Source organism: Acetobacter sp. DmW_125128 (genome assembly GCF_008704325.1).
Classification (GTDB): Bacteria; Pseudomonadota; Alphaproteobacteria; order Acetobacterales; family Acetobacteraceae; genus Acetobacter; species Acetobacter oryzifermentans.
On record NZ_VHOP01000012.1, the window covers coordinates 1 to 114,098 of the forward strand.

Annotated in this window: 111 protein-coding genes and 1 tRNA gene (1 of these 112 running past the window's edge); 76 read left to right on the top strand and 36 right to left on the bottom strand. The window is 54.1% G+C overall.

The features are described 5' to 3' along the window. Nucleotides 1–131 precede the first annotated feature (131 nt). Nucleotides 132–2,240: a transglycosylase SLT domain-containing protein gene (locus tag FKW19_RS04835; protein ID WP_162870718.1), complete on the top strand. Its 2,109-nt coding sequence runs from the start codon at nt 132–134 to the stop codon at nt 2,238–2,240. After that, the gene (locus tag FKW19_RS04840; protein WP_035353185.1) at nt 2,240–2,503 is read left to right on the top strand and encodes a hypothetical protein; all 264 of its coding nucleotides are present in this window, start codon (nt 2,240–2,242) and stop codon (nt 2,501–2,503) included. Before FKW19_RS04835 ends, FKW19_RS04840 begins: the two co-directional genes overlap by 1 nt. 189 nt (nt 2,504–2,692) lie before the next feature. Here FKW19_RS04840 and FKW19_RS04845 read toward each other — a convergent pair whose 3' ends face one another. The 4 genes from FKW19_RS04845 to FKW19_RS15370 form a co-directional block, all read right to left on the bottom strand. After that, nucleotides 2,693–4,966: a DEAD/DEAH box helicase gene (locus FKW19_RS04845; RefSeq protein WP_116100298.1), complete on the bottom strand. Its 2,274-nt coding sequence runs from the start codon at nt 4,964–4,966 to the stop codon at nt 2,693–2,695. Further along, the gene (locus FKW19_RS04850) at nt 4,963–6,363 is read right to left on the bottom strand and encodes an ATP-binding protein (protein ID WP_089178782.1); all 1,401 of its coding nucleotides are present in this window, start codon (nt 6,361–6,363) and stop codon (nt 4,963–4,965) included. The genes FKW19_RS04845 and FKW19_RS04850 overlap by 4 nt, the downstream gene beginning before the upstream one ends. Continuing rightward, on the bottom strand, nt 6,360–8,642 hold the full coding sequence (locus FKW19_RS04855) for a TerB N-terminal domain-containing protein (RefSeq protein WP_006116150.1): 2,283 nt from the start codon (nt 8,640–8,642) through the stop codon (nt 6,360–6,362). The genes FKW19_RS04850 and FKW19_RS04855 overlap by 4 nt, the downstream gene beginning before the upstream one ends. Nucleotides 8,643–8,983: 341 nt before the next feature. Continuing rightward, nucleotides 8,984–9,139, bottom strand: a complete 156-nt coding sequence (locus FKW19_RS15370; RefSeq protein ID WP_156100438.1) for a hypothetical protein — start codon at nt 9,137–9,139, stop codon at nt 8,984–8,986. A 95-nt stretch (nt 9,140–9,234) separates the two neighbouring features. On the opposite strand from FKW19_RS15370, the gene FKW19_RS04860 reads away from it, so the two are divergent. The 5 genes from FKW19_RS04860 (at nt 9,235) to FKW19_RS04880 (ending at nt 13,605) form a co-directional block, all read left to right on the top strand. Beyond that, nucleotides 9,235–10,263: a hypothetical protein gene (locus tag FKW19_RS04860; protein WP_089178783.1), complete on the top strand. Its 1,029-nt coding sequence runs from the start codon at nt 9,235–9,237 to the stop codon at nt 10,261–10,263. Further along, nucleotides 10,263–10,538, top strand: a complete 276-nt coding sequence (locus FKW19_RS04865) for a DNA/RNA non-specific endonuclease (RefSeq protein ID WP_255446462.1) — start codon at nt 10,263–10,265, stop codon at nt 10,536–10,538. The genes FKW19_RS04860 and FKW19_RS04865 overlap by 1 nt, the downstream gene beginning before the upstream one ends. Nucleotides 10,539–10,891: 353 nt before the next feature. After that, nucleotides 10,892–12,823 (top strand): superinfection immunity protein, encoded by a 1,932-nt coding sequence (locus FKW19_RS04870; protein WP_006116145.1) that lies wholly within the window; start codon nt 10,892–10,894, stop codon nt 12,821–12,823. A gap of 143 nt (nt 12,824–12,966) precedes the next feature. Continuing rightward, nucleotides 12,967–13,209 (top strand): hypothetical protein, encoded by a 243-nt coding sequence (locus FKW19_RS04875; protein WP_035353190.1) that lies wholly within the window; start codon nt 12,967–12,969, stop codon nt 13,207–13,209. A 120-nt stretch (nt 13,210–13,329) separates the two neighbouring features. After that, nucleotides 13,330–13,605 carry a hypothetical protein gene (locus FKW19_RS04880; protein ID WP_006116144.1) on the top strand — a complete coding sequence of 92 codons (276 nt, stop codon included), beginning with the start codon at nt 13,330–13,332 and terminating at the stop codon, nt 13,603–13,605. A 190-nt stretch (nt 13,606–13,795) separates the two neighbouring features. Here the strand turns inward: FKW19_RS04880 and FKW19_RS04885 are convergent, their stop codons facing one another. After that, the gene (locus FKW19_RS04885; RefSeq protein WP_238332846.1) at nt 13,796–14,161 is read right to left on the bottom strand and encodes a helix-turn-helix domain-containing protein; all 366 of its coding nucleotides are present in this window, start codon (nt 14,159–14,161) and stop codon (nt 13,796–13,798) included. Between the two features lie 145 nt (nt 14,162–14,306). On the opposite strand from FKW19_RS04885, the gene FKW19_RS15375 reads away from it, so the two are divergent. From FKW19_RS15375 to FKW19_RS04945, 14 genes are all read left to right on the top strand, one after another. Further along, nucleotides 14,307–14,480 carry a hypothetical protein gene (locus FKW19_RS15375; protein WP_162853398.1) on the top strand — a complete coding sequence of 58 codons (174 nt, stop codon included), beginning with the start codon at nt 14,307–14,309 and terminating at the stop codon, nt 14,478–14,480. Continuing rightward, nucleotides 14,477–14,725, top strand: a complete 249-nt coding sequence (locus FKW19_RS04890) for a hypothetical protein (RefSeq protein ID WP_006116143.1) — start codon at nt 14,477–14,479, stop codon at nt 14,723–14,725. The genes FKW19_RS15375 and FKW19_RS04890 overlap by 4 nt, the downstream gene beginning before the upstream one ends. Continuing rightward, on the top strand, nt 14,722–14,964 hold the full coding sequence (locus FKW19_RS04895; RefSeq protein WP_006116142.1) for a hypothetical protein: 243 nt from the start codon (nt 14,722–14,724) through the stop codon (nt 14,962–14,964). Before FKW19_RS04890 ends, FKW19_RS04895 begins: the two co-directional genes overlap by 4 nt. After that, the gene (locus tag FKW19_RS04900) at nt 14,957–15,220 is read left to right on the top strand and encodes a hypothetical protein (protein ID WP_089178784.1); all 264 of its coding nucleotides are present in this window, start codon (nt 14,957–14,959) and stop codon (nt 15,218–15,220) included. The genes FKW19_RS04895 and FKW19_RS04900 overlap by 8 nt, the downstream gene beginning before the upstream one ends. Continuing rightward, nucleotides 15,217–15,495 carry a hypothetical protein gene (locus FKW19_RS04905; RefSeq protein WP_035353196.1) on the top strand — a complete coding sequence of 93 codons (279 nt, stop codon included), beginning with the start codon at nt 15,217–15,219 and terminating at the stop codon, nt 15,493–15,495. The genes FKW19_RS04900 and FKW19_RS04905 overlap by 4 nt, the downstream gene beginning before the upstream one ends. Then, nucleotides 15,495–16,094, top strand: coding sequence for a hypothetical protein (locus FKW19_RS04910; protein WP_089178785.1), 600 nt, complete (start codon nt 15,495–15,497; stop codon nt 16,092–16,094). The genes FKW19_RS04905 and FKW19_RS04910 overlap by 1 nt, the downstream gene beginning before the upstream one ends. Further along, complete coding sequence (locus tag FKW19_RS15935) at nt 16,091–16,219, top strand: hypothetical protein (RefSeq protein WP_255446460.1); 129 nt, start codon at nt 16,091–16,093, stop codon at nt 16,217–16,219. The genes FKW19_RS04910 and FKW19_RS15935 overlap by 4 nt, the downstream gene beginning before the upstream one ends. Beyond that, on the top strand, nt 16,212–16,403 hold the full coding sequence (locus FKW19_RS04915; protein ID WP_089178786.1) for a hypothetical protein: 192 nt from the start codon (nt 16,212–16,214) through the stop codon (nt 16,401–16,403). Before FKW19_RS15935 ends, FKW19_RS04915 begins: the two co-directional genes overlap by 8 nt. Continuing rightward, nucleotides 16,400–16,651, top strand: coding sequence for a hypothetical protein (locus tag FKW19_RS04920; RefSeq protein ID WP_089178787.1), 252 nt, complete (start codon nt 16,400–16,402; stop codon nt 16,649–16,651). The genes FKW19_RS04915 and FKW19_RS04920 overlap by 4 nt, the downstream gene beginning before the upstream one ends. Further along, nucleotides 16,648–16,986: an SANT/Myb-like DNA-binding domain-containing protein gene (locus FKW19_RS04925; RefSeq protein ID WP_089178788.1), complete on the top strand. Its 339-nt coding sequence runs from the start codon at nt 16,648–16,650 to the stop codon at nt 16,984–16,986. Before FKW19_RS04920 ends, FKW19_RS04925 begins: the two co-directional genes overlap by 4 nt. A 935-nt stretch (nt 16,987–17,921) precedes the next feature. Continuing rightward, nucleotides 17,922–18,131, top strand: coding sequence for a hypothetical protein (locus tag FKW19_RS04930; protein WP_123809130.1), 210 nt, complete (start codon nt 17,922–17,924; stop codon nt 18,129–18,131). Between the two features lie 103 nt (nt 18,132–18,234). Further along, nucleotides 18,235–18,618 (top strand): hypothetical protein, encoded by a 384-nt coding sequence (locus FKW19_RS04935; RefSeq protein WP_006116134.1) that lies wholly within the window; start codon nt 18,235–18,237, stop codon nt 18,616–18,618. Continuing rightward, entirely contained in the window at nt 18,615–21,176 is a 2,562-nt protein-coding gene (locus FKW19_RS04940; RefSeq protein WP_089178790.1) for a DUF927 domain-containing protein, read from the top strand. Before FKW19_RS04935 ends, FKW19_RS04940 begins: the two co-directional genes overlap by 4 nt. A 157-nt stretch (nt 21,177–21,333) precedes the next feature. After that, nucleotides 21,334–21,822 carry a hypothetical protein gene (locus FKW19_RS04945; RefSeq protein WP_231621245.1) on the top strand — a complete coding sequence of 163 codons (489 nt, stop codon included), beginning with the start codon at nt 21,334–21,336 and terminating at the stop codon, nt 21,820–21,822. Between the two features lie 263 nt (nt 21,823–22,085). Here FKW19_RS04945 and FKW19_RS04950 read toward each other — a convergent pair. Next, a tRNA-Tyr gene (locus FKW19_RS04950) sits at nt 22,086–22,171 on the bottom strand. A 184-nt stretch (nt 22,172–22,355) separates the two neighbouring features. Here FKW19_RS04950 and panB point away from each other — a divergent pair. Continuing rightward, complete coding sequence (gene panB / locus FKW19_RS04955; protein ID WP_089178791.1) at nt 22,356–23,174, top strand: 3-methyl-2-oxobutanoate hydroxymethyltransferase; 819 nt, start codon at nt 22,356–22,358, stop codon at nt 23,172–23,174. Between the two features lie 68 nt (nt 23,175–23,242). Here the strand turns inward: panB and FKW19_RS04960 are convergent, their stop codons facing one another. Beyond that, nucleotides 23,243–24,334: an NADH:flavin oxidoreductase/NADH oxidase gene (locus FKW19_RS04960; protein ID WP_089178792.1), complete on the bottom strand. Its 1,092-nt coding sequence runs from the start codon at nt 24,332–24,334 to the stop codon at nt 23,243–23,245. Between the two features lie 96 nt (nt 24,335–24,430). Between FKW19_RS04960 and FKW19_RS04965 the strand changes: the two genes are divergently transcribed. Beyond that, nucleotides 24,431–24,763 carry a helix-turn-helix transcriptional regulator gene (locus FKW19_RS04965; RefSeq protein ID WP_089178793.1) on the top strand — a complete coding sequence of 111 codons (333 nt, stop codon included), beginning with the start codon at nt 24,431–24,433 and terminating at the stop codon, nt 24,761–24,763. Between the two features lie 16 nt (nt 24,764–24,779). Here the strand turns inward: FKW19_RS04965 and FKW19_RS04970 are convergent, their stop codons facing one another. The 7 genes from FKW19_RS04970 to argH all read right to left on the bottom strand — a co-directional run bounded on the left by FKW19_RS04970 (nt 24,780) and on the right by argH (nt 33,556). Beyond that, the gene (locus FKW19_RS04970) at nt 24,780–25,763 is read right to left on the bottom strand and encodes a zinc-dependent alcohol dehydrogenase family protein (RefSeq protein WP_089178794.1); all 984 of its coding nucleotides are present in this window, start codon (nt 25,761–25,763) and stop codon (nt 24,780–24,782) included. 116 nt (nt 25,764–25,879) lie between these two features. After that, entirely contained in the window at nt 25,880–26,614 is a 735-nt protein-coding gene (locus tag FKW19_RS04975; RefSeq protein WP_193561077.1) for a trypsin-like serine protease, read from the bottom strand. A gap of 16 nt (nt 26,615–26,630) precedes the next feature. After that, the gene (gene galE, locus FKW19_RS04980) at nt 26,631–27,617 is read right to left on the bottom strand and encodes a UDP-glucose 4-epimerase GalE (RefSeq protein ID WP_089178796.1); all 987 of its coding nucleotides are present in this window, start codon (nt 27,615–27,617) and stop codon (nt 26,631–26,633) included. 87 nt (nt 27,618–27,704) lie between these two features. Further along, the gene (locus tag FKW19_RS04985) at nt 27,705–30,503 is read right to left on the bottom strand and encodes a DUF4175 domain-containing protein (protein WP_089178797.1); all 2,799 of its coding nucleotides are present in this window, start codon (nt 30,501–30,503) and stop codon (nt 27,705–27,707) included. Beyond that, the gene (gene lysA / locus FKW19_RS04990) at nt 30,500–31,843 is read right to left on the bottom strand and encodes a diaminopimelate decarboxylase (protein WP_089178798.1); all 1,344 of its coding nucleotides are present in this window, start codon (nt 31,841–31,843) and stop codon (nt 30,500–30,502) included. Before lysA ends, FKW19_RS04985 begins: the two co-directional genes overlap by 4 nt. A gap of 116 nt (nt 31,844–31,959) precedes the next feature. Further along, nucleotides 31,960–32,103, bottom strand: a complete 144-nt coding sequence (locus FKW19_RS15380) for a hypothetical protein (protein WP_162870717.1) — start codon at nt 32,101–32,103, stop codon at nt 31,960–31,962. Between the two features lie 4 nt (nt 32,104–32,107). Further along, nucleotides 32,108–33,556 (bottom strand): argininosuccinate lyase, encoded by a 1,449-nt coding sequence (argH, locus tag FKW19_RS04995; protein ID WP_089178799.1) that lies wholly within the window; start codon nt 33,554–33,556, stop codon nt 32,108–32,110. A 239-nt stretch (nt 33,557–33,795) separates the two neighbouring features. Between argH and FKW19_RS05005 the strand changes: the two genes are divergently transcribed. The 6 genes from FKW19_RS05005 (at nt 33,796) to FKW19_RS05030 (ending at nt 37,813) form a co-directional block, all read left to right on the top strand. After that, nucleotides 33,796–34,116: a hypothetical protein gene (locus tag FKW19_RS05005; protein WP_089178800.1), complete on the top strand. Its 321-nt coding sequence runs from the start codon at nt 33,796–33,798 to the stop codon at nt 34,114–34,116. A 101-nt stretch (nt 34,117–34,217) separates the two neighbouring features. Further along, nucleotides 34,218–34,997, top strand: a complete 780-nt coding sequence (locus FKW19_RS05010; protein ID WP_089178801.1) for an N-formylglutamate amidohydrolase — start codon at nt 34,218–34,220, stop codon at nt 34,995–34,997. Continuing rightward, nucleotides 34,994–35,860, top strand: coding sequence for a shikimate dehydrogenase (locus FKW19_RS05015; RefSeq protein WP_089178802.1), 867 nt, complete (start codon nt 34,994–34,996; stop codon nt 35,858–35,860). The genes FKW19_RS05010 and FKW19_RS05015 overlap by 4 nt, the downstream gene beginning before the upstream one ends. A gap of 16 nt (nt 35,861–35,876) precedes the next feature. After that, nucleotides 35,877–36,464: a dephospho-CoA kinase gene (gene coaE, locus FKW19_RS05020; RefSeq protein ID WP_089178803.1), complete on the top strand. Its 588-nt coding sequence runs from the start codon at nt 35,877–35,879 to the stop codon at nt 36,462–36,464. Then, nucleotides 36,461–37,135 (top strand): DNA polymerase III subunit epsilon, encoded by a 675-nt coding sequence (gene dnaQ / locus FKW19_RS05025; protein WP_063353823.1) that lies wholly within the window; start codon nt 36,461–36,463, stop codon nt 37,133–37,135. Before coaE ends, dnaQ begins: the two co-directional genes overlap by 4 nt. Before the next feature lie 159 nt (nt 37,136–37,294). After that, the gene (locus tag FKW19_RS05030) at nt 37,295–37,813 is read left to right on the top strand and encodes a hypothetical protein (RefSeq protein WP_193561063.1); all 519 of its coding nucleotides are present in this window, start codon (nt 37,295–37,297) and stop codon (nt 37,811–37,813) included. A gap of 25 nt (nt 37,814–37,838) precedes the next feature. Here the strand turns inward: FKW19_RS05030 and FKW19_RS05035 are convergent, their stop codons facing one another. From FKW19_RS05035 to purM, 6 genes are all read right to left on the bottom strand, one after another. Continuing rightward, nucleotides 37,839–38,948 carry a glycosyltransferase family 4 protein gene (locus FKW19_RS05035; protein WP_089178805.1) on the bottom strand — a complete coding sequence of 370 codons (1,110 nt, stop codon included), beginning with the start codon at nt 38,946–38,948 and terminating at the stop codon, nt 37,839–37,841. 9 nt (nt 38,949–38,957) lie between these two features. Further along, nucleotides 38,958–40,745 carry a heparinase II/III family protein gene (locus FKW19_RS05040; RefSeq protein WP_089178806.1) on the bottom strand — a complete coding sequence of 596 codons (1,788 nt, stop codon included), beginning with the start codon at nt 40,743–40,745 and terminating at the stop codon, nt 38,958–38,960. A 102-nt stretch (nt 40,746–40,847) separates the two neighbouring features. Continuing rightward, nucleotides 40,848–41,525 (bottom strand): ribulose-phosphate 3-epimerase, encoded by a 678-nt coding sequence (rpe, locus tag FKW19_RS05045; RefSeq protein ID WP_006116109.1) that lies wholly within the window; start codon nt 41,523–41,525, stop codon nt 40,848–40,850. 73 nt (nt 41,526–41,598) lie between these two features. After that, complete coding sequence (locus FKW19_RS05050; RefSeq protein ID WP_089178807.1) at nt 41,599–42,921, bottom strand: RsmB/NOP family class I SAM-dependent RNA methyltransferase; 1,323 nt, start codon at nt 42,919–42,921, stop codon at nt 41,599–41,601. A 44-nt stretch (nt 42,922–42,965) separates the two neighbouring features. Continuing rightward, entirely contained in the window at nt 42,966–43,589 is a 624-nt protein-coding gene (purN, locus tag FKW19_RS05055) for a phosphoribosylglycinamide formyltransferase (RefSeq protein ID WP_089178808.1), read from the bottom strand. Next, nucleotides 43,586–44,668 carry a phosphoribosylformylglycinamidine cyclo-ligase gene (gene purM / locus FKW19_RS05060; RefSeq protein ID WP_089178809.1) on the bottom strand — a complete coding sequence of 361 codons (1,083 nt, stop codon included), beginning with the start codon at nt 44,666–44,668 and terminating at the stop codon, nt 43,586–43,588. Before purM ends, purN begins: the two co-directional genes overlap by 4 nt. Nucleotides 44,669–44,779: 111 nt before the next feature. On the opposite strand from purM, the gene FKW19_RS05065 reads away from it, so the two are divergent. From FKW19_RS05065 to FKW19_RS05110, 10 genes are all read left to right on the top strand, one after another. Next, nucleotides 44,780–45,547: a hypothetical protein gene (locus FKW19_RS05065; RefSeq protein WP_063353830.1), complete on the top strand. Its 768-nt coding sequence runs from the start codon at nt 44,780–44,782 to the stop codon at nt 45,545–45,547. Nucleotides 45,548–45,708: 161 nt separating this feature from the next. Beyond that, complete coding sequence (locus tag FKW19_RS05070; RefSeq protein WP_063353831.1) at nt 45,709–47,994, top strand: RNA degradosome polyphosphate kinase; 2,286 nt, start codon at nt 45,709–45,711, stop codon at nt 47,992–47,994. A gap of 97 nt (nt 47,995–48,091) precedes the next feature. Further along, entirely contained in the window at nt 48,092–49,582 is a 1,491-nt protein-coding gene (locus FKW19_RS05075) for a Ppx/GppA family phosphatase (RefSeq protein WP_116100296.1), read from the top strand. Nucleotides 49,583–49,752: 170 nt separating this feature from the next. After that, on the top strand, nt 49,753–52,071 hold the full coding sequence (locus FKW19_RS05080) for an adenylate/guanylate cyclase domain-containing protein (protein WP_150150542.1): 2,319 nt from the start codon (nt 49,753–49,755) through the stop codon (nt 52,069–52,071). After that, nucleotides 52,068–52,964 carry an ABC transporter permease gene (locus FKW19_RS05085; RefSeq protein ID WP_006116100.1) on the top strand — a complete coding sequence of 299 codons (897 nt, stop codon included), beginning with the start codon at nt 52,068–52,070 and terminating at the stop codon, nt 52,962–52,964. Before FKW19_RS05080 ends, FKW19_RS05085 begins: the two co-directional genes overlap by 4 nt. 1 nt (nt 52,965) lies before the next feature. Then, nucleotides 52,966–53,667: an ABC transporter ATP-binding protein gene (locus FKW19_RS05090; protein ID WP_150150600.1), complete on the top strand. Its 702-nt coding sequence runs from the start codon at nt 52,966–52,968 to the stop codon at nt 53,665–53,667. Then, complete coding sequence (locus tag FKW19_RS05095) at nt 53,667–54,617, top strand: MlaD family protein (protein WP_063353834.1); 951 nt, start codon at nt 53,667–53,669, stop codon at nt 54,615–54,617. The genes FKW19_RS05090 and FKW19_RS05095 overlap by 1 nt, the downstream gene beginning before the upstream one ends. Further along, complete coding sequence (locus tag FKW19_RS05100) at nt 54,614–55,552, top strand: hypothetical protein (protein ID WP_089178816.1); 939 nt, start codon at nt 54,614–54,616, stop codon at nt 55,550–55,552. Before FKW19_RS05095 ends, FKW19_RS05100 begins: the two co-directional genes overlap by 4 nt. A gap of 28 nt (nt 55,553–55,580) precedes the next feature. Further along, nucleotides 55,581–56,957 (top strand): discoidin domain-containing protein, encoded by a 1,377-nt coding sequence (locus FKW19_RS05105; RefSeq protein WP_089178817.1) that lies wholly within the window; start codon nt 55,581–55,583, stop codon nt 56,955–56,957. A 122-nt stretch (nt 56,958–57,079) separates the two neighbouring features. Further along, a complete protein-coding gene (locus tag FKW19_RS05110) occupies nt 57,080–58,114 on the top strand; it encodes an ion channel (RefSeq protein ID WP_089178818.1) in 1,035 nt (344 codons plus the stop codon). Between the two features lie 7 nt (nt 58,115–58,121). Here FKW19_RS05110 and FKW19_RS05115 read toward each other — a convergent pair whose 3' ends face one another. Continuing rightward, nucleotides 58,122–60,326 (bottom strand): FUSC family protein, encoded by a 2,205-nt coding sequence (locus FKW19_RS05115; protein ID WP_089178819.1) that lies wholly within the window; start codon nt 60,324–60,326, stop codon nt 58,122–58,124. 111 nt (nt 60,327–60,437) lie between these two features. Continuing rightward, on the bottom strand, nt 60,438–62,624 hold the full coding sequence (locus FKW19_RS05120) for an FUSC family protein (RefSeq protein ID WP_193561064.1): 2,187 nt from the start codon (nt 62,622–62,624) through the stop codon (nt 60,438–60,440). 238 nt (nt 62,625–62,862) lie between these two features. Here FKW19_RS05120 and FKW19_RS05125 point away from each other — a divergent pair, with 238 nt between their 5' ends. Together FKW19_RS05125 and FKW19_RS05130 are read left to right on the top strand one after the other, a co-directional pair. Further along, nucleotides 62,863–63,237 carry a YidB family protein gene (locus tag FKW19_RS05125; RefSeq protein ID WP_006116093.1) on the top strand — a complete coding sequence of 125 codons (375 nt, stop codon included), beginning with the start codon at nt 62,863–62,865 and terminating at the stop codon, nt 63,235–63,237. Nucleotides 63,238–63,310: 73 nt separating this feature from the next. Beyond that, nucleotides 63,311–63,838 carry a hypothetical protein gene (locus tag FKW19_RS05130; RefSeq protein WP_006116091.1) on the top strand — a complete coding sequence of 176 codons (528 nt, stop codon included), beginning with the start codon at nt 63,311–63,313 and terminating at the stop codon, nt 63,836–63,838. Nucleotides 63,839–63,865: 27 nt separating this feature from the next. Here FKW19_RS05130 and ccmI read toward each other — a convergent pair whose 3' ends face one another. From ccmI to FKW19_RS05160, 7 genes are read right to left on the bottom strand one after another with little or no spacing between them, the layout of a single operon-like run. Next, nucleotides 63,866–64,597: a c-type cytochrome biogenesis protein CcmI gene (ccmI, locus tag FKW19_RS05135; RefSeq protein ID WP_006116090.1), complete on the bottom strand. Its 732-nt coding sequence runs from the start codon at nt 64,595–64,597 to the stop codon at nt 63,866–63,868. Continuing rightward, nucleotides 64,594–65,085 carry a cytochrome c-type biogenesis protein gene (locus FKW19_RS05140; protein WP_089178821.1) on the bottom strand — a complete coding sequence of 164 codons (492 nt, stop codon included), beginning with the start codon at nt 65,083–65,085 and terminating at the stop codon, nt 64,594–64,596. The genes ccmI and FKW19_RS05140 overlap by 4 nt, the downstream gene beginning before the upstream one ends. Then, nucleotides 65,082–65,663: a DsbE family thiol:disulfide interchange protein gene (locus FKW19_RS05145; RefSeq protein ID WP_063353840.1), complete on the bottom strand. Its 582-nt coding sequence runs from the start codon at nt 65,661–65,663 to the stop codon at nt 65,082–65,084. Before FKW19_RS05145 ends, FKW19_RS05140 begins: the two co-directional genes overlap by 4 nt. Continuing rightward, the gene (locus FKW19_RS05150; RefSeq protein WP_089178822.1) at nt 65,660–67,645 is read right to left on the bottom strand and encodes a heme lyase CcmF/NrfE family subunit; all 1,986 of its coding nucleotides are present in this window, start codon (nt 67,643–67,645) and stop codon (nt 65,660–65,662) included. Before FKW19_RS05150 ends, FKW19_RS05145 begins: the two co-directional genes overlap by 4 nt. Before the next feature lie 36 nt (nt 67,646–67,681). Next, entirely contained in the window at nt 67,682–68,212 is a 531-nt protein-coding gene (ccmE, locus tag FKW19_RS05155; RefSeq protein ID WP_006116086.1) for a cytochrome c maturation protein CcmE, read from the bottom strand. After that, nucleotides 68,209–68,370, bottom strand: coding sequence for a hypothetical protein (locus tag FKW19_RS15385; RefSeq protein WP_162870716.1), 162 nt, complete (start codon nt 68,368–68,370; stop codon nt 68,209–68,211). The genes ccmE and FKW19_RS15385 overlap by 4 nt, the downstream gene beginning before the upstream one ends. Continuing rightward, a complete protein-coding gene (locus FKW19_RS05160; RefSeq protein ID WP_006116085.1) occupies nt 68,367–69,140 on the bottom strand; it encodes a heme ABC transporter permease in 774 nt (257 codons plus the stop codon). The genes FKW19_RS15385 and FKW19_RS05160 overlap by 4 nt, the downstream gene beginning before the upstream one ends. A 171-nt stretch (nt 69,141–69,311) precedes the next feature. Here FKW19_RS05160 and FKW19_RS05165 point away from each other — a divergent pair, with 171 nt between their 5' ends. Both FKW19_RS05165 and FKW19_RS05170 read left to right on the top strand, forming a co-directional pair. Continuing rightward, a complete protein-coding gene (locus FKW19_RS05165) occupies nt 69,312–69,605 on the top strand; it encodes a YciI family protein (RefSeq protein ID WP_089178823.1) in 294 nt (97 codons plus the stop codon). Nucleotides 69,606–69,607: 2 nt separating this feature from the next. Next, nucleotides 69,608–70,027, top strand: coding sequence for an EVE domain-containing protein (locus FKW19_RS05170; RefSeq protein WP_063353842.1), 420 nt, complete (start codon nt 69,608–69,610; stop codon nt 70,025–70,027). A 108-nt stretch (nt 70,028–70,135) separates the two neighbouring features. On the opposite strand, the gene FKW19_RS05175 is transcribed toward FKW19_RS05170, so the two are convergent. Further along, nucleotides 70,136–70,471: a TIGR01244 family sulfur transferase gene (locus FKW19_RS05175; protein ID WP_089178824.1), complete on the bottom strand. Its 336-nt coding sequence runs from the start codon at nt 70,469–70,471 to the stop codon at nt 70,136–70,138. Nucleotides 70,472–70,581: 110 nt separating this feature from the next. Further along, nucleotides 70,582–71,259: a hypothetical protein gene (locus tag FKW19_RS05180; protein WP_089178825.1), complete on the bottom strand. Its 678-nt coding sequence runs from the start codon at nt 71,257–71,259 to the stop codon at nt 70,582–70,584. Between the two features lie 226 nt (nt 71,260–71,485). On the opposite strand from FKW19_RS05180, the gene FKW19_RS05185 reads away from it, so the two are divergent. Then, nucleotides 71,486–72,343, top strand: coding sequence for an EcsC family protein (locus FKW19_RS05185; protein WP_089178826.1), 858 nt, complete (start codon nt 71,486–71,488; stop codon nt 72,341–72,343). A gap of 69 nt (nt 72,344–72,412) precedes the next feature. Here the strand turns inward: FKW19_RS05185 and FKW19_RS15390 are convergent, their stop codons facing one another. Further along, the gene (locus FKW19_RS15390; protein WP_006116078.1) at nt 72,413–72,589 is read right to left on the bottom strand and encodes a hypothetical protein; all 177 of its coding nucleotides are present in this window, start codon (nt 72,587–72,589) and stop codon (nt 72,413–72,415) included. A 15-nt stretch (nt 72,590–72,604) separates the two neighbouring features. After that, the gene (locus tag FKW19_RS05190; RefSeq protein WP_089178827.1) at nt 72,605–73,579 is read right to left on the bottom strand and encodes a D-glycerate dehydrogenase; all 975 of its coding nucleotides are present in this window, start codon (nt 73,577–73,579) and stop codon (nt 72,605–72,607) included. Between the two features lie 177 nt (nt 73,580–73,756). Between FKW19_RS05190 and aat the strand changes: the two genes are divergently transcribed. The 4 genes from aat (at nt 73,757) to FKW19_RS05210 (ending at nt 76,535) form a co-directional block, all read left to right on the top strand. After that, the gene (aat, locus tag FKW19_RS05195; protein WP_089179901.1) at nt 73,757–74,398 is read left to right on the top strand and encodes a leucyl/phenylalanyl-tRNA--protein transferase; all 642 of its coding nucleotides are present in this window, start codon (nt 73,757–73,759) and stop codon (nt 74,396–74,398) included. A gap of 92 nt (nt 74,399–74,490) precedes the next feature. Beyond that, entirely contained in the window at nt 74,491–75,306 is an 816-nt protein-coding gene (locus FKW19_RS05200; protein ID WP_006116074.1) for a DUF4412 domain-containing protein, read from the top strand. Between the two features lies 1 nt (nt 75,307). Further along, nucleotides 75,308–75,937 (top strand): hypothetical protein, encoded by a 630-nt coding sequence (locus FKW19_RS05205; protein WP_089178828.1) that lies wholly within the window; start codon nt 75,308–75,310, stop codon nt 75,935–75,937. A 46-nt stretch (nt 75,938–75,983) separates the two neighbouring features. Continuing rightward, nucleotides 75,984–76,535, top strand: a complete 552-nt coding sequence (locus FKW19_RS05210) for a hypothetical protein (RefSeq protein ID WP_089178829.1) — start codon at nt 75,984–75,986, stop codon at nt 76,533–76,535. Between the two features lie 30 nt (nt 76,536–76,565). Here FKW19_RS05210 and FKW19_RS05215 read toward each other — a convergent pair whose 3' ends face one another. Next, nucleotides 76,566–79,751 carry an AsmA-like C-terminal region-containing protein gene (locus FKW19_RS05215; protein WP_193561078.1) on the bottom strand — a complete coding sequence of 1,062 codons (3,186 nt, stop codon included), beginning with the start codon at nt 79,749–79,751 and terminating at the stop codon, nt 76,566–76,568. Nucleotides 79,752–79,867: 116 nt separating this feature from the next. Here FKW19_RS05215 and FKW19_RS05220 point away from each other — a divergent pair, with 116 nt between their 5' ends. Both FKW19_RS05220 and bcp read left to right on the top strand, forming a co-directional pair. Further along, complete coding sequence (locus tag FKW19_RS05220; RefSeq protein WP_193561065.1) at nt 79,868–82,945, top strand: bifunctional [glutamine synthetase] adenylyltransferase/[glutamine synthetase]-adenylyl-L-tyrosine phosphorylase; 3,078 nt, start codon at nt 79,868–79,870, stop codon at nt 82,943–82,945. Between the two features lie 80 nt (nt 82,946–83,025). Continuing rightward, entirely contained in the window at nt 83,026–83,514 is a 489-nt protein-coding gene (gene bcp / locus FKW19_RS05225; protein WP_089178832.1) for a thioredoxin-dependent thiol peroxidase, read from the top strand. 27 nt (nt 83,515–83,541) lie between these two features. Here the strand turns inward: bcp and FKW19_RS05230 are convergent, their stop codons facing one another. Then, on the bottom strand, nt 83,542–83,946 hold the full coding sequence (locus tag FKW19_RS05230) for a hypothetical protein (RefSeq protein WP_063353850.1): 405 nt from the start codon (nt 83,944–83,946) through the stop codon (nt 83,542–83,544). 199 nt (nt 83,947–84,145) lie between these two features. Then, complete coding sequence (locus FKW19_RS05235; protein WP_089178833.1) at nt 84,146–85,429, bottom strand: MFS transporter; 1,284 nt, start codon at nt 85,427–85,429, stop codon at nt 84,146–84,148. 235 nt (nt 85,430–85,664) lie between these two features. Between FKW19_RS05235 and FKW19_RS05240 the strand changes: the two genes are divergently transcribed. The 26 genes from FKW19_RS05240 to rpsQ all read left to right on the top strand — a co-directional run. Continuing rightward, nucleotides 85,665–86,936, top strand: coding sequence for a DNA recombination protein RmuC (locus FKW19_RS05240; RefSeq protein WP_006116066.1), 1,272 nt, complete (start codon nt 85,665–85,667; stop codon nt 86,934–86,936). 3 nt (nt 86,937–86,939) lie between these two features. Then, nucleotides 86,940–87,671, top strand: coding sequence for a response regulator transcription factor (locus FKW19_RS05245; RefSeq protein WP_089178834.1), 732 nt, complete (start codon nt 86,940–86,942; stop codon nt 87,669–87,671). Further along, nucleotides 87,658–89,049, top strand: coding sequence for an ATP-binding protein (locus FKW19_RS05250; protein WP_089178835.1), 1,392 nt, complete (start codon nt 87,658–87,660; stop codon nt 89,047–89,049). Before FKW19_RS05245 ends, FKW19_RS05250 begins: the two co-directional genes overlap by 14 nt. A 97-nt stretch (nt 89,050–89,146) precedes the next feature. Continuing rightward, nucleotides 89,147–92,320 (top strand): efflux RND transporter permease subunit, encoded by a 3,174-nt coding sequence (locus tag FKW19_RS05255; protein ID WP_035351625.1) that lies wholly within the window; start codon nt 89,147–89,149, stop codon nt 92,318–92,320. Beyond that, nucleotides 92,317–93,669, top strand: a complete 1,353-nt coding sequence (locus FKW19_RS05260) for an efflux RND transporter periplasmic adaptor subunit (RefSeq protein ID WP_089178836.1) — start codon at nt 92,317–92,319, stop codon at nt 93,667–93,669. Before FKW19_RS05255 ends, FKW19_RS05260 begins: the two co-directional genes overlap by 4 nt. Continuing rightward, nucleotides 93,666–95,276 carry an efflux transporter outer membrane subunit gene (locus FKW19_RS05265; RefSeq protein WP_063353854.1) on the top strand — a complete coding sequence of 537 codons (1,611 nt, stop codon included), beginning with the start codon at nt 93,666–93,668 and terminating at the stop codon, nt 95,274–95,276. Before FKW19_RS05260 ends, FKW19_RS05265 begins: the two co-directional genes overlap by 4 nt. A gap of 104 nt (nt 95,277–95,380) precedes the next feature. Then, the gene (gene rplK / locus FKW19_RS05270; protein WP_003622680.1) at nt 95,381–95,815 is read left to right on the top strand and encodes a 50S ribosomal protein L11; all 435 of its coding nucleotides are present in this window, start codon (nt 95,381–95,383) and stop codon (nt 95,813–95,815) included. Between the two features lie 4 nt (nt 95,816–95,819). Continuing rightward, nucleotides 95,820–96,512, top strand: a complete 693-nt coding sequence (gene rplA, locus FKW19_RS05275) for a 50S ribosomal protein L1 (protein WP_035351622.1) — start codon at nt 95,820–95,822, stop codon at nt 96,510–96,512. 279 nt (nt 96,513–96,791) lie between these two features. Then, a complete protein-coding gene (gene rplJ, locus FKW19_RS05280; RefSeq protein ID WP_003622686.1) occupies nt 96,792–97,310 on the top strand; it encodes a 50S ribosomal protein L10 in 519 nt (172 codons plus the stop codon). A 100-nt stretch (nt 97,311–97,410) separates the two neighbouring features. Beyond that, complete coding sequence (rplL, locus tag FKW19_RS05285) at nt 97,411–97,785, top strand: 50S ribosomal protein L7/L12 (protein ID WP_006116056.1); 375 nt, start codon at nt 97,411–97,413, stop codon at nt 97,783–97,785. A 219-nt stretch (nt 97,786–98,004) separates the two neighbouring features. After that, complete coding sequence (rpoB, locus tag FKW19_RS05290; RefSeq protein WP_035351617.1) at nt 98,005–102,177, top strand: DNA-directed RNA polymerase subunit beta; 4,173 nt, start codon at nt 98,005–98,007, stop codon at nt 102,175–102,177. Between the two features lie 93 nt (nt 102,178–102,270). Beyond that, entirely contained in the window at nt 102,271–106,446 is a 4,176-nt protein-coding gene (gene rpoC / locus FKW19_RS05295) for a DNA-directed RNA polymerase subunit beta' (RefSeq protein WP_006116054.1), read from the top strand. A 338-nt stretch (nt 106,447–106,784) separates the two neighbouring features. Beyond that, complete coding sequence (gene rpsL / locus FKW19_RS05300; protein WP_003622698.1) at nt 106,785–107,156, top strand: 30S ribosomal protein S12; 372 nt, start codon at nt 106,785–106,787, stop codon at nt 107,154–107,156. A 14-nt stretch (nt 107,157–107,170) separates the two neighbouring features. Beyond that, the gene (gene rpsG / locus FKW19_RS05305) at nt 107,171–107,647 is read left to right on the top strand and encodes a 30S ribosomal protein S7 (RefSeq protein ID WP_006116053.1); all 477 of its coding nucleotides are present in this window, start codon (nt 107,171–107,173) and stop codon (nt 107,645–107,647) included. Between the two features lie 90 nt (nt 107,648–107,737). Beyond that, nucleotides 107,738–108,928, top strand: coding sequence for an elongation factor Tu (gene tuf / locus FKW19_RS05310; RefSeq protein ID WP_006116052.1), 1,191 nt, complete (start codon nt 107,738–107,740; stop codon nt 108,926–108,928). Between the two features lie 107 nt (nt 108,929–109,035). Further along, a complete protein-coding gene (gene rpsJ / locus FKW19_RS05315) occupies nt 109,036–109,344 on the top strand; it encodes a 30S ribosomal protein S10 (protein ID WP_007282720.1) in 309 nt (102 codons plus the stop codon). 10 nt (nt 109,345–109,354) lie between these two features. Continuing rightward, complete coding sequence (gene rplC, locus FKW19_RS05320; RefSeq protein WP_035351615.1) at nt 109,355–110,038, top strand: 50S ribosomal protein L3; 684 nt, start codon at nt 109,355–109,357, stop codon at nt 110,036–110,038. 4 nt (nt 110,039–110,042) lie between these two features. Beyond that, nucleotides 110,043–110,657 (top strand): 50S ribosomal protein L4, encoded by a 615-nt coding sequence (gene rplD, locus FKW19_RS05325; protein WP_006116050.1) that lies wholly within the window; start codon nt 110,043–110,045, stop codon nt 110,655–110,657. Then, a complete protein-coding gene (locus FKW19_RS05330; protein ID WP_003622708.1) occupies nt 110,654–110,989 on the top strand; it encodes a 50S ribosomal protein L23 in 336 nt (111 codons plus the stop codon). The genes rplD and FKW19_RS05330 overlap by 4 nt, the downstream gene beginning before the upstream one ends. 16 nt (nt 110,990–111,005) lie before the next feature. Then, entirely contained in the window at nt 111,006–111,836 is an 831-nt protein-coding gene (gene rplB / locus FKW19_RS05335) for a 50S ribosomal protein L2 (protein ID WP_003628218.1), read from the top strand. 13 nt (nt 111,837–111,849) lie between these two features. Beyond that, on the top strand, nt 111,850–112,128 hold the full coding sequence (gene rpsS, locus FKW19_RS05340) for a 30S ribosomal protein S19 (protein WP_012812769.1): 279 nt from the start codon (nt 111,850–111,852) through the stop codon (nt 112,126–112,128). 6 nt (nt 112,129–112,134) lie between these two features. After that, nucleotides 112,135–112,545: a 50S ribosomal protein L22 gene (gene rplV, locus FKW19_RS05345; RefSeq protein ID WP_003622713.1), complete on the top strand. Its 411-nt coding sequence runs from the start codon at nt 112,135–112,137 to the stop codon at nt 112,543–112,545. A gap of 3 nt (nt 112,546–112,548) precedes the next feature. Beyond that, nucleotides 112,549–113,226 (top strand): 30S ribosomal protein S3, encoded by a 678-nt coding sequence (rpsC, locus tag FKW19_RS05350; protein ID WP_003622715.1) that lies wholly within the window; start codon nt 112,549–112,551, stop codon nt 113,224–113,226. 18 nt (nt 113,227–113,244) lie between these two features. Next, nucleotides 113,245–113,661, top strand: a complete 417-nt coding sequence (rplP, locus tag FKW19_RS05355; RefSeq protein WP_035351612.1) for a 50S ribosomal protein L16 — start codon at nt 113,245–113,247, stop codon at nt 113,659–113,661. A gap of 1 nt (nt 113,662) precedes the next feature. Next, nucleotides 113,663–113,899, top strand: a complete 237-nt coding sequence (gene rpmC, locus FKW19_RS05360; RefSeq protein WP_003622719.1) for a 50S ribosomal protein L29 — start codon at nt 113,663–113,665, stop codon at nt 113,897–113,899. Nucleotides 113,900–113,912: 13 nt separating this feature from the next. After that, a protein-coding gene (rpsQ, locus tag FKW19_RS05365) for a 30S ribosomal protein S17 (RefSeq protein WP_006116046.1) crosses the window boundary here: on the top strand, nt 113,913–114,098 show its 5' portion. Its footprint extends 84 nt past the window's final position; the window shows 186 of its 270 coding nt (coding positions 1–186); its start codon is at nt 113,913–113,915; its stop codon lies beyond the right edge, outside the window.

Here is a 114,098-nt window from a genome sequence, read left to right on the forward strand (position 1 = left end):
CAACAGACGTACCGCCACTCATCATATCCTGAATCATGGTTACCCATAGATTCAGAACTCAACACAAAATGCAACTGTAGTGCTAGAGTATCATCATCATGAATCTTCTATAAATTTTGAGAATGTTTGTAATGCCGGACAATGACGACAGCTTTATTGAAGCCGGTATCCGGTTTACGTTTGACCCGGAAGACTTTTTGCGCGGCTCAGCAGAAGCGCAAGATGCCCTAGAAAGCACGCTGGCGGAGATGATCAATTTCCGCCGGGAAGCGCAGAAGCAGGAGCAGCAGTTAAAGGATGCCATACCGGGCATTGCGTCTGCCTTGGGGGCCTCTGTTGATGAGGTGAAGGATGCAATCAAGGATCTGAAAAAATCAGAGCAGGAGGCAGCTAAAGAGACAGCGCGCGTTCAAAAGGAAGAATCCCGCAACGCTTTAGCCGAAAAACGCCGCGCCGTACGTGAGGAAGAGCAGCTTGCCCGCCAACAGCAGCGCGAAGAAATGGCGCGCCTGCGTGAGCGCCAGCAGGCCATTCGGGAAATACGTGATACCGCGTTGGCGGCTGTGGGTGCTACCAGTTTGATTGGCGGCACGCGTAATATTGTGGGGCTAGTTGGGCAGACGGCAGCAGAGGGCGTTGCCGCCTCTAATATGGCGGCGCGTACGGGATTTTCTGCCCGCGAAATCCTTGCTGTTGGTGAGGCCGGGGCCTTAACGCCGGGCAGCAGCCGCCAAGAAGCTCTGCAATCCATGAACGCATTGGCACAGGCGCGAACAGAGGTTCACCTAAACGGCCAATCTCAGCTTACAGACCTGCTTGCTAACCGGTATGGCGTACATATCAGTCATATCATGAATGGCAGTTATGAAACATCTATGCAGCACATTATGGCTGATCTGCGCAGGCGCGGGCATAGCGAGCAAAGCCTTATTGCTATTCTCGAACAATCTGGCCTGACCTCTGGCGGATGGAGCAATGAGGTTCTACGAGGGCAGGATATGCACCAGCGTATTCAGCATGGATATTCCCTAACCAGACACATGGCTGACAACCTTCAGCAAATGGAGAAGGTTGATGAGCAGATGAAGCATCTGGGTGAAATGTGGGTGCAGTTTAAAAAAGACATTGCCATAGACATGCTGCCAGCGATGGAAAGTGTGTCTGGTCTGCTGGAGAAAGCTGACAAGTTAGCCGTAGAGCACCCAGATGCTGCGCGTCACCTGACAGAAATTGCAGCCGTCATTACAGCTTTAAGTCCTATTTTGGCAGGAATTGGCGGTGTGGTTGGAACTACCGCCATTTTGAAGCTGGCCCTTAGTAAAGGTGGGTGTGGGTGCGCAAGGAACGGCAAAGAAGAAACCGGGACATTAGAAGAATCTTCTGCAAATATTTCTGAGGATGCTGCTAAAAAACAGGCGCTCAGGAAATCTGAAAAAGAGGTTGAGCGCCGAGCTTCTACCGGTCTTTTGTCTCGCCTACTTATGGGGGGCAATTATGCCTTCGATTTGTATGCATTTTCTGAATACTTCCCACATGCGGCTTCATGGTTGTTGGGGCAAGGGTGGGATAACGAGCACCCGACTACATTTCACGGGAACGCTAAAGGTTTACCTCAGCATCTTACGCCAGATATGCGCAACAAGCAGATGCACTTATCAGAACTGGAAAAAAAATACGGACTGCCTGCTGGTATGCTGGATGGTATGTGGGCCAAGGAAAGCAGTCGTGGTTTGCACGCAGGTAAATCTAGAGCGGGAGCATTAGGAGATTTCCAGATTATGCCAGACGTAGCTGCCGCTTCTGGTATTGATCCTAATAATTTCTACCAATCGGCAGAGTATGCTGCAAAACGCATGCATGGGAATATGGTTCAGTATGGAACGATTGCTGCCGCTCTGGCCGAGTATAACTGGGGAGGGGGTAATCTTAAAAAAGATATGTCTCTTCATGGTGGAGACTGGCAGAGATATGCTCCCAATGAAACACAAGATTATATCAGTTCTATCTCGCGTTTCGTGTCTGCATCTCAACAGATTCACGCTATGAATAAACAGGTTAACGCTTCCCGCGCTATTCGGGGCGGTGCTGTGCATACCGACAACAGCCAGACGACAACGATGACAATGCACGTTCAGAACGTAAACGTTAGGGCGAATGACCCCCAGCAAATGGTGCAGAAAGTGGCGCAATCCAATAACCACATGCTTACAGCAGCATCTGTTGATACGGGGGTAATGTAATGGCAGGCGTTCAGTTGCCCAATATAATTTCTATGGCGCGGTGTCTTGCAGATAAACTGTATGAAGACACAAAGGATCTGCAAAATTTTCAGGCTCTTGAAGCCGGAATTACCGGTGGAGAGTATGCCATTTGGGGGTTCATGAAAGCGAATGGAGATTCGGATGAAGTTGCAAGAGATTGCTGTTTACTCTTTATGAAATCTGTACATGAACGTTGGCGTGAACTTCTTATGAAAGAAGCACAGCCAGTTGGTAATGCTTGATAACGGGGTGATTCGCTTTAGCGGAAAATGGGCTTGAAATAGCTAACAAGCCGCAGAAAATCGCCATTTTGGGGTATGATTCCATATGGTGCCATGACCTAGCCGCCTGTATGCTTCGTTCTGGAATTATCCGTCATTCCAGCCCACACCAAACATATTATAGAGGCGTTTTGGTTTCAAAAATTGTCTTTACTCTCCCTCCGGCAATCTAGAGAGCAGGTCAGCGGCAATGATCGGCACGCGTGTCGCTTCGATATGCTCGCTGGCATAACAACGCGCCAGCAATTCCTCTCCTAAATAGACATCATACTTTGCTCGCTTCATATCAGGTACTAGTCGGGCTAGAACTTCCGCGTCAGGCGCAGGTCTTTCGGCGAGGGTTTTCAGGGCGGCAATCAGTTTGCTCCTGTCTTGAGCCGGAACCGTGACCGCGATGCCCTCCGAATTGGCCGTTACGCCATGAGAGGCGAGCGCTAGCACCAAGGCCAGTTGAGCCCGATTGCCGACCCAGGGGAAAAGCAGGAGTTCGTCTTCATGCCGATGCAAACCTGCATGCCGCAACCCAAGATGGTCGAATGTCTCTCTGGCTTCAGTAAGACATTCAAGAGCTATCCTGTCGAGAAAGCGAGGAATGGCGATGCTCTCGTAAACCCGGCGCATCTCCGCTACGACTTCATCGGCCGGGGGCAAGCCCTCGCCACCGAATTTGGGCGGCACGCCACCATACGCTCGTGTGACCAGAATTTCCCGGCGTTGATTGTCGAGTTCAATCACCCGCCACCGACATCCGGCGAAGATGATGAGTTGTTCCGGCATTACCGGGCTATCGATCGGCAGCGTGCCAAGGTTCCGTCCGCGATCCGTAATAACCTTGAATTCGTCAGGCGTCATGAATACGGCGTAGAACCCACGGCCATTGATGACCCGTTCGCCTTCTTCGCCTGGCAAAAGCGTTCCGTCTGGTGCCTGTTCAATAAGCTGGACCTCTGGATGCTTCATGCGCCGCAGCACATCAATGTAAAGGGCCTGATCAATTTCAGGAAATACCCGACTCTCGATCAGGCGGTTCCAGCCCTGTTTGACTGTCAGTCCACCGTGTTGAGCGATTAGTGCCAGAATTTGCTGTATCAGCGTGGAAAGATGCAAACACCCAATCTGAGGCGGTTCATTCCAGCGTCTCAGCATCAGATTGAGCATGGCTATGGTCTGCACCGTGCGGGGCCGCATGGCATCAATGGGATGGATGCGTTCGTCAATCGCCATCTCGGTGGTGTAGACCCGCATTACCGAGGACTGTCCGGCACGTCGACCGGAACGCCCCAGTCGCTGGCGCATACCTGAAACAGTGTGTCCAGGCCCAATCTGGCTCACAGCATCAATGTGGCCAACATCGATGCCCAGTTCGAGGGTCGTGGTTGCAACAATGGAACCTGGTCGATCACCTTCTTTCAACCTTCGTTCGGCTTCCTCACGGTGCTCACGCGATAAGCTACCGTGATGAGCGAAAAATTCCTCTGGCACGCCCAATGTTTCACAAAGACCACGCAGTCTTGCAGTGTACAGTTCAACATTCCCACGCGAGCCAGCAAAAATTAGACTCCGCTGCCCTCGAAGCGTGTCGAAGATGTGTGTCGCGATCTCTATGTCTGCCGTGCTCTCGGTTGCCTCGCTCTTGTCTGAATTCTCGTCACGTTGCTTCAGACGTGGCTGTATATAGCTGCGAACCTGAAGTTTCAGGGGTTGGCTACCCATTTTAGATTCCAGTATCTCCACGCCATCCGGATTCAGTGGCCGTAGGAAAGCAGCTGAGGCCCTCATGTCGGCCAAGGTGGCCGAAAGGCCCACTCGAACGACAGGATGCCCTGCGGCGATCTCGATACGATTGAGCAGCGATTGAAGCTGGCGTCCGCGCTCTGCATCCATAAAAGCATGCATCTCGTCGATCACCATGTAACTTAGCGCACCGAACAGACGCTTTGCTTCATTTCCTCGTCGGACGAGGATGGCTTCCAGACTTTCTGGAGTGGTCAGCAGTATCCCTTGGGGCCGCTTACGTGCTCTTTCCTTGACGCTGCTGGCCACATCCCCGTGCCACTTCCAGACAGGAATCTCCACTTCTTCGCAAAGTATCTCCATGCGACCGAACTGGTCATTGATAAGTGCACGCAAAGGGCTGATGTAAATGGCTTCAAACCCGGCACCGAGCTTGCGTTCATCTGTAGCCAGTCGCGAAACAATCGGTAGGAAGGCTGCCTCGGTTTTTCCGCTTGCTGTCCCGGCCGTGATAATGAGATCTCCCTGTCTTTCCAGCAGAACCGGAATGGATCGTTCCTGGATATCCCGCAGCTCCGTCCAACCCTGACGCCATATCCAGCGCCGGACTTTCTCGTGCAGCATATTGAAAGACGTCGATGCGCCGTCATTTGAGGCTTGCCCGAACGGGTCGGACGGCGCGTCGTTCAAAGCCTGAAGTCCGCCAGATCATCATCGGGCGAGGTCTGAGTGGAGCCGGTCGTTGAGGGACCGGTCGCACTAGGCGTATCTTTATTGTCGTTATCGACAATATCTCCGCCCGCCAAGGGCGCATCCGGCGCGACCTCAGACTGGTCCACCAGTTCCTGCCACTGAGCCTGCGGGTTCTGTTCCATGATCGCGAGCAGATCCAGAAAGGCCTTGATAGTGTTACGGGGCGTCCGGAAATAAGCCTCACCAATTTTCTGGTTGCAGTGAGTCATAAAGGCCTTGAAAACCTCATCCGGCACCAGGTAACGACTTTGGTCACCATAAGCGAAGACATGCCGCAATTTACTAAGCAGAATGTAGAGGTCTTCGGGGGTCAGGCTCTGAAGCCGAATAACCGGGCCGGAAAGATCGACCAGACCATTGCGGGCAAAGCTGTTTTCAGCCAAGCGGGACCGCAACGCTTCGTATGAATAGAGGCCCCGGCGGCTGTCCATCAAGAATTCGGGCGTACCACCGAAGTAGACGCCGAGAGATTCAGCCGAGCCCTGGAGCACATCATTCACGATACGGAGAATCTGCTCGTAGTTGGCGTTGCGTGATTGGGCGCTGACCAGCTTGAAAAGGTTTACGCATTCATCGAGCATGACCAGAAAACCCGAATAGCCTGCCAGGGTCACAAAGCGACTCATGACCTTCAGGTAGTCGTAAACCGAGGCATCGTCGATGATGGAACGTACGCCAAGCGCCTCCCGAGCCTCAGTTTTGAGCGCGTACTCACCACGGAGCCAGCGAAGTGCCGCCGCCTTTCCGCTCTCGCTGCCGTCTTCGAAAGCTCGCCAGTAGCATTCGATGACGGTAGCAAAGTCATAGCCGGAAACGAGTTCCTGAATGGGGAGCAGCCGTTCCTGGATGATGTCTCCGATCTTGCGACCTGACGCCTTGGCTGAAGCCTGCGCCTCCATGATGAAACGTTCGACTACGCTTGCCAGAGCCCCTCCACCCTGCTTGGTGCGGGTGGCCATGTTACGCATGAGTTCTGCATAAAGGCTGCGGGCCTGGCCCCCGCTGGCCTGCAAGCGACGATCGGGGGATAAATCTGCGTGAGCCACCACCAGCTTGCTTTGCATGGCAATAGAGCGGGCCAGGTTAAGGAAGAAAGTTTTGCCTGCTCCATAGTCACCAATAATGAATCGAACCGCAGAACCTCCGTCCGCGATGCGTTTAACGTCCTGCACCACCTGATTGACTTCGCCTGCGCGACCGACCTGAACTAACTGGATGCCTGACCGTGGCACGACACCTGAGCGAAGCGCCTGAATGACGCCATCACGGTCCTTGGGCTTAATTTTCTCCGCAGTGCGCGTGCCGTCTGAAGCTGCGATACTGAGGTTGGTCATGATGATGCTCCCGGCGCGTCAGCAAGGAGCGCCATATTGATGATCAAAGGGTCACCGTCCACGATAAGTTCTTCATCGAACGTATCATAGGCCCATTCGTTGATGGCTTCGAGCGCGCCATCCGGCATCAACCCGAGTTCGCGCGCCTTGGCCTCAAACCCGAAGCGTGTCCATTCCGGTTGGTTGACCAGGGCCTCAAGCAGGCGGGCCTGCTCAGGGCCAAGTCCGACGAACTTCGTTCCCTGTTCCAAAGTGGGAGAAACGGCTACCGAAATCGGAATTTCAGAGGCTTCATCCTCATAGATTGGCGCGAGAATTGCATCGACTTCCTTAGTCTCCTGCAGGATGACGTCGACCTTGCTCATGTCAATGACGATACCATCTTGGGATTTCGCTTTCGAGGGAGGTGCTGGAATTCGGTGACCACGTCTCCGCGATTTACCATCCTCGACCACGATCGGCTCCGCAGCGCAGGATGCCGTAGCAGCAGTACTCTGGTGCAAGACAGTGTAGAGTTCCTGTCGGCCGAGACCAAAGGCTTCGTAAAGCCTCTCCAAAGCCACCATCATGCCTTGATCTGTCTCGCCTATCGTTACGGCGACAGAAGCTGCCAGCGAAGCAATAGCGGTTCGTTGCTCGGGTTCTACACTCTCTACGATGGTTTTGAGGCGCCCAAGCGTTGGCAAGCGTTCCGGAAGCAGCTGCAGACGGGCTGTCAGTCGTTTCGTTTCATGCGGAGTGAGCCGCAGCCGTGTGGTGAGATCATCGACCAGCTTTGACCTTAAAGTCAGGGTTTTGGCTGCCGGGCCGATGGCGGTCATGATCAGGGTGGCTGTGCAGAAATCAGCACCGACCGGTGTTAGCTGGCCTTGAGTATCGCCAATACGGAATAGAATTATATTCTCACCTGGTCTGGTCCCACCGTAGGTTGGATCCGGCTCCATGCCGTAACCTACTCTTGCCAGCATGGCGGACATGTCACAAGCTTGCCGAAGACCCGAGGCTGTCTTGCCAGAACCAAAGCATCGCAGACCGAGCTCTTCAAGCGGCACATTGGCAAGAGGTTGAGGTAAATCACCTAGCCAGGCTCTGAAAGAACGAACAGTTTCTCTTTCCCCAAGTTCCACAGGCAGCATCAGGGCGGCGGCCATGCTGTCGGCACGTTCACGTTTCTTGCCGACGACCTTGGCAAATGCAGTCAGATCCTCACGAACTCCTTCGCAGAGCTTGATCATTTTGGTCCACGTCAATTGCGCTGGATCAGGAAGGCGATCGAAGCCATCAAACTTTATTGAAGCATGAAGATACTGACTCGCCGACCGATAACTTAGATTAAGTCGACTCTCTTTTTTATCTCTGAGTCGGAAACCTTTAGGAAATTTCTGATTAAAACGATGTCGCATGAGTTCAATGAACTCCGGACGCGCGCGCGTCGTTGCAATGCGCGGCCATAAGCCGGTTAAGTGAGGAGGTAAAGATAGAATACCTGCTATGGCGAGATCGACATCAAGCGGCATACCTCTCAATACGTGTAGACCTAATTTAACCTGAAGCAATGGAGACATATGATCTCCCAAAGCTGCGAGATCTGGCTTCCATGCCTCCACTCTCGGTATATCCGTCACAGCATGCTTCATTTCGATAAAATTGAGTAACTCAGTGCTGTAATTTACAAAAGAATTGTTGTTTCGGAATAGGCTTCGCAGGCGTTCTACTTCGGCTATCAATAACGCCTCTTCGTCAATCGGAGGGCTATCGGCGACCAAGCGACGTTCAAGCCCATAGAAGTAAAGAAAGGGATAGCCCATTGGGTAGCTCGTGTCGGATTTTCCGCTTGCCAGCCAATGCAGATAAGTCAATCGCTGATTGAGGGTGATATCAGTGTAAGAGGGCCAATAGCCCAGATCCAGGTTCGTTTGTGGCGCTCCGGACGCGACCTTGAGTGATGGTCTGATAAGACAAGGCGCTGGAGTGTCGGTATTCCAGCCTCCGTCAGGCGCTGCCGTCAAAAAGTTGCCGACATAGACCATGCCATCAGCAATCTCGAAGCCATGTACCGTCACTTTTTCGCCGGGGAGCGCCCAGTGAGCATCGTCTTTCTTGTGGCTCCGTGCTTGTCCATACGGCGCTGATTTCACCTCATCATTGGGAAATACACGTTGGGCATGAGAAGAGTGCCCGTGCGCAGGTAACGAGGCGACAGTCTCTTTCCTGGCTGCCTTATTGGTTGTGTCCGGAATTTCGGAACCACTGAAAATACGCTTTAGCCAAGAAAACATGTTCTACTCACGGAATGTGCGCCAGTTCTTTCAAATAGTAGGCACTGTTTTTCCGGTGCGGCAACTATTCCCTGTGGCAAGTGGGAATGGAGATAGAGCACACCCATTCTGTTCATAATCTCCGGCGCGTCAGACTGGTGACGGCAGTATCAGGACGCGCGGCAAGGCCGGTCTCAACGAAATGTCCGACGAGGCCGGTAACACCGGCCAGTAGAATGCGTGTTGTCATCAGCATGACTCTCTATGCGCCTACCTCAGAAGAAAATTCGTGATGAGGTTGGCAAGCTTTCTAAAGGGAGGTTGAAGCGGCCTTGTCTGTAAACACCCCGCGTAACCTTACGTTACGCTGCTAGTTCCGGCACTGCTACGGATGCAGGTTCGGCGTTGAGAAAATCATCAGTAGTCAACTCTGGATTGCTCGCGTCTTGAGAGATGCCCTGATTGATTAGGGCATCTTCTTCATCTGACGGCATGATAAATTCAGGTTTGCGCGGCATGCTCCGTATGTAGCGCGTGCTGTCCAATTTGGACAGCCTTCCTTGTACCGCACCCTGCTCACTGATATTGTCCATTTTGGACAAAGGCAGGTGAAATGGCAAAGAAACTCAATCTCGATCTTCTGAACAAGATATGGACTCTGGCAGAGCAGGGAACTGAAGGAGAGCGAGATGCAGCACGCAACCGGGCAGAGGCGCTGGTTAAGCCCCATGGTTACACATTGGCAGATGTGCCTGACCTGCTTTTGACGGAGGGGTATCTTGATGATGAGCCGGAGCCCTCCGCCGGTGGTTTCACCTTTTGCGATATGAGCAATCCAGCGCATCAACGCGCTTATGCAAGGGCCGAACGGAAGAGGCAGGCTGCATGGCGCATGGCCAACCGTGCCAAGATTGATGAAGTGCTGACACGTTATGGTTCAGAAGAGGCCGTGTTTGCGCATACGGCAGAAGAGAAAGCTTATGATGCGGCGATCAAACCCTTCCACAAGAAAGGAAAGGCTGGGCAGTGTGATACATGGGATGGCGAGCACTTCGGCCCTACGGCAAAGGTTCGTGCAGCCCTCGCTACAGTCAAGCCTTGGCCTGACACCATTCCCGATGCCATTGCGGAATATGAGTATTGGGAGAAGCTGCATGATGACCGGAACATCGCAGACGGCAACAACCAGTATAATTACCTCAGCCAAGGTGCTGACTTCCGGTACTGGGCCTTGGGCGATCTGATCGACAAAGAGATTGAGGCCCGCAATATCTCGGACGTGATTATCCGTCTCCGCTTTCAGGAAGCCAGTCAGGGCACTTACAATGACAGTGACGCCATCCTGCGGGATCTGGAACGGCTGCATGCTGAGGAAAGCCTCAAACCCGGAATTAGTGGGGCAGGGGATATTCCCCTAGACCGAGGATTTTCGGCCGCCTCTGTCGGGAAAGTGGGTGACGCCAAAAACCGCGCCACCTCTCCGTCCAATTTGGACACTGCTACAAAGCGCCGGGCGGAGGTTGTGCGCATCCTGCAAACTTCGGAGGGGATGCGCATGCCACTTCGAGCAATTGCCCAGATGGCAGGGGTTTCGCCTACTACGGTGGGGAATATTAAGAGGCGGATGACAAGGCTGGGATGATGCGTGAGCTGTATGTGGTGACAGGCCCCGCTTTTCATTTGCGGCCCATTCAGACCATGGGACATGATCGCGTGTTCGTGCCGTCCTCAACGTGGAAAGCGGTTTATTCGCCCAGCAAGAACAAAGCATCGGCGTATGTGTGTAAAAACGCGCAACAGCATCCACACTGCACGCAGATTACGGTCGCAACACTTATAAGGAATGTCGGTATTGACCCGTTCCCAGCTGTCTCAGCGCAAGTTAAGGCGCAAGCGTGGAAGCTGCCTTTTCCTTAAAGGTTGACGCTGAAATTCCTATTTAGTTTTGCCCTGCGGCAGAACGGGGTTTGTTTAAAGTCTCCTGTGCATGGCTTGTACAGGGATAGAGTTGGGGAGTCAGGGGCTAGAAGGAGATTATAGCATCGGCGGGATCGGCAAGATAACGCTCATCACCTAACTTACTCGGAGCCCAGGATTTTTCGTCTAAGCCAGCATCCGTGAGCATTTTACGCATCAGTTTTGCACAATATTTTCTATTTGTGCTTTTGTGCCCCCAGGAATCAATGAGGCTTTCTATTACTCGACTCACAGAGAAGATGATGCCAAAGAATTTGGCGCTGTTAATTTAATCAAGATCAAATGGGTCGGGAATGAAGATTGCAATGCGGGTCATTTTGGGCCTGAATTTTTCACTGGTAGCTTTTTTAGGTCTACATGAGCGTGCGAACGCTGCCGATTACGACATCCCCGCATTAGCGAGCGCGAGCTTAGATGACCGCACGCATGCGCAAATTATGTCGGATGGCATTACAGCAACCTTAAAAGTAACGCCATCACGCCAATGTGGCGCACGCATGGTATGGCAGAATGTGGATCCACAGGCACCTGCTTCTTGTCAGGTTGCTTATCTAACCATTAAGGACTTGGCGCATCCATCGTCCCCTGAAGTTTCTTTTGCTCTTTCCCCATACGGGCCAGAAGGCCCAGTCAATCATTTAACGATGTCTATGTATCACCTCGATACGTCATCTTCTGCGCCGCAAATTATGGTTTCAGCTTATACAGGCGGCGCTCATTGTTGCGAGATTACTTCAATTTTTGGTCTTGCAGCAGACGGGGCTTGGAAGGAAACTCCTTTAGGCTCGTATGATGGTGGTAGTCCCCCAGAAGTTATTGATGCCGCGCACAATGGTTCGGCAGAAATCGTTACCTTCGATCAGTCTTTTCTTTATACTTTTTCATCTCACGCTGGATCTTATCCGCCGGTTATACTTGAAAAATATCAGGGCGGTACCCTGAAAAATGTTACAAAAGATGCTGTTTATAAATTCTATTTACAGCAACAGCTTGAAGAATCTCAGAATAATTGGATCCAATATGGAAAATCTGAGCCAAATGGGTTTTTGGCATATTACGTTGCGACAAAGGCCAATTTAGGACAATTTTCTGAAGCTTGGCATTACATGCTCGCGAACATGGATATGCAAAAAGATAGCATGTTCGGTGTTTCTCTTTGTGATTTTAAGCCGGGTAATCACAAGGAATGCACAAGAGATGAACAATCACCGTTACCTTTCCCGATGGGGCTAGCGCTGTTCCTAGAAAAAAATGGATATATTACAGACGATCAGGCAAAGAGTGTACCGTTAGTGCCTTCCATTCAATCTGTTTCGGAAAACACAGCCGGCCATTACAACCCAGATTTTTCTTGCATGCCTCCACCAGAGCATAATGGTGTAGCAGTTATGCTGTGCGAAAATAGCTTGGCTGCAAAGCATGAGTTGGAGTTCGATCAAGTTTATTATGCTTTGCGGCAGGTCGTTGGCAAAGATGGATGGAAGCTTCTCAAGCAGGAAGTTATTTTAGATGAGAATGCGGCAAACGAAAGCTGTGGTTTGCCTATCCCGGGGGTGACCGATCAATCTATCCCGACCAATGGTGCTGCCTGTTATATTAGCGCGATGGATAGTTTAGCCGAAAAATATCGCCGCAGGCTTAGCGGGGCGGCTTTGGAAGAGGCCTCTAGGCCAATAGACACCCATATTGCATTGCAAAAGAAGCTTATAGATTTAGGATATTTGCCTGCGGGTAGTATGGCCGATGGTGTATATGGAGAAAGTACCAGAATTGCTATTGGGACATGGCAACGCGTTGCCGGTCGACCAGAAGTTAATAGTTTTATTTCCAATGCTGATGCCGATGCGTTATTGCCGGCGGCATCGGCAGCATCTACGTCCACTCCTTCTGTGCCTGCGTCAAATGTTGCCCCTTCAATCTCAACAGTACCTGCGCCGTCTCCTGCACCTTCTGTCCAAAGTCACGCCAAACCTTCGCAGTTATTCGGTCTAGCTATCTGGATTGTGGTTTTGGTTATTATATTTGGCTTTACACTTTACTTTCTGCCTTTTGCGATTGCTTGCATTCGAGATACTACGAAGAAAGGCGCTGTTTTTGCAGTTAATTTCTTTTTTGGTTGGACGCTGATTGGTTGGGTTGCTGCGTTAGTAATGGCAATCTCCTTCGAAACGCAGAGTGATTATGAACTAAAGCAAAAAGCTTTAAGCAAGATTGTTAATAGTTAATGAAGCATTAGAAGGAGCCTAATCTTCTTGGCGGAAAATGCCTCAATACTCCTCCTCTCTAAACATTAGTGAATTGCTTCCAAGGCGGCTTGTGGGTCGCCTTTTTCTTGTACAATCACCCAAAATATGAGATTGCTAAAGCAATGCCATTGCTTCCTGTTAATTTTGATATGGCGGCGAGTGTATGTGGGCGCGTTGAAAATCTTGCCACGCATTCTGTTTTCACGGCTCAGCCATTGCTGCTGGATCTGCGTTCTGATCCGGAATTGCAGCAGATGGCCGAAGATCCTGACATCAACGCGAAGCATAGGCTCTTCGTACCGCGCACTTCCACGCAACTATTGCAGAAATGGCCTGCGTTCTCAAATCAGGGCGTTGTGCAATAGGGCTTGCAAGAATTGGCTGTAAGGCCGATAAAAATATCGGCGCTATAATTGCGTCTTTTTCTTCTCTCTGGATAATATGTCAGGCTGTCCCGTAAGGAGCGGCCTTTTTTTGTTAGCGCCATGGTCAGCCTACTTAGCATTGAAAATGTCATTGGCTCTATAGGACGTTACGGGACAACTGCGCCTGTTACTCTGGGCAGCGTGCCTTTGTATGGCATGGAAATTCCTGACGTTTTGACCAATGGCGGCCAGCAGAGACTGGAAGTGCACTGGTTGCCGGGAGGCACCAAGATTGTTGACCGCTTAGGAAACGATCCGGCCCGGTTTTCGTGGAATGCACGTTTCACTGGCCCGAATGCGATGGCGCGTGCTCAGCTTCTGGCGCAGATGCTTTAGAGGATAACATGGTAGCATTGCGGCGGTAGGGGATTGGTAGTTTCCTATAAAGCTACTACCAGCTTTATAGCTAAGGTCAGTTAAGCTATAAACTGACTATGCGCTTTATAGCTTAGTGATAGGTATCACATGCAGGAAAGAGGGCTTTTAAAACCCTACATCTTGTATTTGCGTAAATATAATTATTAAATTAGCATTTTTGTCCTTCTTTATTACGCCATTCTTTATCCCGATTTACTATCCATTCTCTTGCTTCCTGTTTCCGCTCTTCATGCTCTCTTTGATTTTTTAATTCAGTTTGAATAATCGTATTTTCTATTTCGCTTAGGGAGTTATTTAATACCCTTACAGTGATACTTCCATCATTGTTTATATCAGCATTTACTCCTTTCATCCCTAAAACCGACTCAAGGCGGATCAACGTAGACACGTTGGCAGGATGACCATTTTCAATACGCGTAATAGTAGCGGGAGACACACCGGCAGATTTGGCGAGTTCTCTAACTCCTATTTTTAGAGCAGCTCGGGCCATCCTTAATTGTGTCCCTGTTATCATATTGGCACCTTGACAAAATTATTATGCGAAGCTTTTATATTAGCACAATGTTATCATTTGATGGCATTGTAAACAATAGTGGCCAAGCCTGTGACTGGTCCTCACATGGCTTGGCCTAACCACAAACCGAAGGATGAATTCGGCAATGGCTACACATGCCTATAGCACGCCCATACACACATGGGCATTCCATATCTTCTGTACAAGCCTTCCCGCATTGGTGGCACCAGCTCTTATTGCTCTGGCGCTGTTGGGAATGGGCGCTTCTGATCCTGTCGTAACTGGCCACGCAGCCCAGAAGCTGGAGGCTGTGCGATGAGCAAGATGCCAACAGATATAGTTCTCATAGATCAAGCAGCCAGTCTGGGTGAAATCCAGAACGCCATGCTGATGATGATGCGTGAACTGTATGAGCGCATGGATGAACAGAGCGACCCAGCCCCCACACATGCAAATGCAGCGGCTTGGGGTGATGGTCTGTCTTGGCTGGCACGCTCCGTTGGAAATGTTCGGGATAATTTGAAGCAGGCTGTGGCTTCTGAAGCGAGGGAAGCAGCGCGATGAGCAACCCGACACCGGCCATGACAGAAGCCGAGCATGATCATCTTGCCAACTATAGAAACCCACGCTTGCTGTTCGACAAAGCTGAGAAAATTGCACAGGCGCTGCATGATTTAAGCCAGCCAGAGAACGAAGTGGTTTTTCCGGCTGCTCGTTATTGGTTGGCGGACGAACTTTGCTCAACGCTGGAACGCCTCGGCAATGTGACCGGCTATAGTGTGCGGAGGGGTGGCCATGAATAAGCAGCCTCTCACAGGTTTCGAACAGGAAACTGTCAAGAACATGCGGAGTCAGGAGGCCGTCCTGAAAGACGCACGGATGATGGCCGCCCTTATAGTGGAAGTGACAGCCGGATGGAGCTGTGATGAATGCGACATCACCGAGCCCGAAGCTCTCCATTGGCTGAGCCATCGGTTGCGGGATCATCTTGATCTGCTGGCAGCACATACAGGCGCGAAAGACGCGCCCGGCTGGATGCTGCCGGAGGAAGTGGCATGAGTAAGACAACCATACTCTTGAATATCGATTTGCAATTCATCGGGCAGCAAATAGCCGAACAGACCTTTCATGATGGAGAAGGTGCCGCAAAGTTGGCTGACTATCTGACAGGTGCCGCTTACGCCATTGGGTTTTCTGCTTACCAGAATGGCAGAGTTCAAACACAGCAAACTGCTGCTTTGGCACAGACAATTTCAGAGGCCGGTATTAAGCGCTGGAAGGAACTTACTCTGGGTCAAATCCTGATGGAAACAGAAGCTGGAGGGCATGCGTAATGCCAAAGTATAGCAGCGCCAAGGATATGCCGGACAATCTCAAGAACCCGACTGCTTTCATCGCATGGGAGCATGTGCGCGGGGTTTTTGTTCAGGAATTGGGAGATGACAAGGAAGGCTGGGTGTTCTGGCCCTGCGTCCATTTCCAAGACGATACATGGCACCCATTGGCAAAGGATGGTGACATAACCAAAGCCCGCCAGATATGTGCCAGCCTTTCTGCAATCCATGACAAGCCAATACAGGATTGGACGCGCCCAGCCCCACCTGGACTAACCCTTGCATCAACACGAGAACAGATTTCCAATTATCTCAAAGGCACAAAGGAATGGCTGGAAACCACACATCCAGAACCTTCGCCGCTCTGGGGTGCAGGCTGGGAATATACAGATCACCTGTTCCTTGATGGGGTCACCCACTTCGAGTTTGAAGAAGAAATGCGGGCTATGCACAAGACTGCCTTGGAAGTCTTTGGCGGCATGGAGCCCAGTAAGCTCAAGGCTGGTCTTGCCATAGTCAAAGAACAGGCAACCCGCAGGTGGAGTCTGTTGCATGCAGCCAACATCAAGCCCGACCCCAAGCCGGAGGAAGTGGCATGAAGTCCCTTTTGCGTGAAATGTCCTTGTTCATTCTGCTGCCCCTAACGTGCCTGGCCTTCCGCACAACAACAGGGTTGGCCCGCTTCACATACCGCGTTGCCGGGAAGGATTGGGATCATGGCTAAAACAATAAGTCTGAGCGTGCAGCGTGTGCAGGAATATGGGGGTAATTATCTGCTGTTTGCTTTGCAGGATGATGGTCGGATGTTCTGCAAGATGGTTGCAGCTCTCCCAGAAGCAGCCGATGCCTACGTAAGCAATACAGGTGACTGGCAAGAACTACCCCCTCCGGCGGAGGGTAGAGCATGAGCCAGAAACAAACTTCTGCATCACAACGGCGCAAAACCCCTGTGGTCACACCTGATCGGCTGAGCGTCATTCAGGACGCAACCAGCGAATTGTCCTGCATCGGGATATGCCTTCAGGCCATGAGCAACGGCATGCTTACGGGATCGGAAGAAAGCGGCCCCGGTATGGGCGCTGTGGGCATGGCTCTGGAATGGCTATCCGGTGAAATGGAACGCCGATGCGCAGCCATTGCGGAGGCAGCATCGTGACGGATGGGCGTTCAAATTGGACAAAGGAGGAAATTGACCTTGTGGTGGGCCTGCGCACTCAAGGCCATGCATGGCGGGCTATAGCTCGTCGCCTTGGTCGGTCTGATACAATGTGTCGGTTTCAGTATGAGCGCTACACTGGCGAAAAGGTAAGCGGGGATTCCCGCTTACCCGATAAGAGTGCTGCAGAAACGTCTCCTCAATTGAAGGTAAGCGATATCAGGGCCGAGCGGGCACCTAATAGTGAGCCGCTTCCTATTGGGCATCCCGTCATCATGAAAGGCTTATGGAACGGTTTGGAGCGGTGGCGAGATAGCACTGACATCGATCAATAAGCATGCGATTCGGAGAAGTATGGAAGCAAAATGCTCTGACTTCTCCGATATCTGCATCATGCTTGGCGAAAAAAATTGTGTGGGCCCGAAGGTGATTTTGGGCAGTCGATATCAGCAATTGGTTGGATGAGGATGATGTCTTTTGTGAGGAAAATTAGGGCTATGTTTCGGTCGAGTCTTTTCGTTCCTGTGAAGACTTTTTGAGAAAATGGAAAGCAAAGCTGGTTTTGCATAATGAGCATGGATAGGAGCACCAGAAAGGCCCTGTTTTTGGTCTTCTCAATCATGCCTTCAGCCCATTGATCATTATTTATGCCGTAAAAACCTCATAAATCGTCACTGAGGGCTCTCTGTTTGGTCTGTGACTACAACCAGTGCGCGCAGAATGAAGCGCTTATATAGGGCGTATTTTAAGAGAAACGAAGCGTATGGCACTGGTAGCGCAGATTTTTATCAGATAGAACAAATGGAGAAGGCGTGATCAATGCCGAATGATCTTTTATTGAAGAATATTAGGTAGATGTGTTGGCTCCGATCGGGAGCCCCACATTCAAAAGAAAACCGCCCAAGGTGCACCAACACCGAGAGCGGCTTTCCGATGATGAAACGCCTTTGTCGAACGAATAGATATGACTTCGTGGGTCAATCTATACGAACGAAGACGAACAAAAACCTTTGGTAACGGTTTTGTAGTCTTTGTATGCGTACTGACTTTGTTTTGGGAAGACAAAAACGATTAAAGACATCGTTTTTTCATTCCTGATGACTGTCGTATTTTTCGTTCGACACCTTCTAAATTCGTTTTGACAGGTGTCATATGACCGAAGAGGACGTGCTTATTTTGTACGTCGTTCTGATTTGCCGCTTATTGCGTCTCGTCTACCGCTTGGGCGCCGCCGCCGTGCAGCAGTTCTTGCCGTCTGATGGAGGCGGTCATGGATCAAAAGGTTCCGCGTGCCGATATACGATATGTGTCGGTTAGTGATTGGATAACCCGTACAGGGATGTCCCGCACGGACACATATCGCAAGCTAGGCGATGGATCTTTGCATGGGAAAAAGATTGGACGCAAAACGGTTATAGATTTTCAGGCCGGGTTAACTTGGCTTGCGTCTTTGCCAGATGCTGAAATCATCACGAAATAAAACAGCCACCTGTCATTTCTGAGAGGTGGCTGCTTATCATTCTGTACAAGAAGAAAACCGCTCTCTCCTTGTACAGAAAAGATGAGTTTTCGTCCAATAAGAAATGACGTCTGGTGCTAGACTGGGACGTATAATTATGGCTGATAAAATGCCATCAAGCTCGGACTCTGTACATCTGGGTAGGGCAATAGACTTTCAAACTGTCAATCGTGCCGCTATGGGTATTCTTCCTGCGCTGCTGGGCCGTTGGCTGCCAGACGGCAAGAAGCAGGGTCACGAGTGGGTAGCGCGCAATCCCAAACGGAGTGACAGGAAACCCGGTTCTTTTAGTGTGAACTTGAACACGGGCCGGTGGGCAGACTTTGCGCAGGCCGATGCGCGGGGCGGGGATGTAGTCTCCCTTGCCGCCTATCTGGCGGACTGTTCTCAATATGAAGCCGCTGTGATGCTGGCAAAAATGCTTGGGCTGGCAGGAGGTGCGCAATGAGCATTTCCCAGCATATTCCAGCCATGGCCTGCATAGATGAAAACGGTCTGTTCAAACCGCTGACAGATCTGGAAAAGCAGGCAGCCCGTGGGCTTGCGACAGATACCCATGATGCAGAAATTTGGGAGCCGATGACGCCAGCTCCCTCCGAACCGGAGAAGCCCCGCAATGCCACAGATATGTGGGTGTACCGGGATGCAGAGGGGCGGCCTTTGTTCGCTCGTTTTCGGTACGATGGCAAACCCGGTGCAGATGGTATTCCGAAAAAGGAAGTCCGCCCGCTGACGTATGGCCGCCGTGTCTGGACAGATCACAATGGGAAACATCAAGACGTTACCGGATGGCATTGGAAGCAACCAGCCAAGCCGTTGCCTCTCTATGGTCTGGATAAACTTGCAGCCCAGCCCGATGCACCAGTTCTTCTGGTGGAAGGTGAAAAAGCGGCTGACGCGGCCCGTGACCTGTTTCCCGATCTGGTAGTGCTCACCAGCGGAGGGAGCACATCCGTCCGAAGCGCTGATTGGTCGCCACTGGCAGGCCGGGATGTCACGATCTGGCCTGATAATGACGAGGCCGGTGAGAAATATGCTGAGCATGCTATTGAGGCGTTACGGGATGCCGGGGCTGCGTCTGTGCGAATGGTCGTGCTTCCCGATACCTTGCCGCCCAAATGGGACTTGGCGGATGATCTACCCCTTGAAATGACGGGAGGCGATGCGGTCTCTGTGGCGGAAGCCCTCCGCCCGTTCATTGATGCCGCGCCACAGGCAGAAGCCAATGTAAAGATGCCGCTCGGTTATAGTATGACAAGCCGGGGCCTCTATTACACTCCAGAAGCAGGAGAAGATGGCCTTCCCAAACCAGCCATATGGGTTTGTGCCGCTTTTGATGTTGTTGCTGAAACACGAGATGAAAACGGGACAGGGTGGGGATTGCTGATCAACTGGCGAGATCATGACCGGCGCGCGCATCAATGGTCCATTCCGCGTAAAATGGTGCACGGGGAAGGCAAGGATATTGCGGGTGAACTGGAAGATGCAGGCCTGAACTGCAATATTTCTGCTACCCGACAGCTTCGTCAGTTCATTGCTTCCGTTCATACCAAAAGTCGTCTGCGCTGTGTCACCAATTCGGGTTGGCACAGGACGGATAATGGACCGGCTTTTGTGTTGCCCAATGGCATGACATTGGGGGAGGGCCGTCGGGCTGTGGCGTTTCAGACAACGCGCGCAGCTGCTGGCATGGAATATGCCACGGCAGGCAAGCTGGAGGATTGGCAGAAAGACCTCGCTGTCTACGCCGTGGGAAACAGCCGTTTGGCATTCGCCTTGGCGGTGGCTTTCAGTGGGCCGCTTTTGGATATCATGGGTGAGCAGTCCGGCGGCTTTCATATTGTTGGCGCCAGCCAGGCCGGTAAATCTACGGCCCTGTTTGCGGCGGGCTCTGTCTGGGGCAAGGGCGATAGGGACGGGCAGATACGCTCATGGCGTGGCACGACAAATGGGACGGAGGGCATCGCTGCCGAGACTTCTGACACCTTGTTGATTCTGGATGAGATGGGGGCGGCAGATGGGCGCGAGGTCGGGGACATTACCTATATGCTGGCCAACAATACCGGCAAGCAGCGCGCAGGACGGAACGGGGAAGCACGGGCCCGCAAGACATGGCGGTCCCTGTTCCTATCAACGGGTGAAGTTACTCTCGCCACCAAGATGGGAGAGGCTGGCCGTCGGGTTATGGCGGGGCAGGAGGTGCGTCTTGTCAGTATCCAAGCAGATGCTGGGGCCGGTATGGGGCTGTTTGAAAATCTGCACGGAATGCCTGGCGCCGGGGATCTTGCTGACTATATCCGCAGGGCTGCGCGCACCCATTATGGTACGGCCAGTCGCGCCTATCTTGATGCTCTTGTCAAAGAACGGGCTGACGATGAAGCGGGCCTCGCATCCGGTATCAAGAGTCTTGTTGATCGGTTTGAGGCGGACTGTCTACCTAATGGCATAGCAACAAGCGGGCAGGTGCGTTCTGTTGTGCGCCGTTTTGGGTTGGCTGCTGCGGCTGGTGAAATGGCCGTGGCTTACAAGATTCTGCCGTGGCCATCAGGAGAAGCTACGCGGGCTGCGAAAGCCTGTTTTATGTCATGGCTGGATGATCGTGGCGGAACGCAGGCTGGGGAAGATCAGGAAGCAGTTGAGCAGGTGCGCCTGTTCATAGAACAACATGGAGAAAGTCGCTTTACCTTGCTGGGCGGCAATGAAGGTCAAGAGGATGCGTATAGCAAGACATTGAACCGCGTAGGCTACCGCCGCACCATGGCTACCTCAGAGGGAAATAAGTGGGAATATCTCATTTTCCCGACATCATGGCGTGAAGTGGTTTGCAAGGGCATTGATCCCAAGCGCGCAGCACAAGCTCTTATCGCGGCGGGTTATCTTATCCCCAGCCCGGACGGTAAAGCATCCAAGTTGGTTAAATCTGCTGAAATAGCTCGGGAGGTCGGGACATCAAAAACCGGCCGTTTCTATATTGTTAGCGGAGACATTATCGGAGGTGACCGATGATGATCAGTCGATTGGTAACACCGGTAACACGGAGGAAAAGGGAGTGTGTTACCGCGCTGCTTCATGAAAATAGGCGGAAAACAGCCATTTTTACGCATGGTAACACCAGTAACACCGATAACACCGCAAAAACATATACCCGGAGGGCTTTCGTGTGGTGAGCCAAGTTCTTCGTGATCTGTTTGCTAGGGATAGCGATCCATTCCAAGTCAGCTTCTTGGTCAAGGAAATAGAAAGTTTGGGGGCGCATATTGTTCTTGCTGATGAGCAGCCGGTTATACGAGGTGACCGATCCGTAATCTCTCCCGATTTACTAGTGCGCCTCAAAGAAAATAGGGCACTCATTATTGAGCATCTGAAAGAACAGGCTGCTCATAGTGCGGAGAGAATGGAGGGCATAGAGCAAGAACGATCTGGCATCCGCAGAGATATGGAGACGGGCAAGCTGCATGTGTTTGGGAACCCCAGTTCCCAATGGTTAATGGCGCAAGGCTGGGAATGGGATAAGCATCGCCGCAGGTTTATGGCTCCCTATCCATTCGACAGGGAAGACCCGCATCCAAGTTGTATGATTGGAGGAGGCCCTAAATTAACTGATGATTATCCGGAACTGATGTTTGAGCCGCAGAACGAGCAAGCGGCATAGGTCTTACGCAGGAAAGCTAGACAGGGACTTCCATCATGGAGGTCCCTTTTTTGTATGGGGCGCGGTTACACAAGCACAGCATTACAGGCTTCAATTCTATAGGTGTCCGCATTTATTTAATAAATATATATCTCTCATGCAAAAATATAAGATACTGATTTTGTGAGTGTTTATGGTGATTGTTTTAAGAGGGGGAGTAAGAGGGGTAACGCTCAATAAGCGACCGCTATCTTTTTGTTTTTACTGGATATTTTTCAGGAAAATGGTGGAGGGAGTTGGATTCGAACCAACGTAGGCGTACGCCAGCGGATTTACAGTCCGCCCCCTTTAGCCACTCGGGCATCCCTCCGATTTGTTGAGCCGTGATCTAAAGGGTTGGAGGAGTGTTGTCAATGCTTTGAAGGGTATTCTTTTTCTTTTTGTGGTTTTGCTTTGCTTCGGCTCGTGGCAGGGCTGGACAGCAGAGGAGGATACAGGAAAGCTGCCCTCACTTTTGATCCATGATCCTGAATTGAAACAAGGAGAGAATACGCGTGAGCCGACATCAAACAGTCAAGCGGCACACACCGCGATCTTTAGCGGCGTTGGATGCTCCTATCGTGTCTCTTACCGCTTATACGGCCCCTATGGCCCGCTTGCTGGATGCGCATTGTGATCTGCTATTGGTGGGGGATTCTTTAGGCATGGTGGTGTACGGCATGGATTCCACTTTGGCCGTAACCCCGGAAATGATGATAGCCCACGGCCAGGCTGTTGTGCGTGGCAGCCAGCAGGCCTGTGTGGCGGTGGATATGCCTTTTGGCAGTTATCAGGAAAGCCCACAGCAGGCGTTCCGGGTGGCGGCGCAGATTATGGCGCAAACAGGGGCTGGGTGCGTAAAGCTGGAAGGCGGGCAGGAAATGGCCGAGACCATTCAGTTTTTGGTGCAGCGCGGCATTCCGGTTGTGGGGCATATCGGGCTTAAACCACAGGCCGTGCACGCGCATGGTGGCTTCCGCACCGTTGGCCGAGGCGATGAGGCCGAACAGATTCTAGCAGATGCACGCGCTGTGCAGGATGCTGGCGCATGGGCGGTGGTGATTGAAAGCACAATGGAACCGCTTTCCCGCAAGATCAGCGAGATATTGCATATTCCGACTATTGGCATTGGGGCTTCTCCCGCATGTGGCGGGCAGGTGCTGGTTACAGAGGATATGCTAGGGCTGTTTCCTGATTTTACACCCAGATTTGTGAGAAAATTTGCTGATCTGGGCAAGGAAGTTGAGCAAGCCGCCGCCGCATATGCTCAAGCCGTGCGCAATCGTAGTTTTCCTGGCCCGGCTGAATGTGTGGGAATGCCAGAGAAAAAATAAGAGCTTCCAGTGTTCCGGGCCACTTTAGAGTGAACCCGGAATACTGGAAATACAAAGGTAACGCCGTGTTACTGATAACGGGCCAACCACCACCCGTAAGAAGGCGGCAGCACATTTCCCGCATTTTTAACGTGTAAAGCGCGTGCGGCTTCATACGGCCAGTGCGGGTTGGCAAGGAATGGCCGCCCAAGTGTTGCCAGATCCAGCGCACCTGTGCGGATAAGCGCATCTGCTTGCCTGCCTTCGCTGATATACCATGAGGTTGTGACAGGCAGCGCGGCTTCCTGTTTTACGCGTTGAGCGTAAGGCGCCATAAAACCGGCACCCCACGGAATATTGGCTGTGGGGGTGGAAAACCCGATGCTGACATCCAGAAAATCCAAGCCTGCCCCTTTCATTTTCTGAACAAGGGTAATGGATTCTGCCAGCGTTTGTTCATCCTGCCCATCAAATTCAATCACGCCAAAGCGGGCGGAAAGGGGCAGGTTTTCAGGCCATACAGCACGCACGGCTTCCAACGTTTCCAGCAAAAAACGGCCACGATTTTCGGCCGAGCCACCGTATTGATCCGTGCGTTTGTTGGAGTGGGTGGACCAAAAACTTTGTGCCAGATAACCGTGCGCAAAATGCAGCATCAGCCATTTAAAACCGGCATCTCGCGCACGTTCTGCGGCACGCACAAAATCGGCTTTTACACGGACAATGTCATCCAATGTCATTTCCGTGGGCACGCGGGGCAGGTTGGCTCCAAATGCTACAGGTGAGGGCGCAATGGGTTGCCAACCTGCTGGGTCTGATTCTGGAATATGGTCATCACCTTCCCACGGCACGTGTGCGCTGGCTTTGCGGCCTGCATGGGCAAGCTGGATACCGGGCACTGCGCCTGCTTTGCTTATAGCCGCTGTAATAGGGGCAAAGGCAGCAGCCTGCTCATCATTCCATAAACCAAGGCAGCCGGGGGTAATGCGCCCTTCGGGGGAAACGGCTGTGGCTTCCACCACAACAAGCGCTGCACCGCCACGGGCGAGAGTAGGATAATGCACGGCATGCCAATCATTCGGCACGCCCTCATGTGCTGTGTATTGGCACATGGGGCCAACCACAATACGGTTGCGTAAGGTAATATCTTTAAGGGTATAAGTATCAAACAGTGTCGGCATGCGTAGTCTCCGTTACGGATCAGGTCTGCACGACCATTAGTTCGACTATAATCGAACTAATCCTGTAGGCAAGAGTTAAGGGCTCAAGCGCAACCCATGAAGCAGTATGACCATCCTGCGCCCGAAGCGTTCAAGTTGGCGGATATTCTGCACGCGCTGGCAGATCCTTTTCGGCTTTCTGTTGTGCAAAAGCTGATGCAGCATCAGCCTCAGGCTTGTGCGCCATTGCAGGATGGGCGGCCCAAATCTTCTATTTCCCACCATTTTGCGGTGCTGCGTAAATCTGGTTTGTTACGCACGGAAGTTGTGGGCGTAACCCACATGAACAGCCTGCGTTTGCAGGATATGGAAGCACGCTTTCCCGGCCTGCTGGCGGCCATTCTGGCTGCTGCGGAGCAAGAGGAAATGCCTGCTCCACAACCAGCCTGATATATTCATCTAGGGTTTAGGGCACCAGTACGGCGGCACCATCAAACCGACCATGCCGTAAATCATCCAGCGCCTTGTTGGCATCTTTTAGGGCATATGTAGTTGTGGTGGTGTGGATGCCGATTTTGGGCGCAATGGACAGAAAATCTAACCCATCCTGACGCGTAAGATTGGCAACGGAAACAATTTCACGCTCTTCCCACAAGGTATCGTAAGGAAAGGCAGGTATTTCGCTCATATGGATACCAGCACATACCACACGGCCACCTTTGCGCAGGGTTTTGAGCGCTGCTGGCACCAAAGAACCTACGGGTGCAAAAATAATGGTGGCATCCAGTTGTTCTGGCGGCAGCTCATCCGAACCTCCGGCCCATGTTGCTCCTAATTCACGCGCAAAGGCTTGCGTTTTGGCATCACCGGGGCGGGTAAAGGCGTAAACCTGCTTTTTCTGCCACACCAGAACCTGCGCAATAATATGGGCGGCAGCCCCAAAACCATAGAGCCCAACTTTTTGTGCATTTCCGGTTTTTGCCAAGGAACGCCAGCCAATAAGCCCGGCACATAATAGGGGCGCTACTTCTACATCAGAGCCTTCTTCCCCCAATGGAAAAGCAAAGCGGGCATCTGCTACGGCCATTGTGGCGTAGCCGCCATCCCGTGTATATCCGGTAAATACGGGATGGTCACACAGATTTTCATGATGATCACTGCAATAAAAGCAGTGTCCGCATGTGTGCCCAAGCCACGGAATACCCACGCGCTGCCCAACAGATAAAGAGGTAACGCCAGAGCCAATTTGGTTAATCCGCCCGACAATTTCGTGGCCGGGGATAATAGGTAGTTTGGGGTGTGTAAGGTCTCCATCCACCACGTGTAAATCTGTGCGACATACACCACAGGCCAACACTTTTACCCGAATTTCACCGGGGCCGGGCACAGGGTCTGGCACTTCTTCCCATTGCAGGGGCGTTTTGGGCTGGTGCAGACGCATGGCAAACATGGGAGGCTTCCTTTTTGCGGTATCAAACCTTGGTATTTTCTACCAGAATGAAAGATATCCTGCGCAGCAGAAAGTGAGATGTCTTTGATCTGCCGCAGTTTGCAACAGGGTTTTTGCTAGTTCTGGCTTAAAAGTGGCACAGCACGGCCACCGGCACCATTGGTGAATGCCTGCACCTGCACACCAATAACGTGCCACCCGCCCTGATCATGAAACAGTAAAGGTGCACCGCTGCTGCCATGTGTGCCCGCGCAATTATGCACCAGTAGCGTGTTACCGCCCCCATCTTGTGTCATATTCAAAAAATGGCAGTTTTGGTCAGCGGTAATAATATCAGGCTGGTTTTGCTCATACCCGCCCAATACAACAGGCAATCCGAGTGTAAGGGCCTGTAGAGGTGTATCGATATGGAAAACCTCGTTCGGCTTGGCGATAGCATGATCCAGAATAAGCGTGGCATGGTCTAACCCGCCACTATTGCCTTCCTGATCTGTTCTGTAACCGGGGGGGATAATAATTTGCACGGCACGGGCATGGGCCATGTAATGGTCACCCGTATAAGCACGCAAAAAATGCACGCTTTTAGGCCGCACAAACCCACGCACATGGCTCAGCCACAGGCAGTGCCCGGCAGTTTCCACCACGTTGGGTGCAATTAAAAAGCCGGTGCATCTGCTGCCCAGTTCTGTTTGCACACGCCCCACGGCAGACCAAGGCGGCTGCATGGCATCTACTTTTTGGCGTGGGTCTTGCAGCCCTACGCCAGCCAGATGCGTGCGATAGGCTGGGCCTTCTGCGTTGGCGGCATGGCTTACCAAGGCGGCGTGCATGGCAGCGGTAAAGGCCACCATGCAGGAAAAAAGAAGGTTACGCGCCATAACCCTGCGGGTGGTTTTTGCGCCAGTTAAAGGCTGTTTCCACAATCCGATCGATATCCGTAAATTCTGGCGCCCAACCTGTTGCTTCCATCAGGCGCGCTGGGCTGGCCACCAGGCTGGCCGGATCACCCGCGCGGCGTGGACCTGCCTGCCAAGGCACTTCCAGATTGCTCACGCGGCCAACGGCATCAATAATTTCGCGGTTGGAATTGCCGCGCCCTGTGCCAACGTTAAACACCACGCTTTTATCATTCAGAAGCGGCAGCACAGCCAGATGGGCGCGTGCCAGATCTGTAACATGCACATAATCACGAATACAGGTGCCATCTGGCGTAGGATAGTCCTCACCAAACAGCGTAAGGGCTGGGCGACGCTTCAGGGCAGCATCAATAACCAGCGGGATCAGATGCGTTTCAGGGCGATGGTCTTCCCCCGCACGGCCAGCCGGATCAGCCCCAGCGGCGTTGAAATAGCGCAGGCAGGCACTTTTTAGCCCATGAATTTTGTCAGCCCAGTACAGGGCGCGTTCCACCATATATTTGCTCTCGCCATACGGAGAGCCGGGGTTGATGGGGGCACCCTCGTTAATCGGGCCTTCCCCGGCAGAACCAAACAGGTTGGCGGTGGAGGAAAACACAAAGCGTTTTACGCCGTGGCGCACGCAGGCATCAATCAGCCCAAAACCATAGCCAGCATTGGCTGTCATGTACATCATGGGGTTTTGCATGCTTTCTCCCACCAAGGAGAGGGCTGCAAAATGCAGAATACCATCCCACGTGCCGGAGGAAAGAACCTTATCCAGACAATCAATGTCTGAAATATCACCTTGCACGAAGGTCGCCTGTTCTGGCACCGCGGCGCGGTGGCCAGTGCGCAGGTTGTCCAGCACAACAACGTCGTGCCCATCATCCAGCAGGGCAAGAACAACGTGGCTGCCAACATACCCAGCGCCACCGGTTACCAGAAAACGAGCCATACTCTCTTTTCGCTCCGTGCAATGTAAAAAGTCATACCCGGTTATCTTGCTGATAAGTCCAGGAAAGAGTTCGCTTCATTTCCGCCTTCAGAACGGCTTAAGCAAACGGTCAAGATAATCCAGTTCCTGCTGTGGGCGGGTGCGGTCTGAATCACGCCGCCGCAGTTCCTGCTCAATTTCTCTGGCGCGCTGGCGGGCCACGTTATCTGGAATGTGGGTAGAATCATCTTCGGTCTGATCCTTGCCTTCACCCAGTTTACGGCCCAGCGGATCGCGCTTGCCGCTCTGTTTGTCTTCTTCCTCCTGATTTTCTGAGGAATCAGAAGGGGAGCCAGAGCCATTCTGGCCATCGGATGCACTGCCAGAACCAGAAGATCCATCAGACGGGCTGCTCAGAGCGGGCAAAAAGCTGGGGATACTGTTTTTGCCGTTACCCTTAACGGCATCCTGCATTTGCTGGCGTGTTTTGCGCAGGGCTTCCAGTGCTTTTTCTTCAGCATTGGCGGCGGCGGCATCATCCCCATCGGCCAGCGCCTTGCGGGCATCCTGCATGCTTTTGCGGGCTTCATCAAAAGCACCGGGGGTTTTGCCTGTCAGATACTTAAATTCGTCTTTCAACTCATCCAGCGCGTGTTCCAACGCATGCTGCGTGGCGCGCTCATTACGCCGGGCTGCGGCTTGTGCCTCTGCTTTTGCTGGGTCAGGCATAAGCGGTGTTTCAGGCTGCGAGGGCGGAGGTGGGGGTGCAGGCTGCGCCCCTTCCGAACCCGGAGGCATGGGCAGGCCCAAACGGCGCAACAGTTCGGATGTGGGCATGTTGGCGTAATCGGCCTCACCATCACCATCGTCTGCCAGATCACTTTGTTTCTGGGCCTGCGCTTTCAGGTTTTCATCAAGGCGAGATTGTGCATGATCTAACAAAGCGGTTTGTTTGCTTGCCAGATCATGTAGGGCGGCAGCCTGTTCACGCATTTTTTGTTGCGCCATCATCTGCTGCGCCAAATTTGCCATATCCTGTGGCGTGGCGTTGCGCATGCGCTCGGTGGCGTTTTCCATATCCTGCAAACGCTTCAGCGCTTCATCTGCATGACCATTGGAGGCATCGGACTGGAGTTGGCGCATCAGGCGTGAAAAGGCCTGATTCCCTGCACTGGTAAAACCCGGAAGATCAGGAATAACCGTGTGATCTTTCATGGCCTGATTTGCTAGTGCCTGCATTTTGCGGCTGATGGCGCTTTGCAGGGTTTTGAGTCTTTCTTCCAGTTCCTGCTGGGCTTGTTGTCCTTGCTGCCCATTTTCGTGCATGTGCTGAAGTTGCTGCGCTACGGCGGCTTGGGCCGCGCGCACATCAATGGATGCCTGAGCACTGGCATCATCCCCTGTGCGGCGGTCTTCTATATCCAGAGCTAGATCCCACAGCAGGTTTGTGGCGCCAGCGCGGGCGGTGGCCGTGTCCGTCAGGTTGTTATCCAGCATGGCTACCACGCTGCTGAGCGCCAGCAACATACCGGTATGCTCACGCACCGGGCCGGGGGCATCGGCCAGTGCCTCCAGATCTAATGCGGCATCCTGCCGACTTTCCTGCCCCAAAGCGAAGCGCTTACGCACGTCCAACAGTGCGCGGGCAATCGGGGAATGGAAAACACGTGCGCCCATACGGAATATGGCGGGGGCACTTTTGCCCTCATGCCCACTTACGGACGAGGCAATCACACGGCCGGTTACGGTTTCTCCTGCCCACGGATCTTCCGACAGATCGGGACTAATGGCACCTTTTACAGATTTGGGATGCCCAACAAGAGGAAGGGGAATGGTGAGTGTACGTTCTGACCCGTGTTTGGCGTGGGCCAGATGCAGCTCTACCTTAAGGGATGCCAGCCCATAAGCATGGCTGGCCTCATACGGCAGAAGAGTGCGCCATTCTTCTTTACGGGGAGAGCCGGGGTTTGGCCCCCATTTCACGCTGGGGTCTGCATCTGGCAGTACGGTTACGGGCCATTGGGCTAATGTTCGGCCGCGGCCTGTAAGGCGTACGGTGCCAGAATGCTCCAGCACCACATCCAGCTTCCAGCTATGGGCATCCAGTTTGTGGCGTGTGGCATCATGCAGCACCATGCCACCCTGTTCCCGCAAGGTAGGGTGTGAGGCCAAGCCCGTGACAATGGCAGTAAGATGGGCCCCTTGCGGCGTTTGTGGGGGTGTTTTGATATTGCCCAAAAAAACAGGGGCATCTGGCGCGTAAGTAGGTGGGGTTATCCATGCCTCTACACGCGGGAAGGGGACATCAGGATCATCCCGCCCCGGAATAAACCCAGCAAGGATACGCCCCGGCGCGGAGGAACCTGCAAGCCCGGCTGTGCCAGCAAGGGCTGCAACCAATACCCATGCCCCAATTTGCCGCGTGCGGCCTTGCGGCCAAAGGCGCGGCCAACCCACCCGCAGCCTGCCAAGTGATGCCAGAATACGCTGCTGATGCGCCTGCCATAAGGTGGCGGAACTTTGCGAGGATGTACCTGCGGGATGGTCTGTTAGTGTAGCGAGGGGGCGGTTGTGTAGGCCGGATGCCTGTTCAATTCGCCGGTCAACTTCGCTTGGGGTGGGGGGCGCAAGGTTTTCAATATCCTTGTGCAGTCGCCAGCCGCATAGGCTCAGCCATCCGGCCACCAGCAGCAGCCGGATGCCATCTGGCAGATGCTGAGGAATGCGTAGCAAAGAAGCTACACAGTAAACCCCCAGCAGGGCAAAAGTGGGCTGAAGCGCAGGCCACAGCCGTTCTATCCGCAAAACAATGGCGGCATGGCGGCGTGCGGTGGCAAGGCGCTCCGCCAGCGCTCCATCCTCAGCGGTGGAGGCGGTCAGGGATTGGTGCAGACCGCCTTGGTTCATGTGGCTTTGGCAAGGTGGGAGGGCACAGTTTCATCCTGCCACAGTTCTTCAACACTCTGCCTTTGGCGTATCACCTGCCATTGGCCATCTTCAACCAGAACTTCTGCAGCAAGCGGGCGGCTGTTGTAAGTGGAACTCATAACCGCACCATACGCGCCTGTATCCAGCAGGGCTATACGTGCATTGCGGGCCAGCGGGGGCAAAAGCCTATCCCGCGCAAATGTATCTCCACTTTCACACACAGGGCCGACCACATGGGCCAAGGAAACAGGTTGGCTGAACGCCTGCGGTGCAAGTGGTAAAATGCCATGCCACGCATCATACATGCTGGGGCGCAGCAGTTCGTTCATGGCCGTATCCAGCACAAGGAAAGGCACATCCATGCCTTGTTCCTTACGCAAGATCACGCTGCTCAGCAGCACACCAGCCGGGCCAATGGGCCAACGCCCCGGCTCAATTGCCAGCTTTACGCCCAGATCACCCAGTTCTGCCTTAATGGCGCCAGCTAGTGCTTCGGGCTGACCTTCGGTTTCATTGCGGTAGCAAATGCCAAGGCCACCGCCACAATCCACTACGCTTACGGCATTGCCAGCGGCGCGCACGGTACGCACCAGTTCCGCCACGCGGGCATAGGCTGCACGATAAGGGGTGGTGGTTAAAATCTGGCTACCAATATGGGTGGCAAAACCAACAGGCCGCACGCCAGAGAGGGTTAACGCATGGGCATAAAGTGCTGCGGCATCTTGAAATGGAATGCCAAATTTATTGGCAGCCAAGCCGGTTGTAATTTTGGCGTGGGTTTTGGCATCTACATCCGGGTTTATGCGCAGGGTAATGGTGGCCTGCTTACCCAGTTTGGTGGCAATGGCTGAAATAGCTTCCAGCTCTTCTGCGCTTTCTACGTTAATCTGGCCAATGCCGTGGCTAATGGCCTGTTCCAGTTCGGCATCTGTTTTGCCAACGCCGGAAAACACAATGCGGCTTGCTGGAATACCGGCCTTTATGGCGCGCGCCAGTTCACCACCGCTTACAATATCCGCCCCAAAACCTTCCTGACCGATTAGGGTAAGAATGGCCAGATGATCATTGGCTTTCACGGCATAGTGGATGGAAACATCCAGCCCGGCATCCCGCATGGCAGCGTGCATCCGGCGCATACGCGTGCGCAGCGTACCCGCCCCCAATACCCAACAGGGTGTGCCAACAGAATCAGCTATGGCGTTTAGGGCCACGCCTTCCAGCATCAGCCCACAGGTAGGGCTAACCGTAAGCTGCGGGTGCGTTTGTAACAGTTCTGCCAGTGTTGGGTCGGCATCGGTATAAACAGGTGTTTCGGCCATGAGGCGTAAAGGCTCTGATTGCAAAAAAGGAGCAGGATGCCACACCAAGAAACTCTTGGCATGGCAGGTTATGCAGTGCGGTGCGCTATGAAACCCATATAGTGCGCACTGTGGTCTTATTCATCCGGCGGATACATACGCGGGTAAGAAATTTTGTTTTGCGGGCCGGGCTGATGCGGCGTGCCCTTTTTGCCGCACCCCGCTAGAGGCAAAAACAGGATAGTAGCCAGCGCAAGGCCAAAAATCAGGCGGTAGTTCATGGTTTTACTGCCCTGCTGTGGTGGGTTCTGCACCCAGAGCCTTCAGCCAGCGCTGAGCCTGCGCGCTGACGTTGCCGGATGCGGTGCCACCTTCGCTGGTGCGAGATGCAATGGAGGCATCTACGCTGAGAACCGAATAGATATCATCCGTAATGCCGGGTTCTTCTGCCTGCATTTCCTGCAATGTCAGATCTGCCAGCCCCACGCCTTTTTCCTCGGCTTTAGCAACCAGGCGGCCTGTTACGTGGTGCGCGGTGCGGAATGGCACTTTCAGCACGCGCACCAACCAGTCTGCAATATCTGTAGCGGTGGAATAGCCAGAACCTGCCAGTGCACGCATTTGGGCGGTGTTGGCTGTCATGTCCCGCACCATACCATCGCATGCGGCAAGAGAGAGGGCAGCAGCATCCGTGGCTTCAAACACGGGTTCCTTATCTTCCTGCATATCCTTGGCGTAGGCCAGCGGCAGGCCTTTCATAACCGTTAGCAGGCTTACAAGGCTGCCGGTGATGCGGCCAGTTTTGGCGCGCACCAGTTCTGCGGCATCCGGGTTACGCTTTTGCGGCATGATGGAAGAGCCGGTGGTGAACGCATCTGAAAGGCGGATGAAAGAGAAAGGTGAGGAGCACCAGATGACAATTTCTTCCGCCATACGTGAAAGATGCATGGCCATGATGGACAGTGCAGAAAGATATTCCAGCGCAAAATCACGATCAGATACAGAATCCAAAGAATTGGCGGTGGGACGGTCAAAATGCAGCAGTTCGGCGGTCATCTTCCGGTCAATGGGGAAGGATGTCCCAGCCAGCGCGGCAGAACCCAGCGGGCATTCGTTCAGGCGCTTGCGTGTGTCTGCTAGGCGGCCCCGGTCACGCGCCAGCATTTCCACATACGCCATCAAATGGTGGCCGAATGTTACAGGCTGTGCTGTTTGCAGGTGGGTAAAGCCCGGCATGGGGGTGGCGGCATGTTCCTCCGCCCGGCGGGCAAGGGAGCGCATAAGGGCTGAAACCTGTTGATCCAGCCCATCAATGGCATCCCGCACCCATAGACGAAAATCCGTTGCAACCTGATCATTGCGAGAGCGGGCAGTATGCAGGCGCTTACCGGCCTCACCAATACGGTCAGACAGGCGGGCTTCGATATTCATGTGAATATCTTCCAGCGCTTTGGAAAAGGGAAAGTTGCCAGCAGCAATTTCCTGCCCGATTTCTGTTAGCCCCTTGCGGATTGTGGCTTCATCATCCTTGGAGATAATGCCTACATGCGCCAACATGGCAGCATGGGCGAGGGAGCCAGCAATATCCTGCTTCCACATCACCTTATCAAAGCCGATGGAGGCATTGATGGCCTGCATGATCTCAGAAGGGCCACCGGCAAACCGCCCGCCCCACTGGACATTGGCGTTTTTCTGGTTTTCCGTTTCCGTGCTGTTCTGGCTGTTCAGAGACATTTTAGGCCCTAATTCCGTCCTGCTGCGTAAGATGTGCTCAGGCGTTGGCTTATACTGCCGCGGCGCGGATGCAAAGATGCCACAGTAATGTTGCGCGCCCTAGGGCGCAAATGCCGGTTTTGGCAAAGAGCGTGGCAGAGCCGATCCTGCGGCGGGGCTGTTCTGTGCATTGCAGTGCGGGAAAGGGCTGTGCCCAGCGGCATTTCTCTGCTTAAAAGCAAGTGAAATTCAGGGAGTTCATGAACATGACAACATCACACAAGCTTACAACCTTTGCCGTAATCGATCCCGGCCCGAATGTGCTTTTGGAAGTTATTCGCGCAGAAAGCCCGGTTGTGGCTGTTGAGCGTCTGGAAAGCAAAATGCGCGGCCCGGAATATGTGGCAGCCCGTAGCTACGATGTTGGCGGCGAAGAATCGCTGGATGGCGCAGATCCGGCCTATCTGGTGTACGAGCTGGATGATAGTGGGGTGGATGCAGAAGGCCTGACAGGGGAAGACGCAGGGCAGGTGCGCGCGCAGGCTGATCTGGCTGCGGTTGTGGTATCTTCCGCCAAATAAGTTTTCAAGCACGAATAAGAATGTTCTGCTGCATGGCGGAAAAGGCAGGCAATGCGTGCCGATCTTTCCGCCATGCCGTGCGATGCAGGAGGTGGAAAAGCATGTCTGTGGATCAGGTGCTGATGGCAGAAAGTTTTGTGGTGCATGGCCGGGATGAAGGTGGCCCCTTTGTGCTGGTAAGTGACCATGCAGGCCGTGCCATTCCGCCTGAATTGGGTGATCTGGGGTTAAGTGCGCAGGAACGTGCGCGCCATATTGGCTGGGATATCGGCATAGATGGCGTAGGCCGTAAACTGGCTGACCTGCTGCCTGCTGTGTTGATTGAGCAGGTGTATTCCCGCTTGGTGATTGACTGTAACCGCGCCCCCGGCCACCCAACCTCTATCGTGCAGGTAAGTGATGGCACAACAGTGCCGCGCAACCAGAATATCTCTGTGCAGGATCGGGCATGGCGGGAGCAGACAATTCTGCACCCTTATCACGCCCGTATTCGGCAGGAACTGGATGCCCATATGGCCGCAGGCCGCCAGACGGTGGTTGTGGCGCTACACAGTTTTACGCCATTTATGCATGGCAAACAGCGCCCGTGGCATGCCGGACTTTTGCATAATCATGATTCCCGGCTGGCCCGGATCATGATTGCACTTTTGCAACAGGATGGCTTGATGGTGGGGGATAACGAACCCTACGCCCTCACAGATACATCGGACTACACCATTCCCCAGCATGGTGAACGGCGTGAACTGCCACATATTGAAATTGAAATTCGGCAGGATTTGATTGCTGATGATGCCGGGCAGACCGAATGGGCCAATCGTCTGGCCCGTTTGCTGCCACAGGCATGGCGCCAGTTTTGTGAACAGTATGGAGAAAACGCATGACCGCCACAGATATAGCCAAGCCGCAGATTATTACAGGCAAGGCAAAGCTGGCAGGTGTTCTGGGTTGGCCCGTAGCGCATTCGCGTTCTCCGGTTCTGCACAATTACTGGCTGCGGCGTTATGAGGTAGATGGTGCCTATGTGCCGCTGCCGGTTGAGCCAGATGCGTTTGTGGCAGCCGTTCTGGGCTTACAGGCTGCGGGCTTTCGGGGCGCAAATGTAACCATTCCGCACAAGGAAGCCGCCTTTAAAATTGCCGATGTGCTGGATCATTCCGCCCAGCGTGCAGGTGCAGTGAATACACTTGTGTTTGAAGATGACGGCAAAATTCACGGTTACTCAACCGATGGCGCAGGTTTTGTGGCCAGCATGGAATCTGCTGGGTTCAATCTGCCTGAACAAGCGCAGGTTCTGCTGTTGGGCGCTGGCGGTGCTGCGCGGTCTGTTGCTGCCGCGTTACAGGATTGTGGCCTACGTGTTGCCGTGACCAATCGCACCCAAGGGCGGGCAGAAGAACTGGCAAAAGCCCTGCCGGGGCTGGACGTGTTGCCGTGGAATATGTGGGAAGCCCGCCTTGGCGCGTATAGTTTGCTGGTAAATACCACTTCTTTGGGGATGGAAGGCGGCCCGGATGCTGCGTTTCGTCCTTCTCTGGCACATGCGGCCAAGGCGCTGGTGGTAGCAGATATCGTTTATGTACCACGCGTAACGCCTTTGTTGGCAGAGGCGCAATCTGCTGGCCTACGTACTTTGGGCGGGCTTGGTATGTTGCTGCATCAGGCGCGGCTGGGTTTTCAGAAATGGTACGGTGTGAACCCGGAGGTGGATGCCGCAACAGAAGCTTTTGTGCAGGAAAGTTTCTAAGGGCTACGGTAAGGGCATGAAAATTCTGGGCCTTACCGGCGGTATGGGCATGGGCAAAAGCACTGTAGCCACGTTGTTGCGGCATGCAGGCTTGCCGGTGTTTGATGCAGATGCCGAAGTACGCCACTTGCAGGCAGATCATGGGGCAGCCTTGCCAGCTATCGCCCAACTGGTGCCGCATGCTGTGCAGAACGGGCATTTGGATAGAGCCGTATTGCGGCAAGCCGTTATAAAAGAACCGGCGCTGCTCAAAAAACTGGAGCAGATTATTCACCCCATGGTGCGGGCAGCACGGGCAAAGTTTTTGCGTGCGCAGCGTTTGCGTGGGGCGCGCTGTGTGGTGCTGGATATTCCACTGCTTTATGAAACAGGCGCTCAGCGAGAATGCGATGATGTTTTGGTGGTATCTGCCCCACATTGGGTACAAGCGCGCCGCGTGGCCAAAAGGCGCGGGATGCCTCCAGCCGAGGCTTGCAAATTGATTGCTCGGCAAATGCCAGATGCCCAACGCGTGCGCCAAGCGGGCAAGGTTATTCGCACCGGTGGCAGTATGCGGGAAACAGAACGGCAAGTGCGCCAGTTCATCAGGAGCCTGAGGGCATGAAAAGATCCATTCTGTTTGATACAGAAACCACAGGGCTGGACCCGGCAACGGGAGACCGGGTGATTGAAATTGCAGCCCTTGAATTGGTAGGAGACCTGCCAACAGGGCGCACTTTTCATAAGCTTATAGACCCGGAGCGCGATGTGCCGGAGGAGGCTTCCCGCGTGCATGGCTTTACGCGGGCGGATCTGGAGGGCAAACCCAAATTTGCTGAAGTGGCGGATGACTTCCTGGCCTTTGTGGGGGATGACCCACTCATTGCGCACAATGCCCGGTTTGACTTTGGTTTTATGAATGCGGAGCTCAAACGCGCAGGCAAAAAAACGCTGGGTTTGGACCGCATGGTGGATACGCTGGATATGGCGCGTGAGCGCTTTCCCGGCATGCCCAACAGTTTGGATGCCTTGTGCCGCCGTTTTGGCGTAGATCTTTCTGCCCGAACCACCCATAACGCGCTGCTGGACTGCAAACTGCTGGCTGATGTGTATGTGGAGCTTATGGGGGGCCGCCAGCACGGTCTTGGGTTGATGGCGGAAGATGGGCAACTGCCTTCTGTGATGTATGAAGGCCCGGTGAACCGTAAGGTTGTGCGTGTGCAGCCAACACCGCAAGAGCTGGCTGCACATGTGGCATTTGTTGCGGGCCTGAAAGAGCCGATTTGGGAACACTGACCGCACATTGAAACCGTGTAGTGAAATCTTGCGAAAAGGGCTTTGCAGGGGCGGGTGGGTATGCCATCCTTGATTCTACAAAACGTGACAAAACGTACAAAAATGTTTTGTCAGCCGTTTCCACCGCTTTTTACGCAACGGAAAAGGTAAGTTGTTTCAATGAATTCGGGGAGCCCTTTGATGCGTTCTGCATCCCGCCATTTTGCTGCTGCCTTGGCGCTGTGCGGAGCATGGTTCATGCCTGCGGGCGCAGAAACCATGCTTGGCCCGGTTACGGCAACAGTTACATTTAATACGCGTTCGGCGGATCTGGGTGTAGGATATACATGGGGCCGGGGTGTGCTGACATATGGCGGCCGCCAGTATCCGTTTGAAATCAAGGGTGCTTCCGCTATTGCTGTTGGGTATTCTTCTGGCCACAGCGTAGGCAAGGTATACAACCTTCAGCGTATTGAAGACTTTGAAGGCACATTCTGGGCGCTTTCGGGTGAGGCCACAGTGGGCCGTGGTGTTGGCGGCCTGCTGATGGAAAATAATGACGGCGTGCGCATCCGGTTAGATGAATGCCGTTCTGGGGGCCGTATTGCGGCATCACCCTCGCGTTTGACAATTCATTTGCTGGATAAAACAGGCACACCCGTTACAACAGCGCCGGTTGCCCAGAAGTCAGCTCACTAAATACATTACACCCACGCCTGATGGCTTAATGTGTCAGCAGGCGTGTGGTGGTTTGTAGAATTGTTTTTTCATTAAATAAGCGTAGAGCACGTTTTAGCCCAGCAGTACCCATGTGCTGGCATAAAGCTGGGTTTTGCACCAGCGTTGTAAGGGCTTCTGCCAGTTCTGCCGTAGTGCCGGGGGGCACAAGTAGCCCTGTTTCATGTGGCACAACCTGCTCGCGCGAGCCCCTAATATTGGTGGCCACAACTGGCAATCCGCACAACATGGCTTCAATAATGGACATAGGCAGGCCTTCAAAATGGCTGGGCAGCACAAAAATATCTGCTGCGGCCAATAAAGCCGGAATATCAGCCCGATAACCAAGGCATTTTAGTCGCGGGCCAAGTGCAGCTCGCGCTTTAGCAAGGTATTCATCCATATTGGCACCGTGGTCTGATGCCAGTCTTTCCCCCACAATCCATAATTCTGCATCTGGCACGCGTTCCATGGCGGCCAGGAGTTCTGGATACCCTTTGTGGCGCACAAGGCGAGAGACAACAATAATTACAGGCGTTTGCGCGGATGTGCCAAGTTCTGCCCGGATACGTGTTCTGGCTTGCGCATCTGGGTGAAACTGGGCTGGATCTCGCCCATTCCCAATTGCAACGGGGTGGGGGTGAACATGCAGGCGTTTGGCATCCTGCGCTTCTTCACGGCTGACGGTCAGATAAACATCAGTTATGCGCCCGCATAGAACTTCCAGCACCAATGCTAATCCGCGCCGTAGGTGAGAGCCAGGTTGGTTGAATAAAAAACCGTGGCACGTATAGGCAATGCGCGGCACGCCACACAATTTGGCTGCTGCCCGCGCCAGAATGCCACTGATAGGCATATGTGCATGCACCAAATCCGGCTTTTCTTTTTTTATAAGCCGAACAAGAGCCCAAAAGGCCCGAAGTTGCGCGGGCACAGAAAATGAACGGGCAAAGGGCAGTGTTTCAACCCGAAACCCCTCGTTTCTGGGGTGTTGAAGCAAAGGGCCATCCGCACAAACGCCTATCACTTCATGCCCTTCTGCCCTTAATTCTCGCATAAGGGGCAGTAGAAAATGGATGAGTGAAAAATCGACGTTTGTGATTTCCAGAATCTTCACGTCAGCCCATTACGCGTTTTTGAGGGAGAGCGACCAACGGATAGGTGGCTTGCTTGGAGCCTGCGGCACCGGGGGCGGTGGTAGCAGCGTGTTTTCCAAGCCATTGGCATCGGGGCCCGAAGGTTCTGCCAGTAAACCGGTTCCCACCTCTGGTACTTCTGGAGTGTGATCCATGGGGGAAATAGCTTCCGCAGGTAAAGCAGCTTCTTCTGCGGGGTGCGTATCCAAAGGATCGTGTGCTTCTTCCGCAGGCTGTTCTGCTACAGCCGGGGTGAGCACAAATTGCCGTGTAGGCTGGTGCTGTCCTTGCCCCAGATAAACGCTTTCTTCTATTTCAATATCAGCGTCAGACCAGAAGAACCATGTTTCTTCAGGCGTGTGTAGCAAGTAGCCATCTTCTTCTTGCTCAATGTTCACATCAGGGTGCAAGTGGAAGCGGATGCAAAGTGGCACCGGAATGCTTACATCTTCCAGTTTTTCTATGCCCTGTAGAACTGTGCCGTCTTTATCCAGATAAATCTTGCGAGAATACAGGCCACCACCTTGGGGCTTGTAGCCATCATGCGTCATGCTCAGGCAATGCACACCGTCTTGCACAGACATTTGGCGTGTGACCTGTGGTTTTTGCGAGATACCACCATTGGCATCAAACCGCATGGGGGTAAGGTCTGCCAGTTCCAGAACAGAATGTGCAGCCGGGTAGCGCAAGGCTTCTGCCCAACCACGTTGGATGCTGCTGCCGCAATTGACAATTAACCGTTGCCTGCCGGATGAAAATTCAAAGGACAACATGCCCGCATGCGCGCTGCTATCATAACCCGCAGGGGCAACCGTGGCGGCATCTGCAATCAGCAAGGCACGCCCATTGTTCAGGCGGGCAAAGCCAGATTCTGGCAGGCCAGCCGCCACAACGCGCGTGCGGGATGCGCGGTTGAGCACGTGTTCAATAAATTGCGGGTTTTGTTCACTGCTACCATTAAAGAGGGCCAACCCGCCATCACCATGCCGCATGGCCCGCAAGGCTGGGGCGCTGCGGTTGGCGGCATCCAGTACGCTGGTGGGTAAGGGTACGCGGGCAACCTGTAAAATATATAGCATTTCTGCCAGTTCGCGCACGCACTGCAACAGGTCTTCCGGGCAGCGGGTAATGTGGCCGCCATCGGGCAAAATCTGCTGGCTGATGGTGGCGTCAATCAAGCGCAAATAACGTGTAAGAAATTCTGGATAATCAGGTAGGGAAACCGCAACAGCCAACAGCCCTTTAAGGGCCGTAAGGGCACGCCAGCCTGTGGTTTCCTCCGGCATCAGCGCCATTATGGAGCGTGCTTCCATAATCAGCGACGCCATAAGCTGCTGGCGGAAGGAATCATCTGCCGAGGCCGCAAAAAATTCGTAACACCCAAGCCATGCCGCCAAGCGGGCACCAGTTATGGATGGGTCTGAAATAGGACGCTCCGCCGGGGTTTGCTCCATCCATTGGGCAACCAATGTGCGGGCCTTGATGCGAGCAGATTCAGCCCCCAGCTCGCGCAGATCCTGCAACCACGTAAAGCCTTGCAACCAGCGGCGATAGGCTTCTGGCCATTGGGAGTTATCCCATTCCCCATCAATCAGAGGGCGTTGGGTGCCTTCAAAAAGTGTCTGGTTGCGAACAAGCCGTTCACCCCCAGCAGCGTTTCCAGACCACAGATCCCGTAAAGCAACGGCAGGGGCTGCCGGTACGCGGGCAAACCCTCCCAACGGGTTGCGCATGGCATAGGCAAGGCGGGCTCCGCGGGTCCAGCGACGCAGGGGCATTGGAAGTTTAGAACTCCATCAAGGCAGGTGCAGAAAATTAAGGTGTGATCGGTTTATGGCAGAATATTCATGTGAAGAATGATTTATTTGCCGGATGTGGCTTTATTTTGGCTTGGCAACATGTGTGCGCAATGCAGCAATGGCGGCTGCATAATCTTTTTTTCCATATACGGCGCTGCCAGCAATAAGCACATCTGCGCCAGCATCTATGGCCAGAGGAGCGGTTGAGGCATCTATGCCGCCATCTACCGCCAGCCGGATATCACGCTCGCTTTGGGTGATCATTTCCCGAATACGCCGAATTTTGGGAAGCTGGCTGGACAGGAACTTCTGCCCACCAAAGCCGGGGTTAACAGTCATAACCAGAACAATATCCACCAGATCCAGCACTTCACCAATGGCTTCCGGCGGTGTTGCAGGGCACAGCACAATGCCCGGCTTGGCTCCTAGATCCCGAATACGCTGTAAGGAGCGGTGAGTATGTGGCCCGGCTTCAATATGGATCAGAATCTGGTCTGCCCCGGCTTGTGCAAAGGCTTCCAGATACGGATCTACCGGTGCAATCATCAGATGCACATCAAAAGGCAGGTCGGAACAGGGGCGGAGCGCCTTGACCACACCTGGCCCGAACGAAATGTTGGGCACAAAATGCCCATCCATGACATCCAGATGCACCCAATCCGCCCCAGCTTGCTTGAGTGCTGAAACTTCTTCTCCCAACCGGGTAAAATCGGCAGCGAGAACACTTGGAGCGATAAGGGGGTAAGATACAGGGCGCATACCCTGTTTATCGGCAATCCTACGCCCGTGCGCAACAGTATGTTTGCTATTTTTTCAAACAGTTTTGCAAATGTTATGCGCGGGTAAAGCGGGCGGCAAAAAATCCATCCATGCTGCCTTTATCTGCCCACATTCCGGGATGAGTGCGCAGCCATCCCTCAGGTGTTCTGGCTTCTGGTAGAAAGGCGAGTTCTTCAGGTGTAAACGGGTCTGGCACCAGCCCCATGGCTTCTGCCGCACGGGCACGGTCTGGCCCTTCTTCCTGCTGCAAGGAGCACACGGCGTACACCAGGCGGCCACCGGGGCGCAGCATGTTTTTGGCAGCTTCTAGCAAACGATCCTGCCCAGCCGTTAGCGTTGTGAGATCACGCGGGCGTTTCACCCACAAAACATCTGGATGGCGGCGTGCTGTACCCGTGGCAGAGCAGGGGGCATCCAGCAAAATGGCATCAAGGGGGGCATCGGGCTGCCATGTGCCAGCATCTGCTTGCAGGGTGGTAACGTTGGTAAAGCCCAGGCGTGCCAGATTTTCCTTTAGCCGCGCCATGCGGTTGGGGTTGTTCTCAATGGCAGAGACATGCGCGCCGGTTGCAGCAAGCTGCGCGGTTTTGCCGCCCGGTGCTGCACACAGGTCTGCCACTTTTTCGCCTGCTTGCGCATCAAGCAAACGTGCAGGGAATGTAGCTGCCGCATCCTGCACCCAAAAAGCACCTTCCTCATACCCGGCCAGTTCAGCAACGCGGGTGCCTGCCGGATAACGTACAGACCCATTGGGTAGCACAATACCGCCTTCCGGTGCTGTGGCACCGGGGCGCATGGTAATATCCAGCGGGGCTTCGTGGCTGATGCCTTCAGCTATCGCGCGGGGCACACCACGGCCCAGCACGCTCCATGAACTCCATAGCCATGCAGGAATGTTTAGCCGCGCCTGATCCAGACCTTCCAACACGTTTTGCCCTTCTGCCGCCACCTTGCGCAGCACGGCGTTGGCCAACCCGGCAAATGGGGCCAGCTTACGCCGACGTAGGAGGGAAACGGTGGTGCCAACGGCAGCATGCGGAGGTGTTTCTAAAAACAAAAGTTGCGCGCAGCCAATCATAAGCGCCACGCGTACGGGTTCGGGTGGTTCTTTGCGTAAAAACGGTTCTAGCACAGTGCGCAGTGTGCCCAGATGGCGCAATGTGGCTGCGGCCAAGCGGTGCGCTGCGGCTCTGTCTCGTGGTTCGGCCTTATGTGCTTCGGCAGAGCGAGATAGGCTGTTTTCCAGCATACGCCGGTGTTCCACCACGCCGCACAGAATATCAAAAGCGATATCGCGCGTAGGATCAGACTGCGGAGGGGCAGGGCGGCTTTTTCCACGCTTTGGAGAACGGGGGGCGCGTGCAGGTGTGTTCATAAGACTGTCAGAACCGTTCAGGAAAACAGAAAAGAAAAAGCGCCTTAGCCAACAAGCAGGGCGCACTCTGCCGGAGCAAAAGCAGGGCGTTGAAGCAGAAAGTGGCGGAGCACTTGCGGGTAAAGCTGGTGTTCCTGCCGCAAAACGCGAGCCCCAAGGGTATCTGCGGTATCATCCGGCAGAACAGGCACAGCAGCTTGGCCTAAAATAGGCCCTTCATCCATGCCTTCTGTTACCAGATGCACGGTGCACCCATGCACACGCACACCTGCTTGCAGCGCACGTTCATGCGTGTGCAGGCCGGGGAATACAGGCAGCAGGCTGGGGTGGATGTTCAGCATACGGCCAGCCCATGCGCTGGTTAAAAACGGAGTCAGCAAGCGCATATAGCCAGCAAGGCAGATGGCCTGAGCGCCTGCTGCCGTTAAAGCAGCATGCACGGCGCGTTCATGCGCTTCACGGTCTTTACAAAAATCACGATGGTTGATGGCCAGCGTGCGTAGGCCTGCTTTTTTTGCCGTTTCCAGCCCCGGTGCATCCGGGTTGTTGCTTAAAACAAGGCAGATGCGGGCAGGAAAGGAAGGATCTTCACACGCACGGATCAAGGCCGTGGCATTGCTGCCCCGGCCACTGATCAAAATGGCAATGGGTGTTTTTTCAACGCTCATGCTGCGCGAAAATCCGGAGTGGCCTGCATTTTCAGGTCAGGCTTGGCAGTAGGGGAAGCTGCTTTGGCAATATGCCCAATGCGCACAGCCGGTTCACCCATATCATGCAGGCGGGCCAGAACGGCATCGGGTTCTGGCGTAATCAGGATCATGCCGATACCGCAGTTGAACACGCGCAGCATTTCCTCTGTATCCACATTGCCGGTGCGGGCCAGCCATTTGAACACAGGTGCTACGGGCCATTCCTGATCAATCACCGCATCCAAGCCATTTGGCAGCACGCGGGGCAGATTGCCGGGCAGGCCGCCGCCGGTAATGTGGGCAGCGCCATGCAGCAGGCCAGCTTTATGTAGCGCCAGAACCGGGCGCACATATAGGCGTGTGGGTTCTAAAAAGGCTTCACCCAGATTTTTACCTGGTGCAAAGGCTGCCGGGTCTGTCCATGCCAGATGGGCATCTGCCACAATGCGCCGCACTAAAGAAAAGCCGTTGGAGTGCACGCCAGAAGAAGGCAGCGCAATAAGGGCATCACCTTCTGCAATGCCAGAGGGCAGGAGCGCGCCGCGTTCTGCCGCACCAACGGAAAAACCAGCCAGATCATAATGTCCATCGGCATACATACCGGGCATTTCTGCTGTTTCACCGCCTACAAGCGCGCAGCCAGACTGTTCACACCCGGTGGCAATGCCGCGCACAACCTTGGCCGCACTGTTAACAGACAGGCGGCCCGTGGCGAAGTAATCCAGAAAGAACAGGGGTTCCGCACCCTGCACAATCAGATCGTTCACGCACATGGCTACCAGATCAATCCCCACGGTTTCGTGCAGGTCATTATCAATAGCCAGCGTCAGCTTGGTGCCTACGCCATCTGTGCAGGATACAAGCACGGGGTCTTTAAAGCCTGCGGCCTTTAGATCAAACAGTGCGCCAAATCCGCCAAGGCCCCCCATTGTGCCGGGGCGGTCTGTGGCTTTGGCCGCCGGGCGAATGGCGTCAACAAGGGCTTCGCCTGCTTCAATGTCCACGCCGGAATCACGGTAAGTGAGGCCGGAGGAAGGGGTGCTAGGTGAAGACGTCATGCGCGTGCTCTTGGTCCGAATGAGAATAAGGGTCGATGTGCGGGACAGGGTGGGTTAGGATTCCCGCTCGAGCACAGTCTTTACGGCAGGAGAAGCGGCGCGCAAAGCGGCATGACACGGATTGATGAAACAAAAAGCCCTTTAAACGCGCCTTCGGGCGGGCAAAAGCGCCAAAATGAGGCCACCGAGGCAGAACAGATTGCCTTGCCCTTTGCGCATCGCCCCCGATTCGGAAGGTCGGACTTTGTGGCGGCACCCTCTAATGCCGCAGCACGGGCATGGGTGCTGGATGCCGAGGCCGCTGCGCGTTGGCCAGAAGGCCGCATGGCCCTCTGGGGGGAAAGTGGTACGGGCAAAACGCACCTTCTTTCTATTTGGGCGGGCCGTTATGGCGCCCCCATTATGGAAGGCAGCCGCCTGAACACGCATGAAGCCGCAATGCTGTTTGAAGATGGCGGGTTTCGGGCCGCTGCATTGGATAATGCCGATAAAGTGCCCAATGAGCGAGATCTTCTGCACCTTATCAATCTGGCGCGGGAACGGCGGGTGGCTTTGCTTATGGCCGCCCGCAGGCCGCCTGCGCGTTGGCCGGTTGTGCTGCCAGATCTGGCAAGCAGGCTACGAGCCACGGCTTCTGTGCCGTTAGGCCCGGCGGAGGAAGGGCTTTTACACCGCCTTTTGCTGCGGCTATTGGCTGAACGCCAGATTGTGGTGGGCGCACAGGTAACGGAGTGGCTGTTGCGCCGCCTGCCGCGCCGGGCAAGTGCCATGCGCGATTGTGTAGCCATGCTGGATCAAGCCGCATTAGAATCGGGGGGGCGTATTACACGCGCCTTGGCCGCCAATGTGCTGGAAAGCCTGCTGGCGCGCGAAGAATAGTGAACATATGCGCTATAAGCCTGTTGTGATGTTTCAGTTTTATGACAATCATCACCAGATTGATGAGCTGAACTTTTCGCGCTGCCTACGTTTGCGTAAAGCTTTGCTTGCCCCAAGGCGGGAAACGGGGCGCATGATGCAGCACAAGGAAAGGAAGAAACGTGACGGCGCAGGATAAAAAAGAACAGGCCCCTGTAAAAGCTCGTTCACCAGCCCGAAAAGCAGCGCCCAGAAAACCTTCTACCCGCCCACCTCGGCAGAGCAGAAAAACGGCAGAGCGGAAGATCACTCTGGAAATGCCGGAACGGTTTATCAACCGCGAGCTGTCTTGGCTGGATTTCAACCAGCGCGTGGTGGAAGAGGCCGATAACGCCCGCAACCCCCTGCTGGAACGTCTGCGCTTTTTATCTATCAGCGCCAGCAATCTGGATGAATTCTATTCCGTGCGTGTGGCCGGGCTTGTCGGGCAGGTGCGTGAGGGGTTAACCAAACTTTCCCCCGATGGCCGCACCCCCGCCCAGCAGCTTGAGGCTGTGCGCGAACGCTGCGCCCGCCTCCTGCGTGAACAGCAGCGAATCTGGACAGAACTACGCGGCCTGTTGGCAGAAGCAGGCGTAGAGCTGTGCGAACCAGATGCGCTGACAGAGGCTGATCAGGAACATCTGGCCAAAATCTTTATGGACAGGGTGTTTCCGGTTCTCACACCTCTTGCCGTGGACCCTGCGCATCCGCTGCCGTTTATCCCCAATATGGGGTTGGCGCTGGGTTTGCGCCTGCTTTACGCAGATACGGGCCTGTTCGCCATGAACGCTCTTATTCTGCTGCCTGCGCAGATAGAGCGTTTTATCCGCCTGCCATCTCCTGCCCCAGCAGCAGATGCGACAACCCCGCCAAAGGTGCGCTTCTTTCGTCTGGAAGACCTGATTACCCTGTTTATTGACCGTCTGTTTGATGGTCTGGAAGTGGGTGAAAGCGGTGTGTTGCGCGTGGTGCGCGATACCGACGTGGAATTTGAAGATGAGGCGGAAGACCTTGTCCGCTCCTACGAAACGGCTCTAAAGCGCCGCCGCCGTGGGGTTGTTATCCATCTGGATATGGAAAAGCGGGTGCCGACGGAACTGGCGGAAGCCATTGCCTCGGATCTTGATTTGCCGCCCGATGAAATTGCCGTGCATTCCGGCATGATTGGCGTGGTGGATCTCAAGCAGATGATTGTGGATGACAGGCCAGACCTGTTGTTCCCGCCCTATACCCCGCGCTTTCCTGAGCGTATCCGGGATTTTAACGGTGATTGCTTTGCCGCTATCCGCGCCAAGGACTTGCTGGTGCATCACCCGTTTGAAAGTTTTGATGTGGTGGTGCAGTTTCTGCGGCAGGCAGCGCTGGACCCCAACGTGATTGCTATCAAGCAGACGCTGTATCGCACATCGCGCGATTCACCCATTGTAAAGGCGCTGATTGAGGCGGCGGAGTCCGGTAAATCCGTTACCGCCATGGTGGAATTGCGCGCTCGATTTGATGAGGAAGCCAATATTCGCCTTTCCCGCGCGCTGGAAGCTGCGGGTGTGCAGGTCGTGTTTGGCTTTGCAGATTTAAAAACCCACGCCAAGCTCAGCCTTGTGGTGCGGCGAGAAGGGGGGCTTGTGCGCTCTTACGCGCATTTTGGCACAGGCAACTACCACCCCATTACGGCCCGTATTTATACAGATCTTTCCTTCTTTACGTGTGATCCGGCATTGGCGCGGGATTCTGCACGCCTGTTCAATTACGTTACAGGCTACGCCATGCCTGCGCAGATGGAGAAAATTGCCTTTTCCCCCATCACCATCCGCAGCACGTTGAAGGAACTGATTCAGGAAGAAATTGATCACGTTAAAGCGGGTAAGCCCGGCAGCATCTGGTTGAAGATGAATGCGCTGGTGGACCCGGATCTGATTGATTGCCTGTACAAAGCCTCCTGCGCGGGGGTGAAGATTGTGGGTGTTGTGCGCGGCATTTGCTGCCTGCGCCCCGGAGTTCCCGGTCTTTCAGAAAACATCCGCATTAAATCTATTGTCGGGCGCTTTTTAGAACATTCGCGCATTTTTGTGTTTGGTAACGAACATCGTCTGCCATCGCGCTATGCCAAGGTCTTTATTTCCTCGGCAGATTGGATGACGCGAAATATGGATTGGCGCGTGGAAAGCATGGTGCCCATTACCAACTCCACGGTGCATGCGCAGGTTTTGGGGCAGATCATGGTGTCCAACATTCGTGATACCCTACAATCATGGATGCTGGAGCAGAACGGAGAATGGCGGCGCGTAAACCCCGGAAACCGGCCTTTTTCCGCACATGAATGGTTTATGACACATCCTTCACTTTCCGGACGGGGCTCAGCCGCGCATGACACACCAATCCGCGCCCCGGCGTCTTTGACCTCTTCACAGGACTTGCTGATAGATTGATGTCTGAAATCATGAGCTTTTTTCTTGCGTCGGGATTATCCCATCCCCGTTGTTCCAAACTGTGCAGCCAGTTTTTGCAAACGGGGAGGGGGTTTTAATGGAAGCTGATCAACCGTGCCGTTCCGCAGTGGTGGATCTTGGCTCCAATTCTGTAAGGCTTGTGGTTTTTGAAGGGCGCTCGCGCAATCCGCTTCCCATTTTTAACGAAAAAGCCGTGCTGCGTTTGGGGCGCGGGCTAACAGAAACCGGGAAGCTGAATGAAGAAGGCGTGGAAATGGCAAAGGAAGTGCTCAGCCGCTTCCATGCCATTGCCCGCGCCATGAAGGCCGACCCGTTTGAAATTCTGGCAACTGCTGCTGTGCGGGATGCCAGCAATGGGCCCGCTTTTGTGCAAGCCCTGCGTGAAAGCATGCCCGGCGTGCCCATCCGCATTCTTTCTGGTGAGGAAGAAGCCGATCATTCCGCTATTGGCGTTATGTGCGGTATTCCCGGCGCTTCCGGTCTGGTGGCCGATGTGGGCGGCGGGTCTTTAGAGCTTATTCGCCTTACGCCACAGGGGCGGCATGATGCCACAACCCTGCCACTGGGCATGATCCGGCTTGCAGATCGTTCTGGCCGAGATCTGGATAAAGCCAAAACGCTGGCAGATAAGGATATTGGCGGCGTAGAGTGGTTGCCCAAGGTAAAAGGCAGCACACTTTATCTGGTAGGCGGAGCTTTTCGTGCGTTGGCGCGGCTCCAGATTGCGCGCACGCAATATCCGCTCAACATCGTGCACTATTATACAATGGATGTGCAGGAAGCGCGGGAGATGACGGGCTGGCTGCAAAACAGTTCGCGCCGTAGTTTGGAACGTCTGCCGGGTGCACCACGCAAGCGGTTGGATGATACGCCTTTTGCAGCCATGGTGCTGCGGCGGCTGATGAAAAAGGTGCAGCCGGATAAAATTGTCTTTTGCGTGGATGGCCTGCGTGAGGGCTGGTACATGCTTAAGGTTGCACCGGATATTCTGGCCCAGAACCCGATGGATGTGGTGGCGCGTGAAATGTGTGCCCGTTTTGGGCGTAGCAATTCACTTCCTTATGCCTTGATGCAGTGGACAGATTTTTTGCGGCCGGAGGAAACGGCAGAAGAAAAATACCTGCGGCATCTGGTCTGTTATCTGTCTGATATCGGCAGCCACGATCACCCCGAATATCGGGCGGAGCAAACGTACTGGCGTATCTTGCGCGTGCAGAGTGGTGGATTTGACCATCCTTCCCGCGCATGGTTGGCGTTGGCGTTGGCTATTCGTTACGCAGCAGATCAGCAGGCACTTTTTCTGGCAACGTCTCGCGCATTGTTGAGTGAGCAGGACTGGAAGAGCGCCGTAGTGCTGGGGCTGGCCCTGCGGCTGGCTTATTCTCTCTCCGGCGGTGCGGGGCGGTTGCTGGAAGGCACATCCTTGGAATGGGAAGAAGACGCGCTGGTGCTGATCCTGACATCTACCCGTGTGGCCGTAAAAGGCGAGAGCGTGCGCCGCGGGCTGGAACGTCTGGGCCAAGCCTTGGGTGTTGCAACACGTTTCGAGATTGAATTGGTCGGCTGATATGCCCTAAACAGGATACAGGTGCGGGGTGGACAACCCCCATCTATCGGGGCACATTACGGTTCATACATCCTGATATGGTGCAGTAGCGCGGTTGGTTAGCCGGCTTGCTGTAACTGTCGGCCAGAATCAGGTTTTGAATAACCGGTAAAGCAGCGGAACCTTATCTCGTGTCTTCTGAAGAGATCATAGATCCCACAGTCCAGCACGATGCTTCTGTCCGAAGGGTTCTGCTGCACCTTGTTCTGCCATTTGTTGTTACGGTTATGGCCGTGTTGGCCATTGCGCTGGTGGGCGTAAATTCCTACCGTACCACCAAGGAAGGTGTTTCCACCCTTACGCACCAGCTTATGGGTGCTGTGCAGCAGTATATTGTGCAGCAGGTTACAGATTATATTCAGCCTGCCGCAAACGGTAATCTGATTGCTTCGGGCATGATTGAGCATGCCCCTACGCAGGTGGCGGACAAGGTTTTTTATTCTTACGGCAGCACCATGTTGCGGAAAATTCCGCAGTTGCAGTCTTTCTATCTGGCGGATGATGATGGGCACTTCATGCTTATCGCCCGTGCAGCGCAAAAAGGCGTGCAGGAGCATGTGCGCCTGATTGAAAAAAACGGCCACACATATTTCCATCACGCATTTTGGGATGATAGCGGGCAGAAAATTTCCGAAACGGAAGAAGATGCCAAGGGGTATGATCCACGCACGCGGGATTGGTATAAAAATACTGCCGCAACAGATAAAGTAACGTGGACAAAGCCACACCTGTTCCCCACCACCAGCCAGTTTGTCATGACCAGTTCTTTGCGGTTCAAGACAGACGCTGGCCATACAATGGTGTTTGCCACCAATATTTCCCTGAACGAGCTCAGCTCTTATCTGGATCAGATCAAAGTTGGTAAAACTGGCTCCGCCATGATTGTGGATAGCAAGGGCCTGTTTATTGCCGGTAAAAATCTCACGCAGCAGGCCAAGGCCGCGGGGTGGGGCCCAGATAAAATGGTGCTGGACCGCAATGCCTATCCGGTTTTTGCGTTGGGGTATGATCATTACCGAGTGCGTGGTGTTGGGCCACGGCATGTTACGTGGGATGGCACGGATTACATCACCATTGCCGCAGCTTTGCCGCACTATTCCGATAGCTGGATTTTGCTGATGGCCGCGCCCGAAAGTGATTTCGGGTCGTTCGCACGCCAAAGCAGCCACCAGAGCTTGCAGTTTTTGGCCATTATCACGGTTTTCTCTCTTGTGCTTGCAGGGCTGCTGGTGCGGCAGGTGCGGCGGACAGAATACAGCACGCGCCTGTTGGGGAAACAGAAAGAGCAGATCCAGCGCGAAAGTTCTGCTGTGCAGCAGGTGGCTGTTGCGCCGCGTTTGTTTGATCCCACGGTGGAACCACTTAGCCTGACAGAGCAGTTAACGCTTGTAACAGGTGCCCGGCGTGCCACGCTTTGGCGTTTCCTGCATGATGGTGCAGCTATGGTGTGTGAAGATGCGTATGACCAAACGCAAAACACACATTCCGGTGGTTTTGAAATGGCCCGCACAGAATTGGGGCCGTTCTTTTCCGCGATAGAGGAAGGAAATGCGTTCTCGGTTGAAAATGCAGCCGTAGACCCGCGCACCACGCGGTTTGAACGTTTAACCATGCGTGAACTGGGCACAAAAGCATTGGCTGTGTGCCCCGTGCATGGCCCGCATGGGGTGGAAGGTGCGATTATGCTGGAAGATCCGCATCTTCAGCCGCATCTGCTTTACTTCCTTGATCTTATGGCCGGAGTAGCGGCCCTGCGTTTTGCCGCACAGGTGCAACTGCTCAATAACCAGACCAGCCAGATTGTAGATGCCGGGCAGCAGGTTGCCACCCTGGATGTGCCAGCGCCGAAATCTGATAATATACTGATGAAGGCGCCAGAAGCCGCAGCCGTTAATTCTGCCAGTATTTATCCGTCTGTGGCTGTGTTGGTCATCACATTCTCAGATCCCGTAGTGGAAGGGGAAAAAGAAACCGAGGCCCTGATCGCGCTTATCAACCAACTGGCGACAGATGTGCAGTCTGTCGCGCAGGAAGAAAAACTGTTTGCCGTAGAAGTGGCGGGCCATCGCATGATCTGCATGGCAGGTTGCCTGCCAACTCCAGACGTTACAGCTATTGTTCGTATTGCAGATGCTGCGCTTAAAATGCGTGAAATCTTCATGGCGTCACTGGCCGCAGCAGATCTGGAGCCAGTGTTTACCATGGGCATTGATTATGGGCCGGCATTTGGTGGCGCAGTTGGGAACGAACCCAAGGTGTTTAACCTGTGGGGGCAAACCGTCTCTTTGGCTGAGCTGATGGCACAGGGGGCGGCAGATCCCGGCACTATTCAGGTTACAGAGCGTGTTTATGGCGTGTTGCGTGACAGGTATCTGTTCCGGAGCCGTGGCTCCTTTTTTGCACCGCATCTGGGGCTGGGGCGTGCCTATACATTGGCGGCAAGGCGATGAGCGGGAGCCAGCAAACAGGCGGCCCCAATCTGCCGTCGGATGATGAACCAGACCTGATCCTGCAAACAGATGCGCATAAACCTGCCAAGCGTGTTCCGCTGCACGAATGGATACGCAGAAAGCTGGCATGGATTGGTCGGCTTGTGCGCAGGCAGGCGCGGTTTTTTCTGGTTGTTCTGGGGGCAGGCTGGGGCGTTATTTTTGAGAGCTTTCGTTCTCACGCATGGCGCCGCACGGTAAGGTACGAATTTGTAACCACCATGAACAACATTATCGGCGGGGGTGTGAGTGCATCACTGTTTGCCGGTATGCTTACGGGGGTGGCTGCCGTTTCTCAGGTTATTTACTGGTTGGGTCTTACCGGCCTTGCCAAAATGACAGGCTCCATTCTGGTCAATGTGGTTATCCGTGAAATAGCACCCATTCTGGTGGGCATTCTGCTGCTGGGGCGCAATGGCATGCTGTCCGCCACAGAACTAGGGTTGCTGACCATTGGCGGGCAGGTGCGGTCTATGCAGTCTGTCGGGATGGATCCGTTTCTGTTGCTGGTTCTGCCGCGTACGCTGGCGTTTACCGTGGCTGGGTTTACGCTGGGCATTCTGTTTTCCATGTCATCATTGATAACCGGGTATGTCATGAGCCGTATTTCTGGCGTGATTACAAACCCGATCTGGACATTTCTGGATGATGTGGCTGCGGCCATGTCTGTAACCGATTATGCCATTATTCCGCTTAAATTTATCATGGTTGGTTTTGTTGTGGGGCTTGGCGGCTGCCTGACGGGCCTAACCGCCACCAATGAAGATTCACTACGCACCTTGCTGCCACGCGGCTTTTCCCGCGGGATGCTGATTGTGATGATGGTGAGCGTTCTGTTTAGTCTGGATCTGTAAGATGGAGGCGTATTCAGCAGGCCCACTTCTGGAATTAAACAAGGCGGTGCCTTCCTTTGAGGATAGCGGCCTGCCGCCAGTGCCCTTCAACATGAAGCTGATGCCCGGTGAATGTATGATTGTGGAAGCGCGAGACCCAAGCCGCGCCACCATGTTTGCAGATTTGTGCAGCGGTATGGTGGAGCTGGAAAGTGGACAGGTCAGTTTTATGGGGCTGGATTGGGCAAACCTGAAAGATCGGGAACTGAACGCACTGCGCGGGCGTATCGGGCGCATTACGCGCCGGGCCAGTTGGGCGGAGTTTATGCCCACGCATCTGGGTATTATTTTGCAGCAGTTGCACCATACCACCCGCACTTTGGATGATCTGGTGGCAGAGGCTGTGCGACGTTCAGAAAGTTTTGGCTTGCCGGGTGTGCCTACAATTAGCCCATCCTTGCTTTCTGATACGGATCTTACGCGCGTTTCATGCGTGCGGGCTTTTATGGGGCAGCCGCATTTGCTGCTTTTGGAAGACCCGCTGGAGGGTGGCCCGCCCGAACTGTACAACTCTTTCCTATCTTCGATAACAGAAGCGCGGGATAGAGGGGCAGGCGTAATCTGGCTGGTGCGCAGCAATGCCGTTTGGCAAAGTTACCGGCAGGGTATTACCTCCACATGGCGTCTTGCTGAGGATGGCCTAGTAGCAGTACGGATGGCATAATGTTCCAGCTCCGCTTAAGACAGAAAGTGAAACCTCTTATTTCTCTGCGTTATGCAGATGAATGGGTTGGATTTCTTGTTCTTCTCAGCCTTGTTATTTTTGCAGGCGCGGTGATTGAAGCCGGTGTGCTGCGAGATTGGTTAACCCCGCCAGCGCGCTTGCGTGTGGTGCTGCCAGCTTCTGGCGTGGGTGGCCTTACGGTTGGGGGCGATGTGCAACTTATGGGTGCGCATGCAGGCACCATCCGTTCCATTAAGCTCAACCCGTCTGGCAGCATGTATGCGCTGGTGGATCTGGATCCACAGGCCAAGCCGTTTATCCGGCGCGATAGTTCGGCCATTATTCGCAAACAGTTAATTGTAACAGGTGCTGCTTATCTGGATCTCAGCCGCGGGCATGGAGAGCCAATGGATTGGAGCTACGCAGTTGTAAGCGCAACGCCAGCGCCTAACCCAGCAGACCAGATTACCGCTACGCTCAACAGCATTCAGGCCGAAATCATGCCCGCACTGGCAAGTGCACGGCACATGATGGCACAGCTTGATGGCACCATTAGTGATATGCACGCAGGCAAGGGCACAGTTGGCCAGTTGATGACGAATGATCAACTGATCAAACAGGCAGAAGCCACTATTGTTTCGCTCAATGGGGTAATTGACCGCCTGAAGCCGATTGAAAACCAGATTTCTGGCATCATGAACAAAACCGATGCCACAGTGGCAAACCTGAAAGGGGCCTCGCACGATTTAAAGGGCGCAACACCGCATCTGCCGGGTATTGCGGCTAATCTGGATGCCAGCACCGCAGATCTGCCAGCATTGCTGGCGCAGGCGCAAACCACACTTTACGGGCTGGAAAAACTAACAGACCAGCTACGGGGCATGTGGCTACTGGGGGGACAAAAAGTGATACGGCATAACCGTCTGTCACCTAAGCAGGTGCGGCCATGAGGTATTTTTCTCCCGCTGCGGCTGTGTTGTGTTTACCTCTTTTATTGGCCGGGTGTGGCGGTGCAGCGCAGGATAAACCCACCGCACAGGATGATGCCGCATGGGATCAGGCCATGACAGCCGGGCGAGATTCCTTTGAGCTGGGGCGTTATACTGTGGCCGTTACGCAGTATCGCAAAGCCGCAGATATGGCTTTGCTGCGGGATGATGTTAGCGCGATAACAGAGGCTGGGTATGATCTGGCAGTAGCGCAACTGGCAGCAAACACGCCGGATAAAGCTTTGCAAACCGCACAGGCCACACGGCAGGCCGCTGGTGTGCGTGGGCAAACGCAGTTGTACTCGCTTGATCTGGTAGAAGCCGCTGCACATTACAGGCTGGGCCATTACAGTTCTGCCATATCATCCGCCACACAGGCCATGCAGTCATCCGATAGTGCGTTGGCGGGCAGGGCTGCCTTGGTGCTGGGGCTTGCTGCGGATGCGCAATCTGATAGCGCAAATCTGCAAAAAGCTGCGGCTTATCTTGCAAGCCTTAAAAAGCCGCTTTCTGCCACACAGCAGGCAGATCAGGCGGAAATTCAGGCCCGTGTGTTACGCCAATCCGCACCACAGCAGGCAGAAGCCTTAGCTGTGCAGGCGGCTGATCTGCGGCGTAATGATGGATCTTACCGTGATATGGCACGGGCACTTGCACTTGCCGCACGTATTGCTTCTGCTCAGGGGGATCAGCAAAAAGCCCATGCGTTGTGGGAACGTGCAGCGCAAAGCGCGGCAGCGCAGTCTAGCGGCTTGAACCGGGTGGATGTGCAAACACTGGCGCATGGTTCCATCACCAAAGGCAATTACGTGCCGCCAGAGGATGATGCAGCAGCCTGGGCGCGAGATGCCGGAGGTGTTTCCCTGCGTCCGTTTGAAGAAAAAGACGCACAGTAAAACGTGTAAGGCGTAAGCGGCTGGGGTAATGCAGCGAAATCTGATTATTGCACGCTGTGGTGCTCGCTCCCTGCACCCAGAATGGCTGAAAGGGGCCGTGCCGGAATGGGATCTGGTTTTATGTCCGTTTCAGCCAGTGGATATGCAAGGTCTTCCCGGCCAGATAGTGCCGGGCCATAAGTGGGATGGTCTGTATCGTTTTTTAACAGAGTGGGATGACTGGAAGCAGTACGATTATATCTGTTTCCCGGATGATGATCTGTTGGCTACGGCAGAAACGTGGAACCATTTTTTTGCTGCGTGCAGGCAGTATAAAGCCAAATTGGCGGCTCCGGCACTTACGCCTGGTTCTTTTTGTAGCCATCTTTCTACTTTGCAGAATCAAAATTTTGTGGCGCGCGCCTCTACGTTTGCAGAAATTATGGCACCATGCATGCAGCGCGATTTTTTGCATCAGGCACTGCCCACTTTCCGCTTTTCACGCGCAGGCACAGGCTTCGGGCTGGATCTGCTTTGGCCCATGATGCTGGGTTGGCGCGATATATGGGTTATGGATGCCAGCCCAGTAGAACATACACGCCCAGTAGGGCAGCAGAGATCTTCCGCATTGGGCGAAATCAGCCAGTATGATTTTCGCTTTATTGCAGGTTTGGGCGTGGTAGGGGCTACGTGGTCTTATGGTGGTTACACGCAGCAAGGCACGTATCTGGATTATCAGGACAGCCGCTTTGCAGACCTTTATCGGCAGGGCTACGCTTATGTGCAGCAAAAGTATCCGCAATACTGGCCAGAAGTATGTGCGTTTCAGTCTTGTGAGCCCCCGCAAGCCAGTGCGCAGGTGCTTGATAGGCTGGAACAGGCTCTGTTTCATTTAAACAAGGATACCGGGCACGTTCTTTCCCGCCATCGGCCCGCCATGTTGTCCACCGTATCACAATGGTCATGGTCTCATGATGCTGCGCGCGAAGCCTCTGGTGGGAACGATGGGCTGATAAACGGCGGATACGGTTTTCATACAGATTTTGAAGATGATCCGTGGTGGCAGGTTGATCTGGAGCAGATGTGCAGAGTGCAGGACGTTGTGCTGTACAATCGGCTAGATCAAAAAGAATGCTGTGTGCAGTTGAATATTCTTGTCTCTCATAACGGCACAGATTGGCATACGGTTTTTACCAAACGGGATGATATGCATTTTGGCGGCGCGGATTCTGCGCCCTTGCGTGTGGTTTTGCCCAAACCCGTTATGGCGCGTTTTGTGCGTGTGCAAGCCCTTGGGCACACAGTGCTGCATCTGGATCAGGTAGAAGTGATAGGCACGCCCAGCAGCATGAGGGCGCAAAACGGTTTTTTTGAAAAGATTATCTACAAAACCGCACGTTTTCTAAACGCAACCCGATCTTCATAAAAACTCAGCGTTTTTATCTATTTTTAGCGGGATTTTGCAGGGGTTCCATGCAGAATTGTTGAGGCACGCTAACGCTGTGCCGTGTATCACCGCAACACAGGGCGCATTCCCATACCGGGCCGGTGCGTGGAGCGGTGATTATGAAAAGACTATTGCGCAATTACAGGAAGAAAAGCCAGATAGATAAGGAAATTCGCCATACACCGTTAGAGGATGTGGGTGGGTCTTCTGCAGCGCAGAAAAAGAAGGAAAGCAGGCGTTTTTCTTTAAGCACGCGTGAAGCCGCTAAGCGTTTTAGAGCGCATGCGCTGGTGGAAGAAAAAGGCCACCACGATGTTGTGCGTGTGGGGCTGAAGGATAGCGTATGGACAGATTTGTACCATCACGCCCTTACAGCAAGCTGGCCTGCTTTTACGGCTGTGGCTGTGTTTTCTTACCTGCTTATCAATTTTATATTTGCGTTGCTGTATATGGTGGCACCAAACCAGATTACGAGCGACGGCCAGCATACTCTGCTTTCACTGTTCTTTTTCAGTGTGCAAACACTTTCCACCGTGGGTTACGGGGGTATGACACCTGTTGGCATTTACGCCAATGCCATTGTCTCGTTGGAAGTGTTTATCGGCATGATGTTAACAGCCGTGGCAACCGGCTTGCTTTTTGCCCGTTTTGCCCGGCCACGTGCTCGCATCATGTTCAGTAATACCGCTGTTGTCAGTAGTGAAAGTGGTATTCCCGCGCTGTGTATTCGTATTGCCAATTTGCGTGTCAGCGTCATTCTTTCTGTGGATGTAGAAGTAGCACTTTCCCGCTTGGTTATGGGAGAAAATGGGCATCTGGTGCGCAAGTTTGACCAGCTATTACTTGTGCAATCTCATGTGCCCGTGCTGCGGTTTGCCTTTGTAATGGCGCATGTGATCGGGCCGGATAGCCCCTTACACGGTAAAACAATGGCGGAACTGGAAACCGAGGAAGCCGAAATTATTGTAACAGTTACCGGCACGGATGAGGCCTTGGGCCAAACAGTGTTTGCCAGAACAGCTTACAGGTTTGACCGCGTGCGCAATAACCATCGGTTTGTAGATATTGTGGTCTCTCGCCCAGATGGCCGCATTGCGGTGGATTACACGCGCTTCCATGATGTGGAGCAGCACTAAAGGGGGGTTAGGCTGCCAGTCGCTCCGGGGCGTCAGCAAGGTGAAAGCGCTGGGTGATATCCATAAATGCGGCATGGGCTGTAAACTCATGCCGCAACACCTCCAGCGCCCCTATGGCCCGCACAAGGTCTATTTGTTGGGATAGGTTTCGTTCAACCATGGCCGCTGGCAAAAGGGCCTGCATGGCGTGGGCAGAAGCAAGGGCCGGGGCTTGTGTGTAGCCTTTGATGTGGCTGATTGTTTCCAGCACATGCGCAATTTGCTGGCCCTGATCGGCAGATAAAAGCTTGTGAGACAGCACATTGTGCAGGCGTAAAATAAGCAAACCAGTTGTCATCGCACTCATGGCGCCTGTTAGGTAGGCTTCCACCAGGGCATTCGGGTGGGTGCCAGCGTGGCGGATAATCTGCGCAAGCCTGTCCCCCGAACGTGCTATCCATTGGGCAGAGGTAAATGTCAGGCGGCCTTTGGCCATCAGGCGTAAATCACGCACCATTTTGCGGCGCAGCCTCCAGCGTTCTGCGGCCGCATCAAATGGCAGCACAAGCCGAAAAACCCATATTCCCAACCCAATACCCAGAACAACGGCAGGGGTGGTATTAAACCATGTCAGCTCATCCATGCGGTTATGGTTGGCTGGCCCCACCATAAAAGGCAGGAAGTTATTATAGGCCGCTGCTGTGCCTGCAATGCTGCCGGGGGCGCGCAAGGCCAGCCCACCGACCAACATGGGGAAAAAGAGTGATGCCAGCAGCGTTTCTATCCCAGACTGCTGCGGCAACACCACAAAACAGAGAATAAAGGAAATAACAGCCGCCCATACCGCGCCACGGAAAAAGCCGCTGGCCGCATGTACCGGATCTTCAAAAGAAGAAAAGCGCGTGCTGGTAACAGCCACAAACATGGCAAGGGTAGAGCCATCGGGCCATGCCGTAACTTCCCATAACAAACCACCCGCGCAAATGGCTGCGGCAGACCGGATGCCGTTATTGGTGGCTAGAAGCACATCTTTTGCAGGATGACGGTCAAACCGGAAGTGATCAGACTTGCTGGGGATTTGGGTGGCAATAAAGTGCTCCAGAACAAGATCCAGTTCCATCAACAATTTGGCCAAGGCAGATTCCAGAATACGCCCTTCAAGCAAATCACGCCGTTGCTGTTGGGTGGTGGGGGCATCTTGCTGTTGCAGAAGCTGGAACCGCACCAGCCGGTCTATGCCACGTTTTTGGCTGCGGGTGCGATAAAGCCGGATTTGGGCACGTGCCCGTGTTGCTGCCGTTATGGTGGCATCTTGTTGCAGTTCTGCCGGTAATACCGTGAGAAGCGTGCAGATATCATCAATAGCGTGCTGAAAATCTGGTGGTACAGGGGAGGCTGCTTGCATGTGAATATGCAGTGTCATCCCGCGGGCCAAAAAAGCGGAAACAGCGTTCAGGCTGGCGCGTGCGTGGTCTCCCGCATGGTTGTGAGGGCCCATTTCAATTTCACTGAACTCTGTCTGATCTGCCAGAGATGGAATGCTGCCCAGCAAAGCGCGGGAGCGTAGTAGCCCATCGGGCTGGTTGCGCAGCAGCCCTTGCACGCCAGAGCACGCCCCCTGCAAGGCTCCTAGCAAGCGCTCTCGCATTTCCTGCTGGGCTACGTGCTCAAGGCGTGGGGCAAACAAGGCAGCCAGCAGGCTTTCGCACACAATACCCAGCGTAATGTAGGTGGTGCGGGAAAGCGCGATCATGAACACGTTGTCAGGCTGGTTGGCGGCGCTCAGCACAATAATAGTGGTAGTGAAGGACACAAGAACCAGCGCATAAGACCGAAAATTGCGCAGAAATGTTGCAATGGCACAGCAACCCCCAGCCCATATGGCCAGAAAGGGAAAAACAAGCCACGGCTCCTGCGGAAAAGCAGCCAAAAATGCAATACCAGCTACAGCGCCAATACAAGTGCCAATCAACCGCCATTTGGCTTTGGAAACACTTTGCCCGCGAGAGTTCTGCGCCACAATCCATGTGGTCATGGCGGCCCATTGGGGGCTGTCCATTTCCATCCACAATGCCAAGCTAAGAGCAATAAATGCCGCTACGGTGGTGCGCAGGGCAAAGCCAAGATCAGCCGGGGCTGGGGCAATAAGCCATGATAGCGGGAAGGAAGACCCACTGTGTATTCTGGCATGCAGGCCGCGATACCATTGTAATGGAAATGAAAATGAAACCACGCAGCCAGACGCCCCAGATTGAAGATATTGTTATAACAACTTCTTGAGCATCTGACAAAAAAAGAGCCGGAACAAAAGCCCGGCTCTTTAACAGCTTGATTATAGGTGCGTTTACACAGCGCGGTAGGGCTTGGAAGCATCCAAAAATACAGCGTTGGCATCCAACTCGTGCGAGACCACAATCAGGTAGGCAATGGCGCGTGTAAGCTCGATGCGGGTAGAAATGTTGGGCTCCATTGCTTCCATGCGGCGCAGGGCAGATGTTGCAACCCTTGCTGCGTGTGCCGTGTGGCCATATTTGCCGGTAAAGCCGCTCATACGCTTCATAACAATTTCAATGGCGTGTTTGGCTGCTGGTGGAATCTGGTTGCGTTTAAGCAGCGTGCGCAAACGGATAATATTGAGCCCGATAGTCATGGCAGCCAGCGTGCCCTGCAAGCAGCCTTCAATGGTGGGGGAAGGCGTGGGGCCTGCATGGCGGATCAGGCGGGCAAACCGGTCAATATTGCGGCCAATCCAGTCTCGCGTTTCAGGCATGGGCTCGGCAGATGCCAGTGTGCGCAAATCATGCAGCATAGTGCGGCGCATGCGCCAGCGTTCTGCATTATTGTTAAAGGGCAGCACGGCCCGGAAAATCAGCACGGCAAAAAACACGCCCAACAACACGGCCGCGGTGGAGTTAAACCACGCCACTTCGTTCTGGCGGCCTTGGTTGAGCGGGTGCACAAAGTTTGGCAGCAACAGCGTATAAGCGGCAGAATGCAGAGCTGTGCCCGCGTTACGGGCTGCCAGGCCGCCTGCAATCATGGGCAAGGCCAGCGTGCCCACCAGCATTTCGTAATCTGCCTGTGTCGGCAGTACAAGAAACACCAGAAAGAATGAGACAATAGCCGCCCATATGCCACCGATCATGAATTGTGATGAGGCAACAACCGGGTTTTCTCGCGTGGCAAACAGCCCGCAAACAATGGCCACAAAGGTAATAAAGCCCAAACCTGCGGGCCACGCTGTACATTCCCACACCAGCCCGGCAGCCGTAATGGCCACCATGGCACGCACACCATTATAAATGGCCTCGCGCTTATCTACGTGGGCTTGCAAACGGAAGTGGAAGTGATCCCCACGGATAAAGTGCTGGCTGGCATCATATTCCCGGATGGCCTGTTCCAGTTCACCCAGCAGTTCATCCAGCGCGTTGTGCAGAATGCGGCCATCCAACAGGGCGGGAATGTCCGTATCATTTGCGGGGTTGTCATCAAACGCCGTGTCAATTTCCTGCGAAAGCGCATCGACCACACGCTGATGGCATTCAGCGCGCAGCAATTGCAGATCATGCAATAGTTCCTGCACGCTTTCATCAGAATCAAGCCGGTTGGGAACGGTGGTCAGAAACTCGCTCACATGGGCTGCTGTCTCACGGAAAGCGGGCTGATCTGTCTGCACATATTGCAGGCGCACAGCCATACCCAAACCGCGTGAAAGCAGCACAGAAACGGCTGCCAGTGCAGCGCGTGCATGGTCACCTTCATGCCCGTGCGGGCCCATTTCCACTTCGGAGAATTCGATCTGGTCATTAATCGAAATCAACGGGCCAAACATGGCGCGCGAACGCACCAGTGCTTCCTCATCCCCCGCCAAGAGGCTGGAAACAGAGGTAGATACGTTGGAAAGTGCCGTACGCAGTTTATCACGCATATTGCGGCGGGCTGTTTCAGCCAGATTATGGGCAAACAGACCTGCCAACGTGCCCTCACACACAATGCCCAGCACAATATAAGATGCGCGGGACATGGCCGTCATAAACACGTTTTCTGGGTGCGGAATGGCGCCAATGGCAATAATGGCTGTGGTGTAACCGGCCAGCACCAGTGCGTAGGAACGGAAGTTACGCACCAATGTGGCCATGGTGCAGCATGTTCCCACCCAAATAGACAGAATGGGGAAGAACAGCCAGGCATTCTGGTTAAAGGCCGAAATAAGGGTAATGGACATCACCACCCCTATGGCCGTGCCCACCAGACGCCATCTGGCTTTGGAAAGACTTTCTCCGCGAGAGCCCTGCGCCACAATCCATACGGTCATGGCCGCCCATTGCGGGTCATCCAGTTCCATCCACAGCGCAATCACCAACGCAAGCAGGGCTGCGGCAGTGGTGCGCACGGCAAAACCGATGGCGGCAGGTGTAGGAGAGATCAACCAGGCAAGAGGCAACTTCCCGCGTTCACCCGGCCGGTGCAGGGGGCGGAAATTGCGCAGGGGGCCGATCCGGTCAAGGATAAACATAGGGAGACTGGGCACGGCGACTATTTTATCCTGACAACGAAAAACAGGGGGAACGCCGCACAGGGTAGCCTGATTCCCTGCTTTTTCCTTGTGGGTTCAGACGCATATCAGCTATCAGTCTTCCGGCGATGAACGCGCGTGGGATCAGAAATTATTTATAAATCTTGCGCATATAAGCTATCATGTTCCCAGATAGAAAAATACTGTGAATATTATGTTCGCAGTTGCGGTAAGATAAACGAAAGTAGGCGCGATGTCTGATTTCCTTCAAAACATTCTTGGTAAAGTAGAAAGCGCTTTGGGCGTGGATGTGCAGGGGGCATTGCAGCAGCAGTTGCAGTCTTTGCTACAGCCGCAGAATCTGGAGGCGCTGCTTACGCGGGCAGATCAGGCCGGGCTGGGTGATAAAGTGCGTTCATGGGTTAGCCAAGGTGGCAACGTGCCTGCTACTCCAGATGAAATTCAAACCATTCTGGGTAGCGATATAGTGCATAACCTGATCGCAAAAACAGGCTTGCCTGCAGATACGGTGCTGACGGCTTTGGCACATTTTCTGCCTGCCGCAGTGGATAAGCAAACCCCACAGGGCGTGCTGCCAGAAGCCGGAGCAGAAACCAAACAGGCGTAACATTTTCTGCACGCCTGAAATGCGCATGTGTTGAAGGCGTGCATCCTGCGTATGAATCCGGTAGAATTACGCCATGGATTTGGGCGAACGTATTAAACGCATGGATAGCTGGCTGCTGGATGAAGTCTGCCAGCCCTTGGCAGATAAATTGCCAGAACGTCTCACCGCTTTTGAAGTGGGGATGAGCTGCCAGCTTGGCTCTTTGTTGCTGTCTGCTGTTTCCATTATTGCCGTGTTTGTTGTAACCGGCATGAACGATTTTGGAAACATGATCTTTAACGTGCTGGTATGGGCATTGTGCGTTACATTTTTTATAGGGTTGAGCCGCCTGCGCGTATTGGTGCAGCCGGGCAAGGCCAACCCTTTGCGTTACATGCTGATTAGCGTGCGCATTATCTCTATTCCATTTACATTTTACGTGATTTATCAAGCCATTACATCGCCGGTAACGTTCAGTTCGGCCATGTGGTTTAATGCGTTTTCTAATATTGTTTTTGTAGTTGGGCTGTATTTTATTTCCTGCCAGCCCCGTCCGCCCCAGCGGCGGGCGAAGGAAGAAATCTGGGGCCGTGTTATAGCCCCAGAAGGTAGCGGCCTTTAACGCTTAAAATAATATGAGGAACGCCGATCAGGGATTATCCTGATCGTGCTCTCCTTGCGCAATGCGTGCCTGCACCGCACTGCGCCATGTGGCATCCTGTGGGGCCGCATCCAGCGCCTTGCGGAAAAGTGCGAGTGCTTGCGGTGTAACCTGATGGTTAGTGCGCGTGATGGCTTCTGCCGTGCGGGCGGCCAGTTCGGCATCAAAACCCATATCCAGAGCATGGTTCCACGCATCTGCGGCTTCTGCATAATGCTCGCGGGAGGCTTCAACCTGCCCAAGAAGCAGATAGCCTTGGCGTAGCGCAGGGTCACCCGGTGGTAGGGTAGCCAATGTCTGCTTCAGGCGGGCAACCAGCATATCATTTTTTGTGTCCTGCATATGCTCGGCCGCAAGGCGTGGGCCAAGTGGCTGGGCAGGCAGGGAAGGCACGCCATTTGTTAGATACAGGCCCACCGCCAGCACAGGTGCAAGGCCAAGGCCAATCCAACCTGCTGTGGCGGCACGAGAGTTATCGGCGGAGGATGGTGCTTTATCTGCCGCCAGAATGCGACGCTGAATTTCCAGCCGTGCAATTTCGTGCTCAGTTGGGGCAATCAGCCCTATTGTCAGGTCACGGTCCACTTCCGCCAATTGGGCTTCGTGTAGGGCAAGAGCGGCGCTGCGTTCATCCCGCACGGTGCGGGTGCGTTTCCATAATGTGGCGCAGGCGGGGGCCAGAGCCAGCAGGCTGAGCAGGGCAATGGAAAGCCAGATCATGGGGCGTTATCCTTATCCTTTGTCAGCTGGGCCAGCCGGGCTTTTTCTTCTTCTGTGAGTGGTGGTGGAGAGGGCGGAGCAGCCGCGCGGCGGCGATAAAAGATAAGGGCCGATACAAGCCCCAGCAGCAGCGCCAGAACTGGCATGCACCACAACAGCAAGGTGCTGAATGAAAACGCAGGTTTCAGGCGGATAAAGTTGCCATAGCGGTTTACCATCCAGTCCATAATCTGCTGGTTGTTTTCACCCTTGGCAACGTGTTCACGCACCACACGGCGCAGGTCTCGCGCCAAGCCAGCACTACTGTCCTCGATAGATTCGTTTTGGCAAACAAGGCAGCGCAGTTGGGAGCCAATGGCTTCAGCCCGCGCTTCATCCTGGGGGTTGGGCAGCATTTCCATGGGGTCATCCACCGCCAGCACCAGAGCAGGTGTCGCAATAAGGGAGAACCCAACGCAGGAGGCAGCCAGAAAACGGCGCATGCTCATGGCGTTTTCAACTTTTCAACCAAAGGCAGAAGTGTCTGGCTTAGAATGTCATCCGTAAGGGGAGCTGCGGTGTGCCAGCGGATAACACCACCGGGGCCGATTAGGAATGTTTCTGGCACGCCAGAAATACCCCATTCGATACCCACCCGGCCTTCATGGTCACTCCCAAGGCGGGAGAACGGATTGCCGGAATGCTTAAGAAAGTTTTCCGCATTTTCTGGCCTGTCTTTGTAGGCAATGCCCCACATGGTCAGCTTGTCTTTCAGTGTCATCAGGGTTGGCATTTCCGCAAGGCAGGGAATGCACCACGATGCAAAAAAGTTCACCAGCACAGGTTGTGTCAGGTTGCGTAAGTCCTGCGTGTTAAAGCCCTGCATGGGGGGCTGATCTGGCAGCGTGAAATCTGGCACGGGCCGGTTAAGCACTGGCGCGTTGATATCATGCGGGTTGAAGGAGCCATGCTCCATACCGGAAAGCATTTTCCAAAACGCAACGCCAACTACGCCAGCCCCTGCCAATGGCAAAGCCATAAGCAGCCGACGGCGGGAAGCATTGGGGGGTGTTTCTGAATTGCTCATGATGCTGCACTCATTTCGGCAGAAGATTTGGCACGCTGCGGCGCACCCACACGCACACGCCGGTCAGATAGGGAAAGCGCGCCACCAAAAGCCATAACCAGCGCACCCAGCCACATCCACGGAGCTAACGGATTATAGTGTAAGCGCAGTACGTAGGTTGGGTTGCTATCCGGCCCATGTTTGTCACCCAGTACACCGTACAGATCTGCCAGCAGGTTGGTATGGATGGCAACATCGGTTGTGGTCTGGTTTTGCGTATTAAAGCTGCGTTTGGAAGGGTGCATAACGGTTATAAGGTGCCCGTTGCGCCGCACTTCTAACGTGCCCACCATGGCGGTATAGTTTGGCCCCGGTTCCTGCTTTACGTTTGTAAGTGTCCAGTCATACCCAGCCAGATGTTCTGTAGTGCCAATGGGCACTTCCACAATTTTATGCTGGGCCTGAGACATGGCGGAAAGCCCAAGCACCGTAATGCCCACGCCAATATGTGCAATGGCGGTGCCAATAATGGCGCGGGGCAACATACGTGCACGCTGAATGCTTGTGGCAAGCGGCGCACGGAACAAGCGCACGCGTTCTACTACATCCGTGATGGTGGATGTAATAATCCATATAGAAGCTGCGGCGCACAGAATTGGCAGAACGCCAGAAAGGCGAAAGGCTGCAACGGCGCAAGCAATGGCGGTGATAACAGCAGCAATCCATAGCTTTTGCAAAATGGGCCAAATCTGCGCACGCTTCCACGGCAGCATGGGGCCAAACCCCATGAAGATGAAAAGCGGCAGCGCCAGCGGAATGGTGGTGGCATCAAAAAACGGTTTGCCCACAGAAATGGTGCGGTCAAACAGCAGGGACATAAACGGCGGATACATTGTGCCCGTTAGCACCACGGCGCAGAGCGAACACAGCAAAATGTTGTTCAGCACCAATGCCCCTTCGCGCGAGACCGGGGCAAACAGCCCGCCGGAGGTAAGCGAAGGCGCGCGATAAGCAAATAGCGCCAGAGAGCCACCAATCACCACAGCCAGCAGGCCCAGAATAAACACCCCGCGTGCAGGGTCATTCGCAAAGGCATGCACAGAGTTCAGGATGCCCGAACGCACAAGGAATGTGCCGGAAAGCGAGAACGAGAACGTGCCAATAGCCAGCAGCACTGTCCAGATTTTAAGGGCTTCGCGCTTTTCCACCACAATGGCGGAATGAATAAGGGCGGTGCCTGTTAGCCACGGAATGAGCGAGGCATTTTCCACCGGATCCCAAAACCAGTAACCACCCCAACCCAGCACGTAATAAGACCACCAAGACCCCATTGCGATTCCGCAGGTTAGGAAGCACCATGCGGCCACAGCCCACGGGCGCACCCAACGGCCCCATGCGGCATCTACCCGGCCTTCCAGCAAAGCGGCAATGGCAAAAGCAAACGGCACGGCAAAGCCGACATAACCCGTGTAGAGAATAGGTGGGTGGAAAGCCAGACCGGGGTCTTGCAGCAGGGGGTTCATGCCCTGCCCATCCATAGGCGCAGGCCAGATACGGGCAAATGGATCAGACGTGGTAAGGCAGAACAGCTCAAACCCGGTGGCCACCAGCCCCAGCACGCCAATAACGCGGGCGCGCAGGGCAGAAGGCAGGTTGCGCCCAAAAGCGGCAACAGCCGCGCCGCATAAGCCCAGAATAAGCGCCCATAAAAGAATGGAGCCTTCGTGGTTCCCCCACACGCCGGTAATTTTATACAGCAGCGGTTTGGAAACCGCGCTGTTGGCCGCAATGTTCTGGACAGAAAAATCATCCGTAACAGCGGCGTAAACCAGGCAGAGAAAAGAGGTTAGCAGTGCAATAAGCTGGCCAATGGCAAGGCCGGGGGCCAATGCCATCAGCCGCACATCGCGGCGGCGTGCACCCATAAGGGGGAGAATACCTTGTATGGCAGCAAGCACGCAGGCCAGCGCAAGGGCGTAGTGTCCGAGTTCGGGGCTCAGCATGTCAGGGGGTAGGCTCCCGCTTTTTCAGGTCTGTATTTAGTTGGTGGCAGGCTGGGTGGCGGTGTTTTTGCGGGCATCCTGCACCGTCATTTTGTTCCAGCTATCCGCACTGGGGGGCGGGCCAAAACGTGGATCCCATTTCCCGGCCTTTTTCAGGGCCTCGGCCACTTCCTTGGGCATATAGGTTTCATCATGCTTGGCCAGCACTTCGGTAGCGGTAAAATCGTGCGAAGGCTGCACGGTGCCAATGGCGACAACGCTCTGCCCTTCACGGAACAGGTCTGGCAAAATGCCCTCGTAATGCACGGTAACAGCGGCCTGACCATCTGTGACGTTAAACGTGGCCACAGGTGTTTCACCCTTGCGTTCACGGTGCACAGAGCCAGCAACCACCATACCGCCCAGCTTAACGGTTCTATCCGCAGGTGGGGGAGAAGCCATAACCTGTGAAGGTGTGACAAAAAACACGATATCGGAAGAAAAAGCCCGCAGGATCAAAGCTGCGGCGGTGCCAAGGCACGCCACGCAGGCAATGACAAGCCAAAGGCGACGGGTTTTGCGGGTCATGATTGTGGGGTGGCTCCTGCCTTGCGGGGGGCTTTTTGTTCAAGGGTGGCCAGCCGGATGCGGTCGCGCTTCAGGCGCAGGGCAGCACCAATAGAAAACACAAGCGCCATAATGGCAAACAGGCCGTAGCTGGCGGCAATATAAGGCAGATGGGTCATGCAGCGTTGCCTCTGCGGCGGGGGGAGGACAGCAGGGCGCGAATGCGGCTTTCCATTACGGCGGCGCGGGTGCGGGCCACAACAATGGCGGCAAACCCAAGCCCCATACCCAAGGCAGACAAAGCCAAAGGCCACAGCATGGAGGAAGACATGGTGGGCGCACCCGTAAGGGTAATGCTGTCTGGCTGATGCAGGGTATTCCACCACTGCACACTAAACTTGATAATGGGCAAATCCACCGCACCAGCAAGGGCCAAAATAGCGGCAGCTTTGTACCCTCGCTGCGGATCATCAAACGCCCGAATAAGGGCAATATGGCCCAGATACAGGAAAAACAGCACTAAAACGGAGGTCAACCGTGCATCCCACACCCACCACGTCCCCCACATGGGTTTGCCCCAAAGGGAACCCGTAGCAAGGCAAAGCGCGGTGATAGATGCCCCAACAGGCCCAATTTCCACCGCTGCCAAGTCAGCCAGCGGGTGCCGCCATACAAGTGAGAGCAGGCCGCATATGGCCAGCCCAGCATACCCGGCAGAAGCCAGCATGGCGGCAGGCACATGCACATACATAATGCGCACGGAATCGCCCTGCTGCCAGTCTGCGGGGGAGAAAAACAACCCCCAGCCCAACCCCGTAAGGGTAAGAATAATGGCAGGCCACGTTAGCCACGGCTGTAGGCGTGCCCCCAGCTTAAGAAACTGGCCGGGATTGGCATACCGATGGAAAAAATTGCCGGTACGCGCGACAAAGGTCGGAGAGGCGCTCAAAAGTCAGTCCGTTCCATCTGTATCTGGTTCAATCCTGTGGTCTTCCTCTTTCACCGCCATTGTGGAAGTGGGAAAAGGACTACCTGTGTCCCCTTTTACAACATTCCGTGCCTCTTGACACGATGCAGTTGTTCATGGGCGTCTTGCCCGCACAACACAACGGAGGAAATTATGCTGTTTGCCATTACCTGTACGGATCGTCCCGGCGCGCTGGAATTGCGCAAGGCCACACGTGCGCAGCATCTGGCATTTTTGGAAGCCCATAAAGACGGTATCCTTTTTGCAGGCCCGCAACTGGATGCCAATAACGCCCCTTGTGGCAGCCTTGTTCTGCTGGAAGCCCCAGATCGCGCCACGGCAGAAGGTTTTGCTGCGGCAGACCCATACGCAAAGGTTAATCTGTTTGAAAGCGTTATTATTCGCCCGTTGCGGACCGTGTTCCGTGATGGCCAGATGGCAGAATAATCATGGCCTACTGGCTGGTGAAAAGTGAGCCGGATGCTTTTAGCTGGGATGAGCAGGTGGCTAATGGCGTAGAGCCATGGACAGGTGTGCGCAACCACCAGGCTAAAAAGAACCTTGCGGCCATGAAGGCGGGAGACCGCGCTTTTTTCTACCATTCCAACGTGCAACGCGCCATTGTTGGCGTGGTGGAAGTGGTGCGTGAAGGTTATCCAGACCCAACGGCAGAAACAGATAAATGGGTATGTGTGGATGTGAAAGCCATAGCCCCCATGCCTACCCCTGTAACACTGGCGCAGATTAAGGCCGAACCTACGCTGGAAGATTTGGCTTTGGTGCGGCAGTCTCGCTTATCTGTCTGCCCTGTATCGGCAGCACACTGGCAGATTTTGTGTGAGATGGGTGGGTGGCAAGAGCCTGCCTGAAACACAGCCCGTGTTCACGATATTTTGTAGTGCTGGGCAAATTACACACAAACAAAAAAGGCCGCTCCATAAAGGGCGGCCTTTTTTGCAAGCAATGCAGAGTAAAAATTAGCTCTGTGTTGCCAGTGTCCATGCCTGAGCGGAACGGTTGCCAGAACGGCAATAGGCAAAAATTGGGCCAGGCAGGGTGTTGATGGCTTCCTGCGTTTCAATCACGGCATCGGAAGAAGGTGTGAGCGGTGCAGAAATGGGAATGGCAATAAAGGAAAGGCCCGCTTTGCGTGCAGCTTCACCAATGGTTTCAGCAGATGGCTGGCCAGCTTCTTCACCGTCTGGGCGGTTACAAATAATGGTTTTGAACCCTGCACCATGAATAAGCGGAATATCATCCACTGTAATCTGGGGGGAAACGGCAAAATCGGGGGAAACAGAATGATACTGCATGGGAATAGGTATCCTGAAAGCTAAAAAGAACTGCCGTACAATGCGACTTTTGGGGCTGAATGCAAGATCAAAGCAGCCAGACCCAAAAGCGGGTATGCCCGGATATTTGTTTAGCGGTGAATGAAGTACATGTCTGAGTACAGGTTTTTTAATGCAGCATGGTCTGCCAGGCAGTGGCGCACCAACACAGCACGCAGGCTGATAGCAGCCTGCTGTACGGCTGGATCTATGCTGTTTGGGTGCAGGTCTGGGTAATGCCGCATGCAGGCTTTTAGGGTTGGATTGTTCATATCCACGCCAGAGCGGATCTTTTCTTTCAGCTCATTATAGTAGTCGGAAACCTCTTTATCAGAATCCCACAATGGCACGGAGGTATCCACCTTGCCGTTGTGCATAAAGTAAGCCACCGTAAAAAAGCCTGTTTCAGGCGCAGCCGTGCCAGATTGAACTGTCATGCGGCAAGAGCGTTGTGAATAAGGCGGAAAGCTTACATCCGGCATGGCGGAAGAAGCCTGTACCTGTATGGCGGGTGCAGGCGTATTGGGGTTGGGAGAGGCATCTTCTACATCTGCACCACCGGCTTCATGTGCCTTTTCCCATGCTTTTGCCACCAGAACGTGGAAACGGTCAGACTGGCACAGATCTGGTGCAGTGCGCGCTTCAGCCAGCCGGGTTTCATATGTCTGCTGCTGCTGGGTGGCGCAGGCAGCGGTTGCAACAAGGGCTGCCAGCGGCGCCAGCCGCAGAAAGCGCCGCACGGAACGCTGGGTGGGTGAAGGATCGGTCATGTCAGGATACTCCGCAATAAGGTGTGCGCCTGGGTGGAGAACGGTATTTCTGCTTTGGAGTGTGTAAGGGCTTTATGCAAGCCTTACAACGGCGCGGGCCGCGTATGCAGGGTGGATAAGGTGCTGGGTGCTGTTTTTCGTGCTCTGTGCCTGTTATGATTACAACGGAATAGAGAAAAATAAGGCGCCAGAGTGCGTCGCTGCTTCGTTCGCAAACGGGCGTGGCATGCAGCAGGCAGGAGAGGCACGGATGAGCACACAAAAAACAGCAGGGAATGCCCTGGCCCCCATGCTTTTGGATGGGCACGAACTGGCAGAATTGGAACAGGCTCTGGCTGATGTGGAATCTGGCCGGGGCGTTCTGGTGCGTTTGGCAGACCTTATGGGCGGCGCCGTGGGGCATGCTGCACGTTTGGGCCTGCGTGGTTTGGGCATGGCCCCCAATATGGAAGAAAAAATGCGCGGGCTGGCAGAAACTGCCATTGCACGTGCGTTTGATGTTGCCATTGTGGGCATGAAAGGCCGCGCAGATAGCCAGATGGCAGAAGCCCGTTGGCGTGGCCCGGCACTGCAAGCCGCTGTAGCTGTTTCTGGTGCAGTTGGTGGGTTTAGCGGCTTGGCCGGTTTGGGCCCGGATATTGGTTTTACAACGCTTACAATCATGCGCGAAATTGCACGCGTTGCGCGGGAAGAAGGGGAAGACCTGTCTGACCCCGATGCCCGCCGTGCATGTTTGGAAGTGTTTGCCCTTAAAGCCTTCCCGAACAGCAGAGCGGGCGAAGAAAGCGAACTGGGCTATTTTTCGGCCCGTGCCGTGCTGCGTGGCCGCCCGGTTGTGATGTTGATTGCTGAAGTGGCCTCGCATTACGGCTTGGCGCTGGGGCAGAAAATTTCTCTCCAGCTTATGCCTGTAGCAGGCGCGCTGTGTGGGGCTTCTTTGAATACGGCGTTCTTCAACCATTACCGTGCGCTTGCCCGTGCACATTTCACCATTCGGCGCTTGGAGCGTGAACACGGGCCGGTTGTGCGTGATACCGCTATGTCTATGCGTGCAGATCTGGCCGAACGTGGGGCGGAAGCCTAAACTGCTTTTTGTCAAAGTAAGAGAGACGCAAAAAAGGCCAGCACCTTTATAGGCTGGCCTTTTTGCTGCTTAGGCGGTTTTTTTCGTGATCTTGCGGGGAGGTTCACCCTCCAGAAACGTAGTGAGAATGGCAAATCCAAGCAGCGTGATGCCAATAACCTTGGCCGCCAAATGGTAATGCGGCGCCCACATACTCACGGCAAAGCACACTACAATACCAATCAGGCAAGACAGGCGCATGTTCATGGCAAAGGTTGCTCCTTACATCGTAACGGGAGAGGGCATGGGTAAGCCTTTTGCCAAAGCCTCAACATTATCTAGCGCCAACATGCACATGGCGGTGCGCGTTTCTATGGTGGCGCTGCCCGCGTGCGGTGTCATGAAGATATTGGGCAAGGCTGTCAGCCTTGGGTTGGGGTTGGGTTCCTGCCGGTAAACGTCCAGCCCAGCTCCAAACAGATGGCCAGATTCCAGAGCCTCTATCAGCGCATTTTCATCCACCAAAGACCCGCGCGCCGCATTTACAAACACGCTCCCTTTGGGCAGCAGAGAAAATGTCTGACTGTTCATGAGGGGTGGCGCAGAAGGTGAACCCGGCATGTGCAATGTTAGCACATCGCAATGGGGCAACATGTCTTCCAGCTTTTCAAAATAGGTGGCACCGGCTTCTTCCGCGGCGGAAAGGCGGCTGCGGTTGTGGTACAGAATGGTCATGTCAAAGCCACGCGCGCGCTTTGCCACAGCCTGCCCAATACGGCCCATACCCACAATGCCCAGCCGTTTGCCGGTAACACGGTGGCCCAACATGCCGCCCATACCCATGCCGTGGTGCCAGCCTTTTTTCATGAGCATATAATATTCGGCAGCGCGGCGGCAGGCGGCCAGAATCAGCATCATGCTTAAATCAGCATTACAATCTGTCAGCACATTTGGGGTGTTGGAAACCGCAATACCACGCGCATGTAGGGCGGGAAGATCCAGATGGTCTAGCCCAACGCTTACAGTAGAAACCAGTTTTACGCATTCTGGCAGAGCTTCTACATCCTTGCCTTTAAGAGGTGCGTTATTGGTAACCACAACAGCAAAAGGCTGAAATGCCTTAGCTAATTCCAGAAGGGCCTGTGTGTCCAGGCTTTTTTCTGGCGGAGGCGGGGCTGTAAATTGTGTTTTAATACGATCTTCCGCAGCATCTAACAGGCGGATGGAGCGGATAAGGCGAGGTGCTTCTGTGCTCACAGGCAACTCCGTAGGCTGGTGAGTCGGTGGCTGTCTGGCACAAGTTTGTGCCCAATGCGGGCTGGCATCAAGCAGGGTCAGACAACATATGGGCTATGACACTCCATAACGGAATGCAAAGCCAGAGGTTGCCTTGGCTTGCGGGATGATGGGTTGCAGGAAAGGAACATGCAGCAGATGGCACAGGAACTTACCCCACAGATCATGCTGGGTGCATATGCGGCGGGGCTGTTTCCTATGGCGTCCGATGCAACGGATACGACCCTGCGGTGGTATGACCCCGACCCCCGCGGTATTTTGCCACTTGATGGTTTTCATCTTCCGCGCCGCTTGCGCCGTACTGTGTTGTCTGGCCAGTTTGATGTGTGTGTGGACAGGGATTTTCCCGCTATTATGCGTGCATGTGCCGCCCCCGCGCCGGGGCGCGAAACCACATGGATAAATAGCGAGATCTACCGCTTGTTCTGTGCTCTGCATAACATGGGCTTCAGCCACAGTGTGGAGTGTTGGCAAAATGGTAATCTGGTTGGCGGTCTGTACGGCGTAGCCCTTGGTGGTGCTTTTTTTGGAGAAAGCATGTTCAGCCGCACAACAGATGCCTCCAAGGTGGCTTTGGTGCATTTGGTGGCACGGTTGCGCGTGTGTGGGTTTGTTGTGCTGGACACACAATTTGGTACCGAGCACCTGGCCCGCTTTGGGGGAGAGGAAATACCAGCAGCCGAATATAAAGCCATGTTGGAAAAGGCCGTAAGCATGCAGCCGCGCTGGCAGCAGAATATTCCGGCTGATGTGCTGGAAGCAGAAATCCGAAACATGTAAGTAACTGCCATATTCCGGCCCGTGGCATGCCTTAGGCTTGCAGCATGTTGCTTGCGCCCAAGGTGGTAACCAAGTGCGGGCCTGTAATTTGAATGACTGGAATGGATGATATCATGAGCACACGCCTGTATGGTCGTATGCGTTTTTTTTGCCTGATGGGTGTTCTGGGGGCGGCTGTGCCTGTGCTGGGCACGGTGTTTTCTGGGCAGGCACAGGCACAGGTTGCGCTGGATCATCCACGCCTAACGCCCGCGCGTGATGCTATTATTGATTACAGCTTTCAGCCCCAGCCCACAGCGCAGGATTTGGAAAATGGTGTTAAGCCAGACACCCCCATAGCAACGCGCCATGTGCAGGTGATGTTCTCTGGCGATGGCGGGTTGATGCGCATTAATTACATGACCAGCATGGAAGGGGATGATAGCCGCGGGGCTGTAATTATCAACCGCGCTTCACAGGAAGTGTTGGTGCTTTTGAACGATCGGCATATCTACACCCGCCTTGTACAGCAGGAAGGCATCCGCAACCCGTTTCTGCTTGATCTGTCCATGCAGTTTACGCGCAAGGGCAGTGATGTTGTGGCCGGGCAACCCTGCACTGTCTGGGCTGCACAATCTGCCCAAGGGCAGGCTACGGCTTGCGTCACGGATGATGGCTTTATTCTTTCCCAAACCGGTATTGATGTGGATGGGCTAAATGGCCGTATCCGCGCCATGAAAGTGTCTTACGAGCCCGTGCCCGATAGCGTCTTTCAGCCGCCTGCAGGCTTTCAGGAAGTTAACCCGCATAGTGGCAATAAAAACGGCGGAGGTTCAGCGGGTGGCGCTTCGGCACAACCTGCTGCGCCTTCTGGCGTAGGGCCAATGATATCTACCCCAGCTCCAAATAGCGCGGAAGGAACACCGTAAGATGGTTGCAAAACGCTTTCTTGCCGGTGTGGGGTTTGTGTTGTTGGGGGCTGCGGCTTCTGGTGGTGTCGCCCATGCCCAGATACAGCCGCAAACGCCAGAGCCAACACAAATAAGCCCAACAGATGCGCCGGTGGTAACGCCATCTGTTGATGCGGATGTGTTGTATCAGCTGAACTCCGCCCAAGGGGATGCCCCCACCCAGCAACGTATGCGCTGGCAGGTTAGCTCCTTGCGCCAGCGGCTGGACCCGCAGAATTCTGATGTGTTCATGATTACATCATGGACAGATCACACCCTTACAGTGGTGGATACCGCACGCAAGCGGGCTAGCGTGATGCCTGTGCCGGGCCCACAGCAGATTACCCCCCCAGGGCAGCCCGCAGCGGCTGGCACCTATGCACGATTGGGGAATTCCGTTGTGGCGGGTGAACAGTGCACATTGTGGCGCACAACGGATGCCGAGGGGCATCCAACAGATGCATGCTATACGCCAGACGGCCTGCTTTTGCAGGTTGCACAGAAAGGGCAGGTTACGGTGCGCGCAGTAAGTGTAAGCCGCGCCACCCAGCCAGATAGCGTGTTTGCCATTCCGTCCGGGCTGAAGCGGGAAGCCCCTGCACACCCATAAGGTTTGATGTTTCGGGCGGCAGAAAACGGAAAAAGAGAACGTCGCCATGAAAATTCGCCCCAGCTTTGTAATTTTCTATCTGTTTCTTGCTGGGGTAAGCCTGCCAGCTCTTGCGCAGGCGGATGATGGAAGTTCCGGCACGGTTTCCGTATGTTTGCGTGCGGATATTGCACAACCGCCCCAAGCCATGCAGGTGGTGGCATCTGGCACCGTGTTTGCCGCGCAAGTCCAAGCCGGTGGCCCTAAGGCTGGGGAAGAAAACGAAGCCTTGGTTACCACAGAAACTGTTACTCTTACCCATATGCAGCCGTGTATGGATGCAGATGCATCCTCCGTTATCTCGCATACACGGCATTGGCTGGTTTCCCCCGTAACCGCGCAATCTGGCGTGGTGTTTCATGCCATAGGGGAAGTCAGCGGCAACGGTCTGGATACTGCTTTTGATGATGAGGGCGCATCTTTTCGGGATATCGTGCGGGCAGGGGGCATTACAGCCACTGTGCGCAGCCCGCTAACAGATGCTGTATCTCTGATGGAAGGGGCGGCTGATCTTCCCCCTAATGCGGATGGGGAAGATCCAGCTATTGATGATAAATAATATGGCCCCTGCAAAGGGGCCGCAACCGGGTTAAAAAATCCGGCGCAAGGCCCCCGGCAGAAAGATGGAATAAGGATTTACACGCAGGGAAGGGTTGCTCATCTGCCCGGCCACACCAAAGGTTATGGCCACAAGCCCACCATCTTTTTCCGGGCTAAACACCCAGCCAATGCCCGGCAGCTTTCCGGGCAGTTTGTTGATAGCAAAAATAGGCACCACGGTGCCGTGTAAATCTATGCTGTTCTTATCCAGATTAACGTCGCCTTCAAGTGTTGCGCCCAGTGCATTGTTGCCTGTTCTGCCATCATGAATATTCAGCACGCCATCTTTGAACGTTACGGGCAGCACAAGATGTGTAACGGTAAATTCCGATGTATTATGTGCGGCCAACCAGCCATAAAATGAGATATTCCGTGCCATACGCAGGGCTGTTGGGGCTTTTTTAAGCACAAATGGCGTTACGGTTATGCGGCCGTTAAACGGGGCGGAAGCCTCCGTATCATCAAAAGATCCGCTTAAAACGGCATGGCCACCTTCTACATCTGGCACAATTTTAAAGTCAGACAGAAACGCGCCCATGTTTGGGATGGAAACGCGCAGGTCTCGCCCCGCACCTTTGGGGGTAAGTGTCATGCTTACGGGAGTTGGCCCGTGCATGGCAAAATACATTTTTTCCAGACGTTGGCCGTTATCCTCAAAATAGGCTTTTACAGCTTTCAAAGATGGTTTGTCGGGATTGTAGCGCAATGTGTTGGCTGTCAGATCAATAGCCCATGCTGTACCCGGAGGGCCGTGTAGCTTGCCTGTTGCCGCTTCTGGCACGTGGTAGCCGCTACTGGCGGGCTGTGCGGGTTTGGGGTCTGATGGATCACCCGTTACCAAAGGGGAAAGATCCAGCATGTCTGCATAGACGCCAACATGAATAACCGAGCCTGCCACGCCTTTTTGTGGCAGTTCCAGCATGGCATGGCCGGTGGAATGAGCAACCCGGAAGGAAGAGATAATCAGTTGTGGCGCATGATTGGGGCGTAGGCGGGCCTTGCCACGTACATCCAAATCCGGCCCTGTAGCCAAAATACGATCTACCGCAACAATCTGGCCGTTTTTTAACCCCAACGTAGCGGTGGCCTGTGCAGCCCGCCCCGGTGCCTTATGCCAGAGCGGAATGCGGATTTGGGAGTTTTTGAGGTTGAGGTTGATATCCACCAACCCGTGGTGATCTCCATATTGGCGGTAATCCACCACGGCATCAGCAGAGCCACCAAAATGGTCTCCCGTTGCAAAACCGGCGGCTGTTGCGGTTTGTGGGGTAATGCGGGATGTCAGATGCGCCTGTTCCAAAAGCCCGGTCGGCGGTACATGCCGGAAATCTGTTGAATAGGAGATGTTGGAGGGCAGCCCACCCAACACGCCATGCCCGGCAAGAGAAAGGCCGTCTGCCGTGGCATCCAGCTTGATATCAGCGTGCCTTACACCGCGCCCGGCGACCACATTATCAAGCGATGCCTGCGTGATATCGGCATGGCCTTTAATGTCCATGTCATCAATGCTGACATCGTCTTTCAATGGGAGGCTGAGCATAAGCTGAAGTTTGGCGCGCCCACGTGGGTTGCGAAGATCCAGCGGGTGGCGAGAAAGCAGGTGCAGGCGTGGTTCGGCCAAAAGAGCCATCACATCCTGCAATTTGCCATCCAGTTGCGTGTTGATAATACCGGTCTGGTCTTTTTTGGTCAGGCCCACAATATCCATGCTGCCGGGGCCAGCAGCAATGCGGCCAATACCATTTTGGCCTACGTTTTTTCCGGCGCGGTCAACAAGCTGGTAGCCGTGGTCAAACTTGATGCTCAGCTTGTCCAGTCCGTCCACATCCATATGGGCATCCATGCCCCTTAGTGGGGAAATAGGCCGCAGCCAGTAGATGGTCAGCCCTTTGGCATCCAGCCCGCCAGCAATGTTGCTAACATCCACACCATTCCAGCCTGTTTTGCTGGATAGAGAAACAGTGGTGTGCAGGTTGTAGGCCACGCCATCTGTAATATTCTTGGTTACCCATTTTTTGCCGCCTTTGGCGGCCTTGTCTGGCCAATAATAAACCAGATCGGGAAAGTACACCTGCGGAATATCGGCAGTAACCTGCCCGGAAACCGTGGTGGGGTTTATCAGATCTGTAGCATCTACTTGCCCGGATACAGCCAGATGAAGCCCTCTGGCCTCATCTTCCGGGTGGTCTGGATTGCGCAGGTTGGCGGTGATGTTGTGCACAATAATATGTGCAGGCGTGCTGCCATCCTTAAGATGGTCAAGCCGCAGGGTAATATTGGCAGAGCCGGCATTTAAAAAATAGCGTGCTCCAGCGGCAGTAACCTTGCCGCTTTGTGCATCTGCATACAGTTCCATCGCGCCAGGCATCAGCCATTCTGAACCCGGCGCGGGCAGAAAGCTGACATCGGATGTCACCGTAATGGGTGTTCTGATATGTTGCAGATCATGCGAGATATGGGAAAAGCTGGCTGGCTTAACGGCATTGGTTGCCAGATGCCATACAATGCCTTTGCCATCTGTATCTGGCAGACTGTTGGCTTTTACCTCTATGTGGCAATCAGGGTTTTCCTCCCCCGTTACGGCAAACTGCACGGCACCCGTTATGCCCTTTTTGCCTTGAGCCGATGCCATATGCAGTGTGGCATCTAGCGGAGAAGCCACCCAATGCGTGCCAGTGAGTTGATCATTCATACGCACAACAGCGTGGGAGATTACGGCACGATCCAGTCCGGCGGTATCTACACTTCCGCTATCACTTGTGCCAACGGTCGGAGGGGTATCAAAATCAAACCCCACAGCACCGTTTTTACCGCGCCGGAGGGCAAGGTTTACGCCTTCCAACTCTACAGCGCGCAGGGCAATGCCACCATGTAGCAGGGCCAGTGTATCCAGCGTAACATGGGCTTCGTGCACGGTATCAACTACTGTGCGATCCGGCCCTTTAACGGCAATGTCATGCAGCGCAAGCATGAGCGGAGATGTGAACCCATCGCGCAGGCCGTTCCATTCCAGATAGGCGCGCCTTAACCCCAGCGTAGCGACCGGAGGCTGTTTTTTGCCGCCGGAAATAACGGCAACAGGCAAAAAAGGGCGCACCAACGGCGTAACATTTATTGGCCCAAGCGCCATGCGCGCAAACAGCAAAACTGTGCCCACAACAGGCAGCCCCACCATGCCATAGGCACCATAGACCAGAAATTGCCGGGTTTTTGTGCGCCGTGGGCGCGTGGTGTCTTGACCGTTGGAAGTCAACGCAGCAAGCCTTTATTGTTCACAGCACGGGCCAGATCATGACGCAGGCAGACCATTCCCTTTTTCGAGACGTAAGGCAACCTAGAGGGCACGGTTCCCGCATGTGGCCAGATGCAGACTGGCCCGCTCCAGCAAATACACGTGCGGCTGATCTGTTTACGCAGGACATGCTGGTTCTGGCGCAGGAAGCAGGTGTTGCGCAATCTGTCATGATACAGCCGGGCGCGCGGGAACTGCTGGCGTGTCTTGGGGGCAACAGTCCGTATCTGGCAGATCTGGCGCGAGAAGACGTTCTGGCCTTTGCGGCCCTGCTGGAACAGGGGCCGGATATGTGTGTGCAGGATGCGTTTGCAACATGCGCAAAATTTGACACAACATCGGGGCGAGAGTGTGTCGCGGCTTTTTTGCGGCATACAAAAAAACGCATAGCTTTTATTTGTGCTGTGGCGGATCTGGGTGGCTTCTGGTCTTTGGAGGAAGTAACACATGCCCTGAGCCGCTTGGCTGATACCGCGCTGGATCTGGCTGTCAGGCATTTGTTGTGGTGTGCCTTTCAGGCGGGGCAACTGGCTTTACCCAACCCGGAACACCCCGCACAGGGCTGCGGCTTTGTAATTCTGGCCATGGGCAAGTTAGGCGCGCGGGAGCTGAATTTTTCATCCGATATAGACCTGATGGTGCTGTATGATCCCACAGCGTACCCTCAGTCGGACACAGTGCGGCGTGTGTTCGTGCGTATGACTAGCGATCTTGTCAGCCTGATGGAAGCACGAGATGCCAACGGATACGTTTTTCGCACAGATTTAAGGCTGCGGCCCGATCCATCTTCCACCCCTCCGGCGGTAACGGTGCAGGCCGCCATCCTGTATTATGAAAGCCTCGGCCAAACGTGGGAACGTGCGGCCATGACAAAAGCGCGTCCTGTGGCGGGAGATCTCACACTGGGGCGGCGTTTTCTGGTGGCTATTCGCCCGTTTATCTGGCGCAGGCATCTGGATTTTGCACTGATTGATGATCTGCATGACATGAAGGCCCGGATAGACCGTTACCGTAAGGCGGGCCGGACAGATTTAAGTAACCTACCAGATGCCGTGCTGGCAGATCCTTCCGCCAGCATAGAGTGGTTGTTGGGGCATAATCTTAAGCTGGGGCAAGGCGGGATTCGTGAAATTGAATTTATCGCGCAGGCCATGCAGCTTGTCTGGGGTGGGCGTGAGCCTACCTTGCGGGATAAAACTACCTTTGGTGCGCTTAAAAAGCTGGTAGGCTCAGGCCGCCTGCCGCGAGAAGAAGCCGAGGTTCTGGCCCGCACCTATCGTTTTTTGCGTGATGCCGAACACCGTTTGCAAATGCGTGCAGACCACCAAACCCACAGCTTGCCAGACACGCGGGAAGGGTTCGAGGCCTTTGCCATTTTCATGAACTATCCGGATGCCGAGGTTCTGGCGCTGGATATGTTGCCCCGTATGCGTGAGGCACGGCGCATTTTCGAGCGACATTTTGTGCTGCATTCCGCCCAGCCCGAAGAAGTGGAAGGCAGTGTGCTGGTGCCGGGGCCGGAAGATGGGCAAACGGCGGAACTCTTGCAAAAGCACGGTTTTCCGCCCGAACAGGTGCAGGAAGCCACACAGGTTCTTACCCGTTGGCGCGGCAACAGCTTGCGGGCGCTGCGGTCTGAGCGCGCGCATGCGTTGTTGCGTGTGCTGTTGCCCACATTGCTAGCCAGCTTTGGTGTGCGCAGCAATCCGCTGGCCTGTTTACGTCGGTTTGATGCGTTGCTGGCGCGGCAACATGCTGGGGTGCAGCTTCTTTCCCTGTTTGAACGCAATCCGGCATTAGTAGACCGCATTGCCAATATTTTTGATGCCTCCGTTTTTCTGGCAGATTATCTGGCAGACAAACCTTCTGCGTTGGAAGGGCTTTTGGAATCCGCGCCAGAAGAAGGGCGTACGGTTGTCGCCCGCCTTCAACATCTGGCGGAAGAAATGGCAGATGTTGAAGAGCTGGTAACGGCTTTGCGCCCACTTTTGCGTGGGGAGGAGTTTCGTCTATCTGTTGCCCTGCTGGAAAGCCGCATAACGGAAAACGAGGCCGAAAAGCAGCGCACGGTGCTGGCGGATACCATTATCACCATTGTAAAACAGGCGGTGGAAATAGAACACACACGCCGGTACGGGCATGTTCCGGGTGGTGGCATGGCCATTGTAGCACTTGGCAAAGCCGGTTCGCGCGAGATGATGCCGCGGTCTGATCTTGATTTGCTGATGGTGTTTGATCACCCCGAAGATGTGCAGGCCAGCGAGGTGCCGCAGGCGGATACAAAAGCAGAGCGTCCGCTGTTTTCTGCCCCGCGTTCTGTGGGGGTTGCACAATATTACACACGGCTGGCCCACGCCTTTATTGCGGCGCTGACAGCACCAGGCCCAGAAGGGCCCTTATATGCGGTAGATATGCGGTTGCGTCCTTCTGGTGCGGCGGGGCCGGTTGCTGTCTCGCGCCCTGCTTTTTTGCGTTACCATACGGAATCTGCATGGACATGGGAGTGCATGGCCCTGACCCGTGCCCGTATTGTGGCCGCTCCAGCAGAATTAAAGCATGCTTTAAGGCAGGATCTGGATACCATTCTGGATGGGCGTTTACGGGCCGAGCCAGCATCTCGTGCAACGCTGCTCAAAGATGCCAGCGCCATGCGCGCACGCTTGGCGCGCGATCTGCCTGCATCTTCTGTGTGGGATGTGAAGCGGCGGCTGGGTGGGTTGATAGATGTAGAATTTATTGCCCAGATTTATCAGTTGATTGGCGCAAATAGTGCCGTGCGGGATGTGAGCACGCGTTTGGCGCTGGGGCGGCTGGAAAAGGCAGGGCTGCTAAGTGCCGAGGATACTCAGTTTTTAAAGCAGGCTGAACTGTTCTGGCGCCAGCTTCAGGCTGTGTTGCGGCTGCTGTGCGGGGCCACGCCGCCTGTTGATCTGGAGCGTGATCTGGCTCCGGCATCGTTAAACGTGCTGCTGAAAGCCATGAAGTTGGAAACGCTGCCAGATCTGATTGAAAAGGCGAATATTCTGGCGCGTGATGTGCATGCAGTTTTTGCCCGGCTGGTTGGCCCGGTGGAATAAGGTAGGCTTGGCGCTGGAACAGCTTGCAGATCCTGCACGTTCACTTTGGCGTAAGAGATTTTAAAAGAAGGAAAACAAGCATGACGGAAAAACACACGCTTCAGGTAGGTGATGCTGCGCCTGCGTTTGATATGGAAGCAAGCGGTGGCCGTAAGGTGACGTTGGCAGATTTTAAGGGCAAGCCGTTTGTTCTGTATTTCTACCCTAAGGCAGATACACCCGGATGCACAAAAGAAGCCTGCGGATTTAACGAGGCCCTAAAGGATTTTGATAAAGCCGGACTAACCGTTATTGGCGTTTCGCGCGATCCGGTTAAAAAGCTGGATGCTTTTGCTGCCAAATATGATCTGACATTTCCCTTGGCATCAGATGAATCTGGCAGCGTGACAGAGGCCTATGGCGTGTGGGGGGACAAAACCAATTATGGCCGCCAGTATATGGGTATTGAGCGCACAACCTTCCTGATTGGGGCGGATGGCAAAATTGCGCATATCTGGCCCAAGGTTAAGGTGCCGGGCCATGTTGAAGCTGTGCTGGAAGCTGCCCGCACATTGGCGGGCAGTGCCTGATTTTTTACTTTCAGGCTTTAGCTTCTTTTACCATGCTTGGTAATATCCGCGCGGGCCGTAATAGCCGTAACCGGGGCCGGGCATAACTGGCACAGCGGGCACCACGTAAGCTGTTGGCGGCGGCGGAGGGGGCGGCGGTGGTGCGTAAACTACAGGCGGGCCACCAGCTATTGTGGCGCCAGCCAACGCCCCTACGGCCAAGCCACCAATAAGGGCACCTGCAATGGCACCGCCACCTGGGCCACGATGATGGTAATAACCACCTCTGGGGCCACCCCAACCTGGGCCGCCCGGTCCGCCACGTGGGCCACCACCCCAACCTGGTCCGCCCATCATATGTGGGCCGGGTTGTGCCTGCGCCATCGGCACGCTTGCCAAGCCAAGGCCCGTAATAACGGGCAGGGCCATAAGAAGTTTGGTAATCTGGCGCATGAAATGAGCCTCCTTGAAACAGGATTACACCTGCGTTCTTTGTCTCATCTCAAATAATGGCGCGTCTTATGGCAAATTAAAGGCGTATCCGCGGCGTTATTTTGCAATCTGATTTTATGAAACAACAAGGCCCGTAATTGATTACCCGAAATGGGCATGCTGCTTTTTTAACAAAGAGCAACATGCCGTGCACCGAATATCAGGAGCGTGCAGACGTATCGGTTGGCGCGGTAATGCGGTCTGTCTGTTTTAAACGCAAAACCGTAAATAGGGTTACGGCCGCACAGATGGAAACATATCCGGCAAACCAGTTTTCGTGCCCGATCTGTTTACACCACAGGGCAATATATTCCGTGGTGCCACCAAAAATGGAAACCGTAAGCGCATAAGGCAGGGCCACACCCAAAGCGCGAATACGGGTGGGAAAGAGCTCTGCTTTTACAATGGCGTTAATGGATGTGTAGCCAGAGGCAATAAACAGCGCCGTAACAATCAAGGCAAAAGCCGTCCAAGGGGATGAGGCCCCCGCAAGCACATGCAGCAGCGGAATGGTGCCAAATGTTGCGGCAAAGCCAAAAAACAGCAGCAATGGCTTGCGGCCAATTTTATCTGAAAGAGCCCCAAAAACAGGCTGCATGGCAGCAAACACCACAAGGCTGGCAGTAGAAATAAGGGTTGCTGTTTCCTTAGGAAAACCCAGCGTGTTGGCCAGATATTTCTGCATGTAAATGGTGTAGGTATAAAAGGCTACGGTGCCACCAAGGGTAAGGCCACATACCGTTAATACAGCCCGCCAATGGTGCAGAAGAACGCGAATGCCGCCTTTTTCTTCTTCTGTATGCGCGTTTTTAAAGCTGTCACTTTCTGTCATCTGGCGGCGTAGCCAGAACACAAGCACAGCCCCCAAAGCACCTATCAGAAACGGCACACGCCAGCCCCAGCTTGCAATTTGCTGGGGTGTAAGCAGCACGTATTGCATGAGCAGGAGCAGAACAAGGGCGAGCAGTTGGCCCATAACCAGCGTAACATACAAAAAACCAGACCAGAATCCGCGGTGATCGGGTGTGGCTACTTCTGCCAGATAGGTGGCGGATGCTCCGTATTCTCCCCCAAGGCTTAGGCCTTGCAACAGGCGGGCAATTAACAGGAGCAGCGGAGCGGCAAGGCCGATCTGGTCATATGTTGGGCATACGGCAATGGCCAAAGACCCTAAACACATTGTGAGCACCGAAATGGTGAGTGCGCTGCGTCGGCCATACCGATCTGCCGCCATACCCAACAGCCACCCACCCACAGGGCGCATAAAAAAGCCCACAGCAAATACCGCAGCCGCATTTAGCAGCTCGACCGTGGGGTTGCCGTGCGGGAAAAAGGCATGCGCAAAGTAAATGGTGAAAGAGGAATAAACATACCAATCAAAATATTCCAGCAGGTTGCCTGCGGAACCTGCCACAATGCCGCGGATGCGTTGTGCCGTGTTCACTCTATTGTTCTCCTGTCCGGAAAGGGCACGGTGTTATTTAAATCCGCGGCCTGAATGACGTGTTTTTATTGGCCTGCTACACAGCGTATGTTCTGCACGCAAGGCAGGCTAAGGGGTAGGTCATACCATTGCCGGTGGTCGATTGTCATTACGGTGCCGCGATAAAGCTGTTCTGGTGGGCATTCTATGCGTTTCTGGTGCTTGCTCTTGTTGCGGACATAAGACAAAACGGGGCATGAGTTCTGTAATTGTTCTTTTAAGTGTTGCTGTGTGCGCCTTGTTGTTGGGGGCAGGTCTTGTTGTGGTGCTGCGCCCTAAAGCAGGAGGTGGCACGGATGCAGATTTGCTGGCCCGGCTGTATGTTCTGGTAGAGCATGAGAGCGCGACGGCACGTTCCGAGAGTGCCGCGCAACGCAATGGCATGATGGAAATGGAACGCGCCATGGGTGGGCGTATTGAGCGTATGCGCACGGAGCTGGCGGAACAGCTTGGTGCATTGGCCGGAGGTCTGGGGCGAGAACAGGCGGAGGCCCGTGCCGCTCAGGCCGAAGCCCTGCGCAATCTGGCGGATACATCTGCCCAGCAGTTGGCCTCTATCCGCCACGCGGTTACGGAGCAACTGCACGAAGCTGTAGAGCAGCAGATGCAAACTTCGTTCCAGCGTGTGCTGGAGCAATTTTCCGCCATGCAAAAAGCCATGGGCGAAGTAAGGGCCATGACGGGCCAGATTGGAGACCTCAAGCGCCTTTTCAGCAATGTCAAAACCCGTGGTGGCTGGGGGGAAGCCCAGCTACGCGCCATTTTGGATGATGTACTGCCACCCGGCACGTATGAAAGCAATGTGCGGATTGGCAACGGAAACGATGTGGTGGAATTTGCCATCCGCATGCCTGTTAAATCCAGCACGCCTCCGCTTTTGCCTGTGGATAGCAAATTTCCCACAGAAGCCTATGAGCGGCTGCTCAACGCTGCGGATGAAGGTGATGCAGTGGCAGAAAAAGCTGCACGTAAATCTCTGGAAAACACCATGCGAGTGGAAGCGCGCAAGATTTCCAGCAAATATATTCACCCACCCAAAACGGTGGAGTTTGCCGTACTGTATCTGCCCACAGATGGGTTATATACAGAAGTGGCACGTATGCCGGGGCTGATTGATGAACTGGGGCGGCAGTTTCGGGTTATGGTTATGGGGCCTGCTCTTATGCCAGCCATGTTGCGCACAATCCATCTGGGGTACGTTACACTTGCGCTGGAAGAGCGGACAGAAACCATTGCGCGCCTGCTGGGGGCCACGCGGCAGGAAATGATCAAGATGGATGGCGTGCTGGATAAACTGGCACGAAATGCACAGGCCATGTCTTTTTCTATCGAGGAAGCCCGTAGGCGCACACGTTCGGTTAGCCGCAAGTTGCGTGAACTGGATGAACCGGAAGACAATGCCGCCGGAATAGAAGAGTCTGAAATGGAATTTACTGGTGTTGATTCAAATGGAGCGGCATCAGTGTAAAAGATGAATGGAACAGCGGATATGCTTAAGGAAGATGCCGATTTTTTCTCACCCAATGGGAAAGCGGTGCTTCTGGTAGAAGATGACAGCACCATAGCCGAGGAAATTGCAGCTGAACTGACAGCCCGCGGTTTTAAAGTGCTGCACAAAGCCACAGGTGATGCCGGGCTGGAAGCTGCCTTACGGTTAGAAGCAGACGTTATGGTGGTGGACCGTCTTTTGCCCGGTCTGGATGGTTTGAGCGTTATAGAAACCATGCGCCAGCAGGGCATACGCCTGCCTGTGCTGGTGCTTTCTGCCCTTTCTGCGGTGGATGATCGGGTAACAGGCCTTAAGGCTGGGGGCGATGATTATCTAACCAAGCCCTTCGCCATAGAAGAGCTTGTGGCCCGGATAGAAGCCCTGTTGCGTAGGCCGGATGATACGCGCAGCACCAAGTTGCATCTGGGCCCAATTGATATGGATCTGATAGAACGCCGCGTCTGGCGCGATGGGCGGGAAATAGAGCTGTTGCCGCGTGAGTTCCGTTTGCTTGAATACCTTATGCGCAGGCCGGGGCAGGTGCTTACACGTTCCATGTTGCTGGAGGATGTGTGGCAATATCGGTTTATTCCGCGCACCAATCTGGTGGATGTGCATATTGGCAAGTTGCGGCGCAAAATTGATGGGCCGGGAGAGGAACCGTTGATCGAAAGTATTCGCGGAACGGGATTCCGGCTGCGTGTTCCTGACTGAACTTTTTCGCACAGCTACTTTTCGCATCACCCTTATGGCGCTGGCCGCCATGGCGGGGGTGATGGTCATGCAGTTTGGTCTGGTTTACGCGCAGCTTGAGGCCGTGGAATCGCGCCGTTCCACCGAGTTGCTGAAAGGTGAGGCCGAACTGCTGGCCCAGATGTCTCCCGAGCATCTGGAATACGTTATCCGCCGCCGTGCCACGGATGATCTGCGGCTGATTATTAACAGTGCTGGGCTGTTTGATTCCGGGCATGCTCTTATCGCAGGGGATTTGCGCACTTGGCCCAAGGGCCTAAAGGCAGATGGCAAACCCCACAATGTAGAAATTTACCCCGAAGAAGGGGATTCGTACCCCTTGCGTGTGCTGGCGGAAAAACTGCCAGATGGCACCATTCTGGTGTTGGGGCGCAGCTTCCATCTGCTTTCCGAACAAAAGCTCATGCTGCGCCACACCATGCTGGTGGCGGCTATTCCTACCTTTGTGTTTGCGTTGTTTCTGGGCATCGTGCTCAGCCATCGTGCTCTTTCCCGCGTGAAGGAAATGCACGAGGCTATAGACCGCATTATGGCCGGAGATATCCATGAACGTTTGCCCGCTGCCAAGGAGCGGGATGATCTGGAACGCTTGGCCGGTAGTGTAAACCGTATGCTGGATCGGCTGGAGCGGTTGATGGACGATATGCGGGAAGTAGGGAATGATATTGCGCATGATTTGCGCACCCCGCTTTCTCGCATGCGTGCCAGATTGGAGCGGGCTCTTTCTGCTTGCGCAGAGCCAGAGGCGCTGGAGGCGGCCGTAGGGCGTGCTGTAGATGATCTGGACCAGTGCATGGGTATTATCACTGCGTTGCTGCGTATTGCGGAAATAGAAAACAGCCGCAGAAAAGCAGGCTTTGGGCAAGTGCTTTTAGCCGATCTGGTGGCAGACGTATTTGATTTGTATGAACCCATAGCTGAAATGGAAGATAAAGTGCTGGTTACAAAGGAGGGGGAAGCCCCCTGCTTTGTATGGGGGGATCGGCACTTGTTGATCGAGCTTTTGGCCAATCTGGTGGATAATGCCATAAAGTTCACACCAGAAGGTGGGCGCATTATTCTTGGCTCGCAACGCATCAACGGTGCGGCATCTCTGTTTGTTACGGATACGGGCGTAGGTATTGCACCGGCTGAAAGAGAAGCTGTTCTTTCACGCTTTTATCGGTCGGACAAAAGCCGCCACGTACCGGGGAGTGGGCTGGGGCTTAGCCTTGTGTGTGCCATTGCGCATCTGCACGAAGCCCATGTCACCATTGAAACAGGGGCGGAGGGTGTTGGCACCTGTTTCAGAATTACCTTTCCATCCGCTTTTTTACAAAAGGTTGAAGATTGCACGTAATGATGTTGGCGGGCCGCAGATATGTATGTAACGATAAAACCATGCCAAATCTGCCTGTCTGCAATGCAGCGTCTCTAACTGTGCAAGGTTGGAGCGCATGAACGAAATTGTCGTTACCGCGCTTAAAAAGCCGTATACGTTTGTGGTGCTTTCCATCCTGATTCTGGTGTTCGGAATCAGGGGAATATTCAATACGCCTACAGACGTATTTCCCAGCATTCGTATTCCTGTTGTGGCAGTGGTCTGGACCTATACGGGCCTGATGCCAGAGGATATGTCTGGCCGCGTCGTGTATTATTACGAGCGCGCTCTCACCGCGACCGTGAATAATATCGAACATATCGAGAGCCAATCGTATTATGGCCGCGGGATTGTGAAGATCTACTTCCAGCCCGGTACAGATACATCTGTGGCGCAAACCCAGATTACCTCGGTATCGCAGACAGTTATCAAGCAGATGCCCACGGGCTCTACACCGCCGCTGGTGCTGGCTTATAACGCATCCTCTGTGCCGGTTGTGACGTTGCAGGTGTCTTCCACCTCCATGACGGCCTCACAAATTTACGACATGTCCTCCAACCTTATCCGTCCGGCGCTTGTTTCCGTGGCGGGGGCTGCCATTCCCAACCCGTACGGCGGGCAGCCAGGTAATATCATGGTGGATCTGGACCCGGTAAAACTGCTGGCGCATCGGCTTTCCCCGGTTGATGTCTCGCGCGCGTTGAACAGCCAGAACATTGTGCTGCCTGCGGGGGATCAGCGCATTGGCCCGTTTGACTGGATGGTGCAGACCAACGCCTCTCCCAAAAACATGGAAGAGCTGAACATGATCCCCATCAAACAGGTGGGGGATGCCGTGGTGCGGTTGCAGGATGTGGCATGGGTGCATGCAGGCGGCCCGCCACAAACCAACCTTGTGCTGGTTAAAGGGCAGCAGGGCGTTCTGATTGTTATTATGAAAAGTGGCGATGCCTCTACGCTGGATGTTGTGGCGGGGGTTAAAAAGCTGCTGCCGGGCATTGTAAAAACTCTGCCAGAGGGCGTGAGCATCAAGATTTTGAATGATGCCTCTACCTTTGTGAAGGAATCCGTGCAGGACGTGGTGCGTGAAATGCTCACTGCTGCGTGCCTCACCGGGCTTGTGGTGCTGCTGTTTCTGGGCTCTTGGCGTTCTACCGTTATTATTGCCACCTCCATTCCGCTGGCCATGCTGTGCTCGGTTATTGGGTTGGGTTGGGCCGGGCAGACCATCAATGTCATGACACTGGGCGGCTTGGCGCTGGCCGTGGGGATTTTGGTGGATGACGCCACGGTGATGATCGAAAACATCGACGCGCATCTTGAGATGGAAAAGGATCTGGAAACGGCCATTATTGATGCCGCAAACCAGATTGTTATCCCCACCTTTGTATCCACCATGTGTATCTGCATTGTGTGGATGCCGCTGTTCCAGCTTACGGGTGTTGCGGGCTGGCTGTTTATGCCTATGGCAGAAGCCATCATTTTTGCCATGATCGCCTCCTTTATCCTGTCCCGAACACTGGTGCCCACTATGGCCAAATACATGCTGGCGGCACAGGTGGCCGCACATGCACATGGCCCGCAGGAGCCCAAAACCATTTTTGGCCGCTTTCAGCGTGGGTTTGAGCATAAGTTCGAGCAGTTCCGGCATCGCTATCACGAGCTGCTGTCTCATCTGGTGGCAACGCGTGGTACGTTTGTGCCGGTGTTTGTGCTGTGCTCACTTGGTTCCTTGGGGCTGCTGTTCTTTGTGGGGCAGGATTTCTTTCCCGAAGTGAACTCAGATGCCATTGCCCTGCATATGCGTGCGCCCATTGGCACAAGGTTGGAAGAATCCGGCAAGATTTCCCAGCTTGTGAATGATGAGATCGAACGCACATTGCCGGGGCAGGTAGAAGGGTTGGTTGATAACTGCGGTCTGCCCTTCAGCCCGTTGAATCAGGCTTATATTCCAACGCCAACAGTGGGCACGCAGGATTGCGATATTACGGTTTCACTTAAAAATCCGGCATCTCCTGTGGCCGAATATCGGCGGCTTTTGCGCCATAACCTGAACATGAAGTTCCCCGGCACACAGTTTTCCTTCCTGCCGGGGGATCTGACAGCCAAAATCCTGAACTTTGGTTTGCCATCACCTATTGATGTGCAGGTGGTTGGGCGCAATCTGGCGGACAATTTCCGATTTGCGAACCGTCTGGCAGAACGTCTGCGTCATGTTACGGGCCTGACAGACGTGTTTGTGCAACAGCCCATGACAACCCCCACACTTATGGTGAATACCCGCCGTACTTACGCGCTGGGAACTGGCATTACAGAATCCGATGTTGCCAATAACGCACTGGTTTCTCTGTCTGGTAGTTCTCAGGTGGGGCAGGTTTACTGGTTGGATACCAAAACCGGTGTTTCGCATCTGATTGATATTCAAACGCCAGCGCCCTTCCTCCAGACCATGAATGATCTGGAAATCACGCCTGTTGATAAAGGGGATGGCAACCCATCTGGCCAAGATCCGCAAATCTTGGGTGGGTTGAGCAAGATCGATCAGATCGGCACCCCGGCGGAGGTGGCGCATTACAATATCATGCCGGTGTTTGATATTTACGCCACGAATGAGGGGATAGACCTCGGCACGGTCTCACGCGAGGTGTCGCGTATTGTAGACGAAGTGCAGGGTGACCTGCCGCATGGCTCCTCCCTCAGTGTGCTGGGGCAGGCTGTTACCATGAACAGCGCTTACGCCCAGTTGCTGGGTGGCTTGGCCATGTCTGTGCTGTTGGTTTACCTGCTGATTGTGGTGAACTTTCAGTCCTGGTTGGACCCGTTCATCATCATCACCGCATTGCCCGGCGCACTGGCTGGTATTTCATGGAGCCTGTTTCTAACGCACACCACGCTTTCCGTGCCAGCCCTTACAGGGGCCATTATGTGCATGGGTACGGCCACGGCCAATGCTATTCTGGTTGTAGCTTTTGCGCGTGAACGTCTGGAAGAACATGGTGATGCCATTCAGGCCGCGCTGGAAGCTGGGTTTGAGCGTATTCGCCCAGTGCTGATGACAGCCTCCGCCATGATTATCGGCATGTTGCCCATGTCTTTAAGTAACTCGCAAAACGCACCCTTGGGTAAGGCCGTTATGGGCGGCCTGATAGTGGCAACAGTTGCCACTCTGCTGTTCGTACCCTGTGTTTTTGCCATGCTGCACACACGTAAAAAACCGCATGAAACCGAACAAGAGGAAGCTGCCGCATGACCCAAGAGCATCCAGACGCTTCAGGGCCTCAATCTCCCACACCGGCTGGCAGCACACGTAAGCGCAAAATCGGGTTTGTGGCTGTTGGCGGGGTTGCCACCCTGCTGGCAGTGGTGGGTATTGTTCAGCGCCATACGCAGTACGTTAATCTGGCGCACGAAACGGCACATAACGCTATTCCATCCGTGCAGGTTATCTACCCCCAGCCGGGCCCGGATGAACGCACTCTTTCCCTGCCTGCCAATATAGCAGCATGGTATCAGGCACCCATTTATGCGCAGGTCTCTGGCTACGTGAAAATGTGGTACAAAGATTTCGGTGCCAAGGTGAAGGCGGGCGATGTGCTGGCCGAAATTGATACACCGGGGTTAGATGCTCAATTTGCCGCAGCTAAAGCCAACCTGAATGTGGCACTGGCGCGGTATAAGCTGGCCCAGATTACAGCAAAACGCTGGAAGGCCCTGCAAGGCACGCAAGCTGTTTCTCAGCAGGAAGTGGATGTGCAGGCAGCCAATGCAGAAGCCCAAAAGGCCGAGGTAGAAGCAGCGCAGCATGATGTGGAGCGTTATGCTGCGCTGGAAGCGTTCAAAAAAATTGTTGCGCCTTTTGATGGCGTTGTGACATCGCGCTTGGCGGATGTGGGGGATTACGTCAACGCAGGGCGTGGGGATGTAGATGCTCACGGCAATGCCACCGAATTGTTTAGTGTGGCGGATGTGCACGCCATGCGTGTGTTTGTAGCCGTGCCGCAAGATTATGCAGATATTATCTCCCCGCGGTTGGAGGCAGATTTAAGTATTCCGCAATATCCTGAACGCACATTCCGGGCACATTTTCTGGCCACGGCTTCGGCCTTTAATGCATCTACCCGTACCGTTACAACAGAACTTACACTGGACAATAAATCTGGTGAACTCTGGCCCAATTCCTACGCCACAGCCACGTTCCATGCCCCCGGTGATACGGAAGAGCTGATTTTGCCACTAGGTGCTATTGTGTTCAGGGCGGAAGGCACGCAGGTTGCGCTGGTGGATGATACCAACCACGTGCATCTGGTGAATGTTACCCTAGGCACCAACTTTGGAACCACGGTGCAGATTCTGCGTGGTGTGAAGAAAACGGATCGGGTAATCAACAATCCATCTGCTGGGCTGCTGGATGGGCAGGAAGTGCGCATTGTTAAAGGCACACCCGGCTATAACATGCCCAGCACGCCGCCAGCCGTTAAAAAAGCAGAACCCAAAAAGCCAGCGCCTCCCACCAAATCATCCCAAGGGGAAGATGGGGATGACACCCGCGCGATGCCTGATGATAACGCGGATATGTCTGAAGCTGGGGCCCGCCCATGAGGAAAGGGAACATTCTGCCGCGTAAAGTTACACATATTCTGTTGGTAGGGGTGGCAACATCGGCCTTGGTGGGCTGCGATATGGCACCCCGCTATAAGCCTGCGCAATTTGTGCTGCCCGATAACTGGAGCGGGCAGGGCGTGATGAAGCCCGCCCACCCATCGGATGATGCCATTCGGCCCGATTGGTGGACAATGCTGGGTGATCCGGAACTCAACCGGCTGGAAGATCAGGCCATGCGCCTGAACCCGGATTTGCAGGCGCAGGCAGAGGCGTTCATGCAATCGCGCGATATGGCAGCGGAAGCCAAATCCCACCTTTACCCGCAGTTAAATGGGGCGGCGAGTGGGGCCAAATATAAAGGCTCCCAACACCGGCTATGGCGTGGGGCCGGGGCAACCGGGCCGATGTATATGTCGTCCGAGCAGTATTCGGCCACCGCAACGTGGGAGCCGGATTTCTGGTCTGCCATCCGCAACCGTATCCGTATGGCCAAGCAGGGTGTGCAGGAAGATGCCGCAAATTATGCCTCTGCACGCTTAAGCCTTCAGGCAGAACTAGCATCGGATTACGTTATTCTGCGTGGGTTGGATGCGCAGGATGCGGTGTATAAGGATTCTATCCGGTATTATCAGACAGCCGTGCAAGTTACGCGCATGCGTCTGGCAGGGGCCATTGCGCCGGGTATGGATGTTTCCCGCGCAGAAGCTCAGCTTTACACCACGCAGGCGCAGGAAACCGATATTCGCACCCAGCGTGATGTTATGGAACACGCTATAGCCGTGCTGGTTAATCAGGCTCCGGCCTCATTTCATATCGCGCCGGTTACAAAGCTGACGTTTGAGGAAAAAGAGCCACCTATAGCGCTGCCATCCACTTTGCTGGAACGCAGGCCAGATATTGCCGCAGCAGAACGGCGCATGGCACAAGCAAACAGAGCCATCGGTGTGTCTCGCGCCGCGTTTTATCCGCACGTTACGTTTAACGCCATGACAGGCTTTATGGATAACGGGTTCGATCTGGCTTCGTTGTACAACGCTATGTATCAGTTTGGGGCACAAGCAGTGCTGCCGTTGTTCCAAGGTGGTTTGCGGCGTGCAGAATTGCAGCGCACTTGGTCGGGCTATCGGCAAACGGAAGATATTTACCGCAGCACGGTGTTAGATGCCTTTCAGGAAGTGGAAGACAATCTCACGCGCACCAATCGTTTGAAAACGCAGGTTAAGCAGGAAAGCAACGCCGTAGATGCCGCCTTGCGCACGCAGGGCATGACTATGGCACTCTATACTGGTGGCCTAACCAATTATCTGGATGTTGTGGTGGCGCAGGTAGCGGCGCTGAATGCCCGCATTTCATTAGTGCAGGCGCAAACCCGACAGGTGGATGCGCGTGTGCAGCTTGTGCGTGCCCTTGGTGGTGGGTGGTCTCGTAGCCAATTGCCGCACGGTGAGGAAACCATCATGCCTTTCAAGCCCTTGCAGTATGAAAACCTGCGCCATGCAGCGCCTTTGGGTGGCATTAGCACCCAGACAGATCCGCTTTCCAATGATCTGACAGGCGGCATGAAAAATACACAACCACTTGACACGCAGCCAGCGCCCCGGTAAGCGCGGCACTTCTGATCGGAACGCGGGAGATTCTTGTCTGCGCCCTGTGCGTGGTGTGGAATCGAGAGAACCGCGGTTCGGGTTCATTTTGAGGAGTCCCGGATATGGCCAAAAAAGTTGTTGGCTACATCAAACTTCAGATCCCCGCTGGTAAGGCTAATCCTTCCCCGCCGGTTGGTCCGGCACTGGGTCAGCGCGGTCTGAACATCATGGAATTCTGTAAGGCATTTAACGCCAAGACCCAGGGTCTTGAGCCGGGTATGCCGATTCCGGTGGTTATCACCGCATATGCAGACCGTACGTTCAGCTTCATCACCAAAACCCCGCCAAACACCTACTTCCTGCTGAAGGCCGCCAAAATTTCCAAAGGCAGCCAGACAGTTGGCAAGGGTGGTAGCGTTGGTAAAGTGACCATGAGCCAGCTTCGTGAAATTGCTGAACAGAAACAGCAGGACATGAACGCAAACGATCTGGATGGCGCAGTGCGCATGCTGATCGGCTCTGCCCGCTCCATGGGCATTGATGTGGTGGAGGGCTAATATCATGGCAAAGAACAAGCGTATCGCTGCTGCACGTGCCAAGATTGAAGCTGGTAAAGTTTACGGCATTGATGAAGCTATCGCGCTGGTAAAAGGTAATGCGACAGCTAAATTTGATGAAACCGTTGAAATTGCACTGAACTTGGGCATTGACCCGCGTCATGCAGACCAGATGGTTCGTGGTTTTGTTTCCCTGCCGAATGGCACAGGCAAAACCCTGCGCGTTGCCGTGTTTGCACGTGGCCCGAAAGCTGAAGAAGCTCAGGCTGCTGGTGCAGACATCGTGGGTGCGGAAGACCTGATGGAAAAAGTGCAGGCTGGCGAAATCAACTTCGACCGCTGCATTGCTACGCCTGACATGATGGCTCTGGTGGGCCGTCTGGGTAAGATCCTCGGCCCGCGTGGGCTGATGCCGAACCCCAAGCTGGGCACCGTGACCATGAACGTAAAGGGCGCTGTTGAAGCGGCTAAGTCTGGTCAGGTTGAATATCGCGCTGAAAAGAGCGGTATTGTGCATGCTGGTGTTGGCAAGGCTTCCTTCAGTGAAGACAAGCTGGCTGAAAACGTACGTGCATTTATTGATGCCGTGCAGAAGGCCCGTCCATCTGGCGCAAAAGGTGCTTACATGAAGAAGGGTGCTCTGTCCTCCACCATGGGCCCTGGCGTTCAGTTGGATCTCTCTGCCTTCGCTGGCTGAGAAAGAATGACGCCGCACTCGCTTTCGGGTTGGTGCGGTGCATGAAGGGGTGGTTGCGGCTGCTCCTTCTTCCTGTCCGAGACCGTGCGCAACTTCGGTTTTAATCAGCCTTCGGGTTGGCGAGCGGTAAGACGGGAATGCTGGTTACAGGTCGTATTTACGGCACGCCAGATATTCCGTTTCAAGGACAGGCGAGCGGGTTGCGTTATGTATAACGGAACCTAAAGGGCAACCCGTTCTGTTGGGCGCAAGCTTAATGGAACAAGACGGAGACGGGATTTGAACCGTACGGAAAAGAAGGCCTTTATCGCCTCTCTGGCCGCCGTTTTCGCCCAGACGTCCATGGTTGTGGTCACCCGTAATGACGGGCTGACTGTGGCTGCTGTGACGGAACTGCGGCGTAAGGTGCGTGCAGCGGGTGCGAACTATAAGGTCGCTAAAAACCGGCTGGCAACTCTCGCCCTGGATGGGACCCAGTTCAACGGCATCGCGCCGCTGCTGCAAGGCCCGACCGCGCTTGCGTGGTCTGAAGACCCTGTGGCTGTGGCTAAGGCTGTCGTTGAGTTCGCCAAAACAAATGACAAGCTTGTGCTGCTTGGTGGTTCTCTTGGTTCTCAGGTGCTTGACGCCGATGGAATCAAGGCTCTGGCCGAGCTGCCGTCTCTTGATGCGCTGCGCGCGCAGCTCGTGGGTCTTATCTCCACGCCAGCTACGCGTATCGCCAGCGTTACTCAGGCGCCGGCAGGCCAGCTTGCACGTGTTTTTGGGGCCTATGCCAAAACGGGTGAAGCTGCCTGATTTCATTCCTTTGCATGAAGGAATGTTAAAGAATTTTGCGCTGCCTTCGTGCTTGAAGGTTGCGTTCTGCTAACCAGTATCTATATTAGGAAGTCAAACTATGGCTGATCTTGCTAAGCTTGTTGACGAACTGTCCGCTCTGACCGTTCTTGAAGCTGCTGAACTTTCCAAGCTGCTCGAAGAAAAATGGGGCGTTTCCGCTGCTGCTCCTGTAGCAGTTGCTGCTGCTGCACCTGGTGCTGCTGCTGCTCCGGCTGAAGAAAAAACCGAATTCACGGTTGTTCTGGCTAGCGCTGGCGACAAGAAGATCAACGTGATTAAGGAAATCCGCGGCATCACCGGTCTGGGCCTGAAAGAAGCCAAGGATCTGGTTGAAGGTGCGCCGAAGACCGTTAAAGAAGGTGTCAGCAAGGACGAAGCTGACAAGATCAAAAAGGCTCTTGAAGACGCCGGGGCAACCGTCGAAGTCAAGTAAGTTTGCCAAATTTCTGATGCATGGCATCAGGGAAATGGAAAAAAGGTTTTCGGGTAGGGGCGCTGTGCCTCTGCCCGTTTGCCTGTTTCGGGTTGATCTGAAACAGGAGCCGGGTAAAACCCGGTATGGGCTTGAGACCAAAATTAGGTCGGACCATCAGGCTCGCGGGATGACCACGGGCATGATGGTCCGAGATAAATGGGCGGGGCAGGAGCGACGATGAACGCAATCACTAAATCGTTCACAGGACGGAAGCGGATTCGCAAAAGTTTCGGGCGGATTCCCGAAATCGCCCCGATGCCGAACCTGATTGACGTGCAGCGTGCGTCTTACGAGACATTTCTTCAGGCAAATGTATCGCCTGATGCACGTACTCCAACAGGTTTGCAGGAGGTATTCCGTTCCGTTTTCCCCATCAATGATTTTGCGGGGCGGGGGCGTCTGGAGTTCGTCAGTTACGAATTTGAAGAGCCTAAATATGATGTGGAAGAATGCATTCAGCGTGGTCTGACATATGCCGCACCGCTGAAAGTTATTCTGCGCTTGATCGTATGGGATGTGGACGAAGATACGGGGTCTCGTTCCATTCGCGATATTAAGGAACAGCCAGTCTATATGGGCGATATGCCGCTCATGACAGACAATGGCACCTTTATCGTCAACGGTACGGAGCGTGTTATCGTCAGTCAGATGCACCGTTCACCCGGTGTGTTCTTTGATCATGATAAAGGTAAAACGCATTCTTCTGGCAAATATCTGTTTGCTGCGCGTGTTATCCCTTACCGTGGTTCCTGGCTGGACTTCGAGTTTGACGCCAAAGATCTGCTTTACGTTCGTATCGACCGTAAGCGTAAGCTGCCTGTCACCACGCTGCTGTATGCGCTTGAAGGTGCAGCTTCTGAAGCTGCGCGCAAAGCTAAAGCGGCTGAAGGCGGTGATGTTGACTCTATGGAAATCAAGGGGATGGATGCCAATGAAATCCTCTCCTACTTCTATAATGCTGTCACATTCATAAAAACAGCCAAAGGCTGGGCCCGTCCGTTTGATGCGGATTCTTTCCGTGGCCTCAAGCTGCTGGCGCCGCTGGTGGATGCGGAAACCGGTGAAGTGGTGGCGGAAGCCGAAACCAAGCTGACAGCCCGCATGGTGCGCAAGATCGCGGAAAAAACGCGTGAAGTGCTGGTGGGTGAGATCGATCTGCTTGGCCGTTACATTGCCCATGATATCGTCAATATGCAGACTGGCGAAATCTATGGCGAAGCTGGTGAAGAAATCACTGAAGCACGTCTTGCTGCTTTGGAAGAAGCCGGAATTACGGAACTTCCCCTGCTGGCAATTGACGCTGCTAACGGGCCGTGGATCCGTGATACGCTCACAGTAGATAAAAACAGCACGCGTGATGAAGCGCTGATTGATATCTACCGTGTAATGCGCCCCGGTGAGCCGCCAACGGCTGAAACAGCCGAAGCCATGCTGAATGGCTTGTTCTTTGATCCCGACCGTTATGATCTTTCCGCTGTTGGCCGCGTGAAGATGAACATGCGTCTGGATATGGACGTGCCAGACACAGTGCGTGTGCTGCGTAAAGAAGATATTCTGCGCACCATTAAAACACTGTGCGACCTGAAAGACGGTCGCGGTCAGATTGACGATATTGATAACCTTGGTAACCGCCGCGTGCGCTCGGTTGGTGAACTGATGGAAAATCAGTACCGCATTGGTCTGTTGCGGATGGAGCGCGCTATCCGTGAGCGTATGGGCTCTGTGGATATTGATACGGTCATGCCACATGATCTGATCAACGCCAAACCTGCTGCTGCTGCTGTGCGTGAGTTCTTTGGTTCTTCTCAGCTCAGCCAGTTTATGGATCAAACCAATCCGCTGTCTGAAGTGACGCATAAGCGTCGTCTTTCAGCGCTTGGCCCAGGTGGCTTGACCCGTGAGCGCGCAGGCTTTGAAGTGCGTGACGTTCACCCAACGCATTATGGTCGTATCTGCCCAATTGAAACGCCGGAAGGCCCGAACATTGGTCTGATCAACTCTCTGGCAACCTATGCCAAAGTGAACAAATACGGCTTTATCGAAACACCTTACCGTCTGGTGAAGGACGGCGTGCTACAGGACGGCTGGAAGTATCTCTCCGCTATGGAAGAGGAAAAGCTGGTTGTTGCGCAGGCCGATGCCAAGGTGAATGATCAGGGTGCGCTTACCAGCGATCTGATTTCTGTGCGTCGTAACGGTGATTTCCGTCTGGTTCCGCCAACGGAAGTAACAGCGTGTGACGTTTCGCCCAAGCAGCTCGTTTCCGTTGCTGCGGCGCTCATTCCGTTCCTGGAAAACGATGACGCGAACCGTGCACTGATGGGTTCCAACATGCAGCGTCAGGCTGTGCCGCTGGTGCGTTCCGATGCACCGTTGGTTGGCACAGGTATGGAAGCAGCTGTGGCGCGTGATTCTGGTGCAACAATTGTTGCCAAGCGCGAAGGTATTGTGGACCAGATTGACGGTGCCCGTATCGTAGTGCGTGCAACCAATGCGGCAGGTTCTACGCAGGGTGTAGATATCTACCGTCTGCGTAAGTATTCCCGTTCCAACCAGTCCACCTGTATTAACCAGCGTCCGCTGGTGCATGTGGGTGACAATGTGCGGGCAGGCGATATTATTGCCGATGGTCCTTCCACAGAGCTGGGTGAACTGGCTCTGGGCCGTAACGTGCTGGTCGCGTTTATGCCTTGGAATGGTTACAACTTCGAAGACTCCATCCTGATTTCCGAACGGATTGCCAAGGATGACGTTTTTACCTCGATCCATATCGAGGAATTCGAAGTCATGGCCCGTGATACCAAGCTGGGGCAGGAAGAAATCACGCGTGATATTCCGAATGTGGGTGAAGAAGCCCTGCGGAATTTGGATGAAGCCGGCATTGTGTATGTAGGTGCTGAAGTTAATCCGGGCGATATTCTGATCGGCAAGGTAACGCCAAAAGGCGAAAGCCCAATGACACCGGAAGAAAAACTTCTGCGTGCCATCTTTGGTGAAAAAGCCTCCGATGTGCGTGATACGTCTCTGCGTCTGCCGCCTGGCACATCTGGCACAATTGTTGATGTGCGTGTGTTCTCCCGCCGTGGTGTGGATAAAGATGAACGCGCCATGGCCATTGAACGTGCGGAAATCGAACGTCTTGCCAAAGACCGTGATGATGAACGCGCTATTCAGGAACGCTCTTTCTATAGCCGTTTGCGTGAAAAGCTTCTGGGGCAGGTTGCTGGCGCTGGGTTCAAGGGTATTCGCTCTGGAACCGAGATTACAGATGCCGTTCTGGATGAACATCCGCGTGCTACGTGGCGTCAGATTGTTGTTGCTTCTGACAGCGTTATGGCGGAACTGGAAACTTTGCGGCGTGAATTTGATGCGGCTATTGCACGTATTCAGGCACGTTTTGAAAGCAAGGTTGAAAAACTTCAGCGTGGTGATGAACTGCCACCTGGCGTGATGAAGATGGTCAAGGTTTTCGTGGCTGTTAAGCGTAAGCTGCAGCCAGGGGATAAAATGGCCGGTCGTCATGGTAATAAGGGTGTGGTTTCCCGCGTTGTTCCAGTTGAAGACATGCCGTTCCTGGAAGACGGCACGGCTGTTGATCTGGTGCTGAACCCGCTAGGTGTGCCTTCACGTATGAACGTGGGGCAGATTCTAGAAACGCATCTGGGTTGGGCCTGTGCTAAAATCGGCCGTGGCATTGGTGACATGGTGGATGAATACCAGCGTAATGGCGAAAAACGTCAGGAACTGCTGGACCGTCTGAAAGATGTGTACGGGGATAAAGTTTACAGCGAAGACATTGCCAATATGAGCAATGATGAGCTGATTGAACTGGCCAATAACCTGCGCAAAGGCGTGCCGATTGCAACGCCAGTGTTTGATGGCGCTTCCATTCCGGATATTGAAGCCATGCTTGAAAAAGCTGGTGTTAATAAATCTGGTCAGTCTCAGTTGATTGACGGGCGCACGGGTGAACCGTTCGAACGTAAAACAACGGTTGGCTACATCTACATGCTCAAGCTGCACCATCTTGTTGATGACAAGATCCATGCACGCTCTATCGGCCCATACTCGCTGGTTACACAGCAGCCTCTGGGTGGTAAGGCGCAGTTTGGTGGTCAGCGCTTTGGGGAAATGGAAGTGTGGGCGCTGGAAGCATATGGCGCAGCTTACACTCTACAGGAAATGCTGACTGTGAAGTCGGATGACGTTTCCGGTCGAACCAAAGTTTATGAATCCATCGTGCGTGAGCAGGATGATTTTGAGGCCGGTATTCCGGAAAGCTTTAACGTTCTGATCAAAGAGCTGAAGTCTCTGGGTCTGAACGTAGAACTGGAGCAGGGGGCCGAGTGACGGTGAATTTCGCCACCACCATCCGTTCTTATTTCAAAGGGGAGGCCGGGGTAGAAACCTCGGCTCCCCGTTTCCCGCTGGGGGCTTCGGCACATGAATGAGCTCATGAAAATTCTTGGCCAGACCGGCCAGGCGATGACATTTGATCAGATTAAGATTCAGCTGGCATCGCCCGAACAAATCCGTTCCTGGTCTTATGGCGAAATCAAGAAGCCCGAGACCATCAACTATCGTACGTTCAAGCCAGAACGGGATGGCCTGTTCTGTGCGCGTATTTTTGGTCCGATCAAGGATTATGAATGCCTTTGCGGCAAATACAAGCGGATGAAATTCCGCGGTATTATCTGCGAAAAGTGCGGTGTTGAAGTTACGCTGGCCAAGGTGCGTCGTGAGCGCATGGGCCATATTCAGCTTGCCAGCCCCGTTGCCCATATCTGGTTCCTGAAGTCTCTGCCCAGCCGTATCGGCCTGATGGTTGATATGACGCTGAAAGATCTGGAAAAGGTGCTTTACTTTGAAAGCTACCTGGTTCTGGAACCCGGCACGTCTCCGCTGAAGCAGTATTCCTTGCTGACGGAAGAACAGTACCTTGATGCCATGGATGAATATGGCGATGAAGGTGTTGAAGTTGGCATTGGTGCAGAAGCCATTAAAAAGGTTCTGGAACGCATTGATTGTGATGCCGAAAAGGTAGAGCTGCGTCAGGAACTTAAGGAAACAACTTCAGAAGCCAAGCGCAAAAAGCTTGTTAAGCGCCTGAAGCTGATTGAAGCGTTTGCAGAAAGCGGTTCCCGTCCAGAATGGATGATTCTGGATCTGGTTCCGGTTATTCCGCCGGATCTGCGTCCGTTGGTGCCGCTGGATGGCGGTCGTTTTGCAACGTCTGACCTGAACGATCTGTATCGGCGTGTTATCAACCGTAATAACCGTCTGAAGCGCCTGATGGAACTGCGTGCGCCCGATATTATCGTGCGTAACGAAAAGCGTATGCTGCAGGAAGCTGTGGATGCGTTGTTCGATAACGGGCGTCGTGGCCGTGCGATTACGGGTGCTAACAAGCGCCCGCTGAAATCTCTTTCCGATATGCTTAAAGGTAAGCAGGGGCGTTTCCGTCAGAACCTGCTTGGTAAGCGCGTCGATTACTCTGGCCGTTCTGTTATTGTGGTGGGGCCGGAGCTTAAGCTCCATCAGTGTGGTCTTCCCAAAAAGATGGCGCTGGAGCTGTTCAAGCCGTTCATTTACGCCAAGCTGGAAAAATACGGTCATGCTACCACCATTAAAGCTGCAAAGCGGATGGTGGAAAAAGAGCGGCCAGAAGTTTGGGATATTCTTGAAGAAGTTATCCGCGAACATCCGGTTATGCTTAACCGTGCGCCTACGTTGCATCGTCTGGGTATTCAGGCGTTTGAACCGGTGCTGGTTGAAGGTAAGGCTATTCAGCTGCATCCGCTGGTCTGCACCGCGTTTAACGCAGACTTTGACGGTGACCAGATGGCTGTGCATGTGCCGCTGAGCCTTGAAGCCCAGCTTGAAGCACGTGTGCTGATGATGTCCACCAACAACATCCTCAGCCCAGCAAATGGTAAGCCGATTATCGTGCCTTCTCAGGATATCGTTTTGGGGCTGTATTACCTCAGCCTCGAAACACCTGAATTCAAGGTTACGCCAGATCGCTGTGAATATGATGAGAAGACAGGTGCTCTGGTCAAAGAAGGCGCGCCATCTTTCTCTTCTATTGGTGAAGTGGAATACGCACTCAGCGCCGGTGCACTGAAGCTGCATGATAAAATTCGCGCACGCTTCCAGAAGGTCGGTGCGGATGGCAAGGTCACCTACGAAACAGCCGTGACCACGCCTGGCCGTGTGTTGATTGCGCAGATCCTGCCGCAGCATGAAGCCGTGCCGTTCTCCCTTATCAACCGTCAGCTCACCAAAAAGGCCGTGTCTGACGTTATTGATACGGTGTATCGTCATTGCGGTCAGAAAGAAGCAGTTATCTTCTGTGACCGTCTGATGGCTCTGGGTTTCCGTCATGCTGCTAAGGCTGGTATTTCCTTTGGTAAGGATGACATGATCATCCCGCCCGAAAAGAAAGAACTGGTTGATCGCACGGCTGCCGAAGTTAAAGAGTTTGAACAGCAGTATCAGGATGGTCTGATCACGGCTGGCGAACGCTACAATAAGGTGGTGGACGCGTGGTCTCGTTGCACAGACGAAGTGCAGGCGGCCATGACCAAAGAAATTTCTCGTCAGGAAGTTGGTAAGCAGATCAACTCGGTGTGGATGATGAGCCACTCCGGGGCTCGTGGGTCGCCGGCTCAGATGAAACAGCTGGCCGGTATGCGTGGTCTGATGGCCAAGCCATCTGGTGAAATTATTGAGCAGCCGATTATTGCCAACTTTAAAGAAGGCCTGTCGGTTCTCGATTACTTCACCTCTACCCATGGTGCACGTAAAGGTCTGGCTGATACCGCGCTGAAAACCGCTAACTCCGGATATCTCACCCGTCGTCTGGTGGATGTGGCGCAGGACAGCATCATTATCGAAGAAGATTGCGGTAGTGAACGCGGCCTGACGGTGCGTGCGGTAATGGATGGTGGGGAAGTTGTAGCTTCTCTGTCCGAACGTATCCTTGGCCGTACGGTTGCTTCCGATGTGGTGGCGCCAGGTACCAACGAAGTGATCGTTCCGCGCAATCATCTGATTGATGAGGCCGATGCCGAGCGGATTGAAAAATCTGGTGTGGAAACGGTTCATATCCGTTCTGTCCTGACCTGTGATAGCCGTGTTGGTGTATGTGGTCACTGCTATGGTCGTGATCTTGCACGCGGCACACCGGTTAACATCGGTGAAGCCGTGGGTGTTATCGCCGCTCAGTCCATTGGTGAGCCCGGCACACAGCTGACAATGCGTACCTTCCATATTGGTGGTGCGGCGCAGCGTGGTGCGGAACAGTCCATGATCGAAGCCTCTCGTGATGGTCAGGTCGTAATCCGTAACCGTAACGTTGTGCATAATAGTCAGAACGTGCCGATCGTGATGGCACGTAACTGTGAAATTCTTCTGTCTGACGAAAACGGTGTGGAGAAAGCCCGTTACCGTGTGCCGTACGGTGCTCGGTTGCTGACAGAAGAAGGGGCAAAAGTTGCTCGCGGTCAGAAACTGGCTGAGTGGGATCCGTACACCCTTCCGATTATCACGGAAAAAGCTGGTAAGGTTGAATACCTGGATCTGATTGACTCCATCACGCTTGTTGAGCGTATGGACGAAGTAACAGGCCTGACCTCCAAAGTGGTGGTTGATTATAAGCAGGCAGGTAAAGGTGTGGATCTGCGCCCACGTCTGCAGCTTAAGGATGCCAACGGTGATGTGGTGAAGTTGGATAACGGTGCAGATGCCCGTTACTTCCTCTCTCCCGAAACGCTTCTGTCTGTTGAAAACGGTACAGAAGTAAATGCCGGTGACGTTCTGGCGCGTCTGCCACGTGAAGGCTCCAAAACCCGTGATATTACAGGTGGTCTGCCCCGCGTTGCTGAATTGTTTGAAGCACGTCGGCCAAAAGACCACGCTATTATCGCGGAAATGGAAGGGCGCGTTGAATTCGGGAAAGATTACAAATCCAAGCGCCGTGTTATCGTGAAGAACGATGAAACGGGCGAGGAGCAGGAATACCTGATCCCGAAAGGTAAGCACATTTCCGTTCAGGAAGGTGACTTTGTGGAAAAAGGTGATCCGCTGGTCGATGGTCCGCGGGTGCCCCACGATATCCTGAAGGTGATGGGCGTAGAGGCTCTGTCTGATTACCTGATCAACGAAATTCAGGATGTGTATCGTCTTCAGGGTGTGAAGATTAACGATAAGCATATTGAAGTTATCGTGCGTCAGATGCTTCAGAAGGTAGAAATTCTGGAGCCGGGTGATACGACATATCTGATTGGCGAAACTGTTGACCGTATTGAGTTCGAGGCTGAAAATGCCAAGAGCCTCAAAGCAGGTGAGCGGCCAGCTCAGGGTATGCCGGTGCTGCAGGGCATCACCAAGGCTTCTCTGCAGACGCAGTCCTTTATTTCTGCTGCATCGTTCCAGGAAACCACACGCGTGCTCACAGAAGCTGCTACGGCAGGGAAAGTGGATAAGTTGATGGGTCTGAAGGAAAACGTAATTGTTGGGCGACTGATTCCAGCAGGTACGGGCAGTGTTATGAAGCGTCTGCGGGCTATTGCCGCAGAGCAGGATCGCCAACGTGTTGGGCGTTCTGCAGCCGAATAAACGTTGCAAATATGCTTCATGAAGGAAGGATCAGGGGAAACCTTGGTCCTTTTTTCATGTACAGCGTACGCAATTCTTTAAGAATCGCAGGGTAAAACTTGACTCCCAGCGGGGGGAGGGTTAGGTAGCAGCCCTCAGCTCTGGATATCCCTGTGGATAGAAAGAGCAATTAGGTTTTCTGTGTGAGTCTAGCATGCGGTTGGCTTCCGGGGTGGAAGCGGGGCCGGATGCCAACATAGCCCCATACAGGCAAATGCCTGATGGGATCTTTTTTAATGAAAGTCGGCAGTCAGAAATAATGGCGGCCGGCCGAACTGTGTAAGGATCGGGAAAGGCGCATGCCGACCATCAACCAGCTCATTGCCAAGGGGCGCAAGCCTGCGGTCAAGCGCAACAAGGTGCCCGCGCTGCAAGGATGCCCCCAAAAGCGCGGTGTTTGCACCCGCGTTTATACCACGACGCCAAAAAAGCCGAACTCCGCACTGCGTAAAGTCGCTAAGGTGCGTCTGACGAACGGCTATGAGGTGGTCAGCTATATTCCGGGTGAAGGTCATAACCTTCAGGAACATAGTGTTGTGCTGATCCGCGGCGGTCGTGTGAAGGATTTGCCGGGTGTGCGTTATCACATCCTTCGTGGTGTTCTGGATACGCAGGGTATTGCCAAGCGGCGTCAGCGTCGTTCGCTGTATGGCGCCAAGCGTCCGAAATAAGAGGAAGAACAGGTATGAGTCGCCGTCATCGCGCAGTAAAGCGCGAGATCCTTCCCGATCCGAAATTCGGAGATATCGTTGTCACGCGTTTCATGAATGCGCTGATGTACGATGGTAAGAAGTCTGCTGCAGAAAGAATCGTATACGGTGCGCTGGATGCCATGGTGCGTCGTAGCGGTAACGGTGCGGATGCAGTGGTGCTGTTCCACAGTGCGCTGGATAACGTAAAGCCGGCTGTTGAAGTGCGTTCTCGCCGTGTTGGTGGGGCAACCTACCAGGTGCCGGTTGAAGTTCGCGCAGACCGCCGTCAGGCGTTGGCGATCCGTTGGGTGATTGATGCTGCGCGCAAGCGTGGTGAAAACACTATGCAGGATCGGCTTTCCAATGAGCTTCTGGATGCAGTCAACAATCGTGGCGCAGCAGTGAAGAAGCGGGAAGATACCCACCGTATGGCGGAAGCTAACAAAGCATTCAGCCACTATCGCTGGTAATGAAAGAAGCTGCTGCATTTCCTCTTGCAGTGAGTTTGCAGGGCTTATAACAACTGCATCCCGAATGGTTTTTGGGGCATGGAGTAAAAAATGGCTAAGGCTAAATTTGAGCGGAATAAACCGCACTGCAACATCGGCACCATTGGTCACGTTGACCATGGTAAGACCTCTCTGACGGCAGCGATCACCAAGACGCTTGCAAAAAAGGGTGGCGCTGAATTTAAGGCGTATGATCAGATCGACGCTGCTCCGGAAGAACGCGCTCGCGGCATCACCATTTCCACAGCTCACGTGGAATATGAAACCGACAAGCGTCACTACGCGCACGTTGACTGCCCCGGACATGCTGACTATGTGAAAAACATGATCACGGGTGCGGCGCAGATGGACGGTGCAATCCTGGTTGTGTCCGCAGCTGACGGCCCGATGCCGCAGACCCGCGAACACATCCTGCTTGCTCGTCAGGTTGGTGTGCCGGCTCTGGTTGTCTTCCTGAACAAGGTTGATCAGGTTGATGATCCGGAACTGCTTGAGCTGGTTGAAATGGAAGTTCGTGAACTTCTGTCTTCCTATCAGTTCCCTGGCGACGATGTGCCGATCATCAAGGGTTCCGCTCTGGTAACTCTGGAAGATGGTGATCCGGAAATCGGTGAAAACCGCGTTCGCGATCTGATGGACGCAGTTGATGCCTACATCCCGCAGCCGGAACGTCCGGTTGACCGTCCGTTCCTTATGCCGATCGAAGATGTGTTCTCCATCTCTGGTCGTGGCACCGTGGTAACGGGTCGTGTGGAACGTGGCGTGATCAATGTTGGTGACGAAATTGAAATCGTTGGTCTGAAGCCGACTACGAAGACAACCGTAACCGGCGTTGAAATGTTCCGTAAGCTGCTTGATCGCGGTGAAGCTGGTGACAACATCGGCGCTCTGCTGCGTGGCACCAAGCGCGAAGATGTGGAACGTGGTCAGGTTCTGGCAAAGCCAGGCTCCATTACGCCGCATAAGAAGTTCAAGGCAGAAGCCTACATCCTGACGAAGGAAGAAGGTGGTCGTCATACGCCATTCTTCACCAACTATCGTCCGCAGTTCTACTTCCGTACGACTGACGTGACGGGTGTTGTGCACCTGCCGGAAGGCACCGAAATGGTGATGCCGGGCGACAACTGCGCTATGGAAGTTGAGCTGATTGCTCCAATCGCCATGGACGAAGGTCTGCGTTTCGCTATTCGCGAAGGTGGCCGCACAGTTGGTGCTGGCGTTGTTTCCTCCATTATCGAGTAATCGATAGAGGATATGAGCCTAAGTGGCCCCGACCGATTGATTTTGGTCGGGGTCTTACTTAGCGGCCGGGATTCCCCGGATAAGTAAAGTGTTGGACTAAAAAACAAATGGACAACCAGAACATCCGCATTCGCCTGAAAGCGTACGATCATCGGGTGCTGGATAACAGCACGAAAGAGATCGTGAATACGGCGAAGCGTACGGGTGCGCGGGTTCGGGGTCCTATCCCGCTGCCTACGCATATCGAACGGTTTACGGTTAACCGTTCTCCTCACGTTGATAAAAAGAGCCGCGAGCAGTTCGAAATTCGAACTCATCGCCGTCTGCTCGACATTGTTGAGCCCACTCCGCAGACCGTGGACGCTCTCATGAAGCTCGACCTCGCCGCTGGCGTTGATGTCGAGATCAAACTCTAAGGTCCAGACGATGCGCACCGGATTGATCGCAAAGAAGTTGGGCATGTCCCGACTGTTCAAGGAAGATGGCACGCATGTGCCTGTTACCGTCCTGCATGTTGATGATGTGCAGGTGGTTGATGTCCGTAACCAGGAGCGGGATGGCTACGTAGCTGTTCAGCTAGGTATGGGTAAAGCCAAGGTGAAAAACGTAACCAAGCCGAATCGTGGGCATTTTGCTCGCACGAAGGTGGAGCCCAAGCAGGCGCTTCGCGAATTTCGTGTAGCTGATGATGCCGCTCTTGAGGTTGGTGCTACCCTTTCAGCTTCTCACTTTGTTGTTGGCCAAAAGGTTGACGTTACAGGTGTAAGCAAAGGTAAGGGATTTGCTGGCGCAATGAAGCGCTGGAATTTTGCTGGTCTTGAAGCCACGCATGGTGTGTCTATTTCGCACCGTTCGCATGGTTCGACTGGTAATCGCCAGGATCCCGGCAAGACCTTTAAGAACAAGAAGATGGCTGGTCATCTCGGTGATGAACGCGTGACCACCTTGAATCTGGAAATCGCAGCGGTCGATCCGGAAAAGAATCTGATCATGGTTCGTGGCTCCGTGCCAGGAGCGAAGAACGGTGTTGTTCTGATCCGTGACGCCATTAAAAAAGCCCGCCATGATGACGCGCCTTATCCGGCCGGCCTCGTGAAGGCGGAGGGCTGAGGTCATGGAAATCGAAATCAAGACGCTAGATAACAGCAGCGCCGGTTCTGCAACGCTTCCGGACGAAATTTTCGCCGTTGCGCCGCGTGCAGATATCATGGCTCGTGTTGTGCACTGGCAGCTGGCTAAGCGCCGCGCAGGCACGCATAAGGTGAAGGGCATGGGCGAAGTGTCCGGCACCACCAAAAAGCCATACCGTCAGAAAGGCACAGGTAGCGCCCGTCAGGGTTCGTTGCGTGCGCCACAGTATCGTACCGGTGGGGCAGTGCATGGCCCGGTTGTGCGTGACCACGGTTACGACCTGCCGAAAAAAGTGCGCCGCCTTGGTCTGATTTCTGCGCTTTCTCAGAAGGCAAAAGACGGTAAGCTTATTGTACTGCAGTCTGCTTCTGGCGTTGATAAGACCAGCGAACTGGCAAAGAAACTGAAGTCTCTGGGTTGGACATCTGCTCTGATCGTGGATGCTGCTGTAGATGAGAGCTTCGGTCGTGCCGCCCGTAACCTGCCCAAGATCGACATTCTGCCGACCATTGGTGCGAATGTTTACGACATTCTGAACCACGAGGTGCTTGCGATTACGCAGGCCGGCCTTGAAGGACTGAAGGAGCGCCTGGCATGACGAATATTCTTGCCATTCGCAAGAAAGCCGAGCGTCTTTCCCGTGAAGCAATGTACGACATCGTGCGTACTCCTGTAATTACGGAAAAAGCTACGGCGCTTTCTGAAAAGAACCAGGTTGTTTTCAAAGTGGCAATGTCCGCTACGAAGCCTGAAATCAAGGTTGCGGTGGAAACGCTGTTCGGGGTCAAGGTTGTTGGTGTCAACACCTTGGTTCAGAAGGGAAAAACCAAACGCTTTAAAGGGCGTGTTGGGCAGCGTTCTGACGTGAAGAAGGCGTTCGTTCAGCTTGCGGAAGGTCAGTCCATTGATCTTACCGCCAAGCTGGCGTGACCGAAGGTAGAAATTCATGGCTCTGAAGCACTTTAATCCTGTCACGCCAAGCTTGCGTGGTACGGTGCTGGTTGATCGTGCTGACCTTTGGAAAGGTAAGCCGGTCAAACAGTTGACCGAAGGTAAAAATAAGACAGGCGGTCGTAATAATAATGGCCGTATCACTTCCCGTTTCCGTGGGGGTGGTCATAAGCAGTCTTACCGTTACGTAGACTTCAAACGTCGTAAGTTTGATGTTCTGGGTACGGTGGAACGTCTGGAATATGATCCGAACCGCACCGCATTTATTGCGCTGGTGAAGTACGAAGATGGCGAGCTTGCATATATCCTGGCTCCGCAGCGTCTGAAAGTTGGTGACAATGTCATCGCTGGTGCACGCGTGGATATTAAGCCTGGTAATGCTATGCCGCTGGCTTCCATCCCGGTGGGAACAATTATCCATAACATCGAACTGAAGCAGGGTGCAGGCGGTAAGCTCGCACGTTCTGCTGGCACATATGCCCAGCTCGTTGGTAAGGATTCCGGTTACGCCCAGATCAAGCTGCAGTCTGGTGAGCTGCGTGTTGTTCGTGGTGAGTGCATGGCGACCGTTGGTGCCGTGTCCAATCCGGATAACATGAACCAGCATATGGGTAAGGCTGGGCGTTCCCGTTGGTTGGGGCGTCGTCCTCATAACCGTGGTGTGGTGATGAACCCTGTTGATCATCCGCATGGTGGTGGTGAAGGTCGTACCTCTGGTGGCCGTCATCCGGTTACGCCATGGGGCAAGCCAACCAAAGGGTACAAAACTCGGGTCAACAAGCGGACGGACAGTCTGATTATCCGTCGTCGAAAGACCGGCAAGTAAGGGGCAATAGAAGATGGCACGTTCCGTCTGGAAAGGCCCGTTCGTCGACGGGTATCTGCTGAATAAAGCTGAGGTATCCCGCGCGTCGGGTCGTAACGAAGTGATCAAGATCTGGTCTCGTCGTTCTACAATTCTTCCGCAGTTCGTCGGTCTGACGTTCGGTGTTTATAACGGTCAGAAGTTTCTGCCCGTACAGGTTACGGAAAACATGGTCGGACATAAGTTCGGCGAATTTTCTCCGACCCGTACATTCCATGGGCATGGTGCTGACAAGAAGTCTAAGCGGGGCTAAGCAGAGATGAGCAAGCCGAAGCATCCGCGCACACTCGCGGAAACAGAAGCGCAGGCAGTTACGCGCAACATCCGGGTTAGCCCCCGCAAGCTGAACCTTGTGGCCGGCCTGATCCGCAACAAGCCTGCTTCCCAGGCAGTTGCAACGTTGACGTTCTCTAAGCGCCGTATCGCTCAGGAAGTGAAAAAGACGCTAGAAAGCGCAATCGCTAATGCTGAAAACAATCACCAGCTGGACGTTGACCAGTTGGTGGTGAAAACAGCTGAAGTTGGAAAATCCATTGTCATGCGGCGTTTTCATGCCCGTGGTCGTGGGCGTTCTGCTCGTGTTGAAAAGTTTTTCAGTCACCTGAAGATTGTTGTAGCTGAACGGGCTGCTGAGCCTGAAGCAGCTTCTTCCGAACAGAAGGCGGCCTGAGGTATGGGACATAAAGTCAATCCAATCGGGCTGCGGCTCGGTATCAACCGCACGTGGGATAGCCGGTGGTATGCCGATTCCGACTATTCAAAATTGCTTCATGAAGATCTGAAGCTGCGTGCATTCCTGCGTCGCAAGCTGGTTGGCGCTGGTGTGTCTCGTGTCGTTATCGAACGTCCGGCCAAAAAGCCCCGCGTAACCATTTACGCCGCCCGTCCGGGTGTTGTGATTGGTAAGAAGGGTCAGGACATTGATGCGCTCCGTAAGGAGCTGACACGTATGGCTGGCACGGAAGTTGCGCTGAACATTGTTGAAATTCGCAAGCCAGAAATCGACGCTACACTGGTTGCAGAAAACATTGCTCAGCAGCTGGAACGCCGTGTGGCTTTCCGTCGTGCCATGAAGCGTGCAGTGCAGTCTGCTATGCGTCTGGGCGCACAGGGTATTCGTATCAACTGCTCTGGTCGTCTTGGCGGTGCGGAAATCGCACGTATCGAATGGTATCGTGAAGGTCGTGTGCCTCTGCACACCCTGCGTGCTGATATCGATTATGGCACAGCAACAGCAAAGACCACCTATGGCACTTGCGGTGTAAAAGTCTGGATCTTTAAGGGCGAAATTCTTGCTCATGATCCGATGGCTCAGGATCGCCGGGCGGCCGAACAGGCTCCTCAGCGCTGAGGAGAGGGATAAAACAACATGCTTTCCCCGAAGCGGACAAAATTCCGTAAAGCCCACAAAGGCCGTATCCACGGTCTTGCAAAAAGTGGCACCACGTTGAACTTCGGTACGTTTGGACTGAAGGCTCTTCAGCCGGAACGTATTACGGCACGCCAGATTGAAGCCTCCCGTCGGGCTATCACACGTGCCATGAAACGTGCAGGTCGCGTCTGGATTCGTATTTTTCCTGACCTTCCGGTCTCGACAAAACCTGCAGAAGTGCGTATGGGCTCCGGTAAGGGTTCCCCAGAATACTGGGTGGCCCGTGTGAAGCCAGGTCGCATTTTGTTTGAGATCGAAGGTGTGCCCCCTGAACTGGCGCGTGAAGCGCTGGCTCTAGGTGCAGCAAAACTGCCGATCAAGACCAAGTTTGTGACCCGAATTGGAGATGCGTGAGATGGTAAAGGCAACTAAGCCAGCCGATTTGCGCGCCAAGACTCCAGACGAGCTTGAAGCTCGTCTGGTTGAATTGAAGCGTGAGCAGCTTAATCTGCGTTTCCAGCAGGCCACGGGTCAGACTGAAGCGCAGAGCCGTATGCGTGCGGTGCGCCGTGAGATTGCACGAATCAAGACGATTGCGGTGCAAAATGCAAAGACTGCAGCAGGTGCAAAAACATCTGCTGCCAATGCCTGAGGAGAGTTAGCCGATGCCAAGGCGCGTCCTGACCGGGCGTGTGACCAGCGATAAGATGGACAAAACCATTACGGTTCTTGTTGATCGTCGCGTCATGCATCCGCTCTATAAGAAATTCATTCGTCGCTCTAAAAAATATGCGGCGCATGATGAAGAAAATATCTGCAAGGTTGGTGACTCCGTGCGGATTGTTGAATGT

What these genes read in the sequence shown, in the direction of transcription:
- FKW19_RS04835 (WP_162870718.1), top strand. Translation starts at nt 132, where the DNA reads ATGCCGGACAATGACGACAGCTTTATTGAAGCCGGTATCCGGTTTACG.
- FKW19_RS04840 (WP_035353185.1), top strand. Translation starts at nt 2,240, where the DNA reads ATGGCAGGCGTTCAGTTGCCCAATATAATTTCTATGGCGCGGTGTCTT.
- FKW19_RS04850 (WP_089178782.1), bottom strand. Translation starts at nt 6,363, where the DNA reads ATGACCAACCTCAGTATCGCAGCTTCAGACGGCACGCGCACTGCGGAG.
- FKW19_RS04855 (WP_006116150.1), bottom strand. Translation starts at nt 8,642, where the DNA reads ATGTTTTCTTGGCTAAAGCGTATTTTCAGTGGTTCCGAAATTCCGGAC.
- FKW19_RS15370 (WP_156100438.1), bottom strand. Translation starts at nt 9,139, where the DNA reads ATGCCGCGCAAACCTGAATTTATCATGCCGTCAGATGAAGAAGATGCC.
- FKW19_RS04860 (WP_089178783.1), top strand. Translation starts at nt 9,235, where the DNA reads ATGGCAAAGAAACTCAATCTCGATCTTCTGAACAAGATATGGACTCTG.
- FKW19_RS04865 (WP_255446462.1), top strand. Translation starts at nt 10,263, where the DNA reads ATGCGTGAGCTGTATGTGGTGACAGGCCCCGCTTTTCATTTGCGGCCC.
- FKW19_RS04870 (WP_006116145.1), top strand. Translation starts at nt 10,892, where the DNA reads ATGAAGATTGCAATGCGGGTCATTTTGGGCCTGAATTTTTCACTGGTA.
- FKW19_RS04875 (WP_035353190.1), top strand. Translation starts at nt 12,967, where the DNA reads ATGCCATTGCTTCCTGTTAATTTTGATATGGCGGCGAGTGTATGTGGG.
- FKW19_RS04880 (WP_006116144.1), top strand. Translation starts at nt 13,330, where the DNA reads ATGGTCAGCCTACTTAGCATTGAAAATGTCATTGGCTCTATAGGACGT.
- FKW19_RS04885 (WP_238332846.1), bottom strand. Translation starts at nt 14,161, where the DNA reads ATGATAACAGGGACACAATTAAGGATGGCCCGAGCTGCTCTAAAAATA.
- FKW19_RS15375 (WP_162853398.1), top strand. Translation starts at nt 14,307, where the DNA reads ATGGCTACACATGCCTATAGCACGCCCATACACACATGGGCATTCCAT.
- FKW19_RS04890 (WP_006116143.1), top strand. Translation starts at nt 14,477, where the DNA reads ATGAGCAAGATGCCAACAGATATAGTTCTCATAGATCAAGCAGCCAGT.
- FKW19_RS04895 (WP_006116142.1), top strand. Translation starts at nt 14,722, where the DNA reads ATGAGCAACCCGACACCGGCCATGACAGAAGCCGAGCATGATCATCTT.
- FKW19_RS04900 (WP_089178784.1), top strand. Translation starts at nt 14,957, where the DNA reads ATGAATAAGCAGCCTCTCACAGGTTTCGAACAGGAAACTGTCAAGAAC.
- FKW19_RS04905 (WP_035353196.1), top strand. Translation starts at nt 15,217, where the DNA reads ATGAGTAAGACAACCATACTCTTGAATATCGATTTGCAATTCATCGGG.
- FKW19_RS04910 (WP_089178785.1), top strand. Translation starts at nt 15,495, where the DNA reads ATGCCAAAGTATAGCAGCGCCAAGGATATGCCGGACAATCTCAAGAAC.
- FKW19_RS15935 (WP_255446460.1), top strand. Translation starts at nt 16,091, where the DNA reads ATGAAGTCCCTTTTGCGTGAAATGTCCTTGTTCATTCTGCTGCCCCTA.
- FKW19_RS04915 (WP_089178786.1), top strand. Translation starts at nt 16,212, where the DNA reads ATGGCTAAAACAATAAGTCTGAGCGTGCAGCGTGTGCAGGAATATGGG.
- FKW19_RS04920 (WP_089178787.1), top strand. Translation starts at nt 16,400, where the DNA reads ATGAGCCAGAAACAAACTTCTGCATCACAACGGCGCAAAACCCCTGTG.
- FKW19_RS04930 (WP_123809130.1), top strand. Translation starts at nt 17,922, where the DNA reads ATGGATCAAAAGGTTCCGCGTGCCGATATACGATATGTGTCGGTTAGT.
- FKW19_RS04935 (WP_006116134.1), top strand. Translation starts at nt 18,235, where the DNA reads ATGACGTCTGGTGCTAGACTGGGACGTATAATTATGGCTGATAAAATG.
- FKW19_RS04940 (WP_089178790.1), top strand. Translation starts at nt 18,615, where the DNA reads ATGAGCATTTCCCAGCATATTCCAGCCATGGCCTGCATAGATGAAAAC.
- FKW19_RS04960 (WP_089178792.1), bottom strand. Translation starts at nt 24,334, where the DNA reads ATGCCGACACTGTTTGATACTTATACCCTTAAAGATATTACCTTACGC.
- FKW19_RS04965 (WP_089178793.1), top strand. Translation starts at nt 24,431, where the DNA reads ATGAAGCAGTATGACCATCCTGCGCCCGAAGCGTTCAAGTTGGCGGAT.
- FKW19_RS04970 (WP_089178794.1), bottom strand. Translation starts at nt 25,763, where the DNA reads ATGTTTGCCATGCGTCTGCACCAGCCCAAAACGCCCCTGCAATGGGAA.
- FKW19_RS04975 (WP_193561077.1), bottom strand. Translation starts at nt 26,614, where the DNA reads ATGGTGGCCTTTACCGCTGCCATGCACGCCGCCTTGGTAAGCCATGCC.
- galE (WP_089178796.1), bottom strand. Translation starts at nt 27,617, where the DNA reads ATGGCTCGTTTTCTGGTAACCGGTGGCGCTGGGTATGTTGGCAGCCAC.
- FKW19_RS04985 (WP_089178797.1), bottom strand. Translation starts at nt 30,503, where the DNA reads ATGAACCAAGGCGGTCTGCACCAATCCCTGACCGCCTCCACCGCTGAG.
- lysA (WP_089178798.1), bottom strand. Translation starts at nt 31,843, where the DNA reads ATGGCCGAAACACCTGTTTATACCGATGCCGACCCAACACTGGCAGAA.
- FKW19_RS15380 (WP_162870717.1), bottom strand. Translation starts at nt 32,103, where the DNA reads ATGAACTACCGCCTGATTTTTGGCCTTGCGCTGGCTACTATCCTGTTT.
- argH (WP_089178799.1), bottom strand. Translation starts at nt 33,556, where the DNA reads ATGTCTCTGAACAGCCAGAACAGCACGGAAACGGAAAACCAGAAAAAC.
- FKW19_RS05005 (WP_089178800.1), top strand. Translation starts at nt 33,796, where the DNA reads ATGAACATGACAACATCACACAAGCTTACAACCTTTGCCGTAATCGAT.
- FKW19_RS05010 (WP_089178801.1), top strand. Translation starts at nt 34,218, where the DNA reads ATGTCTGTGGATCAGGTGCTGATGGCAGAAAGTTTTGTGGTGCATGGC.
- FKW19_RS05015 (WP_089178802.1), top strand. Translation starts at nt 34,994, where the DNA reads ATGACCGCCACAGATATAGCCAAGCCGCAGATTATTACAGGCAAGGCA.
- coaE (WP_089178803.1), top strand. Translation starts at nt 35,877, where the DNA reads ATGAAAATTCTGGGCCTTACCGGCGGTATGGGCATGGGCAAAAGCACT.
- dnaQ (WP_063353823.1), top strand. Translation starts at nt 36,461, where the DNA reads ATGAAAAGATCCATTCTGTTTGATACAGAAACCACAGGGCTGGACCCG.
- FKW19_RS05030 (WP_193561063.1), top strand. Translation starts at nt 37,295, where the DNA reads ATGAATTCGGGGAGCCCTTTGATGCGTTCTGCATCCCGCCATTTTGCT.
- FKW19_RS05040 (WP_089178806.1), bottom strand. Translation starts at nt 40,745, where the DNA reads ATGCCCCTGCGTCGCTGGACCCGCGGAGCCCGCCTTGCCTATGCCATG.
- rpe (WP_006116109.1), bottom strand. Translation starts at nt 41,525, where the DNA reads ATGCGCCCTGTATCTTACCCCCTTATCGCTCCAAGTGTTCTCGCTGCC.
- FKW19_RS05050 (WP_089178807.1), bottom strand. Translation starts at nt 42,921, where the DNA reads ATGAACACACCTGCACGCGCCCCCCGTTCTCCAAAGCGTGGAAAAAGC.
- purN (WP_089178808.1), bottom strand. Translation starts at nt 43,589, where the DNA reads ATGAGCGTTGAAAAAACACCCATTGCCATTTTGATCAGTGGCCGGGGC.
- purM (WP_089178809.1), bottom strand. Translation starts at nt 44,668, where the DNA reads ATGACGTCTTCACCTAGCACCCCTTCCTCCGGCCTCACTTACCGTGAT.
- FKW19_RS05065 (WP_063353830.1), top strand. Translation starts at nt 44,780, where the DNA reads ATGACACGGATTGATGAAACAAAAAGCCCTTTAAACGCGCCTTCGGGC.
- FKW19_RS05075 (WP_116100296.1), top strand. Translation starts at nt 48,092, where the DNA reads ATGGAAGCTGATCAACCGTGCCGTTCCGCAGTGGTGGATCTTGGCTCC.
- FKW19_RS05085 (WP_006116100.1), top strand. Translation starts at nt 52,068, where the DNA reads ATGAGCGGGAGCCAGCAAACAGGCGGCCCCAATCTGCCGTCGGATGAT.
- FKW19_RS05090 (WP_150150600.1), top strand. Translation starts at nt 52,966, where the DNA reads ATGGAGGCGTATTCAGCAGGCCCACTTCTGGAATTAAACAAGGCGGTG.
- FKW19_RS05095 (WP_063353834.1), top strand. Translation starts at nt 53,667, where the DNA reads ATGTTCCAGCTCCGCTTAAGACAGAAAGTGAAACCTCTTATTTCTCTG.
- FKW19_RS05100 (WP_089178816.1), top strand. Translation starts at nt 54,614, where the DNA reads ATGAGGTATTTTTCTCCCGCTGCGGCTGTGTTGTGTTTACCTCTTTTA.
- FKW19_RS05105 (WP_089178817.1), top strand. Translation starts at nt 55,581, where the DNA reads ATGCAGCGAAATCTGATTATTGCACGCTGTGGTGCTCGCTCCCTGCAC.
- FKW19_RS05125 (WP_006116093.1), top strand. Translation starts at nt 62,863, where the DNA reads ATGTCTGATTTCCTTCAAAACATTCTTGGTAAAGTAGAAAGCGCTTTG.
- FKW19_RS05130 (WP_006116091.1), top strand. Translation starts at nt 63,311, where the DNA reads ATGGATTTGGGCGAACGTATTAAACGCATGGATAGCTGGCTGCTGGAT.
- ccmI (WP_006116090.1), bottom strand. Translation starts at nt 64,597, where the DNA reads ATGATCTGGCTTTCCATTGCCCTGCTCAGCCTGCTGGCTCTGGCCCCC.
- FKW19_RS05140 (WP_089178821.1), bottom strand. Translation starts at nt 65,085, where the DNA reads ATGAGCATGCGCCGTTTTCTGGCTGCCTCCTGCGTTGGGTTCTCCCTT.
- FKW19_RS05145 (WP_063353840.1), bottom strand. Translation starts at nt 65,663, where the DNA reads ATGAGCAATTCAGAAACACCCCCCAATGCTTCCCGCCGTCGGCTGCTT.
- FKW19_RS05150 (WP_089178822.1), bottom strand. Translation starts at nt 67,645, where the DNA reads ATGCTGAGCCCCGAACTCGGACACTACGCCCTTGCGCTGGCCTGCGTG.
- ccmE (WP_006116086.1), bottom strand. Translation starts at nt 68,212, where the DNA reads ATGACCCGCAAAACCCGTCGCCTTTGGCTTGTCATTGCCTGCGTGGCG.
- FKW19_RS15385 (WP_162870716.1), bottom strand. Translation starts at nt 68,370, where the DNA reads ATGACCCATCTGCCTTATATTGCCGCCAGCTACGGCCTGTTTGCCATT.
- FKW19_RS05165 (WP_089178823.1), top strand. Translation starts at nt 69,312, where the DNA reads ATGCTGTTTGCCATTACCTGTACGGATCGTCCCGGCGCGCTGGAATTG.
- FKW19_RS05170 (WP_063353842.1), top strand. Translation starts at nt 69,608, where the DNA reads ATGGCCTACTGGCTGGTGAAAAGTGAGCCGGATGCTTTTAGCTGGGAT.
- FKW19_RS05175 (WP_089178824.1), bottom strand. Translation starts at nt 70,471, where the DNA reads ATGCAGTATCATTCTGTTTCCCCCGATTTTGCCGTTTCCCCCCAGATT.
- FKW19_RS05180 (WP_089178825.1), bottom strand. Translation starts at nt 71,259, where the DNA reads ATGACCGATCCTTCACCCACCCAGCGTTCCGTGCGGCGCTTTCTGCGG.
- FKW19_RS05185 (WP_089178826.1), top strand. Translation starts at nt 71,486, where the DNA reads ATGCAGCAGGCAGGAGAGGCACGGATGAGCACACAAAAAACAGCAGGG.
- FKW19_RS15390 (WP_006116078.1), bottom strand. Translation starts at nt 72,589, where the DNA reads ATGAACATGCGCCTGTCTTGCCTGATTGGTATTGTAGTGTGCTTTGCC.
- aat (WP_089179901.1), top strand. Translation starts at nt 73,757, where the DNA reads ATGGCACAGGAACTTACCCCACAGATCATGCTGGGTGCATATGCGGCG.
- FKW19_RS05200 (WP_006116074.1), top strand. Translation starts at nt 74,491, where the DNA reads ATGACTGGAATGGATGATATCATGAGCACACGCCTGTATGGTCGTATG.
- FKW19_RS05205 (WP_089178828.1), top strand. Translation starts at nt 75,308, where the DNA reads ATGGTTGCAAAACGCTTTCTTGCCGGTGTGGGGTTTGTGTTGTTGGGG.
- FKW19_RS05210 (WP_089178829.1), top strand. Translation starts at nt 75,984, where the DNA reads ATGAAAATTCGCCCCAGCTTTGTAATTTTCTATCTGTTTCTTGCTGGG.
- FKW19_RS05215 (WP_193561078.1), bottom strand. Translation starts at nt 79,751, where the DNA reads ATGGTGGGGCTGCCTGTTGTGGGCACAGTTTTGCTGTTTGCGCGCATG.
- FKW19_RS05220 (WP_193561065.1), top strand. Translation starts at nt 79,868, where the DNA reads ATGACGCAGGCAGACCATTCCCTTTTTCGAGACGTAAGGCAACCTAGA.
- bcp (WP_089178832.1), top strand. Translation starts at nt 83,026, where the DNA reads ATGACGGAAAAACACACGCTTCAGGTAGGTGATGCTGCGCCTGCGTTT.
- FKW19_RS05230 (WP_063353850.1), bottom strand. Translation starts at nt 83,946, where the DNA reads ATGCGCCAGATTACCAAACTTCTTATGGCCCTGCCCGTTATTACGGGC.
- FKW19_RS05240 (WP_006116066.1), top strand. Translation starts at nt 85,665, where the DNA reads ATGAGTTCTGTAATTGTTCTTTTAAGTGTTGCTGTGTGCGCCTTGTTG.
- FKW19_RS05245 (WP_089178834.1), top strand. Translation starts at nt 86,940, where the DNA reads ATGAATGGAACAGCGGATATGCTTAAGGAAGATGCCGATTTTTTCTCA.
- FKW19_RS05255 (WP_035351625.1), top strand. Translation starts at nt 89,147, where the DNA reads ATGAACGAAATTGTCGTTACCGCGCTTAAAAAGCCGTATACGTTTGTG.
- FKW19_RS05260 (WP_089178836.1), top strand. Translation starts at nt 92,317, where the DNA reads ATGACCCAAGAGCATCCAGACGCTTCAGGGCCTCAATCTCCCACACCG.
- FKW19_RS05265 (WP_063353854.1), top strand. Translation starts at nt 93,666, where the DNA reads ATGAGGAAAGGGAACATTCTGCCGCGTAAAGTTACACATATTCTGTTG.
- rplK (WP_003622680.1), top strand. Translation starts at nt 95,381, where the DNA reads ATGGCCAAAAAAGTTGTTGGCTACATCAAACTTCAGATCCCCGCTGGT.
- rplA (WP_035351622.1), top strand. Translation starts at nt 95,820, where the DNA reads ATGGCAAAGAACAAGCGTATCGCTGCTGCACGTGCCAAGATTGAAGCT.
- rplL (WP_006116056.1), top strand. Translation starts at nt 97,411, where the DNA reads ATGGCTGATCTTGCTAAGCTTGTTGACGAACTGTCCGCTCTGACCGTT.
- rpoB (WP_035351617.1), top strand. Translation starts at nt 98,005, where the DNA reads ATGAACGCAATCACTAAATCGTTCACAGGACGGAAGCGGATTCGCAAA.
- rpoC (WP_006116054.1), top strand. Translation starts at nt 102,271, where the DNA reads ATGAATGAGCTCATGAAAATTCTTGGCCAGACCGGCCAGGCGATGACA.
- rpsL (WP_003622698.1), top strand. Translation starts at nt 106,785, where the DNA reads ATGCCGACCATCAACCAGCTCATTGCCAAGGGGCGCAAGCCTGCGGTC.
- rpsG (WP_006116053.1), top strand. Translation starts at nt 107,171, where the DNA reads ATGAGTCGCCGTCATCGCGCAGTAAAGCGCGAGATCCTTCCCGATCCG.
- tuf (WP_006116052.1), top strand. Translation starts at nt 107,738, where the DNA reads ATGGCTAAGGCTAAATTTGAGCGGAATAAACCGCACTGCAACATCGGC.
- rpsJ (WP_007282720.1), top strand. Translation starts at nt 109,036, where the DNA reads ATGGACAACCAGAACATCCGCATTCGCCTGAAAGCGTACGATCATCGG.
- rplC (WP_035351615.1), top strand. Translation starts at nt 109,355, where the DNA reads ATGCGCACCGGATTGATCGCAAAGAAGTTGGGCATGTCCCGACTGTTC.
- rplD (WP_006116050.1), top strand. Translation starts at nt 110,043, where the DNA reads ATGGAAATCGAAATCAAGACGCTAGATAACAGCAGCGCCGGTTCTGCA.
- FKW19_RS05330 (WP_003622708.1), top strand. Translation starts at nt 110,654, where the DNA reads ATGACGAATATTCTTGCCATTCGCAAGAAAGCCGAGCGTCTTTCCCGT.
- rplB (WP_003628218.1), top strand. Translation starts at nt 111,006, where the DNA reads ATGGCTCTGAAGCACTTTAATCCTGTCACGCCAAGCTTGCGTGGTACG.
- rpsS (WP_012812769.1), top strand. Translation starts at nt 111,850, where the DNA reads ATGGCACGTTCCGTCTGGAAAGGCCCGTTCGTCGACGGGTATCTGCTG.
- rplV (WP_003622713.1), top strand. Translation starts at nt 112,135, where the DNA reads ATGAGCAAGCCGAAGCATCCGCGCACACTCGCGGAAACAGAAGCGCAG.
- rpsC (WP_003622715.1), top strand. Translation starts at nt 112,549, where the DNA reads ATGGGACATAAAGTCAATCCAATCGGGCTGCGGCTCGGTATCAACCGC.
- rplP (WP_035351612.1), top strand. Translation starts at nt 113,245, where the DNA reads ATGCTTTCCCCGAAGCGGACAAAATTCCGTAAAGCCCACAAAGGCCGT.
- rpmC (WP_003622719.1), top strand. Translation starts at nt 113,663, where the DNA reads ATGGTAAAGGCAACTAAGCCAGCCGATTTGCGCGCCAAGACTCCAGAC.